This is a genomic window from Bradyrhizobium sp. SZCCHNRI1009 (genome assembly GCF_032487575.1).
GTDB lineage: Bacteria > Pseudomonadota > Alphaproteobacteria > Rhizobiales > Xanthobacteraceae > Bradyrhizobium.
This window is the reverse complement of sequence record NZ_JAUEUL010000004.1, coordinates 57,672-171,040: the sequence shown is the minus strand read 5'-3', so window position 1 is coordinate 171,040 and position 113,369 is coordinate 57,672. Positions and strand designations below refer to the sequence as shown.

General features: G+C 66.1%; 105 protein-coding genes (2 of these 105 cut by a window edge). 62 read left to right on the top strand and 43 right to left on the bottom strand.

The features are described 5' to 3' along the window. Both QX010_RS09850 and QX010_RS09845 read left to right on the top strand, forming a co-directional pair. Positions 1-1,375, top strand: the 3' portion of a protein-coding gene (locus QX010_RS09850) for an ATP-binding protein (RefSeq protein ID WP_316179129.1). Its footprint begins 215 nt before the window's first position; the window shows 1,375 of its 1,590 coding nt (coding positions 216-1,590); its start codon lies beyond the left edge, outside the window; the stop codon is at positions 1,373-1,375. Positions 1,376-1,470: 95 nt separating this feature from the next. Continuing rightward, positions 1,471-2,031, top strand: a complete 561-nt coding sequence (locus tag QX010_RS09845) for a hypothetical protein (RefSeq protein ID WP_316179128.1) — start codon at positions 1,471-1,473, stop codon at positions 2,029-2,031. Positions 2,032-2,091: 60 nt separating this feature from the next. Here the strand turns inward: QX010_RS09845 and QX010_RS09840 are convergent, their stop codons facing one another. After that, positions 2,092-2,361: a hypothetical protein gene (locus QX010_RS09840; RefSeq protein WP_316179126.1), complete on the bottom strand. Its 270-nt coding sequence runs from the start codon at positions 2,359-2,361 to the stop codon at positions 2,092-2,094. 342 nt (positions 2,362-2,703) lie between these two features. On the opposite strand from QX010_RS09840, the gene QX010_RS09835 reads away from it, so the two are divergent. Continuing rightward, positions 2,704-3,525: a porin family protein gene (locus tag QX010_RS09835; protein WP_316179125.1), complete on the top strand. Its 822-nt coding sequence runs from the start codon at positions 2,704-2,706 to the stop codon at positions 3,523-3,525. 81 nt (positions 3,526-3,606) lie between these two features. On the opposite strand, the gene QX010_RS09830 is transcribed toward QX010_RS09835, so the two are convergent. From QX010_RS09830 to QX010_RS09810, 5 genes are all read right to left on the bottom strand, one after another. Beyond that, a complete protein-coding gene (locus QX010_RS09830) occupies positions 3,607-4,731 on the bottom strand; it encodes an ABC transporter permease (protein WP_316179123.1) in 1,125 nt (374 codons plus the stop codon). A 3-nt stretch (positions 4,732-4,734) separates the two neighbouring features. Further along, entirely contained in the window at positions 4,735-7,482 is a 2,748-nt protein-coding gene (rbbA, locus tag QX010_RS09825; RefSeq protein ID WP_316179418.1) for a ribosome-associated ATPase/putative transporter RbbA, read from the bottom strand. Positions 7,483-7,490: 8 nt separating this feature from the next. After that, positions 7,491-8,591: an HlyD family secretion protein gene (locus QX010_RS09820; RefSeq protein ID WP_410051937.1), complete on the bottom strand. Its 1,101-nt coding sequence runs from the start codon at positions 8,589-8,591 to the stop codon at positions 7,491-7,493. Between the two features lie 116 nt (positions 8,592-8,707). Then, entirely contained in the window at positions 8,708-8,920 is a 213-nt protein-coding gene (locus QX010_RS09815; RefSeq protein ID WP_316179121.1) for a hypothetical protein, read from the bottom strand. Continuing rightward, entirely contained in the window at positions 8,917-9,936 is a 1,020-nt protein-coding gene (locus tag QX010_RS09810; RefSeq protein WP_316179119.1) for an AraC family transcriptional regulator, read from the bottom strand. The genes QX010_RS09815 and QX010_RS09810 overlap by 4 nt, the downstream gene beginning before the upstream one ends. Positions 9,937-10,179: 243 nt before the next feature. On the opposite strand from QX010_RS09810, the gene QX010_RS09805 reads away from it, so the two are divergent. Both QX010_RS09805 and QX010_RS09800 read left to right on the top strand, forming a co-directional pair. Beyond that, entirely contained in the window at positions 10,180-10,602 is a 423-nt protein-coding gene (locus QX010_RS09805) for a GFA family protein (protein ID WP_316179117.1), read from the top strand. 348 nt (positions 10,603-10,950) lie between these two features. Next, positions 10,951-12,165 (top strand): helix-turn-helix transcriptional regulator, encoded by a 1,215-nt coding sequence (locus tag QX010_RS09800; RefSeq protein ID WP_316179116.1) that lies wholly within the window; start codon positions 10,951-10,953, stop codon positions 12,163-12,165. On the opposite strand, the gene QX010_RS09795 is transcribed toward QX010_RS09800, so the two are convergent. The 6 genes from QX010_RS09795 to QX010_RS09770 form a co-directional block, all read right to left on the bottom strand. Further along, the gene (locus tag QX010_RS09795; RefSeq protein WP_316179115.1) at positions 12,162-14,108 is read right to left on the bottom strand and encodes a tetratricopeptide repeat protein; all 1,947 of its coding nucleotides are present in this window, start codon (positions 14,106-14,108) and stop codon (positions 12,162-12,164) included. The genes QX010_RS09800 and QX010_RS09795 overlap by 4 nt on opposite strands. Before the next feature lie 69 nt (positions 14,109-14,177). Further along, positions 14,178-14,921 carry a di-trans,poly-cis-decaprenylcistransferase gene (locus QX010_RS09790; protein WP_316179114.1) on the bottom strand — a complete coding sequence of 248 codons (744 nt, stop codon included), beginning with the start codon at positions 14,919-14,921 and terminating at the stop codon, positions 14,178-14,180. Positions 14,922-14,959: 38 nt separating this feature from the next. Continuing rightward, positions 14,960-15,340 (bottom strand): transcriptional regulator, encoded by a 381-nt coding sequence (locus tag QX010_RS09785; protein WP_315803873.1) that lies wholly within the window; start codon positions 15,338-15,340, stop codon positions 14,960-14,962. Then, positions 15,327-15,944: a hypothetical protein gene (locus tag QX010_RS09780; RefSeq protein ID WP_315715042.1), complete on the bottom strand. Its 618-nt coding sequence runs from the start codon at positions 15,942-15,944 to the stop codon at positions 15,327-15,329. Before QX010_RS09780 ends, QX010_RS09785 begins: the two co-directional genes overlap by 14 nt. Before the next feature lie 146 nt (positions 15,945-16,090). Further along, positions 16,091-16,384, bottom strand: a complete 294-nt coding sequence (locus QX010_RS09775) for a DUF3551 domain-containing protein (RefSeq protein WP_315803874.1) — start codon at positions 16,382-16,384, stop codon at positions 16,091-16,093. Positions 16,385-16,592: 208 nt separating this feature from the next. Beyond that, positions 16,593-17,567, bottom strand: a complete 975-nt coding sequence (locus QX010_RS09770; protein WP_316179112.1) for a tripartite tricarboxylate transporter substrate binding protein — start codon at positions 17,565-17,567, stop codon at positions 16,593-16,595. 123 nt (positions 17,568-17,690) lie between these two features. On the opposite strand from QX010_RS09770, the gene QX010_RS09765 reads away from it, so the two are divergent. Continuing rightward, the gene (locus QX010_RS09765; RefSeq protein WP_315803876.1) at positions 17,691-18,101 is read left to right on the top strand and encodes a VOC family protein; all 411 of its coding nucleotides are present in this window, start codon (positions 17,691-17,693) and stop codon (positions 18,099-18,101) included. 18 nt (positions 18,102-18,119) lie between these two features. Here QX010_RS09765 and QX010_RS09760 read toward each other — a convergent pair whose 3' ends face one another. Next, on the bottom strand, positions 18,120-19,445 hold the full coding sequence (locus QX010_RS09760; RefSeq protein WP_316179110.1) for a DUF2330 domain-containing protein: 1,326 nt from the start codon (positions 19,443-19,445) through the stop codon (positions 18,120-18,122). Continuing rightward, positions 19,442-20,266: an RnfABCDGE type electron transport complex subunit D gene (locus QX010_RS09755; RefSeq protein WP_316179108.1), complete on the bottom strand. Its 825-nt coding sequence runs from the start codon at positions 20,264-20,266 to the stop codon at positions 19,442-19,444. Before QX010_RS09755 ends, QX010_RS09760 begins: the two co-directional genes overlap by 4 nt. 155 nt (positions 20,267-20,421) lie before the next feature. On the opposite strand from QX010_RS09755, the gene QX010_RS09750 reads away from it, so the two are divergent. Next, positions 20,422-21,996 (top strand): AMP-binding protein, encoded by a 1,575-nt coding sequence (locus QX010_RS09750; protein ID WP_316179107.1) that lies wholly within the window; start codon positions 20,422-20,424, stop codon positions 21,994-21,996. 21 nt (positions 21,997-22,017) lie between these two features. Here the strand turns inward: QX010_RS09750 and QX010_RS09745 are convergent, their stop codons facing one another. From QX010_RS09745 to QX010_RS09730, 4 genes are all read right to left on the bottom strand, one after another. Next, complete coding sequence (locus tag QX010_RS09745; protein WP_316179106.1) at positions 22,018-23,319, bottom strand: cytochrome P450; 1,302 nt, start codon at positions 23,317-23,319, stop codon at positions 22,018-22,020. Between the two features lie 112 nt (positions 23,320-23,431). Further along, a complete protein-coding gene (locus tag QX010_RS09740) occupies positions 23,432-24,541 on the bottom strand; it encodes an HD-GYP domain-containing protein (protein WP_315803881.1) in 1,110 nt (369 codons plus the stop codon). 218 nt (positions 24,542-24,759) lie between these two features. After that, positions 24,760-27,042 (bottom strand): xanthine dehydrogenase family protein molybdopterin-binding subunit, encoded by a 2,283-nt coding sequence (locus tag QX010_RS09735; RefSeq protein WP_316179104.1) that lies wholly within the window; start codon positions 27,040-27,042, stop codon positions 24,760-24,762. After that, a complete protein-coding gene (locus QX010_RS09730; RefSeq protein WP_315735504.1) occupies positions 27,039-27,527 on the bottom strand; it encodes a (2Fe-2S)-binding protein in 489 nt (162 codons plus the stop codon). Before QX010_RS09730 ends, QX010_RS09735 begins: the two co-directional genes overlap by 4 nt. A gap of 298 nt (positions 27,528-27,825) precedes the next feature. Here QX010_RS09730 and QX010_RS09725 point away from each other — a divergent pair, with 298 nt between their 5' ends. Continuing rightward, a complete protein-coding gene (locus QX010_RS09725) occupies positions 27,826-28,140 on the top strand; it encodes a hypothetical protein (RefSeq protein WP_410051940.1) in 315 nt (104 codons plus the stop codon). Positions 28,141-28,172: 32 nt separating this feature from the next. Then, positions 28,173-28,844 (top strand): dienelactone hydrolase family protein, encoded by a 672-nt coding sequence (locus QX010_RS09720; RefSeq protein ID WP_316179102.1) that lies wholly within the window; start codon positions 28,173-28,175, stop codon positions 28,842-28,844. A 193-nt stretch (positions 28,845-29,037) separates the two neighbouring features. On the opposite strand, the gene QX010_RS09715 is transcribed toward QX010_RS09720, so the two are convergent. From QX010_RS09715 to QX010_RS09705, 3 genes are all read right to left on the bottom strand, one after another. Beyond that, positions 29,038-29,754 (bottom strand): polysaccharide biosynthesis/export family protein, encoded by a 717-nt coding sequence (locus QX010_RS09715; RefSeq protein ID WP_315803884.1) that lies wholly within the window; start codon positions 29,752-29,754, stop codon positions 29,038-29,040. A gap of 182 nt (positions 29,755-29,936) precedes the next feature. Then, on the bottom strand, positions 29,937-30,593 hold the full coding sequence (gene msrA, locus QX010_RS09710) for a peptide-methionine (S)-S-oxide reductase MsrA (RefSeq protein ID WP_315803885.1): 657 nt from the start codon (positions 30,591-30,593) through the stop codon (positions 29,937-29,939). 177 nt (positions 30,594-30,770) lie between these two features. After that, positions 30,771-31,088 (bottom strand): hypothetical protein, encoded by a 318-nt coding sequence (locus QX010_RS09705; RefSeq protein WP_315715027.1) that lies wholly within the window; start codon positions 31,086-31,088, stop codon positions 30,771-30,773. A gap of 357 nt (positions 31,089-31,445) precedes the next feature. Between QX010_RS09705 and rpsT the strand changes: the two genes are divergently transcribed. Then, complete coding sequence (gene rpsT / locus QX010_RS09700) at positions 31,446-31,712, top strand: 30S ribosomal protein S20 (protein ID WP_012047584.1); 267 nt, start codon at positions 31,446-31,448, stop codon at positions 31,710-31,712. A 501-nt stretch (positions 31,713-32,213) separates the two neighbouring features. Here rpsT and QX010_RS09695 read toward each other — a convergent pair. After that, on the bottom strand, positions 32,214-32,534 hold the full coding sequence (locus QX010_RS09695; protein ID WP_315803886.1) for a hypothetical protein: 321 nt from the start codon (positions 32,532-32,534) through the stop codon (positions 32,214-32,216). A 496-nt stretch (positions 32,535-33,030) separates the two neighbouring features. On the opposite strand from QX010_RS09695, the gene dnaA reads away from it, so the two are divergent. The 5 genes from dnaA (at position 33,031) to gyrB (ending at position 40,309) form a co-directional block, all read left to right on the top strand. Then, positions 33,031-34,461, top strand: a complete 1,431-nt coding sequence (dnaA, locus tag QX010_RS09690; RefSeq protein WP_316179099.1) for a chromosomal replication initiator protein DnaA — start codon at positions 33,031-33,033, stop codon at positions 34,459-34,461. A 311-nt stretch (positions 34,462-34,772) separates the two neighbouring features. After that, complete coding sequence (gene dnaN, locus QX010_RS09685) at positions 34,773-35,891, top strand: DNA polymerase III subunit beta (RefSeq protein WP_315803888.1); 1,119 nt, start codon at positions 34,773-34,775, stop codon at positions 35,889-35,891. A 97-nt stretch (positions 35,892-35,988) separates the two neighbouring features. Then, positions 35,989-36,357, top strand: coding sequence for an endonuclease domain-containing protein (locus tag QX010_RS09680; RefSeq protein ID WP_316179097.1), 369 nt, complete (start codon positions 35,989-35,991; stop codon positions 36,355-36,357). Positions 36,358-36,438: 81 nt separating this feature from the next. Beyond that, a complete protein-coding gene (recF, locus tag QX010_RS09675) occupies positions 36,439-37,575 on the top strand; it encodes a DNA replication/repair protein RecF (RefSeq protein ID WP_316179095.1) in 1,137 nt (378 codons plus the stop codon). A gap of 298 nt (positions 37,576-37,873) precedes the next feature. Next, positions 37,874-40,309 (top strand): DNA topoisomerase (ATP-hydrolyzing) subunit B, encoded by a 2,436-nt coding sequence (gyrB, locus tag QX010_RS09670; protein ID WP_315803891.1) that lies wholly within the window; start codon positions 37,874-37,876, stop codon positions 40,307-40,309. Between the two features lie 63 nt (positions 40,310-40,372). Here the strand turns inward: gyrB and QX010_RS09665 are convergent, their stop codons facing one another. Then, positions 40,373-42,367, bottom strand: coding sequence for an acetoacetate--CoA ligase (locus tag QX010_RS09665; protein ID WP_316179093.1), 1,995 nt, complete (start codon positions 42,365-42,367; stop codon positions 40,373-40,375). Between the two features lie 321 nt (positions 42,368-42,688). Between QX010_RS09665 and murA the strand changes: the two genes are divergently transcribed. The 5 genes from murA (at position 42,689) to QX010_RS09640 (ending at position 47,584) form a co-directional block, all read left to right on the top strand. Then, positions 42,689-43,984, top strand: a complete 1,296-nt coding sequence (gene murA / locus QX010_RS09660) for a UDP-N-acetylglucosamine 1-carboxyvinyltransferase (protein WP_315803893.1) — start codon at positions 42,689-42,691, stop codon at positions 43,982-43,984. 105 nt (positions 43,985-44,089) lie between these two features. Then, entirely contained in the window at positions 44,090-44,554 is a 465-nt protein-coding gene (locus QX010_RS09655) for a hypothetical protein (RefSeq protein WP_316179091.1), read from the top strand. Positions 44,555-44,564: 10 nt separating this feature from the next. Beyond that, positions 44,565-44,813: a hypothetical protein gene (locus QX010_RS09650; protein ID WP_316179089.1), complete on the top strand. Its 249-nt coding sequence runs from the start codon at positions 44,565-44,567 to the stop codon at positions 44,811-44,813. A gap of 142 nt (positions 44,814-44,955) precedes the next feature. After that, a complete protein-coding gene (locus QX010_RS09645; protein WP_316179087.1) occupies positions 44,956-45,435 on the top strand; it encodes a DUF2867 domain-containing protein in 480 nt (159 codons plus the stop codon). 763 nt (positions 45,436-46,198) lie between these two features. Then, on the top strand, positions 46,199-47,584 hold the full coding sequence (locus QX010_RS09640; RefSeq protein WP_316179085.1) for an MATE family efflux transporter: 1,386 nt from the start codon (positions 46,199-46,201) through the stop codon (positions 47,582-47,584). Between the two features lie 5 nt (positions 47,585-47,589). Here the strand turns inward: QX010_RS09640 and QX010_RS09635 are convergent, their stop codons facing one another. Next, positions 47,590-48,732 carry an FUSC family protein gene (locus QX010_RS09635; RefSeq protein ID WP_316179083.1) on the bottom strand — a complete coding sequence of 381 codons (1,143 nt, stop codon included), beginning with the start codon at positions 48,730-48,732 and terminating at the stop codon, positions 47,590-47,592. A gap of 117 nt (positions 48,733-48,849) precedes the next feature. Here QX010_RS09635 and QX010_RS09630 point away from each other — a divergent pair, with 117 nt between their 5' ends. Next, complete coding sequence (locus QX010_RS09630; protein WP_316179081.1) at positions 48,850-50,220, top strand: MmgE/PrpD family protein; 1,371 nt, start codon at positions 48,850-48,852, stop codon at positions 50,218-50,220. An 8-nt stretch (positions 50,221-50,228) separates the two neighbouring features. Here the strand turns inward: QX010_RS09630 and QX010_RS09625 are convergent, their stop codons facing one another. Both QX010_RS09625 and QX010_RS09620 read right to left on the bottom strand, forming a co-directional pair. Continuing rightward, a complete protein-coding gene (locus QX010_RS09625) occupies positions 50,229-51,635 on the bottom strand; it encodes a serine hydrolase (protein ID WP_316179079.1) in 1,407 nt (468 codons plus the stop codon). A 141-nt stretch (positions 51,636-51,776) separates the two neighbouring features. Then, entirely contained in the window at positions 51,777-52,829 is a 1,053-nt protein-coding gene (locus QX010_RS09620; RefSeq protein WP_316179077.1) for a helix-turn-helix domain-containing protein, read from the bottom strand. A gap of 140 nt (positions 52,830-52,969) precedes the next feature. Here QX010_RS09620 and QX010_RS09615 point away from each other — a divergent pair, with 140 nt between their 5' ends. Further along, positions 52,970-53,887 carry a pirin family protein gene (locus tag QX010_RS09615; RefSeq protein WP_316179076.1) on the top strand — a complete coding sequence of 306 codons (918 nt, stop codon included), beginning with the start codon at positions 52,970-52,972 and terminating at the stop codon, positions 53,885-53,887. A 39-nt stretch (positions 53,888-53,926) separates the two neighbouring features. Beyond that, on the top strand, positions 53,927-54,841 hold the full coding sequence (locus QX010_RS09610) for a phosphoribosylaminoimidazolesuccinocarboxamide synthase (RefSeq protein WP_316179075.1): 915 nt from the start codon (positions 53,927-53,929) through the stop codon (positions 54,839-54,841). A gap of 562 nt (positions 54,842-55,403) precedes the next feature. On the opposite strand, the gene QX010_RS09605 is transcribed toward QX010_RS09610, so the two are convergent. Next, positions 55,404-56,306: a LysR family transcriptional regulator gene (locus QX010_RS09605; protein ID WP_316179074.1), complete on the bottom strand. Its 903-nt coding sequence runs from the start codon at positions 56,304-56,306 to the stop codon at positions 55,404-55,406. Between the two features lie 101 nt (positions 56,307-56,407). Here QX010_RS09605 and QX010_RS09600 point away from each other — a divergent pair, with 101 nt between their 5' ends. The 3 genes from QX010_RS09600 (at position 56,408) to QX010_RS09590 (ending at position 58,093) form a co-directional block, all read left to right on the top strand. After that, the gene (locus QX010_RS09600; protein ID WP_316179073.1) at positions 56,408-57,163 is read left to right on the top strand and encodes a glucose 1-dehydrogenase; all 756 of its coding nucleotides are present in this window, start codon (positions 56,408-56,410) and stop codon (positions 57,161-57,163) included. 41 nt (positions 57,164-57,204) lie between these two features. Next, entirely contained in the window at positions 57,205-57,645 is a 441-nt protein-coding gene (locus tag QX010_RS09595) for a nuclear transport factor 2 family protein (RefSeq protein WP_316179072.1), read from the top strand. A 73-nt stretch (positions 57,646-57,718) separates the two neighbouring features. After that, complete coding sequence (locus QX010_RS09590) at positions 57,719-58,093, top strand: nuclear transport factor 2 family protein (protein ID WP_316179071.1); 375 nt, start codon at positions 57,719-57,721, stop codon at positions 58,091-58,093. A gap of 98 nt (positions 58,094-58,191) precedes the next feature. Here QX010_RS09590 and QX010_RS09585 read toward each other — a convergent pair whose 3' ends face one another. Then, positions 58,192-58,869 carry a nitroreductase gene (locus QX010_RS09585; protein WP_316179070.1) on the bottom strand — a complete coding sequence of 226 codons (678 nt, stop codon included), beginning with the start codon at positions 58,867-58,869 and terminating at the stop codon, positions 58,192-58,194. A 120-nt stretch (positions 58,870-58,989) separates the two neighbouring features. After that, positions 58,990-59,655: an HAD hydrolase-like protein gene (locus QX010_RS09580; RefSeq protein WP_316179068.1), complete on the bottom strand. Its 666-nt coding sequence runs from the start codon at positions 59,653-59,655 to the stop codon at positions 58,990-58,992. Positions 59,656-59,826: 171 nt separating this feature from the next. Here QX010_RS09580 and QX010_RS09575 point away from each other — a divergent pair, with 171 nt between their 5' ends. Both QX010_RS09575 and QX010_RS09570 read left to right on the top strand, forming a co-directional pair. Continuing rightward, complete coding sequence (locus QX010_RS09575) at positions 59,827-60,915, top strand: mandelate racemase/muconate lactonizing enzyme family protein (RefSeq protein WP_316179066.1); 1,089 nt, start codon at positions 59,827-59,829, stop codon at positions 60,913-60,915. Between the two features lie 95 nt (positions 60,916-61,010). Continuing rightward, entirely contained in the window at positions 61,011-61,409 is a 399-nt protein-coding gene (locus tag QX010_RS09570; RefSeq protein ID WP_316179064.1) for a VOC family protein, read from the top strand. A gap of 25 nt (positions 61,410-61,434) precedes the next feature. Here the strand turns inward: QX010_RS09570 and QX010_RS09565 are convergent, their stop codons facing one another. Both QX010_RS09565 and QX010_RS09560 read right to left on the bottom strand, forming a co-directional pair. Beyond that, entirely contained in the window at positions 61,435-62,064 is a 630-nt protein-coding gene (locus tag QX010_RS09565; RefSeq protein WP_316179413.1) for a glutathione S-transferase, read from the bottom strand. 135 nt (positions 62,065-62,199) lie between these two features. After that, positions 62,200-62,889, bottom strand: coding sequence for a phytanoyl-CoA dioxygenase family protein (locus tag QX010_RS09560; protein WP_315803909.1), 690 nt, complete (start codon positions 62,887-62,889; stop codon positions 62,200-62,202). Between the two features lie 295 nt (positions 62,890-63,184). On the opposite strand from QX010_RS09560, the gene QX010_RS09555 reads away from it, so the two are divergent. Beyond that, entirely contained in the window at positions 63,185-63,787 is a 603-nt protein-coding gene (locus tag QX010_RS09555; RefSeq protein WP_316179062.1) for a hypothetical protein, read from the top strand. Between the two features lie 39 nt (positions 63,788-63,826). Here the strand turns inward: QX010_RS09555 and QX010_RS09550 are convergent, their stop codons facing one another. Both QX010_RS09550 and QX010_RS09545 read right to left on the bottom strand, forming a co-directional pair. Next, positions 63,827-65,320, bottom strand: a complete 1,494-nt coding sequence (locus tag QX010_RS09550) for an NAD-dependent succinate-semialdehyde dehydrogenase (RefSeq protein WP_316179061.1) — start codon at positions 65,318-65,320, stop codon at positions 63,827-63,829. A 153-nt stretch (positions 65,321-65,473) separates the two neighbouring features. After that, positions 65,474-65,794 carry a hypothetical protein gene (locus QX010_RS09545; protein WP_315803912.1) on the bottom strand — a complete coding sequence of 107 codons (321 nt, stop codon included), beginning with the start codon at positions 65,792-65,794 and terminating at the stop codon, positions 65,474-65,476. Positions 65,795-66,134: 340 nt separating this feature from the next. Here QX010_RS09545 and QX010_RS09540 point away from each other — a divergent pair, with 340 nt between their 5' ends. Next, positions 66,135-67,325 (top strand): serine hydrolase domain-containing protein, encoded by a 1,191-nt coding sequence (locus tag QX010_RS09540; protein WP_316179059.1) that lies wholly within the window; start codon positions 66,135-66,137, stop codon positions 67,323-67,325. Positions 67,326-67,516: 191 nt separating this feature from the next. Here the strand turns inward: QX010_RS09540 and QX010_RS09535 are convergent, their stop codons facing one another. Further along, complete coding sequence (locus QX010_RS09535; RefSeq protein WP_315803914.1) at positions 67,517-68,518, bottom strand: adenosine kinase; 1,002 nt, start codon at positions 68,516-68,518, stop codon at positions 67,517-67,519. Positions 68,519-68,588: 70 nt separating this feature from the next. Here QX010_RS09535 and murJ point away from each other — a divergent pair, with 70 nt between their 5' ends. The 4 genes from murJ (at position 68,589) to QX010_RS09515 (ending at position 72,576) form a co-directional block, all read left to right on the top strand. Then, entirely contained in the window at positions 68,589-70,148 is a 1,560-nt protein-coding gene (murJ, locus tag QX010_RS09530) for a murein biosynthesis integral membrane protein MurJ (RefSeq protein ID WP_316179058.1), read from the top strand. A gap of 48 nt (positions 70,149-70,196) precedes the next feature. Beyond that, positions 70,197-71,249 (top strand): tryptophan--tRNA ligase, encoded by a 1,053-nt coding sequence (gene trpS, locus QX010_RS09525; protein WP_315803916.1) that lies wholly within the window; start codon positions 70,197-70,199, stop codon positions 71,247-71,249. A 154-nt stretch (positions 71,250-71,403) separates the two neighbouring features. Beyond that, positions 71,404-71,898 carry a universal stress protein gene (locus QX010_RS09520; protein WP_315716941.1) on the top strand — a complete coding sequence of 165 codons (495 nt, stop codon included), beginning with the start codon at positions 71,404-71,406 and terminating at the stop codon, positions 71,896-71,898. A gap of 108 nt (positions 71,899-72,006) precedes the next feature. Then, positions 72,007-72,576, top strand: coding sequence for a NifU family protein (locus tag QX010_RS09515; RefSeq protein WP_316179056.1), 570 nt, complete (start codon positions 72,007-72,009; stop codon positions 72,574-72,576). Positions 72,577-72,658: 82 nt separating this feature from the next. On the opposite strand, the gene QX010_RS09510 is transcribed toward QX010_RS09515, so the two are convergent. Further along, on the bottom strand, positions 72,659-74,341 hold the full coding sequence (locus QX010_RS09510; RefSeq protein ID WP_316179055.1) for a PAS domain-containing methyl-accepting chemotaxis protein: 1,683 nt from the start codon (positions 74,339-74,341) through the stop codon (positions 72,659-72,661). A gap of 254 nt (positions 74,342-74,595) precedes the next feature. On the opposite strand from QX010_RS09510, the gene tsaB reads away from it, so the two are divergent. The 12 genes from tsaB to QX010_RS09450 all read left to right on the top strand — a co-directional run bounded on the left by tsaB (position 74,596) and on the right by QX010_RS09450 (position 85,672). Next, positions 74,596-75,297 (top strand): tRNA (adenosine(37)-N6)-threonylcarbamoyltransferase complex dimerization subunit type 1 TsaB, encoded by a 702-nt coding sequence (gene tsaB, locus QX010_RS09505; protein ID WP_316179052.1) that lies wholly within the window; start codon positions 74,596-74,598, stop codon positions 75,295-75,297. Beyond that, positions 75,294-75,776 carry a ribosomal protein S18-alanine N-acetyltransferase gene (gene rimI, locus QX010_RS09500; RefSeq protein WP_315803920.1) on the top strand — a complete coding sequence of 161 codons (483 nt, stop codon included), beginning with the start codon at positions 75,294-75,296 and terminating at the stop codon, positions 75,774-75,776. Before tsaB ends, rimI begins: the two co-directional genes overlap by 4 nt. A gap of 43 nt (positions 75,777-75,819) precedes the next feature. Continuing rightward, the gene (locus QX010_RS09495) at positions 75,820-76,275 is read left to right on the top strand and encodes a Fur family transcriptional regulator (RefSeq protein ID WP_315803921.1); all 456 of its coding nucleotides are present in this window, start codon (positions 75,820-75,822) and stop codon (positions 76,273-76,275) included. Continuing rightward, positions 76,268-76,987 (top strand): HAD family hydrolase, encoded by a 720-nt coding sequence (locus QX010_RS09490; protein ID WP_316179049.1) that lies wholly within the window; start codon positions 76,268-76,270, stop codon positions 76,985-76,987. The genes QX010_RS09495 and QX010_RS09490 overlap by 8 nt, the downstream gene beginning before the upstream one ends. 55 nt (positions 76,988-77,042) lie before the next feature. Beyond that, entirely contained in the window at positions 77,043-78,440 is a 1,398-nt protein-coding gene (miaB, locus tag QX010_RS09485) for a tRNA (N6-isopentenyl adenosine(37)-C2)-methylthiotransferase MiaB (protein ID WP_315803923.1), read from the top strand. 4 nt (positions 78,441-78,444) lie between these two features. Next, positions 78,445-79,482, top strand: coding sequence for a PhoH family protein (locus tag QX010_RS09480; protein ID WP_410051936.1), 1,038 nt, complete (start codon positions 78,445-78,447; stop codon positions 79,480-79,482). Positions 79,483-79,544: 62 nt separating this feature from the next. Then, positions 79,545-80,054 (top strand): rRNA maturation RNase YbeY, encoded by a 510-nt coding sequence (gene ybeY / locus QX010_RS09475; protein WP_315803925.1) that lies wholly within the window; start codon positions 79,545-79,547, stop codon positions 80,052-80,054. Positions 80,055-80,056: 2 nt separating this feature from the next. After that, positions 80,057-81,226, top strand: a complete 1,170-nt coding sequence (locus tag QX010_RS09470; RefSeq protein WP_315803926.1) for a hemolysin family protein — start codon at positions 80,057-80,059, stop codon at positions 81,224-81,226. 11 nt (positions 81,227-81,237) lie between these two features. Next, entirely contained in the window at positions 81,238-82,833 is a 1,596-nt protein-coding gene (lnt, locus tag QX010_RS09465) for an apolipoprotein N-acyltransferase (protein ID WP_315803978.1), read from the top strand. A gap of 232 nt (positions 82,834-83,065) precedes the next feature. After that, positions 83,066-83,482 carry a helix-turn-helix domain-containing protein gene (locus QX010_RS09460; protein WP_006615449.1) on the top strand — a complete coding sequence of 139 codons (417 nt, stop codon included), beginning with the start codon at positions 83,066-83,068 and terminating at the stop codon, positions 83,480-83,482. Positions 83,483-83,804: 322 nt separating this feature from the next. Next, complete coding sequence (locus tag QX010_RS09455) at positions 83,805-84,938, top strand: M20 family metallopeptidase (RefSeq protein WP_316179044.1); 1,134 nt, start codon at positions 83,805-83,807, stop codon at positions 84,936-84,938. Then, positions 84,935-85,672 carry a tRNA (guanine(46)-N(7))-methyltransferase TrmB gene (locus QX010_RS09450; protein WP_316179043.1) on the top strand — a complete coding sequence of 246 codons (738 nt, stop codon included), beginning with the start codon at positions 84,935-84,937 and terminating at the stop codon, positions 85,670-85,672. Before QX010_RS09455 ends, QX010_RS09450 begins: the two co-directional genes overlap by 4 nt. 21 nt (positions 85,673-85,693) lie before the next feature. Here the strand turns inward: QX010_RS09450 and QX010_RS09445 are convergent, their stop codons facing one another. Continuing rightward, positions 85,694-86,770: a DUF2336 domain-containing protein gene (locus QX010_RS09445; RefSeq protein ID WP_316179041.1), complete on the bottom strand. Its 1,077-nt coding sequence runs from the start codon at positions 86,768-86,770 to the stop codon at positions 85,694-85,696. Positions 86,771-87,194: 424 nt separating this feature from the next. On the opposite strand from QX010_RS09445, the gene rimP reads away from it, so the two are divergent. The 11 genes from rimP (at position 87,195) to QX010_RS09390 (ending at position 100,153) form a co-directional block, all read left to right on the top strand. Further along, entirely contained in the window at positions 87,195-87,956 is a 762-nt protein-coding gene (rimP, locus tag QX010_RS09440; RefSeq protein ID WP_316179039.1) for a ribosome maturation factor RimP, read from the top strand. A gap of 14 nt (positions 87,957-87,970) precedes the next feature. Then, a complete protein-coding gene (gene nusA / locus QX010_RS09435) occupies positions 87,971-89,593 on the top strand; it encodes a transcription termination factor NusA (RefSeq protein WP_316179038.1) in 1,623 nt (540 codons plus the stop codon). Positions 89,594-89,673: 80 nt separating this feature from the next. Further along, positions 89,674-90,387, top strand: coding sequence for an RNA-binding protein (locus tag QX010_RS09430; RefSeq protein ID WP_316179036.1), 714 nt, complete (start codon positions 89,674-89,676; stop codon positions 90,385-90,387). 77 nt (positions 90,388-90,464) lie between these two features. Continuing rightward, positions 90,465-93,227, top strand: coding sequence for a translation initiation factor IF-2 (gene infB / locus QX010_RS09425; RefSeq protein WP_316179035.1), 2,763 nt, complete (start codon positions 90,465-90,467; stop codon positions 93,225-93,227). A 161-nt stretch (positions 93,228-93,388) separates the two neighbouring features. After that, positions 93,389-93,805: a 30S ribosome-binding factor RbfA gene (gene rbfA / locus QX010_RS09420; protein ID WP_315735600.1), complete on the top strand. Its 417-nt coding sequence runs from the start codon at positions 93,389-93,391 to the stop codon at positions 93,803-93,805. Then, positions 93,805-94,911, top strand: coding sequence for a tRNA pseudouridine(55) synthase TruB (gene truB, locus QX010_RS09415; protein ID WP_315803934.1), 1,107 nt, complete (start codon positions 93,805-93,807; stop codon positions 94,909-94,911). The genes rbfA and truB overlap by 1 nt, the downstream gene beginning before the upstream one ends. Before the next feature lie 2 nt (positions 94,912-94,913). Then, positions 94,914-95,183 (top strand): 30S ribosomal protein S15, encoded by a 270-nt coding sequence (gene rpsO / locus QX010_RS09410; RefSeq protein ID WP_015663225.1) that lies wholly within the window; start codon positions 94,914-94,916, stop codon positions 95,181-95,183. A gap of 359 nt (positions 95,184-95,542) precedes the next feature. Further along, the gene (pnp, locus tag QX010_RS09405) at positions 95,543-97,699 is read left to right on the top strand and encodes a polyribonucleotide nucleotidyltransferase (RefSeq protein WP_315803936.1); all 2,157 of its coding nucleotides are present in this window, start codon (positions 95,543-95,545) and stop codon (positions 97,697-97,699) included. A 142-nt stretch (positions 97,700-97,841) separates the two neighbouring features. Next, a complete protein-coding gene (locus QX010_RS09400) occupies positions 97,842-98,312 on the top strand; it encodes a GNAT family N-acetyltransferase (protein ID WP_316179032.1) in 471 nt (156 codons plus the stop codon). 114 nt (positions 98,313-98,426) lie between these two features. Next, positions 98,427-99,263, top strand: a complete 837-nt coding sequence (locus QX010_RS09395) for a hypothetical protein (RefSeq protein WP_316179029.1) — start codon at positions 98,427-98,429, stop codon at positions 99,261-99,263. A gap of 74 nt (positions 99,264-99,337) precedes the next feature. Beyond that, a complete protein-coding gene (locus QX010_RS09390) occupies positions 99,338-100,153 on the top strand; it encodes a hypothetical protein (protein WP_316179027.1) in 816 nt (271 codons plus the stop codon). A gap of 18 nt (positions 100,154-100,171) precedes the next feature. On the opposite strand, the gene QX010_RS09385 is transcribed toward QX010_RS09390, so the two are convergent. From QX010_RS09385 to fabA, 4 genes are all read right to left on the bottom strand, one after another. Further along, entirely contained in the window at positions 100,172-102,157 is a 1,986-nt protein-coding gene (locus tag QX010_RS09385) for an autotransporter outer membrane beta-barrel domain-containing protein (protein ID WP_316179026.1), read from the bottom strand. Positions 102,158-102,383: 226 nt separating this feature from the next. Next, positions 102,384-103,184, bottom strand: coding sequence for an enoyl-ACP reductase FabI (fabI, locus tag QX010_RS09380; protein WP_316179024.1), 801 nt, complete (start codon positions 103,182-103,184; stop codon positions 102,384-102,386). A gap of 146 nt (positions 103,185-103,330) precedes the next feature. Then, positions 103,331-104,554 (bottom strand): beta-ketoacyl-ACP synthase I, encoded by a 1,224-nt coding sequence (gene fabB, locus QX010_RS09375; protein ID WP_315803942.1) that lies wholly within the window; start codon positions 104,552-104,554, stop codon positions 103,331-103,333. 76 nt (positions 104,555-104,630) lie between these two features. Further along, positions 104,631-105,152 (bottom strand): 3-hydroxyacyl-[acyl-carrier-protein] dehydratase FabA, encoded by a 522-nt coding sequence (fabA, locus tag QX010_RS09370; protein WP_315803943.1) that lies wholly within the window; start codon positions 105,150-105,152, stop codon positions 104,631-104,633. A 455-nt stretch (positions 105,153-105,607) separates the two neighbouring features. Between fabA and irrA the strand changes: the two genes are divergently transcribed. Beyond that, entirely contained in the window at positions 105,608-106,078 is a 471-nt protein-coding gene (gene irrA, locus QX010_RS09365) for an iron response transcriptional regulator IrrA (RefSeq protein WP_316179412.1), read from the top strand. 107 nt (positions 106,079-106,185) lie between these two features. Here irrA and QX010_RS09360 read toward each other — a convergent pair whose 3' ends face one another. Continuing rightward, entirely contained in the window at positions 106,186-106,671 is a 486-nt protein-coding gene (locus QX010_RS09360) for an SH3 domain-containing protein (protein ID WP_315803980.1), read from the bottom strand. A 413-nt stretch (positions 106,672-107,084) separates the two neighbouring features. Between QX010_RS09360 and QX010_RS09355 the strand changes: the two genes are divergently transcribed. Next, on the top strand, positions 107,085-108,086 hold the full coding sequence (locus QX010_RS09355) for a D-glycerate dehydrogenase (RefSeq protein WP_315803944.1): 1,002 nt from the start codon (positions 107,085-107,087) through the stop codon (positions 108,084-108,086). A 127-nt stretch (positions 108,087-108,213) separates the two neighbouring features. On the opposite strand, the gene QX010_RS09350 is transcribed toward QX010_RS09355, so the two are convergent. Then, on the bottom strand, positions 108,214-109,143 hold the full coding sequence (locus tag QX010_RS09350) for a LysR family transcriptional regulator (RefSeq protein ID WP_316179022.1): 930 nt from the start codon (positions 109,141-109,143) through the stop codon (positions 108,214-108,216). A 122-nt stretch (positions 109,144-109,265) separates the two neighbouring features. Between QX010_RS09350 and QX010_RS09345 the strand changes: the two genes are divergently transcribed. Continuing rightward, on the top strand, positions 109,266-110,270 hold the full coding sequence (locus tag QX010_RS09345) for an aldo/keto reductase (protein WP_316179020.1): 1,005 nt from the start codon (positions 109,266-109,268) through the stop codon (positions 110,268-110,270). A 252-nt stretch (positions 110,271-110,522) separates the two neighbouring features. Here the strand turns inward: QX010_RS09345 and QX010_RS09340 are convergent, their stop codons facing one another. Then, positions 110,523-111,326, bottom strand: coding sequence for a molybdopterin-synthase adenylyltransferase MoeB (locus tag QX010_RS09340; protein WP_316179018.1), 804 nt, complete (start codon positions 111,324-111,326; stop codon positions 110,523-110,525). Positions 111,327-111,477: 151 nt separating this feature from the next. On the opposite strand from QX010_RS09340, the gene QX010_RS09335 reads away from it, so the two are divergent. Beyond that, positions 111,478-112,830 (top strand): peptidoglycan-binding protein, encoded by a 1,353-nt coding sequence (locus QX010_RS09335; RefSeq protein ID WP_316179015.1) that lies wholly within the window; start codon positions 111,478-111,480, stop codon positions 112,828-112,830. A 450-nt stretch (positions 112,831-113,280) separates the two neighbouring features. Further along, positions 113,281-113,369, top strand: the start of a protein-coding gene (locus QX010_RS09330; RefSeq protein ID WP_316179014.1) for a ParA family protein. It continues 715 nt past the right edge of the window; only the first 89 of its 804 coding nucleotides appear in the window; its start codon is at positions 113,281-113,283; its stop codon lies beyond the right edge, outside the window.

Sequence of the window (113,369 nt, the reverse complement as noted above, 5' to 3'; positions counted from 1 at the left end):
GGTGCTCACGATCTGGGTTCCAGCCTACAGCCTGGAGGCGGCCACCAAGGGCTTCCTGGCCTTCATGTCGGTCGGCATCGCCGCGGCGCTGCTGTTGATGCTGCCGCGGGTCCTGACCATGCCGTCCCGCGCCGAACTCCGGAACGCTTATGCACAGCTCGAGGAGGAGACGCGGCAGCGCCGCACCGCGGAAGCCATGGTCAAGCGCTTCCAGGAGATCGAGGCCACCGAGGCGCAGGTGCGGCAGGCGCAGAAGATGGAGGCGATCGGCCAGCTCACCGGTGGCGTCGCGCACGACTTCAACAACATCCTCACCGTGATCACGGGCACCATCGAGATCCTGGCCGAGGCGGTGAAGGACAGTCCGCAGCTGGTGCAGATCACCAGCCTGATCAACTCGGCCGCAGCGCGCGGTGCCGACCTGACCAAACACCTGCTGGCCTTCGCCCGCCGCCAGCCGCTGCAGCCGCGCAGCGTCGACATCAACGGCATGGTCGTCGACACCGCGCGCCTGCTGCGCCGGACGCTCGGCGAGCAGATCGAGATCGAATCCATGCTGGCGCACGATTCGGCGCCGGCCATGATCGACCCGAGCCAGCTGTCGACCGCGATCCTGAACCTCGCGCTCAACGCGCGCGATGCCATGCCGAACGGCGGCAAGCTGACCCTGGAAACCAAGAACGTCCTGCTCGACGCCGCCTATGCGCGCATGAACCCTGAGGTGATCCCCGGCAACTACGTGATGATCGCGGTCAGCGACACCGGCGAAGGCATTCCCGCCAATCTGCTCGACAAGGTGTTCGAGCCGTTCTTCACCACCAAGGACGTCGGCAAGGGCGTCGGCCTCGGCCTCAGCATGGTCTACGGCTTCGTCAAGCAATCCAACGGGCACATCAAGATCTACAGCGAGCCGGGGCACGGCACCTCGGTCAAGCTGTACCTGCCGCAGGCCAATGCCGACGCCGACGCGGCACTGTCGACCATGAGCGCCGAGGGCATGGAGCGCGGCGACGAGACGATCCTGATCGTAGAGGACGATTCGCTGGTGCGCGAATATGTCATCGCCCAGATCAAGCGGCTCGGCTACACGACGCTCGCGGCCAGCAAGGCCGACGAGGCGCTGGCGCTGATCGACACTCACGCCCGCATCGACCTGCTGTTCACCGACATCATCATGCCCGGCGGCATGAATGGTCGCCAGCTCGCGATCGAGGCGCTGAAGCGGCGCCCGAACCTCAAGGTGCTCTACACGTCGGGCTATACGGAGAACGCCATCGTCCATCATGGGCGCCTCGATGCCGGCGTGCTGCTGCTCACCAAGCCCTATCAGAGCGCCGACCTCGCCCGCATGATCCGCACCGCGTTGAACGCGTGATCAGCCCCGATTCCCGAGGCGAATGATCCGCCTCGAACGCGGGCGCGTTTCCAGGCCGAGGCGCGCGCGACCGCCTGCTGAATTGAGGGACTTGAATGGGCAAGACGTTCGGACGCTGGCTGGCCGCCGTACAGGCCTATGCATCGGCCGATGATGCGCGCTCCGACATTGCCGCCAAGGTGGCGCTCGTCATCGTCTCCAACCAGCCGTTCTACCCGCTGTATCTCCACGCCATCGCAGGCCGCGCAGCCTGGCCGGCCTGGCTGACGCTGCTCACGACGCCGTTGTTCGCGGCCGTGCCCGTGCTCGCGAAGCGCCAGCCGTTCGCCGGCCGCGCCCTGATGGTGCTCGCCGGAACTGCCAACACCGTGTTCTGCGTCAAGCTGTTCGGCGCCCAGAGCGGCGTCGAGCTGTTTCTGATTCCCTGCGTGTTGCTGGCCGCGCTGCTGTTCAAGCCCGTGGAGCGCCTGCGGTCCTTGCCGCTGCTCGCGTTGCCGTTCGTTTGCTATCTGCTGATCGATTCCCGGCTCGGCGATCCGGTGATGAGCGTCGTGGATCTCAACTACGCCTCGCTGATCGCAATCAACGCGATGAGCGTGGGCGCGCTGTCCGCCTTGATCGGCCTGCTCGCTGCGGCGCGCATGGCACCGGAGTGAGATGCAGCATACGGCGCCGTCCGGATGAGCGCAGCGAAAATGCTTTGCCGTGATCCGGCGCTACGCTGCAGCCATCTGCCGGTGCGACGACTTGTAGGAGGCCCCACGATGGCTGACATTGAAGTTCAAGTTCGCCGGCGGCTGTGACGGTGCCTGGCGGGCGAGGAAGTAATCCTCGAGCTCGGCGACCGCGCGGCCTTCCCATTCGGCAGCCTGCGCCAGCAGCGAGTCGCGCTGATGCGGACGGAACGCCGCGGTCTGGCGGTACAAGGAGGCGATGGTACGATAGCGCCGCACGTTCTCGAGAACCGCTTCCCCATTCATCATCATGATGATCTCCCCTCTCCGTCCCCCAGGACGGGCTGAAGGTGCACGCATGCAATTTGCGAAATCGTTAGCGGGCGCGATGGAGCGTGCGGATGGTTGGCGAATCGTTGACTAACGCGATGCGTCGAATTGTCCCGATCGTCGATCGACGACGGTATCGATCGACCGCCTCCCCGCCGCACGCTCGAATTTACAACGACTTAAGGTTAAGGACGCACTCGCATAAAGTGACGTCGTCACAGATACTTACACTCACGAGTGTTGTAGTTGAACTACAGCCTAATAGGCCGAATTGTGAGAAATCCTTGTCTCAATGTTGCTGATATTCATTGAGGATTGTGACCGATGAAAACCCTTGCCTCCGCCGTCTCTTTGCTCCTCGCCAGCTCGCTCGGCGCATTCGCCGCGGATCTGCCGGCCCGCTACACCAAGGCGCCTCCCCCGGCCGTGATCTACAATTGGACCGGCTTCTACTTCGGCGGCAGCGTCGGCTATGGCTGGGGCCGGTCGAACTTGAACACGACGCTGGACCAGACCAGCAGCTGGGCGGTCGAGGGCGCCGCCTTCCAGAATCAGTTCGTCAACATCAGCAACAACCGGCTCAATCCGGCTGGCGTGCTCGGCGGTCTGCAGGCCGGCTACAACTGGCAGAGCGGCGCCGGCGTCTTCGGCATCGAGGCCGACATCAACGGATCGGACCTCAACAAGCGGACGGTCTACACGGCGGCCAACCCGCCCACGACCCGCACCTTCAACGAGAGCATCCGGAACGACTGGTTCATGACCCTGCGCGGCCGCGCCGGCTACGCGGTCGATACGACGCTGTTCTACGTCACTGGCGGTCTCGCCGTCGGCAACGTCAAGGGCAGCTGGGATCTGACCTCGGCCAACGGCTACACCAAGACCGCCTCGGCCAACGAGACGCGGGTCGGCTGGACGGTCGGCGCCGGTGTCGAGCATGCATTTGCGCCGAATTGGACGGTCAAGGCGGAATATCTCTACACCGATCTCGGCAGCATCAACTACACCTCGGCCTACGTCCCGGGCAGCACATTCGCTCCGCCCGGCTCGAACTACGTCGAGCGCCTGTCGCAGGATTTTTCATTCCACACGGTGCGGGTCGGCGTGAACTACAAGTTTGGCGGCCCGGCGGTCGCGCGCTACTGATCGCCGTCATCCATACCGATGCCGTTCAAGGAAAAGCCTCGGCCCGGTGCCGAGGCTTTTTTGTTGGGGTCGAGGGCGGGCTCAGGCCGCCGCGATCGCCGCCCGGAAGCGGCGCAAGGTCAACGCCAGGACCACCGCGCCGATCGCCGCCACCGCGACGAATTGCGGCCATACGACATCGATGCCGGCGCCGCGATAGAGGATCGACTGGGCGAACGACACGAAATGCGTCGAGGGCGACGCCTTCATGATGGTGGCGAGCCACTCCGGCTGGCTTTCCACCGGCGTCATTCCGCCCGACAACAGGTTCATCGGCACGGCCACGAGGATGTAGAGCAGGCCGAGCTGCGGCATTGACCGCGCGATGGTGCCGAGAAACAATCCGACGGCGGTCGCGAAGAACAGATAGAGCACGGTGCCCACCATGAACAGCGGGATCGAGCCCATGATCGGCACGCGCAGATACCACCGCACGACGGCGTAGAGCGCGATGGCGACGGCGACGGCGATCACCAGCGCATTGGCCCATATCTTGGACATCGCGATCTCCAACGGAGACAGCGGCATGACCAGCAGATGGTCCATGGTGCCATGCTCGCGCTCGCGCACCAGCGCCGCGCCGGCCAGGATGATCGCGAGCATGGTGACGCTGTTGATGATGCCCATCACGCCTTCGAACCAGGCGGTTGTGACGTTGGGATTGAACGCGATCCGCGTCACCAGGTTGACCGGGGAGGACGAGGACGTCTCCGAGCGGGCCACGAACCAGGCGACCTCGGTGTTGATGATCTGCAGCGCATAGCCGGATCCGATCCCCGCCTGGATCATCGCGGTCGCATCGACGTTCACCTGCACAGATGGCTTGCGCCCCGCCAGGACGTCACGCTGGAAATTCGGCGGGATGTCGAGCACGAACGTGAAGCGGCCGTTGTTCATCAGCCGCTCCACCTCGCTCTGGCTGATGTAGACCGGCGGCTGGAAGTAAGGCAGCTGGAATACGCTGGCGATCCGACGCGACAGCTCGGAGCTGTCCTCGTCGACGACGGCGATCGAGGCGCGATGCAGCTCCTGCGAGCTGCTCTGCGCCTGGCTGATCACCGCCACCGTAAACGAATAGATCACGAGCCCGATCAGCACGGCGTCGCCGAACAGGCTGCGCAGCTCCTTGGTTCCGAGCCAGAACACGTTGGAGAGCGAGCGCATCATCGCTCAGGCCTCTTGCTTCGGCAGCATCGCCAGGCTGAACCCTGTCAGGACGGGAATGAAGATCAAGAGGATCAGGATATCGGCGCCGACATCGGCGAAGCCAAGTCCCTTGGTGAAGGTGCCGACCGCAATCGGGCGGTAGTAGGTCATCGGGAACACCATGCCGATCAGCTTGGCCACGCCGGACAGCGACGACACCGGGACCAGCATGCCCGAGAACTGCGTCGCCGGCAGCACGGTGAGGATCGCGGTGCCGAACAGCGCCGCGATCTGGGTCCGGCAAAAGGTCGAGATCAGCATGCCGAAGCCGGTCGTGGTGATGACATAGACCAAGGTGCCGACCATCAGCGGCAGAAACGCGCCCTTGAGCGGGACCCGGAACAGGACCATCGCCATCACATACATCAGCGCGAAGTTCGCCAGCGCGACCGCGATGTAGGGCAGTTGCTTGCCGAGCAGGAATTCGAGCCGCGTCACCGGCGTGACATAGAGATTGGTGATCGACCCCAGCTCCTTCTCGCGGACCACCGCGAGCGCCATCAGGATGGCTGGAAACAGCGCCAGCAACAGCGCGATCGTGCTCGGAGCCATGGCGTAGATGCTGTCGAACGCCTGGTTGTACTTGAACCTGATCTCGACATTGACCGGCGAGGCCGGCAATGGCTGCGTCGTCTTGACGGCGGGATCGGACAGATAGAGCTGATGCGTGCCTTCGAGATAGCCCCGGATGGTCTCGGCGCGGAACGGCATCGCGCCGTCGATCCAGGCCGACACGAACGCGGGCCGGCCGCGCTTGATGTCGACGCCGAAGTTCGGCGGGATCTCGATCGAGGCCTTGATGTCGCCGCTCTTCATCCGCCGCTCGAGCTCGGCGTAGTCGGCGAGCGGCGGCCGCTCGACGAAGTAGCGCGAGCCTCTGAGCTCCGCGAGATAGGCGCGGCTCTCGGGCGACTGGTCGCGGTCGAGCGCGGCGAAGGTCAGGTTGTTGACGTCCGTGGAGATGCCGAAGCCGATCACGATCATCAGGAACGCCGTTCCGAACAGCGCGAACATCAGACGGATCGGGTCACGGATCAGCTCGAGACCTTCGCGGATCGTATAGGCCAACAGCCGCCGCAGGCTGACGGCGCCCCGCCGTCGCTCCTCGCGCGGCCGGTCGGCGGGCTTTGGATCGGGCCTCGCCTGGGTCAGCGTGACCGGCGGATCGGCGACACCAGCGTCCTGCTCGAGGAAGGCGATGAAGGCCTGCTCCAGCGTCTGCGCGCCCTTGGCGCGGATCAGGCCGTCCGGCGTGTCGGTCGCCAGCACCCGCCCCTCATGCATCAGCGACAGCCGGTCGCAGCGCGCCGCCTCGTTCATGAAATGCGTCGAGACGAAGATCGTCATCTCGTCCCGGCGGGACAGCTCGATCAGCAGGCGCCAGAACTGATTGCGCGCCACCGGATCGACGCCCGACGTCGGCTCGTCGAGGATCAGAAGATCCGGCCTGTGGACGATCGCCACCGCGAGCGACAAGCGCTGGCGGATGCCGAGCGGAAGATCGGCCGCGAGGCCGTCGATGTGATCGGTCAGGTCGCAGCGCTCGACCAGCTCGGCAATGCGCTTCTCGGCGGCGTCGCGCGGCAGATGGAACAACCGCGCATGCAGCACCAGGTTCTGCCGCACCGTGAGCTCGCCATACAGCGAGAACGCCTGCGACATGTAGCCGACCCGGCTGCGTGATTCGTGATTGCCGGCCTCCATGGAGCGGCCGAAGATCAGTGCCTCGCCTTCGGTCGGCGGCAGCAGCCCCGTCAGCATCTTCATCGTCGTGGTCTTGCCGCAGCCGTTGGAGCCGACGAAGCCGAAGATCTCGCCCTTGCGGATCTGGAAGTTGACGCCGTCGACCGCGGTGAAATCGCCGAAGCGGCAGGTCAGGTCGCGCGCGACGATCACGGTCTCGTGGCTGCCGTCGAGCTCGGTCTTGGCCGGCATCTCGGCGCGGTCGCGCGCCGAGCGGTCGGGCAGCAGCGCGACGAACGCATCCTCGATCGAGGCGGCCTGCGTCTGCGCCTTGAGCTCGGCCGGCGTACCGGTCGCGAGGATGCGCCCGTCGTTCATCGCGATCAGCCAGTCGAAACGCTCGGCCTCCTCCATATAGGCGGTGGCGACGATCACGCTCATGCCCGCCGCGCTGCGCGCGCGCAGGCGGTCGATCAGGTCCCAGAACTGCCGCCGCGACAGCGGATCGACGCCGGTGGTCGGCTCGTCGAGGATGAGAAGATCGGGATCATGGATCAGCGAGCAGCAAAGGCCGAGCTTCTGCTTCATGCCGCCGGACAGCTTTTTCGCCGGCCGGTCGGCGAAATCGGACAGCGCCGTCGCCTCCATCAGTTCGGCGATGCGCCAGTCGCGCTCGGACCGCGACTGGCCGAACAGCCGGGCGAAGAACGCGATATTCTCGCGCACGCTGAGATCGGGGTAGAGATTCTTGCCGAGGCCCTGCGGCATGTAGGCGATCCGCGGACACACCTGCGTGCGGGCGCGCCGGTCGGCCATGTCGGCCCCAAGCACGCGCGCCTGCCCGGCCTGGATCGCACGCGCGCCGGCCAGGATCGACAGCAGCGACGACTTGCCGACGCCATCCGGGCCGATGAGGCCGACCACGCGGCCGGCGGGAATGTCGATCGAGACGTTGTCGAGCGCGATCACGTCGCGATAGCGCTGCGAGACGTCCCTGACCATCGCGACCGGAGACGCATCGCCGATCATGTCGGCCATCATGGCGCTGCTTGCAGACGCGCCGGCCATGCGACGTCGGGATTCCACCGGACATACGCCACGCCGGGCAATCCGCTCCTCACGGCATCGGCATGTGCGGCCAGCCTGTCCTGATCGACGCGCACACGGATGCGAAACATCAGCTTGTCGCGCTCGCTGCGGGTCTCGACGGTCTTCGGCGTGAACTGCGCCTGGCTCGCCACGAACGACACTTTCGCCGGGATCGGACGATCCGGATAGGCATCGAGCACGATCCGCGCGTCGGTGCCGATCTTGACCTTGCCGACCTCCTCGGTCGGCAGGAACACGTCCATGTAGACATAACCGATGTCGAGCATGGTGAAGATCTTGCCGCCCGCGGCGAGGACTTCGCCGACATTGGCGAGACGATATTGAATGCGGCCGGGCTTTGGCGCGATCAGTGAGTTGTCGGCGATCTGAACGGTGTAGAGCGCGACGTCGTGACGGACCGCTTCGAGCCCGCGTTCGGCTTCGAAAATCCGCGCCTGCGCGCCGGCAAGGCCGGCGGTCGCAGTGTCGAGCGCCTGCTGGCGCTGATCGGCCAGCTCCCGTGTGGTCCAGCCGCTCTGCAGCAGGCTGCGGGTGCGCTCCATCTCCTGCTCGGCGAGCGTCTTCTGCGCCTGCAGTTGCGCGAGATTGGCACGGGCCTGATCGACCACGTGCTGCGCCTGCTCGGCCTGGGCCTGCGCCTTCGACAGCGACTGCTGCAGCTCCTTCGTGTCCATCCGCGCCACGATCTGCCCGGCCTCGACGCGATCGCCGATATCGGCGCGCAGCTCGGCGACACGGCCGGCATATTTGGTCGCGATGTCGATCTCGTCAGCCTCGATGCGGCCATTGCTGACGCTGATGCCGAGGGGCAGCGGCGGATGCAGCCGCTGCCACCAGACGTAGCCGCCACCACCGGCCGCCCCGACGGCAAGGAGGAGCACGAGAAGCGGCCACACTGCCCACCTGCGCCGCGGCTGATGGGACACAGGAACCGGCATCGCCGGCGTGGGAACGACGGCTGCGGTTTCAGCACGGACGCGCTGAACGGGCCGTTCGTCGCCGGCGAGTTGCGTGTCCTGTGGATCCATTCCGAAAAACCTTCTCCGCTGAAGCATGGCGCTCGTTTGCCATAGGCGCGGGAGAATCCGTTGACACAGCTCAACCAGCCCCGCGCATGCCGCCGAAGCCTGTGATCACGTTTGGGTTACGGCGCGGAATCCGACGTCGCGATGGCATGGATCAGCAGCAGACTGCTGAAGATGACGAACAAGGCGAACGCCTGGAATTCGCGTGGCGACATATCGAGCAGGACGAGCATCCACTCGATCGGCAGACCGGCGAGCATGAGCAGGAGAAGGCCGGTTGCCGCGACGAAGATGCCATCGAGGATCCTCAACACGATCGTCTTGGACGTCATGGCGTGCTCCCCGTTAAGGACACGCGCGCGGTCGGCTGCCCGCGGCTGCCTCCGCAATCGCCCCGGACCTCCCGCGGGGTCAGCCCGTACTGGCGTCGGAACGAGCGATTGAAGTGCGAGAGATCGCCGAAGCCGACATCATAGGCGATGCTGGCAATCGCAAGCTGGCCATGGGCCGGGTCGCAGAGCATGCGATGCGCGTTCGCAAGCCGCACGCCGGACAGGAACGCGGAGAAGGTGGTGCCGTCGATCTCGAACAGGCGCTGCACGTAGCGTGGCGTGACGTTCAATTTCGCCGCGATCGTCGCCACCGACATGTCGCGGCGCCGGCTGTTGGCGATGAGGAACGATTTTGCGAGCTTCAGCCGCGCCGCGCGCAATCCTCTCGCGCGCATCGTCTCGGCCAGGTCGGCGGCCGGCCCGATCGACAGCGCGAGCAGGTCCTGGACGTGGCGTACCGACAGATTGAGCAGTTGCGCATCGATCGCGCCGCTGCTGGCCATGAGCCAGCCCGCATAGTGGTCGAGCAGCTGCAATGCGCCGCGATCGACCGGCATCGGCCGCATCAAGGCATCCGCGATGCTGACATCCGCGGCTTCGACCATCACGCGCGGCATCAGCAGCGTGAACGATCGACCATTGCTGGTGCGATGGAACGCGCTCGCATCGGCGCCGCTGAGGATCGCCGCCTCGCCTTCGCGCAGCTCGCGGATCTGCCCGGCGGACTCGACGAACGCTGTTCCCTGGCGATTGATCGCGAGGATCACATTGTCCGCACCGTCGGCAAGATAGCGGCCGGACCGCGAGATGCGCGCCGGCGTGGCCCAGGCATCGAGCAGTTGCAGCCCCGGCAGGGTCAGGGCCCGATTGCGCGCCTTGAACGCGAGATCCGGCGCGGGCTCGAAATCGACACGCAGCATGACCTGGCCGTAGTGCTCGCGCCAGAACGCCGCGCGCTCCGGTTCCGGAATGTTGTCGGTCGAGAATTCGACGATGCGCGAATTGAAACCTGACATGCGATCACCCGAGACAATCCGAAACTGAAACCTGGAGCCGCGCGCTCCATCCAAGGCGGAATCGATAGCGTCATCGCCGCAAACGCGGCGTCCTCCGATCAGAGGATGTCGCCTGTCGGAGGATGGCCGAATGTGAACTGGGTCACGCGCGGTCGTGCCAGCCCTGCCGATCGTCGCCGCGCGCCAAGACACAGGGCTTCGGGAGTGATGCCGTCTGCGGCCTTACAACCAACGAGGACGAGGATGACACTCACTGGACGATGTTTTTGCGGAGCGGTCGAAGTCGAGGTGTCCGGGGCGCCAGAGGCGATGGGCTATTGTCACTGCCGGTCGTGCCGCTCGTGGTCGGGCGGCCCTGTCAACGCCTTCAGCCTGTGGAAGCCGGACGCGGTCAGGATCGCAGCCGGCACCGAGCACGTGGCGATGTTCCAGAAGACGCCGTTGAGCCAGCGGCAGTACTGCGCCAAATGCGGTGGACATTTGATGACCACTCATCCGCCGCTCGGGCTGGTCGACGTGTTCGCGGCAACGCTTCCGGATCTCGATTTCAAGCCGGCCGTGCACGTGAACTATGCCGAGACCGTGCTGCCGATGCGCGACGGCCTGCCGAAGCTGAAGGACTTTCCGCGCGAGTTCGGGGGCTCGGGCGAAGCCGTCGCTGAGTAGCCTGGCGATGCCGAGCCCCGGAGCATGACAGGCTCCGGGGCTCGGCCGGCGTCCTTCTCATATCTCATCAGTCGAGCAGATGCCGATGATCGTGGATCAATCGGCGCGCGGTGCGCAACCGCGACTCCTGAAGCGCGGCGAGCACGGCCCGCGCCATCCGGCGCATCCGACGTCGAATTCTGTGCGACTGTCGCCGCACGCGCGGCACAGGGATCCTCATCACTCATCTCCGGCCAAGTGAAGCTCCGATCGTGCGCCACTCCTCAGCCGACGGCCTGGGCAGGCCTGCCAATCTCGCGGCTTCGCGCGACCGTCGCGCGATGAACCTCACGCGCCGCATGCCGACCCATGAAGGGGAATATCGTCCACGCGCCCGGGTTGATTATTCAGACCGGCGCACCCTTTCCCGGTCATGGCAGCGAGGTCACCGTGCAGAGCGAGTTCTATTCGCGGGCGTTGGACGCCATCTATCAGGGCTTTGCGGAACCGGATGGCATCACGGACGCACTGGATTGCGTCCGGGAACTGACGAGGTCCGAGGGTGCCACCTTCGAGGTCATCGACCCGATCGTCCGGCAGCCCCTGACCTTTCACAGCAGCGGTGTTGCTGCGGCCGAGGGCGACGACTACCTCACCTACTTCGCGCCCCGCAATCCGCGCCTGCGCATGGCGCTGAACCAACAGCGCGGCGAACTGGCCTGGGACTATCAGGTCATGGACGAGAGCGCCATGAACCGCGATCCGTTCTATGCAGAGTTCCTGCCGCGCGCCGGGCTTCGCTATTTCCTCTCAGCGGTGCTGGAGCGGTCGCCGCAGCGGATGGTCGCCCTGACCCTGCAGCGAACGCCGCGGCAGGGCCATGTCGGCAAGGCCGACATCGCCCTGATGCACCGCCTCACGCCCCATCTGCAGCGCGCACTTAGAATGCGAAACAGCCTCGTCACAGCCTATGGCAACGATATCGGCACGACCGCACTCGATGTGCTGAAGGACGGCGTCGCACTGCTCGATCCGAGAGGCGAGATCGTCTACCTCAATCCGAGCCTGCAAGCCATCTCGGCAGACGGCGCCATGTTCCGGATCGAGAGGCGCGGCATCGTCTTCGCCTCGGCCGATCTGCGCAATCGCTATGCGCGCGCGCTCAGCGCGGCGACGCGTACCGACGGCCTGATCGGCACGGATGCCGCGCTCGATTTCCTGGCGCCGCGTCCAGGCGGCTTGCCGCCTTGCACGATATCGCTGCGCTCCCTGCACAAACGACACCCTCGTTCGGATTGGCCCGCTGCGATGGTGGTGATGCTGGTGCGTGATCCGATGCGGGACAGCCCGGCGGCGCATCTGCTTCAGGACCTTCATGGTCTGACCAGGGCGGAGGCGCAACTGGCCTGTGCGCTGAGTACCGGCATGACTGCGGTCGAATATGCCGCGCATCGCGGCATCAAGGTCACGACGGTCTACACGCATCTCAAGCGCACCCGGGAGAAGACGGGATGGCGCAGCGTCGCCGAGCTGACGCGGCGCATCCACGAGATATCGATCGGTCTGCTGAATGCCGATCCTTAAGTCGCGGAAAACGCCGCGACCTGCTGCGCCAGCGCATCGCGCACGCGCACGACGACGTCGGCATAGTCACGTCGCGCGTCCTGGCGGAACAGCCGCACGCTCGGATACCAGGGACTGTCGTCACGGCCGAGCAGCCAGCGATAGTCCGGCGTGAAGGGCAGCATGATCCAGGTCGGCTTGCCAAGCGCGCCGGCCAGATGCGCCACGCTGGTATCGACGGTGAGGACGAGGTCGAGACTGTCGATCAGCGCAGCCGTGTCGACGAAGTCACGGATGTCGGCGGTGAGATCGAGAATGTCGTCGCGCGCGGCGAGCGCGGCCTTGTCGGACGGCCGCGGCTCCTTCTGCAGACTGACGAACCGCGCCCCAATCTTGAGCAGCGGCGCGAGCGCCAGCAGCGGAATCGAACGGTTGTGATCGTTGAGATGCGAGGGGTTGCCGGACCAGACGAGCCCGACCCGCAAGCGGTCATGCGGACCTAATCGCTGCTCCCAGATCGCCCGGCGCGCCTCGGGAGGGCGCGGCAGATAGCACGGCGCGGCAGGGATGGTGTCGAGCCGGGTGGCGAAGGCGAGCGGCAGGCTCGACAGCGGGCAGTGATAGTCGATGGAAGGCAGCGCATCGATGCCGCGGGCAAGGCACTGCGCCACGCCATCCAGGCCGGACAACAGCGGCTGCAGCGGCGCGTCGACCTCGAGCACCACGCGCGCGCCCTGCGCCGCCACCAGGGTGGCGTAGCGCGAAAACTGGATGGTGTCGCCGAGCCCCTCGTCGCTGTGCAGCAGGATCGTTTTGCCGACCAGCGGCGCATCGGCAAGCCACAGCGGCGCCTCGAAGCTGCGCTCGACGAAGCCGACGGCACGACATTTGCGTCCCCATTCGCGCGCCGCCCAGCCACGGGCGAAGTCGCCGGTCAGCAGCCGGAACAGCGCCGCGTTCCAATGCGCATCGGCGAGGTCCGGCTTCAGCGCGACGGCGCGATCGAAGCTGTCGAACGCCTCGGCGAAACGATGCAGCTCGGCCAGCGACGTGCCGCGATGATTATGGAAATCCGCGGTCTGCGGCCGGAGCGCGATCGCCTTGTCGAACATGGCGACGGCGTCATCGTGACGGCCGAGGTTCTGCAGGATGCAGCCATAGCCATTGGCGACGTCGGGATCGTCAGGCGCCAGCGCCTGCGCACGGCGGCCGAACGTCTCGGCTTCCTGGTAGCGGCGCAGCCGCCGCAGCGCGATTCCCGTCAGATACAGCACGCCCGCCTGATCGGGCATCAGCCCCAGCGACTGCCCAAAGCGCGTGATGGCCTGCTCATAGTGACCGGCATCGAAATGCAGTGCGCCGGCCTTGTTGGCCGCCTCGAGGTGGTCAGGCCTGAGCTGCGCCACCTGATCGAAGGCCAGGGCCGCCTCGTCGCGCCGCCCCTGCGCTTCCAGCACCTCGCCGAGACGAAACCACGTCGCGGCGCGATCGGGCGCGAGCTGCAGCAGCCGATCGCAGGCCAGCGCCGCCTCGGCGTGCCGTTGCTTCGCCTGCAGCAGTTCGCCGAGCGCATCCCAGCTCTCGACCGCATCCGGCTGCAGTTGCAGCGCGCGATCGTAAGCCTTGATCGCTTCATCGGTGCGGCCGGCGAGCCGCAGCGCCTGCGCCAAGCCGACGAAGGACTCCGCGGCCGACATGTCCTGCCGAACGGCGCGGGCGAACCACTCAATCGCATCATCGGCGCGCTTGAGCGCCAAGCAGACCTGTCCCATCGCACGCAGCGCGTCGAGCGAGGCTGCGTCCAGCGTCAGCGCGCGGCGGCACGCATCCTCGGCCTGCGCGAACTGTCCGGCGCGCAGCAGCCGCAAGGCCGCGGCACACAGCGCATCAGGCGTATCGCTGTGGCCCATCGATCCGGATTTGGCCGGGGGCTTGCCGGCGGACCGGCGCGGCTTGTGCTTCATCAGGGGATCTCTGCGCTCGTGCTGCAAGCGGTAGATGATTCCCCGATGCGCGGAAAGATTGCGCCGTCGTCAGGCGACCGGCGCCGGTGCCAGCGGCGCCGCCTCGAGGCCGCCGAAGCGGCGCTCGCGGCCGCGGAAGGAGGCGAGCGCCTGGGCCAGATCGGCGGCATCGAAATCGGGCCACATGCGCTGGGTGAAGTGCAGCTCGGCATAGGCACCTTCCCAGAGCAGGAAGTCCGACAGGCGCTGCTCGCCGGAGGTGCGGATGATCAGGTCGACGTCGCGCAAGCCGGCTTGGCCGGTCACGAGGTCGGAGAACGCCGCACGCGTCAGGCCGTCGATGTCGCGGGCCTTCGCCGCCGCCGCGAGGATGGCGTCGCGCGCCGAATAGTCGACGGCGATGCGCAGATGCAGGGTGCTGCCGTCGCGGGTCGCCGCTTCGGCCCGGCCGATCGCGTCGGCGATGCCGCCGGGCAGCCGGTCGCGGCGGCCAATCACGGTGAGGCGGACGCCGTTGCGCACCAGCGCCTCCACCTCGCTGGCGAGATAGATCCGCAGCAGCGCCATCAGCGCTGCGACCTCGGCCCGCGGGCGTCGCCAATTGTCGCTGGAGAACGCATACAGCGTCAGCGTGCCGATGCCCTGGTCGGGCGCGGCTTCGACGACGCGCCGAATCGCCTCGACGCCCGCCTCGTGCCCGCGCAGCCGCGACAGGCCCTTGCGCGTCGCCCAGCGGCCATTGCCATCCATGATGATGCCAACATGCAGGCCATCCACCACAGCAGGCGATTGAGGTTGCAGACTACTTTGCATTGCAAAGCTCCAGGTCAAAAATAAACGCGATGCGAGAGTCAGACGCGGCCCGGGATCAGGCCGGCCGACGATGGCGTGTGCTCCTTGCCGGCAGCGGCCGCGGCGTCGCGGACGAGGCGCTCGAGCACGGCGAGATAGTCGAGGAAGCGGCGGCGTCCCGCCTTCGTCAGCCGGCAGGTGGTATGCGGGCGATTACCCTCATAGCCCTTGGTGACCTCGACGAGACCGGCCTCCTGCAGCACCTGCAGATGCCGCGACAGATTGCCGTCGGTCAGCCCACAGAGCTGCTTGAGGTCGGCAAAGGCGAGACCCTTCGGGTGCGCCATCAGCGAGGTGAGCAGGCCGAGCCTTGCCTTCTCGTGGATGACGCGATCGAGGCCGTCATAGGAGAACGGCGCGCTGCCATCAGTCTTCGACATCGGACTCTCCGGTCGCAAAATACAGAATGCCCGCCATCAGCCCCTGTCCGATCGCGAACGGAAGCCCCATCGTCCACGGCGACAGCGCATGCGTGGCGCTGCCGACCAGCAACACGGCGAAGCCGGCCATGAAATAGAACGCCCCGGCAAGCGCTACCGTGCGCGGCAGCGAGCGCACCGACGCGAACACGCCGAGCGACATCAGGATCTGCCACAGGCCCGGCAGCATCCACAGCGCCTCCGGCGCGAACTTCCACAACAGCACCGCGAGCAGCACGCCGGCGATGCCCGCTGGCAGGAACTGCTCGACCGCCTGATGGATCATCGCGTCTGCAAGGCCGGAATGATGCCGGCGCGATCGCGCCCGCATCTCGAACCAGATCATGGTCAGCGACACGCAGGCTGCCGCCGCCCATCCGAGCAGGAACGTCCACGCGTCGGCCGTCGGGTCGCGCAGAAACAGCTGCTGAAGCAGCGCAGTGACCAGCGCGACGGCCGAGGTCGCGGCCATCGTCGCCGGCCCGTAGCCGCGAAATGCCGTGCCCGCCGCAAGCTGGCTGCGGATCGCGATGATGTCCGCCAGCGCCTTATCGAGATCGCGCATGTCTCACCTGAAGCCGGTGACCGGCTCTTTTAACTTTGCGGTACAAAGTATATACGAACGCAAAGTCGATGCAAGCCCGCGCGATCCCGGAAGCGCGCCTGCGTCAGCCGATCGGTCGCGCACGCCGACCCGCTCGGTCGAGGGTGTCAGTAATACTGATAGCGGTGCACGCGGCGCGGCGGCGGCATGTCGACATAGACCGAGGGGCGGCGGCGGGCAGGATCGAACGCGACGCGCGGATTGATGCCGCAGCCTGCATTGCGCCCGGAGGCACTCGCCCGGCATTGCTCGAAGGTCTGGTAGGAGCAGTCACCGGGGTAACCGACGCCTCGGCCCTGCACACACCAGGGATAGTCGTAACCGCCTGCGGAGGCCGGCGCGATACCGCCACCAAGTGCAACGCCGACGAGGCCGGCTGCCATCATCATAACCTTGCGCATGATCTGTTCCTCTTCTGGCCGGAGGGTTGCACCACACCGGCATGGTCAAAAAACGACAAATCGGCGGAACGGATCACCAACCAAGGCAGTGACGTGTCGCCTGCGCGGCACGTCACCTTCAGCCCTCGACACCCGTCTGGCGGGCTGGCGCCTCATCGAAGACCTGCCGCGGCGCGCGGCCCGGCGATCGCGGCGTCGCCTACTCGTCTCATTCGACCTTCAGGCCGGCGAACTCGACGACCTTCTTCCACTTCTCGGTCTCGGCGACGATCTGGGCGCCGAACTGCTCCGGCGACTGGATCAGCGGCTCGCCGCCGAGATCGACGAGACGGGTCTTGATCTCGGGCTCGGCCAGGATGGTGTTGACCTGCTTGTTGAGCTTCTCGATGATCTCCTTCGGCGTGTTCTTCGGCGCGCCGATACCGAACAGCGCGCTCGCCTCGTAACCGGGTACGGTCTCGGCGACGGCCTGGACGTCCGGCAATTGCGTTGAGCGCTGCTGGGTGGTGACGCCGAGCGCCCGCAACGAGCCGGAGCGGATGTGCTGGATGATGGAGGGCATGTTGTCGAAGATGACCTGCACCTGGCCGCCGAGCATGTCGGTGATCGCCGGCGCCGCGCCGCGATAGGGCACGTGCTGCATCTTGGTTCCGGTCATCGCCATGAACATCTCGCCCGACAGATGCACCGAGGTGCCGTTGCCGGACGAGGCCATGTTCACCTTGCCGGGGTTCGCCTTGAGATAGGCGATGAACTCGGCGACGGTCTTGGCCTCGATGTCCTTGTTGACGGTCATCACGTTGGGGACGCGGTTGAACGAGGCCACCGGCGCGATATCGCGGACGAAGTTGAATTTGAGATTGGTGTAGAGGCTGGCATTGATGTAGTTGGCCGGATTGACCAGCAACACGGTGTAGCCGTCCGCCGCCGCGTTCACCACGGCATCGGTGCCGATATTGTTGCCGGCTCCCGGCTTGTTCTCGACGATGAACTGCTGACCGAGCGTCTCGGACAGCCGCTGGCCGATCAGCCGCGCCAGGATGTCGGTCGCGCCGCCCGGAGGATACCCCACCACGAAGCGGACGGGACGGGTGGGATAGTCGGCCGCGGAGGCGTTGCGAACAGCAGCGATGGACGGGACGGCGGAGGCGATCAGACCAAGCGCGGTACGACGTGAAATCATGCGTTTCCTCAGGCATTATCGTTGGGCGGCGGTCAACGAGCCGCCAGGATCTATTGTAACATCGATTGTAACAGAGTGCCGCGATGGCGGCGAGATCGATGTCCCATCAGGAGGGAAGAGCCCATGCCGGTCAAGGTCGATGCGCTCGATCATCTGGTCATCAATGTCGCCGACGTCGAGCGCACGACGGCGTGGTATCAAGCAGTGCTGGGCATGACGGTCCAGGTGTTTGATCCCGGACAAGGCAAGGCGAGGCGCACGTCGCTGCTGTTCGGGAACCAGAAGATCAACGTGCGACCGAAGGACGCGGACAAGGTCGACTGGTTCACGGCCGACCACGTCGTGGCCGGCAGCGACGACCTCTGCTTCCTCACCACCAGCACCCCCGACGAGGTTGTGGCGCATCTCAGGGCGCTCGGCGTCGCCATCGAGGAAGGCCCGGTCGCCAAGCAGGGCGCGCGCGGCACCCTGCGCTCGGTGTATTGCCGCGACCCCGACGGCAGCCTGATCGAGATCTCGTCGTATCAGGATTGAGCCGGGGCCACGCCGAGGTCATTGCCTCGCGGTCTCGCCGCTCTTCTCCATTTTGGCGGCGATCTCGCTGCGCGACCATCCGGTCAGTTGCGCGAGATCCGTCGCCTCCCTGGCGAAGCGTGCGGCGAGATTGTCCTGGTAGGTCTTCGCCGCTGGACAGGACGCCTCGCCCCGCCAGGGGTGGTGCTGGACATAGCGGCCCTGGAAATTGCTGCGGTCCTTGGTCTCGATGAACACGATGTCCTCGGGGAACGTCTTGGCATCGTAGCGCACGTGCAGCCGGGTCGCGTAGGCATCGGAGCCGCCACGGCGCGTGGTGCGGAACGAGGCGTCGTCGTCGCTGCCGATCCAGCGCGCGCCGAGCTCGACCAGCTCCCTGTTGCTCATCGGATCGGCGGCGCAGGGGTCGCACCATCCCATGTCCCAGGCATATTCGACGAACACCGCCTGCATGTTCTCACGCGCGACGGCGCGCTCGAACAGCGCCTTGTAGAACGGCCCGAACTCGTCCTTCACATAGAGCGGGACATCGATGTCGGATGGGATCTTCACCGTGCGATAATTGGCCGCCTCGATGCGGCCGCTCCTCGTCAGGGTATAGATGATGAGGTCCTGCGGTCCCCTGGCATTGACCGTGCCGAGCCGCAGCGGCACCATGAACTTGGCGCTCCGGTAGCGTACCTGCAGGGGCCGGAGCTGACCGTTCCCCAGTCCCTTCATCCGCTCGACATTGACCTTGGCGACGAAGAACCGCATGCCCTGCCTGATGTAGCTGCCGAGCACGGACTCCGCGCCCGCCGGGATGCGATAGTCGTTGTCGGTCAGCCAGCGGGTCAGGCCGTCGCTCTCCTGCGCCGACAGGATCAGCACGTCGTATTCAGCGACGTCGTAGCTGGCCTCGACGGTGACGCCATAGTTCCGCCGGGCCATCTCGTAGACGGCGCCTGCCATCATTGGAGCCGCGGACATGGCCCGCGCCGCAACGACGACCGGCGCGCAAGGGTCGGCATCATGATATTCAACCAGCCGCGGCGCGGTGTATTTGTCGAGATGATCGATCGTCTTCGGCTCGACCACACCGATCTGCTTGCGCTCGATGAAGGTCGGCACGGGAACGACGACCGCGAACTCCTTCACGTCGCCCTCGAAGTCGCTGGCCATCGTGATCGCGGTCTGCTCGCCGTCGCGGGCCAGCACGACCTTCGACGACTGGTTGAACAGTTTTGCATCCGCCTGGGCGACATAGAAGCCGCAGAAGGCATTCGCCGGCGCCATCGCCGCGTTGGCCAGGATCGCGGTAGCCGCGACGCCGGTGCGGAAGAGCTTGTTGTCACGCGGGGTCATGTCGACACTCCTTCGGGAACGGATGAACGCCAGGAAAAGCGGGTCTCAGGGACGAGCCGATCGAGCAGCAGCGTCAGCGGCGACAGCGCGATCAGCGCCACATAGAGCGCCGGCCGCATCTGCAGGGCGAAGGTGAGGTAGTGCGCCGCGACCGCAACGCTCAGCGCGAACAGCAGCCGGCCGACGCGCGAGTCCGGCGAGGTGCGCGGGTCGGAGATCATGAAGAAGGTGAAGATCAGCAGCGAGCCGCTCTGCAGCTGATGCAGCGGAATCGCCAGGGGATCGCCGAGCCAGGCGGCGCGCAGCAGCAGGAGCGCGGCGTGACTTGCGAAGAAATACAGCGCGATATCCACCCGGCGGGACGCGCTGAGCACGAGGATCGCGAAGAAGCCGGCGAGGCTCGCGAACCAGATCTCCGTACCCCATTGGCCCGGCGAGATCCACACGCTCTTGGAGCCGAGCAGCAGCCCCACGATCGCGAGCCCGGCCGGGTTGAACATGTGCCTGCCGTCGATGCGCAGCACGAATTTGGAGCCGATCGCGATCATGGCCGCCGCCGCATGCAGCCACAGCGCATCGGCGCGCAACAGCAGGCTGAGCGAGAGGCCGGTGATCAGCGGCGATTTGAGATCGAGCGGCATGCCGGCGATGCGGCAGCAGGCCACCTGCGTGAGCAGCGCCATGGTGACCGCGATCACGCTCGCTGCGGGACGCGCGCCGAAATCGATCGCGGCGAAATTGATCGCCAGCAGCGTCGCCAATGCCGCGATCTGGAAATAGCGCGCATCGGGCAGCCGCCATGGTCGTGGCTCGGCCTGCATGCAAACCTCCGGGCGTGTCTTGCCGCGCCATTGGTCGCCCGCAGACGGAGACGGGTTCAATCCCGATTTGATCGCGGCGGCGCGAGGTGGCAAAAGACGACGACAAGAACGAAGCGGCCGGAGACAGGCCGTACTCAAGAATGGCGGGAGCGAAGATGAACGGAACGACGATGGCAGCGGGCACGGTGACGCCGTTCGACGGCATGGACGTGCCCTGGCTGTTGAAGCTGCGCAGCGAGACCCGGCGCGACCATCCGTTCCTGATCTCCGCCCCGTTCGATGCGCCGGCGCGCCGCTGGACCTATGGCGCCTTTCACGACCGTGTCGGCGCCTTGGCCGCAGGGCTGGTCAAGCGCGGCGTCCGGCCTGGCGATGCCGTGCTGATCCATCTCGACAATTGCGTCGAGGCGATGCTCGCCTGGTTCGCCTGTGTCGAACTCGGCGCACTCGCCGTCACGACCAACACGCGCTCGGCAGCCGCCGAAATGAGCTACTTCGCCGAGCACTGTCGCGCGGTGGCGGCGATCACCCAGCCGGCCTATGCCGAGATGATCGCGGCGCATTGCCGCGGTCTCAGGTGGATGGCCGTGATCTCGCACGATCCCGGTCAGGCGGAGGCGCCGGCCGTCGGACGCGGCGAGCGCTTCGAAGCGCTGTTTGCCGACAGTGCCGACCGGCCGCGGCGGCCGGCCGACCCGCTGGCGCCTTGCAGCGTGCAATACACCTCGGGCACGACGTCGCGGCCGAAGGCGGTGCTGTGGACGCATGCCAACGCGCTATGGGGCGCCAAGGTCAATGCCGTGCACGAGGACCTTCATCAAGGCGACGTGCACCAGACCTATCTGCCGCTGTTCCACACCAACGCGCTGGCCTATTCGATGCTGGCCACGCTCTGGGTCGGCGCGACCTGCGTGATCCAGCCGCGCTTCTCCGCGAGCCGCTTCTGGAGCGTCGCGCTCGAGCATGGCTGCACCTGGACCTCGACCATCCCGTTCTGCATGAAGGCGCTGCTCGACCAGGAGGTGCCGAAGCATCACAAGTTCCGGCTGTGGGGCACGGCGGTATCCGAGCCGCCTGCGTTTGCCAGGTTCGGCATCAAGATCATCGGCTGGTGGGGCATGACCGAGACCATCACCCACGGCATCGTCGGCGAGATCGACCAGCCCAACGCGCCGATGTCGATCGGCCGGGCCGCACCGGAATACACCATCCGCATCACCGACGATGACGGCCGGCCCACCGAGGTCGGCGCCACCGGCAACCTCGCCATCAAGGGCGTGCCCGGCCTGTCGTTGTTCGCCGAGTATCTCTACAACGCCGAAGCGACCCGCACGAGCTACGATGCCGACGGCTTCTTCCTCACCGGCGACCGCGTCACGCGCCTGGCCGACGGCTTCATCAAGTTCGGCGATCGCACCAAGGACATGCTCAAGGTCGGCGGCGAGAACGTCGCGGCGTCCGAGATCGAGCAGGTGATCATCACCGTGCCCGGCGTGCGCGAGACCGCCGTCGTCGCCAGGAAGCATCCGATGCTGGACGAGGTGCCGGTCGCGTTCGTGATCCCGCAGCCCGGGATCGCGCGCGACGAACTTCCCGGGAAGGTGCTGGCCGCCTGCCGCGCCGGTCTCGCCGACTTCAAGGTGCCGCGCGAGGTGAAGCTCGTCGATGAGATGCCGCGCTCGACCCTGGAGAAGGTCGCAAAGGCCGAGCTGCGCAAGCTGCTGGATTGAGCAGGATCGAGCGGCTCGACCTCAAGACATCTCCACGCGGATCGGCAGCTTCTTCGGCCCGTTGACGAAGGTCGCCTGCGTCATCTTCACCGGTCCCACCGGCGACAGCGACGCGAGGCGCGGCAGCAACTCCTCGAACAGGATGCGCATCTCGAGCCTGGCGAGATGCTGGCCGAGGCAAAGATGCGCGCCATAGCCGAAGGCGACGTGCCGGTTCGGCTTGCGGTTGCAACGAAACGTGTCGGGCTCGTCGAACACGGCTTCGTCGCGATTGCCTGACGCGTAGCACAGCATGAGCCAGTCGCCCTTCGCGATATGGCGGCCGCCGAGCTCGGTGTCGGCGGTGGCGCTGCGCATGAAGTGCTTGACCGGCGTCATCCAGCGGATCGCCTCGTCGACGAGTCCGGGGATCAGCGCGGGATCGGCCTTGACGCGCGCGAATTGTTCGGGGTCTTCCGCCAGCGCCCAGATCGCGCCGGCGGTCGACGACGACGTCGTGTCGTGGCCTGCGGTCGCAACGATCATGTAGTAGCTGGTGCGGTCATGCAGCGGCATGTCCTCGCCGTTGATCCTGGCATTGGCGATGACGGTGGCGAGATCGTCGCGCGGATTGGCCCTGCGGTCGTCGGTGATGCGCTGGAAGTAGGCGGCGAAATCCGCGACCACGGCCTGCAGCATGGCCGCGAACACCTCCGCCGACAGCGCCTCGCGCACCCGCGCGGTGTCCGGATCCTGCGGACCGAACAGCTCCTGCGTCAGCTTGAGCATGCGCGGCTCGTCCTGTTCCGGCACGCCGAGGATCTCCATGATCACATGCAGCGGATAGCCGAGCGCGACGTCCGCGACGAAATCGCAGACGCCGCCATTGGCCGCGGCCTTCGCCGCCATGCGGTCGACGGTCGCACGCGCGATCTGGCGAATGCGCGGCTCGAATTTGGCGATGTTGGCCGGCATGAACCAGCCCTGCGTCAGCGCGCGATATTTCGGATGGTCCGGCGCATCCATCTGCACCAGCGAACGCACGAGATTGGGCTGGCCGGTAATCTTGTGAACGCGCTCCAGCACCGCCTTGTTGGTCAGCGTGGTCGCACGGTCGGCATTGTGGAACAGATCGTTCTGACGGCTGATGGCGAGAATGTCAGCGTGCCGCGTCACCACCCAGAACGGATCGAACGCATCGAGCTCGGCCCGCCCGAGCGGGTTGTTGGCGCGCAGCCAGCGATAGGCATCATGGATGCGGTGGTCGGCGTAGCAGGCCGGATCGACCAGCGCGGCGGCGATGGGCCCGGGAATGACCTCGCCGGCCTGTTCGGCTGCGCCCATGCTGCTCCTCCCGCCTTTCATCGATTGGCGGGTAGGATAGTGCGCCTCCGCCGAGATGCACTTGCGTCGAGCAGCTACCGCCGGGCGATGGATGCGCTCTCAGGCGATCGCGTCAATGCGCGCCCATCGCGACCGGGCGAAACGCCTGCAGCAGTTGCTGGTCGAGCTTCGGGCCCATGTTCTCCATGATCTGGAACGCACGGGCATGGGTGAAGGCCGGCCGATAGGCGCGGTGCTCGATCAGCGCGGCGTAGATGTCGACGATCGTGGTGAGACGCACGATGTCGCTGATCTGCTCGTTGTGCAGCCCGTCAGGGTAGCCGGAGCCGTCGAGGAACTCGTGGTGATGCAGGATGACGTCGAGCATCTCCGGCGGGAAGCCGCCCTGCCGCCACAGCGCCTCGTAGCCGCGGCGCGGATGCTGGCGCAGCAGCGCGATCTCCTCCGCCGTCAGCTTGCCCTGCTTGTCGAGGATCGCGACCGGAATGAACGCCTTGCCGACGTCGTGCAGCAGCGCCGCGCGGACCAGCCGGCGCTGGTCGTCGTCGCGCATGCCCAGATGAATCGAGAAGCCGACCGCAAGCCCGGTCACGAACAGGCAATGCCGGTAGGTGTCGTTGTGGTGACAGCCGACCACGGTCATCCATTCGCGCAAGGACGAGTGCTTGATCGCCTTCAGGATCTTGTTCTCGGCCGCGACGATGTCCTCCATCGTCAGATGCGCGCCGGTGGGCAGCTTCTCGAAGATCTTGACCATGATGGCCTGCGCGGCCTCGACGCCGCGATTGAGCAGCTTGCCGCGATCAGTCTCGTCATAGCCGTCGTCGGCGGGGAGCGCCGAGCGGATGCGCTGCAGCACATCGGCGGGGCTGAACGGCCGCGCGATGGTGTCGGTGGCGCCCAGCGCCCACGCCTGCATGGTGGCGTGGTGCAGCGCCTCGGCCAGCACGAACAGCCGTGGCACCTCGCTATAGGCGCGCGACGACAGCTTCTTGCGCACCCGCTGCACGCTCTCCGGCGAGCGCAGGTTGATGTCGACGATCACGCCGGAGAAGCGGTTGCCGGGGTTCTCGGGGATTTCGGTGGTCGGCATCATGTCGACGTCGCCGACCGAGCGCAGGATGCGCGCCAGCTCGCTGCTCTGGTCACCGCGATCCGACGCGAGCAGGAGATGGCGCCTGTTCGCGGTCTGGGTCACGGTCTGCTTGGCTGTCGCGCTCATACGGGCTCGCCCCCTGCGGTTTGCTGCTCATGCAAGTTACCGGGATACGGGTTCGTCGCGGCTTAAGCCGATCATTCAAGCTGTATCGTTTCAGGTGAGCGCGAAGTTAAGGGAATTGCTCAAATCGCCCGGCGCTGAGACCTGACCGCAGCGCAAAAAAGAACCGCCGGAGACGGGCTCCGGCGGTTCCCAGATACGGTGCTGGTCGCGCGACGACGCTAGACCTTCATCGCCGCCTTGACCGCCGCCGACGTGATCGGCAGCGAGCGCAGCCGTGCGCCGCAGGCATTGTAGATGGCGTTGCCGAGCGCCGGCGCGACCACGGTCACCGCGGGCTCGCCGACGCCGGTCGCCTTCTCGCCGTTGGCGATCACGGCGATTGCGACCTCCGGCACCTGGCTCATCCGCAGCGGCGTGTAGCTGTCGAAGTTGGTCTGCTCGATGCCGCCATCCTTCAGCGTCGCCTTCTCATACATCGCCAGCGACAATCCCCACAGCGCCGCACCCTCGACCTGGGCGCGGATGTTGTCGGGATGCACCTGGGTGCCGACGTCGGTCGCCACGGTGAGCTTCTTCACCGTGACCGCGCCGTCGTCAGCCACCGCGACATGGGCGACGCACGCCGTCCAGCTCGCGGTCGCCCGCTCCTGCGACGACACGCAGGACACGCCCATGCCCTCGCCCTTCGGCAGCTTCTTCGCGCCGTAGCCGGACAGGCCCATCGCCGCCAGCAGCGTGTTACGCAGCCGCTGCGCGCCGCCGTCGTTCTTGCCCTTGCCGTCGAGCAGCGCGATGCGGAACTGCGCCGGGTCCTGTCCCGAGGCCACCGCGATCTCGTCGATCATGCTCTCGACCGCCCAGAACGTCCAACCCGGCGCCACCGAGCGCAATTGCCCGGACGGCGTCGCATTGTGCGCAAGCTCGTTCTTGATCGCGCGCACATGGTGGTTGGGCACGGTGTAGAAGAAGTCGGCGCCGTTGACCGTGAACGAGTCGAGCGGGCCCTTCTTGTCGACCGAGGGCGACAGGAAGTCCGGGATGCCCCAGCGCGCCGTCGGCCACGCCGAGACGACGTCGTGGCTGAGTGCGATCAGCTTGCCGTTGCTGTCGAGCCCGGCCTTGACCTTCTGGTAGGTGAGCGGCCGCGAGTAGTCCATCGTCATGTCGTTCTCGCGGGAGTAGATCACCTTGACCGGCTTGCCCACGGCCTTGGCCGCCTGCACCGCCGGCACCATCATGTCGGCGTCGAGCCTGCGGCCGAAGCCGCCGCCGAGCCAGGCCTGGTGCATCACGACATATTTCGGATCGATCCCGGCAGCACCCGCCGCGATCGCGCCGGAACGGGTCGCGAACTGATTGCCGGAGTAGATGTGCAGGATGTCGCCCTTGAACTCGGCGGTCGCGTTCATCGGCTCCAGCGGCGCATGGATGTTGATGCTGGTGGTGTACTCCGCCTCCAGCACCTTGGCCGCGCCCGATAGCGCTGCAATGGGATCGCCATCCTTGACGAAGAACTGCCCGGCATCGTCCTGCGCCTGCAGCCGCATCGCCTCGGTGATGATGGTGTCGGTGCTGACATTGGCGTAGGGGCCTTTGTCGTAGCTGATCTTGAGCGCGTCCGCCGCCTTCCTGGCGTTGGCATAGGTGTTGGCGACCGCCACCACCCAGCCCGAGGTCGAACCGGTCTTGTCGTCGAGCGTCACCGCCTTGATGAAGCCCGGCACCTTCTTGGCCTCGGAATCGTCGACCGCCGTGACCGTGGCGCCGAAACGCACCGGCGGCGTGACGACCTTGCCGTAGACCATGCCCGGCAGCATCGTATCGATGCCATATTTGGCCGTGCCGTTGGTCTTGGAGGGAATGTCGAGCTGCGGCACCGAGACGCCGATCATGGTGTACTGATCGGGCGTCTTGAGCGTCAGCGCCTTCAATTCGTCAGGCGTGAAGCTCTTGGTGATCTTGCCGCTCTTGACGATCTCGGCATAGGTCATCTGCTTCTTCGACTTCGGATGCATGACGACGGAGTCGCGCACCACGAGCTCCTTCGCCGGCACGCCCATCGCGGTCGCAGCCGCCTCGGTGAGCGCGATGCGGCCGGCTGCGCCGGCGCGGCTCATGGCATCGAAGTTCATCATCGTGCTCCAGCTGCCGCCAGTGATCTGGGCGCCGAGCACGGGATCGTTGAACTTCGGATCGTTGGAGGCGAGCTGGACCCGCATGTCCTTCCAGGCGGCGCCGAGCTCCTCGCAAACGATCTGCGCCATGGTGGACGCAATGTGCTGGCCCATGTCGGCCTTGCCGCAGGTCACGGTCACGATGCCGTCCGGCGCAATCGCGTACCACACGCTGGGCTCGAAGTTTGCAGGCGCCGCGGCGGCGAGTGCGCTGTCGGCGAGGCCGGCGTAACCGAGCACGAGGCCGGTCGCGGCGGTGCCGACCAGGAACGAGCGGCGGCTGAGATCGGGGGCCATCGAAGGCGCTGCTTTCACGTGCTGGTTCATGTCGCCCTCCGGTCGCTGGTGTTCGACGCGGTGCGCATCTCGGACGCGGCGCGCTGGATCGCCTTCTGGATCCGCGAATAGGTCATGCAGCGGCAGAGATTGCCGTCCATATGTGCGACGATCTCCTCCTTGGTCGGGCTCGTGGTCTTGGCGAGCAGCGAGGCCGCCTGCATGATCTGGCCGGACTGGCAGTAGCCGCATTGCGGCACCTGCTCGGCGATCCACGCCTTCTGCAGGGGATGATCGCCCTTCTGCGACAGCCCCTCGATGGTGGTGATCTTCTTGTTCGCGACGTCGCCGACCATGGTCTGGCACGAGCGCACGGCCTCGCCGTTGACATGCACGGTGCAGGCGCCGCACAGCCCGGCGCCGCAGCCGAACTTGGTGCCGGTCATCTGCAACTGCTCGCGGATGACCCATAGCAGCGGCGTATCGTGCGCCGCGTCGACGGACATGGTCCGCCCGTTGATGGTGAGATTGGGCATGTGGTTTCTTCCCCGCCCGGCGTGCGACTTCGCTTACGGCGAAGTTCGGTTTTATCGATTCGCTGGAACCCACCGGATAGATGCCAGCCATCATAAGAATGATCGCGTTGCCACGGCGACGCAACGGGATTTGAGCGCCGGCTTGCGAAATGAAACGGCATTTGCGTTGTGCAGCGCGAACGATGCTGGGCTCGTGACGCCGCGCACGTTAAGAAGAGATGCAGCCAACGCCGACAGCGAGAAGAGATTTCAGCCCATGAGACCATCCATACGCATGACGCGGTGCCTGGCTGCGGCCATGCTGCCGAGCCTGTCGGCCGTAACCCCTTCTGCGGCAGGGCAGACGCCCGGCGTCGCTGACGCGCCTTTCACAGCGACGTTATTCAATGTCACGCCGCTTGCCTTCGGCATGGATGTCGGTGAGACATCGCGCGTGCTGGAGCAGCCGTTGATCTATCTGAACGGCACGCCCGGCAACGAGACCTTTCTGGCACTGCGCAATCTCGGCGGCAGCGGACTGGTCCCGCACCATCACCGCCTCTACCTGAAATTCCGCAGGGGACGGCTGACAGGCTGGAAAGAGGACTACGGCACCAACTGGATGTGGCGCTGACAGGCGCCTGACGACCGCAAAGAGGACATAACGTGGGACAGGACATCAAGCTGACGGCATCGGACGGGTTCCAGCTCGGCGCCTATCGCGTCGATCCGACGGGAACTGCAAAGGGCGCGCTGGTCGTCATCCAGGAGATCTTCGGTGTCAACCATCACATCCGTAACGTCTGCGACCGCCTCGCCGCCGAAGGTTACGTTGCCATCGCGCCGGCGATCTTCGACCGCGTCGAGCCCGGCTTCACCTCGGGCTATTCGCCTGACGAGATCGCGGTCGCGCGCAAGTTCGTCGCCAATCCGGATTGGGCGGCCTTTTTGCGCGACACCCAGGCCGCAATCGACGGCGTGAGGAATGTCGGGCCGGTCGGCATCATCGGTTTCTGCCTCGGCGGCAGCATCGCCTATGCGGCTGCGACCAAGCTCACCGGGCTGAAGGCCGCGGTCGGCTACTACGGCGGCGCCATCGTCCGCTTCGCCAACGACAAGCCGACGGTGCCGACCCAGCTCCATTTCGGCGAGAAGGACGCGGGCATCCCCCTGAGCGACGTCGAGACCATCAAGGCCAAGCGGCCGGACGTCGAGATCTTCGTCTATCCCGGCGCACAGCACGGCTTCGGCTGCGACGAGCGTGCGAGCTACGACAAGCCGAGCGCGGATCTGGCGTGGACCCGTAGCCTCGCGTTCCTCGGAACGCATTTGCGCTGAACCTCACCACCGTCATTGCGAGGAGCGAAGCGACGAAGCAATCCAGAGTCGCGCGTGACGCTCTGGATTGCTTCGCGGAGCCTGTCATCGGGCCGCGCATGTGCGCGGACCCGTTGGCTCGCAATGACGGCGGATGGAGCAGCGCGCCACTCGGCGGCAATGTATCCCTGTAGCCGGGCGAGACGTGCTGATATCAGAACCAGCGCTCGCCGACCTGGATCGTATCTCCCGGCTTGAGCGAGGTCCCGAGCGGAACCTCGTAGCGCGCGACTCCGGACGCATCGGTATGCGTCAGGGTGACGATGTCGCGCCGCGCCCGAGGCGAGAAGCCGCCGGCGATCGCGATTGCGCTCTCCACCGTCATGTTGGGCACGTAAGGGTATTGGCCGGGCGCCTGCACCTCGCCGAGGATGAAGAACGGGCGATAGGCCTCGATCTCGACCGCCACCGATGGCTCGCGGATGTAGCCGTTGCGGAGCTTGGCGGTGATCTCGGCGGCGAGGCCGGCAGTGGTGCGGCCACGCGCCGGCACGCTGCCGATCAGCGGCATCGTGATCGATCCGGACGCGTCGATCGCATAGGTGTTGGTCAGGCCCTCCTGGCCGTAGACGACGACGCGCAGCTTGTCGCCGGCGTCGAGATGATAGGCGGAGTCGCGCCGCGCCGGCACGTAGCCGGCGGGAACGACATAGGCGCCCGCGCGAGTGGCGGCAGCGAACGAGTTGCGCAGCGCCGGGATCGCCCCGCCCTGCCCGGTGGCGGCAACCGGGCCGGAGGAAGGCGTTCCATAGGCCATCGCGTCGAGATCGCTCTGCGGCTGGACGGCAGCGACGGGGGAGATCGTCTGCATGCAGCCCGACAACAGGATCGCGGACAGGACGGCAATGACCGGAACAAACAACGCGCGCACTCGAACAATCCTTGAATGAGGATGTGCGTTAGTCATGCGCGGTTAAGGTTAACAAACCGTTGGCGCGTGCAGTCCGTGCATCCGCAAGCGCGCCGCGGTGAAGGCGGTTCGAAAAAAATCCCCCTCCCACCGCGTGGGAGAGGGACCCGAGAATATTCGGCGCGATCCGGCGCGCGGCTGGCCTAGGCGCTCACGCCGACACCGATCGGGCACGCGACCCCGGTGCCGCCGAGGCCGCAATAGCCGGCCGGATTCTTCGCGAGGTACTGCTGATGATAATCCTCGGCGAAATAGAATGGCCCCGCCGGAGCAATCTCGGTCGTGATCGCGCCGAGCCCCTTGGCACGCAGCGCCGACTCATAGGCCGTCTTCGACGCCTCGGCGGCCTCGCGCTGCGCATCGCTGAACGTGTAGATCGCCGAGCGATATTGCGTGCCGACGTCGTTGCCCTGGCGCATGCCCTGGGTCGGGTCATGGCTCTCCCAGAACGTCTTCAGGAGCCGCTCGTAGGACATGACCTTGGGATCGAACACCACCAGCACGACCTCCGTGTGCGCCGTCTGCCCCGAGCACACCTCCTCGTAGGTCGGGTTCGGCGTATGGCCGCCGGCATAGCCGACGGCGGTGACGTGGATGCCGTCGCCGAGCTGCCAGAACTTGCGCTCCGCGCCCCAGAAGCAGCCGAGCCCGAACACGGCCTGCGCGAGGCCGTCCGGATAGGGCGGCAACAGGCGCCGACCGTTGACGAAATGCGTGGCGGCGGTCGGGATCGGCTGAGTGCGGCCGGGCAGCGCCTCGGCGGCAGACGGCATGACAGGGGCTTTGCGCATGAAGAACATGGGATGTCTCCGCTCATGGCCAGCGCCCGCGGGACGGCCCACGGCGCGATGACCTCTCCTCAGGGGGAATATATAGGGCTCTACGGGTCCAGCAGTAGCGCTGTTACGCCGCGCCAGCGGTTCCCGCGGCATGCTGCCAGCATACAGCTGCCGGCGCAGCGAGACGAACCGCCGCGCTCAGTCGCGTCCATAGCCGATAAGCGGCTTGCGCGGCCGGAACAGCAGCATCAGCAGGATTCCAAGCAGTCCAAGCACCGCAAACACCGGCTGGTCCAAAAACACCTTGACGATCCACTCCCACAAGAACGGGGCCTTGGCCTCGATCCAGGCCTTGAAGGCGGCCTGGCTCGCCTGGTGGACGTCGTTCCAGAGCTGGCCGAAACGGGTGAACTGCAGGGTCTGGTCGGCCACCCAGCGCGCGCCGTCATAGACCAGGAAGATGAAGCTTCCGGCCAGCAGCAACAGCCCTACCAGACGGAAAAAACCGCGGATCATGCCTCACCTGCCCTCTCTCGCACGCCCTTGCGGGCAGCAAGGCCATAGCGGGGCCCCCGCAGAAATTCAACCTCGTCAGGGGCTTAGAACCGGGTTTTGGTCGATTCCGGCCGCCGCGGGCGCTCCGAGACCGTTGACGCTCGGCAGGCCTGCCCCTATAAGGTCGCCATTGGCGGTGGGCGCAATCCCGCCGCCGCTGTTCTTTGAGCAGCGCCGATCCGCCGAGCATCCGCTCCGGTCATGGCATTCTCAGAGAGGCGTCCGAACAACCCACCGCGTCGATGGGGCCGCGTCAAGCGGGCCGCGCGCGTACCCGCAAGAGCGGCGACTGCTCGCCGCCGAAGGATATTTGAGAGCATGGCCAACACGACCTCCGCGAAGAAAGCGACGCGCAAGATTGCCCGCCGCACCATCATCAACAAGTCGCGCCGCACCCAGATGCGCGGCGCCGTTCGCTCCGTCGAGGACGCGATCAAGAAGGGCGACCGCGAGGCTGCGCTGAAGGCGATGGCCAACGCCGAGCCGCAGCTGATGCGCGCCGCGCAGCGCAACATCATTCACAAGAACAACGCGAGCCGCAAAGTGTCGCGCCTCACGCATCAGATCGCCAAGCTCGCGAAGTAACGCGACCGCGCCACTGGCGAACTATCAAGATGCAAACAGCCCGGCTCGCGCCGGGCTTTTCTTTTTGCGCATTGCGCCGGAGCACATTCGTTCCTCGCCGCGCCTTCTATTTGATGGCGATATCGCGTCGCGAATGCGATCTGCGCGTGTTGGAGGATGCGCGACGTCATACGCGCCTGACATTGTTCCGTAGTCCTACGTGACGTTCCGTAGTTTTACGCGGTGACAATATTGTCTCACCTGAAACAGCGAAGACTCTGCGCGTCGCGCTTGCGCAGCGATGTCAAGTGAGCGCGGCGCGTCGTTCACCTCACGCACCGCGCATCGCGGGAGTTACCCGCGTCCGGCAATCGCGAAAAACATCGTCTCGAAAATGACTTAAGCGCATAGCGCGACCAAGTGATTGGAAAAGCGGGTGAGGCCGGTCGAAACATAAAAAAATTATGAAGAAATTTTGGGCAGACGATGTTGTTTGTCACATCCGAGATTCCTCGCGATGATTCAAAACGTTGCTTTCTTAACGCGCAACACCGCGTCGCAACCGCTGCGAAGACTCGTCACGCGTGCTCCGATCTTATGGATTGCGAGTCCCGACGCATCGTGTATTTCTTTAATCACTCGCGGCGCCCACGATCTTGAGACCAGCGCGGTTTTAGAAACGGGGCGGACGTGCAAATCGGCGGCGGTGTGCGCGTTGGCGACGCTTTCCAAAGCGATGGCCGGATCTGTACCCATAGCAATATGGGGAACGACCGAACTTTGTCGAAATTTCTCGGGCGCAGCATCATCGTTGCGCCGCTTTGAACAAGAGAAATACGACATCGGTCGACCCGGCCGGAGCTCGTGGCGGCTTCGCTCACCGAGTGGACAAGTTGGACGGGATGTACGGCGGTGCGGCTGAATCTTGGGGTTCGGACGCGGCGGCATTGGGATGACAACTTGCCGTGAGCAATCACGGCAGGGCGGGGAGGTTGCATGCTTTACGGACAAATTGCGGGCACACACCATAAGCTGGTTCCGGATCACGCACCCTTGGCGGTCGGCACTTTGGCGGTCGGCACTGAAGTGACCGGTACGACCAGCACGGCCATCGCCAGCACGGCCATCGGCCCTCCCGCTCGTCCGAGTATGCGCTGACCTCGCGGAGTAGTTTTCTTCACCAGCATTGATCAGCCCAACGGCGCTCGCGCCGAACGGTAAGCCATGTCTGGAGTTGAGCCTCCGCTCGAGGTCTCGCTGCGGGAGACGCGTCCTTCCACGGGACGCCTGCCCGGCGATCACACGACACCACCACTCAATTCGAAAAGTTGCGACTGCCATGACAAATTCGGAACAGGAACGCTGGTCTCGCGTGAAGGGTCGGCTGCGCTCGACCGTCGGCGAGGATGTCTATACGAGCTGGTTTGCGCGGATGGACCTCGAAGCCGTCCAGGACGAAAGCGTTCATCTGTCGGTGCCGACGCGTTTCCTGAAGAGCTGGATCCAGGCGCACTACGCCGAGCGCGTGCTGTCGTGCTGGCAGGCCGAGATGCCGGAGGTGCACCGTATCGATCTGTCCGTTCGCACCGCGATGCGCTGCGCGACGCCGGTCAAGGAAGCCCCCGTCGCCGTCGAAGCCCGCCGCGCCGAGCGCAGCGACGCCAAGCCGGCGGCCGACACGCGCGCCCCGGTGATGACGCCGGTGGCGGCCAGCCATGACGCGCTCGGCGGCTCGCCGCTCGATCCGCGGCTGACCTTCGCCAGCTTCGTCGTCGGCCGCGCCAACACGCTGGCCCATGCGGCGGCGCGCCAGGTCGCCGACGGTCGCCGCGGCGATCCCGTGATGTTCAACCCGCTCTACATCCATGCCGGCGTCGGGCTGGGCAAGACGCATCTGCTCCAGGCCGTCACCTGGGCCGGCAACGCCGGCGGCGAGCGCAAGGTGCTGTACCTCACCGCCGAGAAGTTCATGTACGGCTTCGTCGCGGCGCTGAAATCGCAGACCGCGCTGGCGTTCAAGGAAGCACTGCGCGGCATCGACGTGCTGGTGATCGACGACCTGCAGTTCCTGCAGGGCAAATCCACCCAGGCGGAGTTCTGCCATACGCTGAATGCGCTGATCGACGCGGGGCGCCAGGTGGTGATCGCAGCCGACCGGCCGCCGTCCGACCTCGAAAGCCTCGACGATCGCGTCCGCTCGCGGCTTGCCGGCGGCCTCGTCGTCGAGATGGCAACTTTGGGCGAGGATCTCCGCCTCGGCATTCTCAAGTCGCGCGTCGCGGCGGCCCGCGCCCATCATGCGAGCTTCGACGTGCCGGAGCCGGTGCTCGACTATCTCGCCCGCTCCATCACCCATAACGGCCGTGATCTCGAAGGCGCGATCAACCGCCTGCTGGCGCATTCCAAGCTCAACAATCAGCCGGTCACGCTCGACATGGCCGAGCGCGAGGTGCGCGACCTGGTCCGCCCGCAGGAGCCGAAGCGGATCAAGATCGAGGACATCCAGCGCGTCGTGGCGCGGCAGTACAACGTCAGCCGCTCCGACCTGTTGTCGTCGCGCCGCACCGCCAACGTGGTGCGCCCGCGCCAGGTCGCGATGTATCTCGCCAAGACGCTGACCCTGCGCTCGCTGCCCGAGATCGGCCGCCGCTTCGGCGGGCGCGACCACACCACCGTGCTGCACGCCGTGCGCAAGATCGAGGCGCTGGTCGGCAAGGACGTCACGCTGAACGACGAAGTCGAGTCGCTGAAGCGCCAGCTGCAGGATTAGAGGGCACGCACGGCCAGGGGAGCGGACAGAAGGTTCGCCCCCAGCCGGGCCATTGTCCCGGCGGCTCGACGCTGCCCTCGGGCGTCATGCTCGGCCCCTGCCTCCGGGTCCCGGAAGAGCCTGCCGAAACATGGGAAATCGGCTCCGCATCCCTTGCGCTTGAGCCTCATCCGCGCCACTTTACGCCTCCCCCTCACGCTCCTGGACGCTGGCCAAGCGCCGTTCGGGCGCGAGGTGCCATCGGCCGCGGCGCTGCTCTAGCCCGCCGGCATTCCAGGACGAGATCAGTTGGGAACGGGCGGGTAAGTGCAATGAAGGTGACCGTCGAACGCGCGCAGCTCCTGAAGTCGCTGGGCCACGTCCATCGTGTGGTCGAGCGGCGCAACACCATCCCGATCCTGGGTAACGTGCTGGTCCGCGCCGAGAACGCCCGGCTGTCGCTGCGCGCAACCGATCTCGATCTCGAAGTGACGGAAACCCTGGCCGCCGAGACCGCCACCGCGGGCTCGACCACAGTTCCGGCGCACATGTTCTACGACATCGTCCGCAAGCTGCCGGACGGCTCGCAGATCGTGCTGGAGAGCGACGGCGAGCGCGCGGTGCTCGCGATCCGCGCCGGCCGCTCCAAGTTCACCCTGCAGACGCTGCCGGAGAGCGATTTCCCGGATCTCGCCGCGGGCGAAATGACGCACGCCTTCGGGGTTCCGGCCAAGGACATCAAGAGCCTGATCGACCGCACGCAATTCGCGATCTCGACCGAGGAGACGCGCTACTACCTCAACGGCATCTATCTGCATGCCGGCGGCACCGCCAAGCAGCCGACGCTGCGCGCCGTCGCCACCGACGGCCACCGCCTCGCCCAGGTCGACCTGCCGCAGCCGGCCGGCGCCGCCGAGATGCCGGGCGTGATCGTGCCGCGCAAGACCGTCGGCGAGGTGCAGCGGCTGATCGAGGACAATGACAGCGAGATCAGGATCGAGCTGTCGCAGGGCAAGATCCGCTTCACGCTCGGCCAAGTGGTGCTGACCTCGAAGCTGATCGACGGCACCTTCCCGGATTACGGTCGCGTCATTCCGCAGAACAACGACAAGGAGCTGGTCGTCGACAAGGCCGATTTCGCCGCCGCGGTCGACCGCGTCTCCACCATTTCCTCCGAGCGCGGCCGCGCCGTGAAGCTGGCGCTGGCGCCCGGCAAGCTGGTGCTGTCGGTGACCAATCCGGATTCCGGCAGCGCGACCGAAGAGCTCGAGGTCGAGTACGCCGCGGATGCCCTCGATATCGGCTTCAACTCGCGCTATCTGCTCGACATCGCCGCCCAGATCGAGGGCGAGGTCGCCGTGCTCCGGCTTGCCGATCCAGGCTCGCCGACGCTGATCCAGGACCGCGACAACAGGAATGCGCTGTACGTGCTGATGCCGATGCGGGTGTGAGGCGCGCTGCACGCAACGCTTGGGACGAGCCACACGACGAAAATCCCCTCTCCCCTTGCGGGAGAGGGTGCCGAGCGAAGCGAGGCGGGTGAGGGGTATGCCTCCACGATCACCGAGCCATCGGACGACATCCACACGCATCCGCGGCTTCGCCAAGACGATGCGACGTCAGCCGACCGAATCCGAAGCGGCCATGTGGCGACTGCTACGTGATCGCAGGTTTGAGAAATACAAATTCCGTCGTCAGGCGCCCGTAGAGCAATTCATCCTCGATTTCGTTTGCTTCGAAAAGCGCCTGATCATCGAGATCGATGGCAGCCAGCATGCTGACAACGAGAAAGACACCGAGCGAGACGCGATCTTGAAAGCTGCAGGATTTCGCATCGTTCGCTATTGGAACAACGACGTGCTGTACAATTCGACCGCCGTTCAAGAGGACATCCTCACGAAGCTGAGCGAGCCGTGAGATACCCCTCACCCGCCGCCTTCGGCGGCACCCTCTCCCGCAAGGGGAGAGGGGATTTCGAATGTGTGGCCTAGATTTCCCATGACCCCCTCCCGCATCCACCGCCTCGCGCTGACGCATTTTCGCAGCTATCGCGCTGCCAGCGTCAGCGTGCAGGCGGACATGGTGGCGCTGGTGGGCGCCAATGGCGCCGGCAAGACCAATTGCCTGGAGGCGATCTCGTTCTTCGCGCCGGGACGCGGCCTGCGCCGCGCGACACTCGAGGATGTCGCCGACAACCAGGGCGACGGCTCCTGGGCGGTCTCGGCGGAGGTCGAGGGCGCGCTGGGGCTGACGACCTTCGGCACCGGCATCGAGCCGCCGCGCAGCGACGCCAGCACCACCAGGCGCTGCCGTATCGACCGCGAGCCGGTGGGCTCGGCAGCCGCCTTCGGCGACCACATCCGCATGGTGTGGCTGACGCCTGCGATGGACGGCCTGTTCATGGGCGCGGCCTCGGAGCGGCGGCGCTTCTTCGACCGCCTGGTGCTCGCGATCGACAGCGAGCATTCGAGCCGCGTGTCGGCGCTGGAGCGCAGCTTGCGCTCGCGCAACCGGCTGCTCGAGGTGCGCAATTTCGACGACCACTGGTGTGGCGCGATCGAGCGCGAGACTGCGGAGCTCGCGGTCGCCGTCGCCGCGAGCCGCGGCCAGACCGCGGTGAAGCTCGCTGCGATGCTGCGCCAGCGCGGACAAGCCTCGGCGTTCCCATCCGCCGAGATCGCGCTCGACGGCTGGATGGAGAATGCGCTGCTGAGCGAGCCGGCGCTTGCCGTCGAGGACCGCTACCGCGCGATGCTGCGCGACAATCGCGCGCGCGATGCCGCGGCTGGCCGCACGCTCGACGGGCCGCATCTCACTGATCTCCATGTCGTCTACGCGCCGAAGAACATGCCGGCGCGCGACGCGTCGACCGGCGAGCAGAAGGCGCTGCTGATCGGCCTCATCCTCGCGCATGCGACGCTGGTCGCCGAGACCACCGGCATCGTGCCGATGCTGCTGCTCGACGAGATCGTCGCCCATCTCGATCCCGGCCGCCGCACCGCTTTGTTCGCCGAGCTCGGCACGCTCGGTGCCCAGGTATGGCTGACCGGCGCCGATCCCGCGGCGTTTGCCGAACTACGCGAGCTCGGCGAGATCTTCGACGTCGAGGCCGGACGGATCAGCGCGCGGCGGTAACGCCTTCGGCCGTTGGTCGGGATCCCCCCGGGGTCATACCGGACTCGTGCCCTGAATCGCACGCGAAAGCGCCCCGCCGCACGCCTCAAAACCAGCCGCGGGAATGGCCTGAATCCGGCTTTCGGAGGGGACGAAAACGACCCTCGCCAGGCCTTGAAAAACCGTTAAAAAACGCTATCTCTTCAATGTCTTACGAAGGGCCACTTTGCGCTAGGCGCGTGGCTTCTTTCGTGAGAGAAAGAGCGCTCTCGGCATGCGGTTTGCGATGCCGATTCGACCACCCTTCCGAAGGCCCCACATGACCGAACCCGCCCGGCAAACCATCGCCGACACCGAGCCTGCAACCGCGAACGAGTACGGCGCAGAATCGATCCGGGTGTTGAAGGGCCTGGACGCGGTGCGCAAGCGCCCGGGCATGTATATCGGCGACACCGATGACGGTTCCGGCCTGCACCACATGGTCTACGAGGTCGTCGACAACGCGATCGACGAGGCGCTGGCCGGCCACGCCACCGCGGTCGAGGTGATCCTCAATCCGGACAATTCGGTCACCGTGCGCGACGACGGCCGCGGCATTCCGGTCGACATCCACAAGGGCGAAGGCGTGTCGGCGGCCGAGGTCATCATGACCCAGCTGCACGCAGGCGGAAAATTCGACCAGAACTCCTACAAGGTGTCGGGCGGCCTGCACGGCGTCGGCGTCTCCGTCGTCAACGCGCTGTCGAGCAAGCTGCTGCTGCGGGTCTGGCGCGACGACAAGGAGCATCTCATCGAGTTCGCCCATGGCGATGCGATTGCGCCGCTGAAGGTGGTCGGCGAGGCCAAGGGCAAGCGCGGCACCGAGGTGACGTTCCTGGCCTCGACGGAGACCTTCAAGAACGTCGAATACGACTACGCGACGCTCGAGCATCGCCTGCGCGAGCTCGCCTTTCTCAATTCCGGCGTCAACATCGTGCTCTCCGACATGCGCCACGCGGTCGAGAAGCGCGAGGAGATGCATTACGACGGCGGCGTCGAGGAGTTCGTCAAATATCTCGACCGCAACAAGAAGGCGATCGTTCCGGCGCCGATCATGGTGCGCTCGGAGGTCAACGGCATCACCGTGGAAGCTGCGCTGTGGTGGAACGACAGCTATCATGAGAACGTGCTTTGCTTCACCAACAACATCCCGCAGCGTGACGGCGGCACCCATCTCGCCGGCTTCCGCGGCGCGCTGACGCGCCAGGTCAACGGCTATGCCGAGGCCAATGCGAAGAAGGAGAAGATCGCGCTGACCGGCGACGATTGTCGCGAGGGTCTCACCGCCGTTCTTTCCGTGAAGGTGCCCGATCCGAAGTTCTCGTCGCAGACCAAGGACAAGCTGGTGTCCTCGGAAGTGCGTCCCGTGGTCGAGAACGTTCTGAACGAGGCGCTCGCCGCCTGGTTCGAGGAGCATCCGGGCGAGGCCAAGACCATCGTCGGCAAGGTGATCCAGGCCGCGGCGGCACGCGAGGCCGCGCGCAAGGCGCGCGAGCTGACCCGCAAGAGCCCGCTCAGCGTCTCCTCGCTGCCCGGCAAGCTCGCCGACTGCCAGGAGAAGGATCCGGCCAAGTCCGAGCTGTTCATCGTCGAGGGTGACTCGGCCGGCGGCAGCGCCAAGCAGGGCCGCAACCGCGAATTCCAGGCGGTGCTGCCGCTGCGCGGCAAGATCCTCAATGTCGAGCGCGTGCGCCCCGACAAGATGCTGTCGAGCGAGCAGATCGGCACGCTGATCACCGCGCTCGGAACCGGCATCAGTGACGAGTTCTCGATCGACAAGCTGCGCTATCACAAGATCATCGTGATGACGGACGCCGACGTCGACGGCGCCCACATCCGCACGCTGCTGCTGACCTTCTTCTACCGGCAGATGCGCGAGATCATCGACCGCGGCCATCTCTACATCGCGCAGCCGCCGCTCTACAAAGTGATGCGCGGCAAGTCCGAGCAGTATCTGAAGGACGAGCGCGCGCTGGAGGATTATCTGATCGGCACCGGGCTCGACGACTGCGTGTTCAAGACCGCCGAGGGCGAGGAGCGCAAGGGCCGCGACCTGCTGGGGCTGGTCGAGGAAGCGCGGATCGTCCGCAACATCCTGCGCAATCTGCACAGCCGCTACGATCGCAAGGTCGTCGAGCAGGCCGCGATCGCCGGCGTGCTGCGGCCGGATATCACCCGCGACCTGGCGACCGCGGACGCCGCGGCCGAGTACATCGCGAAACGGCTCGACGTGCTGGCCGACGAGGTCGAGCGCGGCTGGATCGGTCACTTCCTCGAGGGCCAGGGCTTCACCTTCGAACGCACCGTGCGCGGCGTCAAGGACGTCGCCGTCATCGACGACGCGCTGCTCGCCTCGGCGGATGCCCGCAAGCTCGACGACTATGCGGCCCGCCTGCAGGAGGCCTATGCCAAGCCCGGCACCTTGCGCCGCGGCGACGTCCAGACGGTGATCCACGGCCCGGTCGATCTGTTCGAATCCGTCATCGATGCCGGCCGCAAGGGCGTCACCCAGCAGCGCTACAAAGGTCTGGGCGAGATGAACCCGGAACAGCTCTGGGAAACCACGCTCGACACCGAGGCCCGCACGCTGCTGCAGGTCAGGGTCAAGGAGGTCGACGAGGCCGACGACATCTTCACCAAGCTGATGGGCGACGTCGTCGAGCCGCGCCGCGAATTCATCCAGGACAACTCGCTGTCGGCGAACGTCGACGTGTAGGCCCAGATGCCGGGACGCTCCAGCCGTCCGGCCTGTCCCTCATCGGGCTGACGCTCGCCCCTGTCATCCGCCTCGCCGTGCCGCCGCGAACTGCGTGAACCAGTCCAGCGCCGCCGGGTTGCGGGTGGCATCCTTGCTCGCGACCTTGTCCGGAGCGTCGCCGAGCAGCAGTCGACGGACCGGCACCTCCATCTTCTTGCCGGTCAGGGTCATCGGGATTTCCGGCACGCCGATGATGACGTCGGGGACATGCCGCGGGCTGCGCTCGTGGCGCAGCCGCCGGCGGATCTCGTCCTGCAACCCGTCCGTCAGCTCGATGCCCTGGGCGAGTTGCACGAACAGCGGCATGTAGAAGCCGCCGTCCGGCTGCTCGATGCAGATGACGAGACTATCGACGATACCGGGAATCCCCTCCATCGTCCGGTAGATTTCCGCCGAGCCGATCCGCACGCCATGACGGTTCAGCGTGGCGTCGGAACGGCCCAAGACGTGGCAGCCGCCACGCGCGTTGAAGCGGACACGATCACCGTGGCGCCAGACCCCCGGATAGACGCCGAAATAGCTGTCCGTATACCGGACGAAATCGGCATCGCCCCAGAAGCAGAGCGGCATCGAAGGCATCGGCGCGCGCACGACGAGTTCGCCGGCCTCGTCGATGATCTCGCGCCCCGCATCGTCGAACGCGACCGCGGCCACGCCGAGCGCCGGAGCCTGGATCTCGCCAGCATGCGTCGGCAGCAGCGGCGAGCCGGCCAGCAGACCGGAACAGAACTCCGTTCCGCCGGATTGCGAGGAGGCCCAGACCTCGGGCTTGACCGCCTCGTGCACCCAGCGAAACACCTCCGGTGTCGATGGCGATCCGACCAGCATCACCGACTGCAGCCGCTCCAGATTGAACTCGCGGCCCGGAACGACGCCCTGCTGCCGCACCAGCTGGATGTAGCTCGGGCTGATGCCGAGCACGGTCACGCCGGCGGCTTCCACGAGCCGCCACACCAGCCGCGCGTCCGGATGGCTCGGATGGCCGTCATAGAGCACGGAGGTGCCGTTCATCAGCGGCCCCCACATCAGCGTGTTCCAGACCATCCAGCCTGTCGTCGAGTAGAAGAACAGCGTGCCGTCCGCCTCGATCTCGAAATGAAACGCCGCCGACTTGTAGTGCTCAAGCACGATGCCGTGGTGATTGTGCACGATCGGCTTCGGCAGGCCGGTCGTTCCCGAGGTGAACAGCACCCAGAGCGGATGATCCGATGCGACGCGTGCGAACTGGAATGCGCCGCGCGCGATCGCCGGACCCTCGAGCAGGTCGGGCCACGCCCGGATGCGGCCATGAAACTCGGGCGCCTTGCGCGCCGCGGGATGATAGTCGAGCATGACCAGCATCTCGGCGCTCGGCAGCGCCGCGAGGATCGTCTCGAGATCGCCGATGCGGTCGAAATCCTTCGCTCCGTAACGATAGCCGTTGACCGCGAAGACGAGCTTCGGCGCGATCTGCGAAAATCGGTCGATCACCGTCTGCGCGCCGAATTCCGGTGCCGCCGAGGACCACACCGCGCCGATCGCCGTGGTCGCGAGCATCGCGATGACGGCTTCGGGAATGTTCGGCATGTAGGCGACGACCCGGTCGCCCTTGCCGATTCCCATCTCGCGCAGCGACGTGGCGAGCCGCCGCACGCGGCCTGCGATTTCGCCCCAGCTCGCGGCCGCCAGCGGACGCAGCTCTGAGCCGTGATACAGCATCGCTCGATCGGGACTGCCGCTCAACTCGTGGCGCAGCACGTGCTCGGCGAAGTTCAGCCGCGTCCCCGTGAACCAGCGCGTCCGCGGCATCGGATCGCGCGAGACGACCTCGCCGATCTCGCCGTCGGCCATGACCTCGAAATAATCCCAGATCGAACGCCAGAACCCGGCGACGTCGTCGACCGACCACTGCCAGAGATCGTGATAGCCGGAGAAGCTGTGGCCGCGCGAAGCGAGCCAGTCGAGATATCGGCGGATGTTGGCGCGCGCCTGTCGCTGCGCCGAGCAGGTCCAGACGTCAGCTTGATCATCGGCCATTCCAGCGTTTCTCCATCCCTGCCGCAGCCGCGGCAGCCAACGACCATCGGCCGCGCCACACCGGCCGTCAAGAACACGGCGCGCTCCCCGGCCGCTGCCCCGCCGCCGTGGCAAAGTGGCCCGCCGCGATTTTCCGGCATTGATTCCGTTTTGGAATTGGCGTTAGGAGTCGATCTCATGAGGACCCCGGCGGCCCGTGAACCAGGTTCGCGGTCGCCGGATTGCGGAACAGGTTGATCCCGCTGGACACCCTGTGCCCGAACGCCGTCGCGAAGCCGGCAAGGGCAACGGCCACACGCTTCGACAACGGATCATCACCGCATGGCGCCCATTCAATACATCGTCGAGGGCGGTCACCGGCTCAAAGGCGCGATCGAGCCGTCCGGCAACAAGAACGCCGCGCTGCCGATCATCGCCGCCGCGCTGCTGACCGAGCATCCGGTCACGCTCGACAACGTGCCGCGCATCCGCGACACCGAGACCCTGGTCGAGCTGATCCGCTCCGTCGGTGCCTCCGCCGAATGGCGAGGCCGCAACCGGCTCGCGATCCATGCCAAGGACATCCGCGCCGCCGATCTCGATCCGGATCTGTGCATTCGCATCCGCGCCTCGATCCTGCTGGCAGGACCCCTGCTCGCCCGCTGCGGCGAAGTGGCGCTGCCGCCGCCTGGCGGCGACGTCATCGGCCGGCGCCGGCTCGACACCCATTTCCTGGCCTTCGAGCAGCTCGGCGCCACGGTCACCGCGACCGACAAGATCGAGCTGCGCGCCTCCGGCCTGAAAGGCGCCGACGTGTTCCTCGACGAGCCCAGCGTCACCGCCACCGAGAACGCGCTGGTCGCCGCCGTCGCTGCGCACGGCACGACCTATCTGCGCAACGCGGCCTCGGAGCCGCATGTCCAGGACCTCGCGCATTTCCTGGTGGCGCTCGGCGCCAACATCGAGGGCATCGGCACCAACACGATGGTGATCCATGGCGCCAGCACGCTCGGTCAGGCGTCCTACGCGATCCAGCCCGATCACATCGAGGTCGGCTCGCTGATCGGGCTCGCCGCGGTGACGCGCTCTCCCTTGCGCATCGTGCGCGCCGGTACCGAGCATCTGCGCTCCATCCGCATGGGCTTCGAGCGGCTCGGCATCGTCTGCGAGGTCGCCGGCGACGATCTCATCGTGCCCTCGGAGCAGACGCTCAGGATCAAGGACGATTTCGGCGGCCACGTGCCGAAGCTGGAGGACCAGCCCTGGCCGGCCTTCCCGGCCGACCTGATGTCGATCGCGCTCGTCACCGCCACGCAATGCGAGGGCGTGATCCTGATGTTCGAGAAGATGTTCGAGTCGCGGATGTTCTTCGTCGACAAGCTGATCTCGATGGGCGCGCGCATCGTGCTGTGCGACCCGCACCGCGCCATCGTCGCCGGCCCCAGCCGCCTGCGCGGCGCCCGCGTCGTCTCCCCCGACATCCGCGCCGGCATGGCCATGCTGCTGGCAGCACTCTGCGCCGAAGGCACCTCGTACATCGACAACGCCGACCAGATCGAACGCGGCTATGAACGCATCGACGAGCGCCTGAACGCACTGGGCGCGAAGATCACCCGCGTGCCGGAGCGGGGACGGTAATTAGGCGAGACTCCTTGCGCTCGCTTCGGTGCACATTGGTATAAATTGCAACTCCTGAATAAATTGACTAGATTCGGTGATCCTCCGATCCCGAACGAGATCGTCGTGGCGACAGAGAAACAATATTTATTCTTCAAAACGCTCTACGATGAGGAACGGGTGCGAGAAGCATCCCTGGCTGATCGCGCCAGGACTTACCTTTCGCTGATTACCTTCTATTCAGCATTCGTCTTGTTCGCCACGGAACATCTTAAGCCGGAAATCGTGTCGCTCAGAATCATACTAGGCTGTACAATAATAGCATTAATCGCCGGCTTTCTTTTGTCACTGTGGTCAATCAGAATCTCGAATTACGAAGCCACAAGCGATCCGCGCAAGATCCTCCATTGCTTCAAGCCTCCCCCGGAGGACGATGAATTCTTCGACCACCGCATAGTCGACTTCACAGTCGCCTACGAACGAAACAAACTTGTTAATGATGAGAAGGCAAGACAACTAAACTGGGCCGGCTATATGCTCCTAATCGGAATTTTCATTCATACGGGCTACTTCTTTCTGAAGATGAGCTAGGGAGCCTGCAATGACGAACGACGACGAGAAGAACCGAACGCTCGATCAGACCCTTCCCCCAAAAAAGAAGCGGAAAACTATCGACGAGTTATTGGCGCTACGCGATAACGAGTACAATCCTTCACCTCGGGCACGATACAGATTATTGCGGCCGTTCTCTGAATTCAAAAAGCTGTTCGGGTGGCGCGAAGGTGGGACTAGCTCGGATTCGGAGGCTGAAAAGATTCAATCGCAGGACCGTGGCCGGGCAACCTATTGAATAGCTCTACAGCCGCACGCATCCGACAATAAAGCTGGAGCGCCTCACGCGCCGCCTAGCGCCACAAGGGATAAGTCGATCTGCCTGGCGTGACTTTACCTATCATGCGCAGCTCGGACTCTGATTGAGAAACGCGCAACACATGACCATCAACGAGACCAAGCCGGCGGTCGATCGCGCGCGTTGGCTCGAGGGAGCCGAGTTCGCCGACGCCTTTTGCATTGTGGTGGACGATGATCCCATCGACGCCCGTACTGCGGCGACGCGGATGTTCAGCCGGTCGCCGCGCTGGGTCGAGGCGCTGCTCGGCTTGCGCAACCTGCTGGTAACGCCGCTCGGACTGAAAACCTCCGGCGCCGGTGATTGCGGCGCCCTCGGCTTGATCGGCATGTTCCCGGTGATCAGCGAGAAACCGGCGCAATTGGTCGCTGGCCTCGACGACAGCCATCTCGATTTCCGCGTCGTGATCGACGTCACTGCCGCAAGAGAGGGCCGCCAGGTCACGGCCACGACGCTGGTGAGGACGCACAATCTGCTCGGCCGCTGCTATCTCACCCTCATCAAGCCGTTTCACCGCCTCGTCGTGAAGGCGATGCTCCGGCAGGTCGCAACGGCCGCCTGACTATGTGCAAGTCTTCGGTCCACTGTCGCGCCGGCTCTCCGTCCCTAGACTGAATACTCCGCACGCAACGACGGAGAACGCATCGAACCGCTCGGCAGTCCAGCCGGGGCCACCATATTGCTTCCCGGTTTTCAGAATTTTCGCTTGCGTTTATTCCGCAAATCAGAAACAATGCGCCCATCCCGTCCTCGCTGAGAGGGGCGCTTCGCGATCGTCACGAACGTTGAGGGTGGGATGCGGTGGATGCGGCGGCTCTCAGCGCGCACTTGGGTAGCAACCCGAGGCTGGCGTGTGGACGAAGGGGCGGTCGCATACGGCGAAAGCGTATGGTCCTGGCCTCCCGACGCTGAGGTCAAGCCGGCGGGCGATTCCGCTGACGACGGGGGCAAGAAAGCCCGGTCCCCGGGGAGAATACGTATAAGTCGTTCCAACCATCGCGCGGGGAATGCCGGGATGTCTCGGCTGAACCTGTGGTTCCTGCCGCCTGCATTTTTTTACGCAGGCGGGCCATGGGTGCGGCCAGCACCCGGCATTCCCCGCGCCCTCTCGCTTCCGAGGGCCATCGATCAAGCAGAGCTCGGACGTATCAGCGCCGCGAGATCAGTCAGTCATGCCCGCGATCACGTCAATGCGATTGACGATGCGCCTCACGCAGCCGTCCGCATTTGGCCAGGTGGAGCTGCGCCTCCGTGCCGCACGCGGCTGCGACCGAACATCCCGCCGTGATGTGCACGACGCCGCAGGGCCTGCTATAGCCCCGACCATGACCTCCACAGCCGGAACCAACCACGCACCGCCAACGGCGGCGCCGACGCCTCCCCTCGCGCTCGAGCTCTGGGACACGATCCGGCTCGCCGCACCGATGGCGCTGACGCAGTTGTCGCAGATCGCGATGATGTCGACCGACCTCGCCTTCATCGGCCGTCTCGGCGGCGATGCCGTCGCGGCGGCCGCATTGGCGGGCACGGTGTATTTCGTCGGCTCGACCTTCGGCATGGGCCTGATGTCGGCGGTGGCGCCGCTCGCCGCGCAGGCGTTCGGAGCCGCGGATGCAGCACTGGTGCGGCGCGCGCTCCGCGTTGGACTATGGGCCGGCCTGTTCATCGCGCTGCCGATCATGATGATCGCGCTGAACGGCGAGGCCATCCTGCTCACGCTCGGACAGGCCCCCGACGTCGCGCGTCCTGCGCAGGATTATCTGCGCGGCCTCGCCTGGGGTATTGCGCCGATGCTGTGGTTCATGGCGCTGCGCAGCTTCATGGGCGCGGTCAACCGCCCCGAGCCGGTGCTCTGGATCACACTGGCCGCGATCCCGCTCAACGCGCTGCTGGTCTATCCGCTGCTCTACGGCCACTGGGGTTTTCCGCGGCTGGGCCTGACCGGCGTCGGCCTCGCCACCTCGACCGTCAACCTGGGAACGTTCCTCGCCGGGCTGTGGTTCGCAGCGTTCCGCCCGCCGTTCCGCGACTACCACGTCCTCGCGCGACTGGGCCGTATCGACCGGCGACTGATGCGACAGCTCCTCATCATCGGCGCGCCGATCTCGCTGTCGTTCCTGCTCGAATACGGCCTGTTCTCCGCGGCCGCGATCCTGATGGGGCTGATCAGCACGGCCGCGCTCGCCGCGCACCAGATCGCGCTGCAGATCACCGCGATCCTGTTCATGGTGCCGTTCGGGATCAGCATGGCCGCGACCGTGCGCGTCGGCCACGCCGCCGGGCGCGATGATGCGACCGGCGTTCGCCGCGCCGGCCTGATGGCGATGTTGCTCGGCCTTTCACTCGCAGTGCTGTTCACGCTCGGCATCGTCATTGCGCGCCATGACATCGTGCAGCTGTTCCTCGGCTCCGGGATCTCCGATGCCGAAACGACAGCGGCGCTGGCCGCCACGCTGCTGCTCGTCGGCACGACGTTCTTCATCACGGACGCATTGCAGAGCATCGCGGTCGGCGCGCTGCGCGGCATCAAGGATACGCGGGTGCCGCTGCTGCTCGCCGTGCTCGGCTATTGGCTGATCGGCTTCCCCGCCTCTTATCTGCTTGGCCTCCACACCGCGCTCGGCGCGGTCGGAATCTGGATCGGCCTGTCGATCGGCACCACGATCTACGCCGCGCTGCTGGTGGTGCGCTTCCTGCGGCTGACCCGATGAAGAGTTCAGGCGCCGGCCGTATCGGACGACTCCCCGGGCTCCGGCCGATGCACCTTGCCGGCCGACGCTCCGGACCATTCGGCGACGACGCGCTCGAGGTCGATCAGGTTCTGCCGCATCTGGTCGAGCGAAAAGCCCAGAGCGAAGAAGCGCTCGGCGGCATCGCCGGGCAGCCCGCGCGTCAGCCCGTCGCTGCGGACGGCGGCGACCTGCTCGGCATAGGCTTTGACCGCAACATGGATCGGCCAGATCGGCGGTGGGCCGGAGCCGTTGCGGATGGCCGCGGCACAGCCGCGCAGATAGCTCGCGATCGCATCGCTGACGCGCGCCACCGGCGCCGACAAACGTGCCTGCAGCTCCGAGGGCAGCGGCACCACGCTGGCGCGGCCGATCATCACGACGTCATGGCGGAGGCGCAGGATCGTCCGCAGCAGCGGACCGGTGTCGGCGCCGGAGGACAGCCGCGCCGAGCGTTCGCGCTCGGCCTCCGCCCCGGTCGCGTTCAACTCGGTGAGCGCGGTGCCGATGCCGTCCTGGATCCGATGCAGCGCGTCGTTGTCGCGGCCGCGCGACAGGCCGGCCAGAAGCTCGGTCATTGCTGCGGCGATCAGTTCGAGCAGGCGGCCCGCCGCGCTGCGCATCTGGACATGCGCCCGCGACGGCAGCACGACGAACGATACGGCGAGGCCGGTGAACGCGCCGACCGCAACCTCGAACACACGGTCGATCGCCGATCCCAGCGGATCGAGATGGCCCATCGTGGGCACCAGGAGCACGATGACCGCGGTCACGGTGGCGGCGTTGAGGCTGGGATTGATCGCGGCGATGAAGGCGAGCGGGGTCACCGCCAGGATCAGCATGCCGAGCAGTTGCAATTCGCCGGAATGCGGAATGAACACGGTGATGGCGCCGCCATAGATCGCACCGCCGATGGTGCCGAACATGTAGTCGCGCGTCGCCTTCAGCGAACGCCCGACACTGCCTTGCGTCACGATCAGCGAGGTCAGCACCGCCCACAGCGGCAGCTTCAGGTGGAAGGCCGTGGCAACGGCAAAAGCGAGCGTCGCCGCCACCGTGCCGCGGACGGCCAGCGACATCTGCGCCTTGCGGCCGCGCAACCTGCCGAACAGCTCCTTGAACGACGCCATCAATCATCCACCTCGAACGGACCAGCGCGTCGGCATGGCAGCCTCCCACCGGGCCGGACCGGCTTGAAAGGCGGAATCAGCTTGCCTACCCTGGCTGCAACGATGTGAGGAAACACGATGGCCCAGGAAACCGCAACGCTCGCCGCCTACGTCGCCGCGCTGAAATACGACGATATCCCGCCCGAGGTGCTCGACCGCGCCAAGGTGCTGACGCTGGATTTTCTCGGCAGCGCCATCCGCGCCCGGCGCGAGGCGGAGTCGACGCCGTCGGTGGTGAACATGCTGGCGGCGCTGAAGCTGGATGCGGCGGGCGAGGCGACCGTGTTCGGCGACGACAGAACCTGGACGCCGGCGGTCGCGGCGCTGCTCAACGGCACGATGGGCCATTCGCTCGATTTCGACGATACCCACGCCGATTCCTCGCTGCATCCGAGCGCACCCGTGGTGCCGGCCGCGTTCGCCGTCGGCGAGATGGTCGGCGCCTCCGGCCGCGAGGTGCTGACCGCTATTGTCGCCGGCTACGAGGTGTGCTGCCGGCTCGGCAATGCGCTCGATCCGACCTCGCATTATGCCCGCGGTTTCCACCCGACCGCGACCGCCGGCACCTATGGTGCGGCGGCCGCCGCCGGCAAGCTGTTCGGGCTGTCCGAGCAGCAGTTGATCTACGCCTTCGGCGTCTCCGGCAGCCAGGCCGCGGGCTCGCTGCAGTTTCTCGTCAATGGCGCCTGGAACAAGCGCTATCAGGTCGGCGCGTCGGCGATGAACGGCGTGATCGCGGCCACGCTCGCCAAGAACGACTTCGTCGGCGCGATCGAATCCGTCGAGGGCAAGCACGGCCTGCTGGTCGGCTACACCGACACGCCGCACCATGAAAAGGCCGTCGCCGGGCTCGGCTCCACCTATGAGACGATGAAGATCGGCGTGAAGCCGTATCCGAGCTGCCGCTACACCCATGCCGCGATCGACGCCATCATCGCGCTGCGCCGCGAGCACAATCTGACGCCGGACCAGGTCAAGCGCGTCGAGATCGGCCTGCATCGCAACGGCATCACCTTGACGGGCGACGCCGCGACCAAGCGGCATCCGAGCTCGATCGTCGGCGGCCAGTTCTCGATGTTCTTCACCGGCGCGCTGGCGCTCGACCAGGGCCGCTTCGGCTGGGACGACTACACGCGCCTTGGTGACGCCGCGATCAACGCGCTCGCCGACAAGTTCGACGTCGTTCAGGATGACAAATTGGAGATCGGCCGCAGCCATCCGTTCGGCGCCCGCGTGACCATCACCACCGAGGACGGCGTGCACGAGCGGCTGCACGATGATCCCTCGGGCGAGCCGACCTCGTTTCCATCGGCGCAGGCGATGAGCGACAAGTTCATCACTTTGGCACGGCCGGTGCTGAGCAGCCGCGCGCAAAGCTTTGCCGATGCGATCCTGTCGCTGGAGCGTTTCGACCGTGTGGCGCGGGCGACGGCGTTGGGGAGAGTGTAGCGCATGCGTCATTCCCCTCTTGTCGCTGCGATCACGTCGCTCACGAGCTGCGCCACGCCGTCGGCCTCGGGCGGCCAGTTCACGGTGCGACCGAAGCGCGCGATGACGAGGCGCTCGGAGGGAATGACGATGACGTACTGGCCGAGCGTGCCCTTCGCGAAGACCGCATCGCGCGGCCAGCCATGCGCGATGCGGTAGTTGGCGCCAAAACTGTCGCCGCGGTTGGTCCAGAAGCCGGCGCCGAGGCCGACATAGGCGTTCGGTGTGGGCGTGCCGACATAGTCGACCCAGCCCGCGGGCAGGATGTGGCGGCCGGCGACCACGCCGTCGTCGAGATAGAGCTGGCCGAGCCGTGCCCAGTCGCGCGCCGAGGCCAGCATCTGGCTCGATCCCTCCGGCGTGCCGGCGGCGTCGAACTCGATCGTGACGCTGGCCATGCCGAGCGGATCGAACAGCTCGCGATGCGCGAAGCGCAGCACATCCGCGGCGCTGCCGCCGGCGGCATCGCGGATGAGATGGGAAAGGATGACGGTGTTGCCGTCGTGATAGTTGCTGACCGCGCCCGGAGCAGTCTCCATCGGCATGGATTCGGCAAAGGCCGCGCGGTCGGGCTCGACGAACTTCATCCGGTTGACCGGCTCGAGCGCCGACAACAGCGAGGCCTGCAGCGAGCTGCCGAGCGCGAGACCGGCGGTGTGGCGCAGCAGATGATCGACGGTGATGGCATGACGCGGATCGCTTTCGCTCTGCCACGCCGCCACCGGCGCGGGCGCATGCAGCGCGAGCTTGCCCTGGCGGATGAGAATGCCGATCAGGGTCGCGGTCATCGACTTGGTCGCGGAGAAGCCGAGCAGCGGCGTGTCGAGCGTGAAGCCGGGCGCGTAGCGCTCGGCGATGACCTTGCCGTCCTTCATCACCACGACGGCGTGGGTGCGCCGGAACGGTGGCACCTCCGGCTCGGCAAAGGCGCGGTCGAGCGCCGCGGCGAGCGCCGGTGTGGCCGGCACCACGACGTGCGGCGGAGCGATGTCGGGCAGCAAGGCCGGCTGCGGCGGCGACAACCGGACGGTCGGCCAGTCGCGGCTCTCGCCATGGTCCATGTGGCAGCCGAGCCCGTCGCGATACACGGCGTGGCTCCGGCCGAGCCCGAGCAGCGTCACGCTGACGTCCTTGGCGGCGCGATCGACGCGGACGTCCATTGCCCAGCTCAGCAGGCCGGCGCCAGGCATCGCGGCCCGGGTCTCGGAGAGCGTGCGGTCCGGGTCGAGACCGGAGACGAAGGTCTCCGAGCACAGCACGCTGGCGATGAAGCCGGTTGCCACCTTCGGCACATCGCGGGCGCGGGCGCCGCCGACCGCCAGGGCGGTCAGCGCGGTGGTGGCAACGAGAGCAGGCAGCAGGCGGCGTCTGGTCATGAGGAGCTCCGGAAGTTCGATCCGCCGGACCAGACCGCGGCTGCGGCCCGGATGCTCGCCGATTTCGCAAATCGCACCAGCCGGGAATGGCCGGGACCTCGCCGATTCTGGAATTCCTCCGTGATTTCAAGGCCGAGCAGATCACGCTGCGGCCAGCCTCATGCGCCGGTATTCGGTCGGCGTCACCCCAGTCACCGCCTTGAACGCCCGGTTGAACGGACCGAGCGACTGGAACCCGGCATCCATGGCGATGGTGATGACCGGCACCTCGGCCTGGGCGGGATCGGCGAGCGCGGCCTTGGCCTCCTCGATGCGGTGGGCGTTGAGGAAGGTGTTGAAGTTGCGGTAGCCGAGCTCGCCATTGATCAGCCGCCGCAACCGGTATTCAGGAATGGAGAGCCTGGTCGCCAGCATCCCGATGGTGACGTTGTCCCGCCGATAGATCCGCTCATCCGCCATCAGCCGCATCAGCGCGTCGACCAGCCTGCGGTCCGCGGCCCTGGGAGCCGTGGCTTCGGGCTCTGCGACCGGCGGTGTCTCCGGCGCGAACACATCGCCGGCACCGACCCTGAGCAGCATCAGCGCGACGGCGCCGACCACGACCAGGAACATCGCCGCATTGACCACATTGGCAAGCTCGGATGGGCCGCTGCCGGCGGACGCCATCTGCAGCAGCGCATTGACGCCACCGTAGGACAGCGCCGCGATCACGACGAAGGCCCGGATGCGCCGCCGTCCCTCGACGAGATCCGCCGACCAGGAGCGGAGGGTCTGCGCCAAGGTCAGGCCAAGAAAGCCGAGCGCCAGCACATTATTGGCGACGATCACGAGCCGGCCATGTCCGGCAGGCCCCAGCACGAGACAGCTGATCAGGCTGAAGCCGAACACAGCCAGCCAGATCAGGCCGTGCAGCCGACGCAACGCAAAGCCGTCGTCGAACAGCGCGCGGCAGAACAGCCAGAGCACGACGATGTCGGCCGTCGCGAGCGCAATCAGCGGCGCGGAAGCGAGCGATGGCGCCGCCGTCCCGCCGATGTTGAAGGTCGTCGCATGCGCGGCCGAGCCGAGCGCCAGGGCGATCGCCAGCCGGCCGCGCCATTGACCACCGAGATCACGTCCCAACGCGACGGCGAGCACGGCGAGCAGCGCAATGGCGGCGGCGCGAAGCACGAGATCGAGGCTGTCGAGCGTCATCGTCACGGATCCGTTGTCAGCGCCGGAACTCTAGGCCGGAGTGCCGCTCCGTTCAAATCACGCCGACGCCGCGACCTCATGCCCTGCCCTCGCCGTCGCGAAGCTGCTAGGCTCGCGTGACCACATCTCAGGAGCGTCCCATGAGCTGGCAGCCTTCGAACGATCCCGAATTCGGCGATCCCACCTCGTGCGATGCGCTGGAGCACGTCATCGTGCCGCGCACCCGTGATCTCGGCGACGGCTTTGCGGTACGCCGCGCGCTGCCGCATGGCCGCCGGCAGATGGTCGGGCCGTTCATCTTCTTCGACCATTTCGGTCCGGTGCAATTCGTCTCCGGCAAGGGCATGGACGTGCGGCCGCATCCGCATATCGGCTTGGCCACCGTCACCTATCTGTTCGACGGCGCCATCATGCATCGCGACAGCGAGGGCAACGTCCAGGAGATCCAGCCCGGCGCGATGAACCTGATGACCGCCGGCCGCGGCATCGCGCATTCCGAGCGCACGCCGGATCTGCAGCGGCAGAACGGCCAGAACATGCTGGGCCTGCAGAGCTGGATCGCGCTGCCGGTGGAATCGGAAGAGATCGCGCCGAGCTTCCAGCATTACGCGGCGGGCGCGCTGCCGACGGTCAGCGACACCGGCTTCTCCGCGCGCATCATTGCCGGCCGGGCGTTTGGAAAAGCCTCTCCGGTGACGATGGTTTCGCCCTGGTTCTATGTCGAGGTGACGGCGCAGGCCGGCACAGTGGTGCCGCTCGATCCGGACCACGAGGAGCGTGCGATCTACATCGTCGACGGCGAGGTCGAGATCGCCCGCGAGCGCCACGAGGGGCCGCGGCTGCTGATCTTCCGCCCGGGCGATGCCATCAGCGTGCGTACGGTGAAGCCGACCCGGATGATGTTCCTCGGCGGCGACGCGCTGGAGGGGCCGCGCCACGTCTGGTGGAATTTCGTCTCCTCCAGCAAGGAGCGCATCGAGCAGGCCAAGCAGGACTGGAAAACCGGCCGCTTCGCCGCTGTTCCCCAGGAGCACGAGTTCATTCCGCTGCCGGAATAGGCTATGGGAGGCGATGCTCCCTTTCGAAGGCCCCGAACGATGACCACGCTTCTCGCCAGCAATCTGCCGCTCCCGAAGATCGGCCGCGGCAAGGTCCGCGACATCTATGCCGTCGGCGACGACCGCGTGCTGCTGCTGACCACCGACCGCATCTCGGCCTTCGACGTCGTGATGAACGAGACCATCCCGATGAAGGGCGCAGTGCTGACGCAGATCTCGGCCTACTGGTTCAACGCGCTGGAAGGCGTCGTGCATCACCACATGATCTCGGCCGACACCGACGAGATCATCGCCGAGGTGCCGGCGCTGCAGCCGCATCGCGAGGAGATCCTCGGGCGGGCGATGCTGTGCAAGCGCACCACCGTGTTTCCGATCGAATGCGTGATCCGCGGCTATCTCTCCGGCTCGGCCTGGAAGGAATATGCCGCGAGCGGCACGCTCGCCGGCGAGCAGCTTCCCGCGGGCCTGGTCGAGAGTGAGAGGCTCGAGCCCGCGATCTTCAGCCCGGCGACCAAGGCCGAGACCGGCCACGACGAGAACATCACCATCGCCAGGATGCGCGAGGTGGTCGGCGACGACACGGCCTACACGCTGGAGAGCATGACGCGCGCGGTCTATACGCTCGGCGAGAAGCTCGCACGCGAGCAGGGCATCATCATCGCCGACACCAAGTTCGAGTTCGGCCGCGACAAGGATGGAAACATCATCCTGATCGACGAGGTGATGACACCGGATAGTTCGCGCTTCTGGGCGGTCGACGCCTATCAACCGGGCCGGCCGCAGCCGAGCTTCGACAAGCAGCCGCTGCGCGACTATCTCGATGCGGAGCGCAAGGCCGGCCGCTGGAATGGCGACGCCCCGCCGCCGCCCTTGCCCCAGAGCGTGGTGGATGCGACGAGCCGGCGCTATCTCGAGGCCTTCCGGCGTGTCACCGGGCGTGACCTGAACATTTGACGGCTGCCTGCGCAGTGCGGAGCTGAGCGGCATCAGAGCGCCGACGCGTTTGAACGTTCTCGCGGCTTCACAACCCGAGCTTTGCAGATCGTTCTCGCCCTCGAAATCGCGAGGGCGCAGGGAAGGCCGGGAGCTGGCTGCTCCCATGGCCCGCGTGCGGAAAAAAATGCACGCGGCGGTCACCACAGGTTCAGCCGAGACATCCCGGCCCTCCCTGCGCGATGGGCTTACGGCTGCTCCGAGCTCTCCCCGGGGACCGGCTTGTTTGCCCCCGTCGCCTCAGCGACACGTCCTGTCACGGATCGCATCCCCACAGGCTTGACGCCAGCACCGGGGCGTCAGGACCACACGGCTTGACCGTCCGCGCGCTGCCATTCGTCAGCGCAAAAGCACCTGACAGACACGCGGCCACCGCTCCCCGCCTCTACGTATCGTGACGACGCGCACGCCCCTCTGCATGAGGACGGGATGCGCGGAGTAAATCACGATTTCTGAAAAATAGCAATACTGATTTTCGGTCGAGCGAGCTGGACTAGCAGCATCGTGTTCGCTGCGAACGCCGCTATCCCCTGCGCGACAGGTGCTTGACCAGGAATTCGCTCAGCGCATCGATCCGCGCCGGCCGGACGCGAGACGTCGGGGTGATGAAGTACAATCCGCCGCCCGGCAGCTTCCAGTCGGGGAGCAGGATCTCCAGCCGGCCCTCGGCGAGGTGCGGCTCGGCCACGAAGCACGGCAGTTCGGCGATGCCGATGCCGTCCAGCAGCGCCGGCATCAGCGCATCGATGTTCGTCACCGACAGCGGACCGGTCGGAGTCACCGTGGCTTCGCTGCCGTCCGTATGCGTGAGCTGCCAGGTCGCCGTCCGTGCGCGATAGGCGTAGCCGAGACAATGATGGACGTTCAGCTCAGCCGGCGTTTGCGGCCGGCCGTATCGGGCGATGTAGGCCGGCGACGCGACGAGGAAGCGGCTCATCGCGCGCAGGCGCCGTGCGATCAACGATGAATCCGGCAGCGCGGCGATCCGCAGCGCCGCATCGAAGCCATCGCCGATCAGGTCGATGGTGGCGTCGCTCAGATGCAGGTTGAGCGTGATCTCGGGATACTGCCGCACGAACGCGGGAAGGAGCGGACTGACTTCGCGCAGGCCGAACGACATCGGCACCGCGAGATTGACCGTGCCGCGTGGCTGGCTCGACAGTTCGCGCGCCGCGCTTTCCGCCTCCTCGGCCTCCTGCAACATGCGCGCGCCGCGCTCCGCGAGCCGGCGGCCGAAGTCGGTCAGGGCCAATTTGCGTGACGTCCGGTTGAACACCTGGGCGCCGAGCCGGTCCTCGAGGCGGCCGATGGCCCGGGACACCGTCGCCACCGACAGGTTCAGCGCCCGGGCGGCCCCGGCGAAGGAGCGCTCCTCGGCCACCCGCGCCAGCAGCGCAAGGCCCTCGAAGTCCGGCAGTCGAGACATTTATATCGACATTCCTGCAAGGATGACTTTCAACCATTTCTATATCGAAAAGATCGAGCGGCCGCCATCTTCTGTTCGTCACCACAACAGGAGAAAACACCATGTCCCAGAAGCTCAGCGGAAAGATCGCGGTCGTGACCGGCGGCACCAGCGGCATTGGCCTCGCGACTGCCAGGCGCTTCGCGGCCGAGGGCGCCGAGGTCATCATCACCGGACGCCGCAAGCCGGAACTCGAGGCCGCCGTGGTCGCGATCGGCAAGAGCGCAACCGGCGTGCAGGCGGATGCGTCCAAGCTCGCTGACCTCGACGCTCTCTTTCAGAAGGTAAAGCAGGATTTCGGCCGCATCGACGTCCTGTTCGTCAACGCCGGCGGCGGATCGATGCTGCCGCTCGGCCAGATCACCGAGCAGCAATATGACGACACGTTCGACCGCAACGTGAAGGGCGTGCTGTTCACCGTGCAGAAGGCGCTGCCGCTGCTGCGCGACGGCGCCTCGGTGATCCTCACCGGCTCCACGGCGGGCACCGAGGGCACGCCCGCGTTCAGCGTCTACGGTGCCTCGAAGGCTGCGGTGCGCGCCTTCGCGCGCAACTGGATCCTCGATCTCAAGGATCGGCGCATCCGCGTCAACACGCTGAGCCCCGGCGCCACCAAGACGCCGGGCCTCGTCGAACTCGCCGGTCCCGATGCCGCGCAGCAGCAGGGCCTGCTCGATTATCTCGCCTCGCGCATTCCGCTCGGACGAGTCGGCGATCCCGACGAGATCGCCAAGGCGGCGGTGTTCCTCGCCTCCGATGACGCCAGCTTCGTCAACGGCACCGAGCTGTTCGTCGATGGTGGACAGGCGCAGGTCTGAAGCCGCGTCCTCCGGATTCCTCCCACGTGAAAGACAAGCCAATGACTGAGAATGAACGCATCATCCGCAAGCTCTACGAGGTTGCGGAGATCCAGGATGCGCGCGGCTTCACGGCCATGTTCACCGAGGACGGCTACTTCTGGGACGTGTCGGCCGGCAAGCGCTACGAGGGCGCGGACATCGGCAAGACCGTCGACATCTACGCTCAAGCGTTTCCCGACATGCATCGGGCGCTCGATCTGGTCTACGTCGAAGGCGACGTCGTCGTCGTCGAGCTGTCGCTCAACGGCACGCACAAGGGGCCGCTGGCGCTGCCGCTCGGCACGATCCCGGCGACCGGGCGCGAGATCCACGCGCCATGCTGTGACGTCTTTCACCTCGAAAACGGCAAGGTGAAGTCGTTTCACTGCTACACGGCCGCTACCATCATGATGGGCCAGCTCGGCCTGCTCGACAATCTCGCAAACTCGGCGAGCCGCTGAAGCGCCCCGATCACAACCGCGCCGCGTGCGGCCTTGCCGCACGCGGAACGACAACCAATCACAGGAACGAGTCATGTCGAATCCATCAGACGAGTACGACCATCTTCTCCGGTCGAACCTCAATCGCGTCTTCAACGAGCGCGATCCTGCCAAGCGCGCGGAAGCGATCGCCGAGCTGTTTGTCGAAACTCCGATCATGTTCGAGCCGACCAACGTCGTGAACGGTCGAGCCGGGATTTCACGCGTCGCCGGAGATCTGCTTCAACAATTCGGGCCTGATTTCGTCTTTGTGCCGGTGGGCACCGCGGTGGGCCACCATGGCCTGGCGCATCTGCCTTGGCAGGCAGGGCCGAAAGATGGCCCCGTGGCTGTGACCGGCGCTGACGTGGCGGAGATCGTCGACGGCCGGATCGCACGGCTTTGGGTGCTATTGAACACCCCGGCTTAGAGGCCCTTTGTGGGCCTCGCCGTTCGAGACGACCGCCTGCGGCCGGGCTCCTCCCGGTGAGGAGCGCCGAAGGCGCGTCTCGAACCATGAGAATCCAACTAATCTTCGAAACCCACGAATACCGTCGCGTCCTTCACCGGCTTCCGCTCCGACACCACGGCATTGGCGGGGAAATCGTGATCCGGCCAGCCGAGCGCGATGCTCTTCATGATGACCTGGTCGTCGGCGATGCCGGCGTGCTCGCGAACGACGGGCGACTGCATGATGCCCTGGCTGTTGATGACGGCGCCGAGGCCGCGCGACCAGGCGGCGTTGACCAGCGCATTGGTGACGGCGCCGCAATCGAACGGCGTGTCGTCGCTGCCGTCCAGCGCGCGATCATAGGTCACGATGATGCAGACCGGCGCGTCGAACTGACGGAAGCCGCGCAGCACCCAGTCCTGGCGCTTGTCCTTGTCGTCGCGTGCGATGCCCATCGCGGAGAACAACTGCTTGGCGACCTGCACCTGGCGCTCGCGATGCGCGCCTGCAAAGGGCTGGCCGATGCGGAATTCGCGCGACTGCGGAACGCCGGCAACCATCCGCTCGGTATTGCCGGCACGGATGCGGTTCAGCGGCTCGCCGGTGATGACGTAGAAATTCCAGGGCTGGCTGTTCATCGACGACGGCGCGCGCATGGCGAGCCCGATGATCTCCTCGATCAGCGCCCGCGGCACCGGATCGGGCTTGTAGCCGCGGATGCTGCGGCGGCCGAGGATGACGTCGTCGAACTGCATGTGTATGAGAGCCCCGTGATGACAGCTGATCTGCCGGGAATATTCGCGGCTTTCCGGTTCCGGTGCAAGGTTGACGAGCGAACTGAGAGGAACGTCGCGAGGGCAGGGGTCGCGATCGAGCTAGACCTTCAGCATCGACAGCACGGCGCGCGCGAGATCGGCCGGGCTTTCCACGAGGCGGTCGGCGCCGGCCGTCTCGAGCTCATCGCGGCTGCCATAGCCCCAGAGCACTCCCAGGCTGCGCATCCTGACCGCGTGGGCGCCGGCGATGTCGTGGCGGCGGTCGCCGACCATGATCGCATCGGACGGCGCGATATTCCGCTTGGTGAGAATATGCGCGAGCAGCTCCGGCTTGTGGTCCAGCTCGCCTGACGGCACCGATCCATTGATGGCTGTGAACAGCGATGCGAGATCGAGATGCTCGAGGATGCGGCGGGCAAACACTTCTCGTTTGGATGTCGCGAGATAGAGCCGCAAACCCGCACCATGCATCGTATGCAGCGCGTCGCGGATGCCGGGATAGAGCGTGCTGTCGAACAATCCGCTCTCGCCGTAATGCTGGCGATAGGCGGTCACCGCTTCGTCGACGCGATCGTCGTCATAGGCCTGCAGCAGCGCCCGCAACATGTCCTGCAGCGGCGGCCCGATGACACCGCGGATATCGAGCGTCTCGTCCGGCGCATGCCCGAGCGCGCGCAACGCTGCCACGGCGCTGGCGGCGATGCCGGGCTGGGAGTCGATGAGGGTGCCGTCGAGGTCGAGCAGCACTGAGTAAACCTGAGACATGTCCGAGCATAGCGGCGAGTGTGAGGGGCGTAAACGCCCGCTCCGTCCTGCGCAGACGCAGGCATCAGTTCCGCCGCGACAACGGATGCATCAGGCCGGTGGCATCAGCAATTGCCCGCGGTCAGCCACAGGCCTACGCTGACAAGAAACTCCAGGGAAGGAACCACGCCGATGGCGCAGATCGCGACGATCGAGACTGGGCTCTACCGCATTCCGCTCAGCGTCACGCTGTCCGACAGCACGCATGGCGCGATGACGGCCTTCGAGCTGATCACCTGCCGTGTCCGCGATGCCGACGGCGCGGAGGGCGTGGGCTACACCTACACGGTGGGCCGCAATGGCGGCGCCGTCGCCGACATCGTCGGGCGGGAGATTCCCGAACTGATCGCGGGCCGTGAGGTCGACGACACCGCGGCGATCTGGCAGCGGGTGTGGTGGGGTCTGCATTATGGCGGACGCGGCGGGCCTGTCGTGCTGGCGCTATCGGCGCTCGACATCGCGCTGTGGGACCTCAAGGCCAGGCGCGCGAAGCTGCCGCTGTTCCGGCTGCTCGGCGGCTTCGATGCCCGGGTGCCCTGCTATGCCGGCGGCATCGACCTCGATCTGTCGGTCGACGCGCTGCTGAAGCAGACCGACGACAATCTCGCCAAGGGCTTTCGCGCCATCAAGATGAAGGTCGGCCGGCCGGCTCTCTCCGCCGACGTCGCGCGCGTGCAGGCGATGCGGCAACATCTCGGCGACGGCTTTCCTCTGATGGCCGATGCCAACATGAAGTGGACGGTCGAGGAGGCGATCCGCGCCGCCCGCGCGTTGCAGCCGTTCGATCTCACTTGGCTGGAGGAGCCGACCATTCCCGACGACATCGCCGGCCACGCGCGCATCCTGAGCGCCGGCGGCGTGCCGATCGCGGCCGGTGAAAATCTGCGCTCGCTGTGGGACTTCAAGAACTACATCGCCGCCGGTGCGGTGTCCTATCCCGAACCCGACGTGACCAATTGCGGCGGCGTCACCGCGTTCATGAAGATCGCGCGGCTCGCCGAGGCGTTCAATCTGCCGGTGACCAGCCATGGCGCGCACGATATCACCGTGCACCTGCTGGCGGCCTGCCCGAACCGCTCGTTCCTCGAAGCGCACGGTTTTGGCCTCGACCGCTACATCGAGCATCCGCTCGTGCTCAGGGATGGCCTGGCCCAGGCGCCGGCGCGGCCGGGCCATGGCATCGCGTTCGACTGGGAGGGGCTGGCGAAGCTCGCGGCGTAATGCGGCCGATGCTGGGACACCACTGCTGACACAAGGCTGTCAGCAGCCCTGCGATAGCGGGTCGGGGACCGATCCTCGAACGCAAGGTAAAAGTCATGAAGTTCGCATCGACCCGTCTGGTGGCGGCCGACATCAAGGCCGTGGTCAGCTTCTACGAAAAGGTCACCGAGCAGACGGCGGATTGGCTGGCGCCGGTGTTCGCCGAGATCGTCACGTCGCGCGCAACGCTCGCGATCGGCAGCGCCGAGACCGTGGCGCTGTTCAAGGAGGGCAGCGCCGAGCCCGGCGCCAATCGCAGCGCCATTCTGGAGTTCGAGGTCGATGACGTGGATGGTGATTTCGCGCGGTTGAAGGACGAGGTCGAGGTGGTGCACGCGCCGAAGACGATGCCGTGGGGCAACCGCGCCGCTCAGTTCCGCGACCCGGAGGGCACGATCGTGAGTTTGTATACGCCGGTGAGCGACGCAGCCAGACAGCGCTTCGGATCACGCTGAAGAGACTCGCGGGCGCGCATCCGCCCTAAGCCTTTGCGCTCGGACGGCTCGAAACCTCGCCGTACCATCGCCTGAGATGATGGAGATGATTCGGCGGATCGAGCTTGGCGCGGGCTGCAAAGTCGACCGACACCATGGCGGTGATGTCGGCGATGCTGAAATCGGGCCCGCAGACGAAGGCGTGCTCGGCCAGCCGCGCGTCGAGCCATGCGAAGTAGTGCGCGACGCGCAGGCGTCCGCGCTCCGCGAGCGCCGGGATCTGCTCAAGCGGCAGCGGACCCGGCAATGCCCGGCGCTCCAGCCCAGGGGTGCCGTTGCGAAAGGCCTCCTGGAGAGCGTGGAGACCGTCCCATTCGATCCGCCGGATCCAGCATTCGATGAGCGCCCGTTCTTCGGCGTCGCGGCCCATCAGAGGCGGTGCGGGATGCAGCTCCTCGAGATAGCGGCAGATCGCGATGACGTCGGTGATGGCAGCCCCGCTGTCGAGCTCCAGCACCGGAACGGTGCATTGCGGATTCAGCGCGCGAAACTCCGGCTCGAACTGCTCGCCGGCACGCAGATCAAGCCGAACCATGGGAATGGCGAGACCTTTCTCGGCGAGAAAGATCCGCACGCGGCGCGGGCTTGGGGCGACTGCGGCATCGTACAGCTTCATGAGCGTTCTCTCTGTCTGACCAAACCACGGGCGCGTGACGTCGGAACGAGTCGGCGCGGGTCGTTCTGCGCTGTCACGATCGACGTCGTGGCATGTTCCCAGGCCCGCGGCCTCGGTGGTCATGACGCAGCCGGATCAGTCAGCCCCGAAAATCTCGTCCTGATCCATCCGCACCGCGCGCAACTTGCGCGTCCTGCGCCAGTCCTCTTGCTGCGAGAAGACGGCGTAAGTGATCAGCAGCGAGCGGCGGCGGGCGCCGCTGCGGTTGCGCGTCGCGCCGTGCAGCAGGTTGACGTCGAACAGCAGGATGTCGCCGGCCTCGCCCGCCGTGACGAACGCAGACGACGCGGCCCGCGCATCGTCCGCGTCGAGGCGATGCGAGCCCGGCACCACTTGCGTGGCGCCATTGTCGGGGCCGAAGGAATCGAGAAAGGCCAGCGCCGACACGGCGTCGGTGCGCCGGCGATCGACGCCGTCGCGATGCAGCGGCTGCTGGCCGCCATCGGCACACGGCTCGCGCCCTTCGACCTGGCCGAGGAAGAACGGCGCCTTCAGGACATGATGCACGGCGGCGAGCATCACCGGCAGGCGGCAGACCTGCTGCACCGTCGCATCGAGATCGACCATGGCGTGGCGCCAGTCGCGGCCGCGCGGCACCGGCCATTGCTCGGACGGCCGCGTGCCCAGCTCGAAGGCGTCGCGTAATGCGACAAGCCAGTCCGCCGGAATCGCACCGCGCAGCAGCAGATAGCCATCCCCATCGAGGCGGCGCGCCTCCGCGTCCTGAAGCTGGCCGACGCTGCTGCGCGTGAGGGCTGCGGTCATAGTGGGCTCGCACAAGAGAGGGCGTGGTTCGCTGCATCATGGTCGGCGATCCGGCGCTCCGCGGCAAGCGTCCGCTCGCTCCCAGGTCGCCAGGTGCCCCTCGCTGCTGCATTCATCCGGCCATGACCGCCATCGCTCCGGAGGACGCTGAGACGATGGGCCGCACCGCGACCCGGGCGGCTCGCCGGGGCCAGTTTACGTTTCATTAACCCCCTCGACCTACGTCTCGTTAGCAACACTCTGCAACGATCCGACATACGGGGTAAACGAGCAATCGAGCTCCTTGGAAGCACGCATGGTCGCCATCCAAAGCACCAACCAGATCTCGCCCGCCAATGAGCGGGTCTATCGCCAGAGCAACCTGCTGGGCGAGTGGAAGGGCAGTTGGACGGCCAACGGCCAGGCCGTGAGCTTCAAGGTCATCAACATCAGAGGCGCCGCGGCGACGGTGGAATACACCCACAACGGCCGCACCGAGCGCGGCATCGGCCAGGTGAACGGCTCGACCATCGACTTCGGCGCGGTCACGCTCGGCACCAAGAACGGCAAGAACGCGGTGCTGCTGTTCTCGGCCGGCGGCGGCAAGGCCACCGCGATGCTTGAAAAGCAGGCGCCTCCAGCCGACGAGAGCAATCTGGTCGGCAGCTGGGCCGGCTACTCCGGCGAGAACGGCCAGAGCGCGAGCTTTCGCGTGCTGTCCGTCAGCGGCAAGGAGGCGCAGGTCAGCGTGACGACCAACGGCGTCACGCGCGAGGGCACGGGGATCGTCTACAACAACGTCATCATGTTCGGCCAGTCGCAGATCTCGACGACCGACGGCAAGAGCGGCAAGGTCATCTTCCAGGTCGGCAACAAGTCCTACCTGGTACCGGTCGACAAGCTGCCCAAGACGGCCTGATTCCCAATATCGCCTCGCCTGAACTCAGGCGTCCGAGGTTCAGACGCCCGCCATCATCACGTATTTGATCTCGAGATATTCCTCGATGCCGTGATGCGAGCCCTCGCGTCCGAGGCCGCTTTCCTTGACGCCGCCGAACGGCGCGACCTCGGTGGTGATCAGGCCGGTGTTGACGCCGACCATGCCCGACTCCAGCGCCTCCGCGACGCGCCAGACCCGGCCGAGATCGCGGGCGAAGAAGTAGGACGCGAGACCGAACGGCGAGGCGTTGCACATCGCGATCACATCGGCCTCGCTATGGAAACGAATGACCGGCGCGAGCGGGCCGAACGTCTCTTCATGCGCGACCAGCGCATCGGCCTTCACGTCCGACAGCACGGTCGGCTCGAAGAAGGTGCGGCCGAGCGCATGGCGCTTGCCGCCGGTGACGATCCTGGCGCCGCCCTTGACCGCATCGGCGATGTGGCGCTCGACCTTCTCGACCGCGTCCTCGTTGATCAGCGGTCCCTGCACCACACCGGCCTCGGTGCCGTCGCCGATCTTCATCGCCGCGACCCTGGCGGCGAGCTTGTGCACGAACTGGTCGTAGATGCCGTCCTGCGCGTAGAGGCGGTTGGCGCAGACGCAGGTCTGGCCCATGTTGCGATATTTCGAGACCATCGCGCCCTCGACGGCGGCATCGACGTCGGCATCGTCGAACACCACGAACGGCGCGTTGCCGCCGAGCTCGAGGCCGAGCTTCTTCACAGTGCCGGCCGACTGGCGATAGAGAATCTTGCCGACCTCGGTCGAGCCGGTGAAGCCGACGAAGCGCACCGACGGATGCTCGCACAGCACCTTGCCGATCGGAGGCGCATCGCCGGTGATGATGTTGAGCGCGCCCGCAGGAATCCCGGCGCGCTCGGCCAGCACGGCGAGCGCCAGCGCCGACAGCGGCGTCTCGTTGGCCGGCTTCAGCACCACGGTGCAGCCGGCCGCCAGCGCGGGCGACACCTTGCGGGTGATCATCGAGTTCGGGAAATTCCACGGCGTGATGGCGCCGCAGACGCCGATCGGCTGCTTCAGCGCCAGGAGACGTGCATCCGGCTTCTGCGTCGGGATGGTCTCGCCATAGACGCGGCGCGCCTCCTCGGCGAAGAACTCGATATAGGCGGCGCCGATATCGACCTCGCCGAGCGCCTCCGTCAGCGGCTTGCCCTGCTCGGAGGTCAGGATCAGCGCGAGGTCCTCGCGGTTGGCCGTGATGAGCTCGAACCATTTGCGCAAGATGTTGGAGCGCTGCTTGGCGGTCAGCCTGGCCCAGGTCGGGAACGCGCGCGCGGCGGCCTCGACGGCTCGCGTGGTCTCCGCCGCGCCGAGTTGCGCGACCTTGGCGAGCTCGGCGCCGGTGGCGGGATTGTTGACCGGGAGCACCGGCGTACCGACCCACGCACCATCGATGTAGCACTGCTCACGCAGCAGCGACGGATCCTTCAGGCGGTCACGCAGGCTCGGAGCGGCAGTGGAGGCACGGGCGGCGGCGGGCGGTGTCATCGGGCTACTCCTCGGAGCGAGCGATCTTTCCCCCGACTATAGCCAAGCCCCGGCGGCAGCGCACGACTCGTGCGCCTCCTCAACGGTACATTCGATCCGGCGATCCGTGCCTGTACGGCACCGGATGCTGAATGCCGACGCGCCGGCGCGGGATCAGGCCGCGCCGCTCATATAGGTCTCGCGGCGGCCGATCATGCGCTCCGCCGCCGCCTTGGCGTCGGCCTTGGTCGAGGTGGCGCAGGTGCGGTATTCCAGGTCCGGCAAGGTGGCGGGATCACGACGGCCGAACCATGATTTCTGCCCCACGGGCAGCAGCGCCAGCGCCTGCGCCACATTGTCGACCGCGCCGAACGCGTACAGCGCTCCGGTCGCCGCAATGCGCACTTCGTAGATGCCGGGCGTGATGGGCGCCTCGATATTGTCACCGCGCCCCGGGCGGGGATACCGCTTCCACTCGCTCCATGTCGAAATCATATCGCCCCCAACGGCGGACATTGCCGCCAAAACACGTCATCGGCTCGAAAAAGCCGGTTCTCGAACTCTTTAATGCAAAAATGGTTGCAACTCACAACAGGCGCAAGCCCGTGGTGGGAACATGGCCCCCATGTGTCGGTCTCGCGGCTACGTGGAACTAATCATGATTCTGGCGGAAAATTGAAGCGCTGTGGCCTCCGCAGCGCTGTTGTCCCCGGCTGCTTCGTTCGCGCCGCATCATCACGAGATCGCGACCGGCCGTGGGACCGGCGGTCCTTGCTGGCCGGGCCGGCGCGAGGAACAATCGCCTACCGTCATCAAGAACGGAACGGAGGAGACCATGCAGAACAAGACCGACATCGACGGCGTGCTGCGGCAGAAGGCGGAGGCGGGAGCGATCCCCGGCGTCGTCGCCGTCGCCGCCGACAGCAACGGCATCATCTACGAAGGCGCCTTCGGCAGGCGAGACCTCGGCCGCGACGATCCGATGACCGCCGACAGCGTGTTCTGGATCGCCTCGATGACCAAGGCCATCACCTGCGCGGCCGGGATGCAGCTGGTCGAGCAGGGCCGGCTGTCGCTGGATGCGCCGATCGGCACGGTGCTGCCCGACCTCGCGGCGCCCAAGGTGCTCGACGGCTTCGACGCCAATGGCGACCCGATCCTGCGGCCGGCGAAGACCGCGATCACGCTGCGCCATCTGATGACTCACACCGCCGGCTTCTGCTACGACATGTGGAACGGCGACATGGCCACTTATGTGCAGAAGGCCGGCACGCCCGGCATCATTACCTGCAAGAACGATGCGCTGGCGCTGCCACTCGCCTCCGATCCCGGCACGCGCTGGGAATACGGCATCAACATCGACTTCGTCGGCAAGGCGGTCGAGGCCGCCAGCGGCCAGAAGCTCGACGCCTATTTGCGCGACCATCTGTTCGCGCCGCTCGGCATGGACGACACCGGCTTCAAGCTCGGTCCGTCGCAGCGCGCCCGCCTGGTCGGCATGCATGCGCGCGGCGAGGACGGCAGTCTCGCGCCGATTCCGTTCGAACTCGAGCAGGAGCCGGAATTCCACATGGGTGGCGGCGGGCTCTACGGCACGGCCGGCGACTACATCCGCTTCACCCGGATGATCCTCAACAATGGCCGCGGCAACGGCAACCAGGTGCTCAAGCCCGAGACGGTCGCGGCGATGCGCGACAACCACATCGGCGAGCTCGAGATGACGAAGATGGCCGCGGCCGTGCCCGGCGTGACCAACGACGTCGATCTCTATCCCGACATCGTCAAGAAATGGGGCCTCAGCTTCATGATCACGACCGCGCAGACTCCGGAAGGCCGCAGCGCCGGCAGCCTCGCCTGGGCCGGCCTTGCCAACACCTACTACTGGATCGATCCGGCGCGTGACGTCACCGGCGTGATCCTGATGCAGCTGCTGCCGTTCGCCGACCGGCTGTGCCTGGAGACCTTTGCCGGCTTCGAGCGCGGCGTGTATGCCGGGCTGGATGCGGCGGGCAAGAAGGCGGCGTGAGAGAACCCAACGCTCGATCCACGCAGGCAAGATCGTGGTTAGTTGCGCGTCATGCCCGGGCTTGTCCCGGGCATCCACGTCTTTGATCCTGCAAACCGAAGATCGTGGATGGCCGGGTCAAGCCCGGCCATGACGATGGAGAGAGATGTGTCACACGCGACAGAGAATGGCCGAGCCGCCTCAGCCCAGGCCTAAACCTTCAGCCCGCTCTGCACCGCCAGTTCCTTCAGCGACACCTGCGGCCTTGCGCCGATGTGCTGGATCACTTCGGCCGCAGCCAGGCCGCCGAGGCGGCCGGCCATCTCGTAGCCGGTCTTGCGCACCAGCCCGAACAGGAAGCCGGCGGCGAACAGATCGCCGGCGCCGGTGGTATCGACCAGGCTCTCGATCGGATGCGCCGGCACCGAGATCACGCCGTCATTCGACACCACGACGCAGCCCTTTTCGCTGCGGGTGACGATGCCGAGCGTGGCGTCCTCGCGCAGCTGCTTCAGCGCGCCGTCGAAATCCGAGGTCTGGTACAGCGAATGCAGCTCGGCCTCGTTGGCGAACACGAGATCGACGGTGCCGCCGCGCATCAGGTCGAGAAACTCCTCGCGATAGCGGTCGACGCAGAACGAATCCGACAGGGTCAGCGCGACCTCGCGTCCGGCGTCATGCGCGATCGCCGCCGCCTTCACGAACGCATCCTTGGCGTCCTTCGGGTCCCACAGATAACCTTCGAGATAGATGATGCGCGCCGCCGCAATCTGCGCGGGATCGATGTCCGCGGCGGTGAGATTTTGCGCGGCGCCGAGATAGGTGTTCATGGTGCGCTCGCCGTCCGGCGTCACCAGGATGTAGCAGCAGCCGGTCGCCGGGCCGTCGGCAGCGGGCGCGGTATCGAAGGTCACGCCGGCGGCACGGATATCGTGCCGGTACATCCGGCCGATCTGGTCGTCCTTGACCTTGCCCACGTAGGCGGCACGCGCGCCCAGGCTGGCGAGGCCGGCGATGGTGTTGGCCCCCGAACCGCCGGACATCTCGGTGGCCGGGCCCATATCGGCATAGATCGCGGCCGCGCGGGCCTCGTCGATCAGCGCCATGCTGCCCTTGGTCATGCCGTGCCGGGCGAGAAAGGCTTCATCGGCATGCACCAGCACGTCGAAGATCGCGTTGCCGATCCCGAGAACATCGTATTTCGCGTCAGTCATCCACTGGCCCCGTTTACGGCGTTTTGCAAACGCTGCGGCCTATCACAAGCGGCGCTGCTATAGAAGCCTGATGATCCGCTCATTCGTGACTGTGTCGTCAGGAACACTGGCTTCGCGCCTGCTCGGCTTCATCCGGGATGCGCTGATGGCCGCGCTGCTCGGCGCCGGTCCGGTTGCGGACGCATTTCTCGCAGCGTTTCAACTCGTCAACGTCATCAGGCGATTGCTGACGGAGGGCGCCCTCAATGCGGCCCTGGTGCCGGCCTGGCTGCGAATATACCAGCAGGCTGGTACGACACATGCGGCAGCTTTTGCCGGCCGTGTGCTCGGCACCGTCAGCGCCGGCCTGCTCGCCGCCACCCTGGTGCTGGCGCTGCTGATGCCGTTCGTGATGACCCTGCTCGCGCCGGGCTTCGCCGGTGAAGAGACGCTCACCTTGGCCGTCAATGATGCCAGGCTGATGCTGCCCTATCTCGCCTTCGCCGGCCCCTCGACGGTGCTGCTCGCACTGTCCAGCGCGCAACGACGCTTCGCGCTCGCGGCCTTCGCCCCGCTGCTGTTCAACGTGGCATTGATCAGCGTGACCATCGTGTTGCTGATGCAACATCCGGATCCCTCGCGGGCCGCGCTGATGCTCGCCGCGACCATCGGCATCGCCGGGCTGCTGCAGCTCGCGTTGCTCGCGCGGCGCGGACGCAGCAGCCGCATTGCCGCGCCGGTGCGTATCGCCCTCGACGCCGAGATGCGCGGCTTCTTCGCCAAGGCGCTGCCCGGCATGGTCGCCAGCGCCGGCCCGCAACTGCTCGCGGTCGGCGGCGCGATCATCGCCTCCACCTCGCCGTCCGCGGTGTCGTGGCTGTATTTCGCCAACCGCCTGATCGAGCTGCCGCTCGGGCTCGTCGGCGTTGCCATGGGCACGGTGCTGGTGCCGGAGCTGACGCGCGCGCTGCACGAGGGCAACAAGGCGGCTCTCGCGGAGGTGCAATCGCGCGGCCTCGAGCTTACGATCGGGCTCGCGCTGCCTGCGACGCTCGGACTCATGATCCTGAACGAGCCGATCATTCGTTTGCTGTTCGAACATGGCGCATTCAGTTCGGACGATGCCGCCGCGACGGCGCAGGTGCTGACATGGCTCGCGGCAGCGTTGCCGGCGCAGGTGCTGACCAAGGCGCTGCAGCCCGCCTTCTTCGCGCGCGAGGACACGCAGACGCCGCTGCGCGCGACGTTGATCGGATGCTCTGTCGCGATCGCGCTGGCGTTCCTGCTCGCACACGTCTTCGCGGCAAGCGGCATCGCGGCGGGGCTCGCGCTCGGTGCCTGGGCCAATGCCGCGGTCTTGATCCGGCGCGGCGCCACGCGCTTCGGTTTCGCGCTTTCCCCGGCCTCGCGACGCCGGCTGCCGCGCATCACGCTGGCCGCCATGGTCATGGGCGCGGTCCTCTGGATCGCCGCCGGACGCTTTGCCGGCACCTGGAGCAGCAGCCATCTCGGCGCGGCCGCGCTGCTCGGCGCCCTGATCGGCGGCGCCGTCATCCTCTACGGAGGGCTTCTCGTGTCCCTCGGCGCCGTGAGCTGGCGCGAAACAGTCCGGGCGATCCGGCAAAAGCCCGCCGCCGACTTGCACCTTTGAGGCGCACGTGCCAAACGACGCCCAAATCCATCATCCGGAACAGTGATCATGGCCTTCGTGGAACGGGTTTTCTCGGGCGTCCAGCCGACCGGCAACCTGCATCTCGGCAACTATCTCGGCGCGATCGTCAACTTCGTGAAGATGCAGCAGACCCACAACTGCATCTATTGCGTCGTCGACATGCACGCGATCACCATGCCGATCGACGTCTGGGGCGGCCCCGCCGAGCTCGCGCGCAACACCCGCGAGGTCACGGCCGCCTTCATCGCCGCCGGCATCGATCCGAAGAAGCACATCGTGTTCAACCAAAGCCAGGTCTCGGGACACGCCGAGCTGGCCTGGATCTTCAACTGCGTGGCGCGCATCGGCTGGCTGAACCGCATGACGCAGTTCAAGGAGAAGGCCGGCAAGGATCGCGAGAACGCATCGGTCGGCCTGTACGACTATCCGGTGCTGATGGCCGCCGACATCCTGCTGTACCGCGCCACCCATGTTCCGGTCGGCGAGGACCAGAAGCAGCATCTCGAGCTCTCGCGCGACATCGCGCAAAAGTTCAACAATGATTTTGGCGACTCGATCCGCAGCCACGGCTTCGGCGACGGCCTGTTCTTCCCGCTGCCGGAACCCTTCATCACCGGTCCCGCGACGCGCGTGATGTCGCTGCGCGACGGCACCAAGAAGATGTCGAAGTCCGATGCCTCGGACTATTCGCGCATCAACCTCACCGACGATGCCGATACGATCGCGCAGAAGGTCCGCAAGGCCAAGACCGATCCGGAGCCGCTGCCGACCGAGGAAAAGGGGCTGGACGCACGTCCCGAGGCCGATAACCTCGTCGGCATCTACGCCGCGCTGTCGGACCGCAGCAAGGCCGATGTGCTCAGGGATTTCGGCGGCGGCCAGTTCTCCAGCTTCAAGAATGCGCTGGTCGAGCTGTGCGTCACCAAGCTCGGGCCGATCGCCGCCGAGATGAAGCGCCTGACCGCCGATCCCGGCTACGTCGAGTCCGTGCTGGTCGACGGCGCCGACCGCGCCCAGGCCATCGCCGCGGAGACCATGAAGACGGCCAAGGACATCGTCGGCTTCATCCGCAAGCCCTGACCAGAGCGGCACGGCGCGAGCTCCCGAAGTCGGCCTTGCTGCCGCACCACCGGTGTCATTGCAGGCGCCATGGAACCCGCAGCCCTCTCCCCAACGGAGATGGGCTGTGGCAGCATCGCGGCCGGATCGACTCGCAGCAGCAGGCGGGAACGCGATGGCGGCGCAGCGGCAGAGCTACCAGACCGGCCATGCGCCGAAATGCCTGGTCGTGGTCGACGACAGCGAGGAATGGGACCGCGCGGTCCGCTATGCCGGCCGCTGGGCGGTCCGTTCCGGTGGCCGCATCGTCATGCTCCACGTCATCGAAACGGAGGATCAGAACCAGCAATGGCTGGGGGTCGCCGACCTGATGCGGGCGGAGGCGCAGGAGCAAGCGCATGCCGAGCTCGACCAGGCCGCGGCGCTGCTGTCCGCGATCGGCGTGACCGCGCCGGAACGGGTCATCCGCGAGGGTGAGCCGACAGCGCAGATCCTGGAGACGATCGAGCATGACAGCGACATCGCGCTGCTGGTGCTCGCCGCCCATTCGGGCCCCGAGGGGCCGGGACCCCTGGTCACCCATGTCACCAAGACGAGCGGCGCCTTCCCGATCCCGCTGGTGATCGTGCCGGGCGATCTCGGTGACGCCGATCTCGACGCTCTTTCATAGGCTTAGAGCGGAAACGCCGGCCGAGCCCCCTTGATCGTGCGCGCGCTCGCGCCATCTGCTATGAGGACACCACAGGCCGGCCTTGAACCGGCGCTGCCGGAGAAAACCATGTTCATCCAGACCGAAGCCACCCCCAATCCCGCCACCTTGAAGTTCATCCCGGGCCGCGTCGTGCTGCCCGCTGGCACGATGGAATTCAACAGCCGCGACGCCGCCGCGCGCTCGCCGCTGGCCGAGCGCCTGTTCGCCGTCGACGGCGTCACCGGCGTGTTCTACGGCGCCGATTTCATCACCGTCACCAAGAGCGACGGTGAATGGCAGCACCTCAAGCCGGCGATCCTCGGCGCGATCATGGAGCACTACATGTCGGGCGCGACGCTGCTCGCCGACGGCAGCGCCGCCAATGACGAATCCGCCGACGAGGACGACGAGTTCTACGACGAGGCCGACACCGAGACGGTCGGCATGATCAAGGACCTGATCGAGAGCCGCGTCCGCCCGGCCGTGGCCAATGACGGCGGCGACATCACCTTCCGCGGCTTCAAGGACGGCATCGTCTATCTCAACATGAAGGGCGCCTGCTCCGGCTGCCCGTCATCGACCGCGACCCTGCAGCACGGCATCCAGAACCTGCTGAAGCATTTCGTGCCCGAGGTGGTCGAAGTCCGGCCGATGTGACAAGGGGGGCGAGCGAGTAGGGAATAGTGAGTAGCGAGTAGATGCATTCCCTATTCGCTGTTCCCTATTCGCCATTCGCTCTCTACGCCGCCTTGCCGATGGACGCTGCCTCCGCAGCTGCCTGGCGCATGTTCTCCGACATCTCGCTGGTGACGGCGCTCTGCTCGCCGACGGCGCGCGCCGTCGATGAAACGTAGTCATTCACGCTCTCGATCGCGTTCTTGATGGCGCCGAGCGCGCCGACGACGTCGGACGAGATGCCGTTGAGATTGCCGATCTCGCTGCCGATGCGATCGGTGGCCTGCTTGGCCTGCGTGGCCAGGTTCTTCACCTCGCCGGCGACGACGGCAAAGCCGCGCCCCGCCTCGCCGGCACGGGCCGATTCGATCGTCGCATTGAGCGCCAGGAGATTGATCTGGCCGGTGATGCTGCCGATCAGCTCGACGATGCTGCTCATGGCGCCGGCTGCCGAGGACAGGCGCTTGGCCTGCTGGTCCGCGTCTTCGACGCGCGATACCGCCGCCGTCGCCGTCTCCTTCGACTTCGCCATGGCATCGGCGATCTGCTGCACCGAGGAATTGAGCTGCTCGGCGCCGGCGGCGACGTGCTCCATCATGCCGCGCACCTTGTCGCCCTTCATGCGGCTGATCACCTGCGCAGTGACGTCGCTCGCGAATTTCACGATCTTGAACGGCTTGCCGTTGAGATCCTTGATCGGATTGTAGCTCGCCTGAATCCAGACCTGTCGTCCGCCCTTCCCGGCGCGCTCGAACTCGCCCATCTGGAATTCGCCACGGCCGAGCGCGGCCCAGAACTCGCGATACGCGGCGCTGTCGCCCATGCCCGCCGGCATGAACATGCGATGGTGCTGACCCTTGATCTCCGCCAGCGTGTAGCCGAGCGTGGCGAGGAAGTTCTCGTTGGCGTCGAGCACGATGCCGTTCAGGTCGAATTCGATCACCGCCTGGGACTTGCGGATCGCGGCGATCTGGCCGGCGAAATCGGCCGCAGCCAGCTTCTGCTGCGTCACGTCGGAGGCGTATTTGACGACCTTGAACGGCCGCCCCTCGTCATCGAGAATCGGGTTATAGGACGCGAGAATCCAGATCTCCCGGCCGCCCTTGCCGCAACGCTTGAACTCGCCCGAGCGAAATTCGCCGCGACTGAGGCTGGTCCAGAATTCCTTGTAGGCGGCGCTGTCGCGTTCGTCGGGCAGCACGAACATGCTGTGATGCCGGCCCTTGATCTCGGCCAGCGTGTAGCCCATCGCGCTCAGGAACTGATCGTTGGCATCGATGATGGTGCCGTCGAGATTGAACTCGATCACCGCCTGGGCGCGCCCGATCGCCGCGATGTTGCCGGCGTCCTCGATGCTGCGCATCTTCTGCTCGGTGATGTCGGTTGCGAACTTGATGATCTTGACCGGCTTGCCGCCGTCGATCACCGGATTGTAGCTCGCCTGGATCCAGACGGCGCGGTGGCCCTTGCCGAACCGCTTGTACTCCCCCGAACGAAACTTCCCGGCCCGCAGATCGGCCCAGAAGGCGCGGTACTCGGCACTGTCGCGCATCTCGGGCGCAACGAACATCGCGTGGTGGCGGCCCTGGATCTCGCTCAGCGAGTAGCCCATCGCGTCGAGGAAATTCTGGTTGGCGGTGATGATCGTGCCGTCGGTGTTGAACTCGATCACCGCTTGCGAGCGGTTGATCGCCGCGACCTGCGCCATCGCATCGCGCGATGCCGAACTGCCTGACCAGAATGACATGGAAATTCCTCTTCTCGGGACGGGGGCGGCCATCCGCCAACGGGCGGCGCGTCATCTCTCCCCCGAACGTGCCGAGCGGATAATTCCCACAGGCGCGGAAAGATTTGCTTAAATGGCATATAGTTCAGTAACTTAGCGTATCAGTAGTTGCGCCTTGATGCGTTTTTCCCGATGAGGATGTAAGAAGGCGTCAACTAACTTTATCACGGTACCACAATAGGTATTTGCGCTCTCTTCAATGCGAACCCGACCGGATGTTGATCCTCGCCATCGATACTGCCCTCGACCATTGCGCCGCTGCCGTGCTGGATACTGATTCGGCCTTGATGCGCGCGCAGGAGACACTCCCGATGAAGCGCGGCCACGCGGAGGCCCTGATGCCGCTGCTCGCGCGCGTGATGCAGCAATCCGGCGTCGGTTTCGCCGATCTCGACCGCATCGCGGTGACGACCGGCCCCGGGAGCTTCACGGGGTTGAGGGTCGGGCTCTCCGCCGCCCGCGGCATCGGATTGGCCGCCCACAAGCCGGTCGTCGGCGTGACCACGTTGTCCGCCTACGCGGCGCCGATCGTCAGCGAGGACCGCGCCAACCCGGTGATCTCGGCGATCGATGCCCGGCACGACCATGTCTACTACCAAGTCGTGAGCGGCAACGGCGAGGAGCTGGTCGCGCCCCAGGTGGCTGCGCTGGACGACGTTCTGGCGGTCGCGCGGCTCGGCGCCCCACACCTCGTCGGCAACGCCGCGGCGCTGCTGGCCGAGCGGTGGCCGAAGGAATCAGCCGCGCCAGTTGCGGTCGAGTCGCAAGACGGACCCGACATCGGCTGGGTCGCCTGGCTCGGCGCGGCCGCCGACCCAGTGCACGCGCCGGCGCGGCCATTCTATCTGCGCGCACCCGACGTCAAGCCGCCCGCCGGCGCAACGCGTCAACCGGTGCAGACGGCCATCTCGTCATGAACATGTTCTTCCGCTGGCTCGGCAGCCCCAAACCGTTGATCGAAGCGGCCTCGCTGCGCGACGCCGCCAGACTCGCCCAGATCCACGCCGCCTCGTTTCACCGCGGCTGGGGCGAAGGCGAGTTCGAGGCGATGCTGGCCGAGCGCAACACCATGATCCATCGGCTGCGGCTCGGGCGGAAGCTCATAGGCTTCATCGTCTCGCGGATCGGCGCGGACGAAGCGGAAATATTGTCAGTTGCACTTGACCCAAATCAGCGCGGCCGCGGATTTTCTCGTGATCTGTTGCTGCAGCATCTCGGGCACCTCGCGGGGCGCGGGGTCCGGACGGTCTTTCTCGAAGTGGAGGAAAACAACCAGCCGGCCCGCCGACTCTATGAACGCGCCGGATTTGCGACCGTGGGCCGTCGGGAACGCTATTACCTTCAGCCCGGCGGGGAACAGTTGAATGCGCTTCTGATGCGCCGGGACTTGTCGTAACCTGCGCTTGGTGGCAGAAAGCGCATCCTTGAGGCGAGACACGATGACCTCCTCCTTGAAAACTACGCCAGCGCTCAATTCCACCGGAATCGAGGCCCGCTGTGCCGCCACCGGCATGCGCATGACCGAGCAGCGCCGGGTCATTGCCCGCGTGCTCGCGGAAGCCTGCGACCATCCCGACGTCGAGGAGTTGTACCGGCGCTGCGTCGCCGTCGACGACAAGATCTCGATCTCCACGGTCTATCGCACCGTGAAGCTGTTCGAGGATGCCGGCATCATCGAGCGCCACGATTTCCGCGAGGGCCGCGCCCGCTACGAGCAGATGCGCGACAGCCATCATGATCATCTGATCAATCTGCGCGACGGCAAGGTGATCGAGTTCACCTCCGAGGAGATCGAGAAGCTGCAGGCCGAGATCGCCCGCAAGCTCGGCTACAAGCTGGTCGACCACCGGCTGGAGCTGTATTGCGTGCCGCTCGACGAAGAGACGAATGGCTGACGTAGCGCCGGCTTCGAACTTCGATCTCGTCATTTTCGATTGCGATGGCGTGCTGGTCGACAGTGAGGTGATCTCCTGTCAGACGCACGCCGACGTGCTCAGCCTGTGCGGCTATCCGATCACGACCGAGCAGGTGTTCGCGCGGTTCCTGGGCCGGTCGCTGAAACAGGCGAAGCTCGAGGTCGAGGCCGAACTCGGCCGCAGCCTGCCCGACGATTTCAACCCGAAACTGCAGGATCGCCTGTTCCGCGCCTTCGAGCAGGACCTCGCGGCCATCGACGGGATCATGGAGGCGCTCGACACCATCGACGTGCCGGTGTGCGTCGCCTCCTCCGGATCGCACCAGCGCATGCGCGTCAGCCTCGGCGCCACCCGGCTCTACGATCGCCTCGCCCCGCACATCTTCTCATCCTCCCAGGTCGAGAACGGCAAGCCCGCGCCCGATCTGTTCCTGTTCGCGGCAGCGCAGATGAAGGCGCGTCCCGCGGCCTGCGTGGTGGTCGAGGACAGCACGGCCGGTATCCGGGGCGGTGTCGCCGCCGGCATGACGGTGCTTGGGTTTCACGGCGGCAGCCACTGCTGGCCCGGGCACGCCGACGACCTGCGCGCCGCCGGCGCCACCCTGGTTTTCGACGACATGCGGCAGTTGCCGGCGATTCTGAGCCGGCTGGCCGAGAAAAAGCCCGCGATCGCTGGATTTCCGGCCCCCTAGCCTATATCTGAGCGCGGCGCCAATTGGGCGCGCCTCCGACTGCATGCAAGGGTTCATGACGCCGCCGCGCAAGCTGCACATCAAGTCCTATGGCTGCCAGATGAATGTCTACGATGCCCAGCGCATGGTGGACACGCTGGGGCCTGAGGGCTTCGTCGAGACCGCCGAGGCCAGCGACGCCGATCTCGTGATCCTCAACACCTGTCACATCCGCGAGAAGGCCTCCGAGAAGGTCTATTCGGAGCTCGGGCGGCTGCGGGTCGCCAAGGAGGACGCCGCGCGGGCCGGCCGGACGATGCAGATCGCCGTGGCCGGCTGCGTGGCGCAGGCGGAAGGCCAGGAGATCATCACCCGCGCCCCCACCGTCGACGTCGTGGTCGGGCCGCAGAGCTACCACCATCTGCCGCAGCTCCTGGCCCAGGCCCGCCGCGGCGAGCGGGCGATCGAGACCGAATTCCCGGCCGACGACAAGTTCGGCTTCCTGGCGAAGCCCAGCCGCGAGGCCATCCGCGCCCGCGGCGTCTCGGCCTTCGTCACCGTGCAGGAAGGCTGCGACAAGTTCTGCACCTTCTGCGTGGTGCCATATACACGCGGCAGCGAGATGTCGCGCGCGGTGGCGCGCATCGTCGACGACGTGGCGCAGCTCGCCGACAACGGCGTTCGCGAGATCACTTTGATCGGCCAGAACGTCAACGCCTATCACGGCGAAGGCCCCGACGGCCGGCCCTGGACGCTGGGTCGGCTGCTCTACAGGATTGCCGAGATTCCGGGCGTGGCGCGGATCCGCTACTCGACCAGCCATCCTAACGACGTCGACGACAGCCTTATCGCGGCGCATCGCGATCTCGCAGCGGTGATGCCGTTCGTGCATCTGCCGGTTCAGTCGGGATCCGACCGCATCCTGAGCGCCATGAACCGCAAACACACGGCGACCGATTATCGCAAAGTCGTCGACCGTTTCCGCGCCGTCCGTGACGACATTGCATTCTCTTCGGATTTCATCGTCGGGTTCCCGGGCGAGACCGAGGAAGATTTTCGCGCCACCCTCGCCCTGATCGACCAAATCGGCTACGCTGCGGCCTATTCGTTCAAGTATTCGCCGCGTCCGGGAACTCCGGCAGCGGACATGCCGGAGATGGTGTCAGCGACCGAGATGGACGAGCGATTGGAGCGCCTCCAGAGCTTGATCGACAGCCAGCAAGCAGCCTTCAACAAGGCCGCGATCGGCCAGGTCGTCGACGTGCTGTTCGAGCGGCCAGCGCGCAGGCCCGGGCAGCTCGTCGGACGGACCGCGTATCTGCAGCCGGCTCACGTCATGGCGTCCGACGACATCATCGGCCAGGTTCTGCCGGTGCGGATCGACAGTCTCGAACGCTACAGCCTGCTCGGCGAGCTCGTCACGGCCGCGCCGGCAGTGATCTCCCCCACGCCCCTCGTGTCCATCGGAGGCTGAGCACTTGCCCAAGAGCGCATCGGATTCGTCTTCCCTCGCTCCCAGCCGCAAGTACGACCGCGACATGTCCATGGCCCCCGAGACCCAGGTCGTCATCGATTTCGACGACAACCGCGCCGCATCCGCCCTGGTCGGCCCCTACGGCCAGAACCTGGCGCTGGTCGAACGACGCCTCGGCGTCGTCGTCGATTCCCGCGGCAACCACATCACCATCGGCGGCACCCGCGACGGCTGCGATGCCGCGCGGCGCGTGCTGGAATCGCTCTATGCGCAGGCCGTCAAGGGCCAGGATCTGGCGCAGGGCGACGTCGAGGGCGCGATCCGCGCCGTGGTCGCGCAGGGCTCGCTGTTCGAGTTCGACGCCAAGAACGCCAAGAACGCGTTCGAGAGCATCAACCTGCGCAAGCGTCCGGTGCGCGCCCGCACCGCCGCGCAGGATTCCTATATCCGCGCGCTGAAGCGCCACGAGCTGGTGTTCGGCATCGGTCCGGCCGGCACCGGCAAGACCTGGCTCGCGGTCGCGCATGCAGCGCAGCTGTTCGAGCGGAAGGAAGTCGACCGCATCATCCTCTCACGCCCGGCTGTCGAAGCCGGCGAGCGGCTCGGCTTCCTGCCTGGTGACCTCCGCGAGAAGGTCGATCCCTATCTGCGCCCGATCTACGACGCGCTGTACGATCTGATGGATGCGCGCATCGTCGAGCGTGCGCTGCAGGCCGGCGAGATCGAGATCGCGCCGCTCGCCTTCATGCGCGGGCGCACCTTGACCAATGCCGCGATCATTCTCGACGAGGCGCAGAACACGACATCGATGCAGATGAAGATGTTTCTCACGCGCCTGGGCGAGAACAGCCGCATGATCATCACCGGCGATCCCTCGCAGGTCGATCTGCCGAACGGCCAGACGTCGGGCCTCGCCGAGGCCGCGCGGCTGCTCGACGGCGTCGACGGGATCGCGCAGGTCAGGTTCACCGGCGAGGACGTCATTCGCCACGAATTGGTGGCGCGTATCGTCGCCGCCTATGAGAGCCCAAAGGCGCGCTGACCCCGAGAGCAAGCTCGCCGATCGGCGCGTGATCCAAGCGCCATCCGCACAGAACGACCAGGATGCCACAAAGTCCCATTCCAACCACCGAGGTGATCGTCGCCGCCGACTGCTGGCAGGACCAGCCCGACGCCGAGGACGTCATACATCGCGCCATCGTCGCCGCCGCCGAGACGGTCGACGCGGACGTCGGCGACGCCGAGATCGCGGTGATGCTGACGGACGACGACGGCATCCGCACCCTGAACAGCAATTGGCGCGGCATCGACAAGCCGACCAACGTGCTGTCGTTTCCGGCGCTGCAGCCGACCGGCCCGCGTGGCGACGACGACGCGCCGCGCATGCTGGGCGACATTGCCATCGCCTACGAGACGCTGCGGCGCGAAGCCGACGAGGAGCAGAAGCCGTTCGACCAGCACCTCAGCCATCTCGCGGTGCACGGCTTCCTGCACCTGATCGGCTACGATCACGAGACCGACGACGAGGCCGAGGAGATGGAGGCGCTCGAGCGCGAGATCCTGGCCCATCTCGGCATCCCCGATCCCTATGCCGACCGGGAGCGGACGAATTGATCATGGCCGACTCCGAACCCATTCACGACAATCCGCGCAACACGCGCAATCTTCCGGCCGTGGTGCCGGCATCCGAGCTCGGCCGCTCGCCGAGCGAGAACTGGCTTTTTCGCGCGCTGCGCAATCTGTTCGGATGGAAGGGCGGCGGATCGGTGCGCGACGACCTGCAGGTCGTGCTCGACGCCTCGACACCCGACGACATCGGCTTCTCCGCGGTCGAGCGCACGCTCCTGCGCAACATCCTCGATCTGCACGAGCGGCGGATCGCCGACGTGATGGTACATCGCGCCGACATCGTCGCGGTCAGGCGCGACATCACGCTCGGCGAGCTGATGAGCCTGTTCGAGAGTGCCTCGCATTCACGGCTCGTGGTCTACAACGACACGCTCGACGATCCCGAGGGCATGGTCCACATCCGCGACCTGCTCGCCTTCACCACCGCACAGGCGCGCGTCTCGGACGAGGTCAAGGCGCGGCGCAAGAAGCCGCTGCCGGCCGGGCTCGACCTGAAGGCAGTCGACCTCTCGATGCCGCTGTTCGAGGCCAACATCATCCGCAAGCTGCTCTATGTGCCGCCATCGATGCGCGCGATCGATCTGCTGGCGCAGATGCAGGCCTCGCGCATCCATCTGGCGCTGGTGGTCGACGAATATGGCGGCACCGACGGACTGGTCTCGATCGAGGACATCGTCGAGCAGATCGTCGGCGAGATCGACGACGAGCACGACAGCGACGAGCCGCCGGCGATCGTGCGGCAGGCCGACAACGCCTTCATCGCGGACGCCCGCGCCAGCCTCGACGACGTCCGCCGGGTGATCGGCGAGGAGTTCGTGACGGGCGAGGCCGGCGAGGGCGTGGAGACGCTCGGCGGCTATCTCGTCAACCATGTCGGCCGGCTGCCGGTGCGCGGCGAACTGATCTCCGGCCCCGGCAATTTCGAGGTCGAGGTGCTCGATGCCGATCCGCGCCGGGTCAAGCGGCTGCGCATCGCGCCGCGCAAGGAACGCCCCACGCCCCGCCCGCCGCGCGAAAGCCGGCGTCGAGACGTTGCGCCGGAAGTGACCCCGCCGGACACGGACGTCCCGGCCGAGCCGCCGCCGGCAGAGGCCGGCCCTGCGCCGGTCCATGATGATAGCAGCCCGCCACGGGGCGACGGAGCCAGCTCACAGTGATCCGCCCATCGATGATTCGCGGCCTCGCCATCGGCGTTGTCCTGGCCTGGGGCTGGAAGCGTGCGGCGATCGCGCTCGCCGCCGGCGCGCTCTCCTCGCTGGCAATGGCCCCGTTCAACGCCTGGCCGGTGCTCGCGATCACCTTCCCTGTTCTGGTCTGGCTGATCGACGGCGCCGCGGCGGGACGGCGGCGCGGCATCCCGGCTGCCGCGTTCACCGGCTTCTGCTTCGGCATGGGCTATTTCGTGCCCGGCCTGTACTGGATCGGCAACGCGTTCCTGGTCGATGCCGACACCTTCGCCTGGCTGATGCCGTTCGCCGTGCTGGGCCTGCCGGCCTATCTCGCGCTGTTTCCGGCTCTGGGCTTCGCGTTGGCCCGGCTGATCTGGACGCGTGATGCAACCCGCATCCTGGCGCTCGCCGTCTGCCTGACCGCGAGCGAATGGCTGCGCGGCCACGCGCTGACCGGCTTCCCCTGGGACACGTTCGGCTATGCCCTGTCGCGGCCGCTGGCGCTGGCGCAGGCCACCTCGCTGATCGGGATCTGGGGCATGACGCTCCTGACGATCGCGATCTTCGCCAGCCCCGCAGTGCTGATCGACGGCAAGACCTGGCGTGAGCGCTGGCGGGCGCCGGCCGCGGCCGCCGCCCTGCTCGTGATGATGGGCGTGTTCGGCGTCATCCGGCTCGGGCTGCATCCGACCGCCTTCGTCGCCGACCTCAAGCTGCGGATCATGCAGCCGAACCTGCAACAGGACGTGAAGTTCAACTACGGCGCCAAGGCCGACGTCATGCGCCGCTATCTGGCGCTGTCGGACCGCGCCTCCGGCCCGAACGCCACCGGTGTCCGGGACGCCAACGTCCTGATCTGGCCGGAATCGGCGTTCCCGTTCTTCCTGACCCGCGAGGCGGACGCGATGGGCCAGATCGCCGACCTGCTGTCACCGGGCACTGTGCTGATCACCGGTTCGGTCCGCGCCCCTGACGCGCCTCGCAACACCCCCATCACCCGGGCCTACAATTCGATCTACGTGATCGATCACGACGGCACCGTGCTGTCGGTCTACGACAAGCTCCATCTGGTCCCATTCGGCGAGTTCCTGCCGTTCCAGACTCTGCTGGAGCGGATCGGGCTCGAGCAGCTCACGCGGGTGCAGGGCGGCTTCATCCCCGGCACGGTGCGACGCAACCTGGACGTGCCACACGCCCCACGTGTGCTTCCTTTGATCTGCTACGAGGCGATCTTTCCGAGCGACAGCGTGCCGAGCGAAGAACGACCGGGCTGGATCGTCAACCTGACGAACGATGGCTGGTTCGGCATATCGACCGGTCCTCATCAGCATCTGCAGCAGGCGCAGTGGCGCGCGATCGAGCAAGGACTTCCATTAGTTCGATCTGCGAACACCGGCATCTCCGCAGTGATCGATCCCGTCGGCCGTATCGTTAAGCAATTGCCTCTCGGCGCAGAGGGCGTGCTGGATTCCGCGCTGCCTGTTGCGTTGCAGCCGACCGTCTATGCAAGGCTCGGCGACATTCCGGTTGCGATCCTGTTAGTGATCGCCCTGAGCACCGTCGTTCGCAGACGTGTTGCTCAAAAGCTTCCCTGACGACAGCAAGATCTCGATTCTTTCCGGGTCCGTAAGATTTTTTTTGACAAGCAAAACCCCAAGTGTTGACAGATAGCTGCTGCAATTCGCATTCTCGCGCGGCAGCATGAGCCGTCCAGTTCGTTGCTCGGCCGTCTTCGTTAGTACGACATGCGAACAGAAATTGACGGTGTGAGCGCCTGAGGCATACTGCGACCGCCTCGTTCCGAGGCCCATTCTAAGGAGTTGAGAGATGTCGACGAAAGCGCCCAACCCTGTTGACAAGCATGTCGGCAGCCGGGTGCGGATGCGCCGTATCATGTTGGGCATGAGCCAGGAAAAACTTGGTGAGGCTCTCGGACTCACGTTCCAGCAGATACAGAAGTACGAAAAAGGCACCAATCGAGTCGGCGCCAGCCGGATTCAGCAGATATCGGAGGTTCTGCAGGTCCCGGTCTCCTTCCTGTTCGAAGGGGTCCCGAGTGGCGGGACCAACGGTGAAGCTTTCGGCGAAGGCGCTTCGCCCGCCTATGTGTCTGATTTCCTGGCGACCTCCGAAGGACTGGCGTTGACCCGCGCATTCACGCGGATCCACGATTCGAAGCTTCGTCGCAGCATCGTCGACCTGGTCGAGCAGATCGCTGATCGCGAAGCTCCGGAAGAAGGCTAGCTGATGCGCCGGCGCTGACATTCCTATCGTGATCACTCTCATAGGAATGTCAGCGCCCTCGGGGGGCCATCAGCGGGGCACGTTTGCGGACGACGCGCTGGGCACGCTTCATTCCGCAGACGAATGAACCGATAGACAGGTTGGATCACGACCAATAGAGCGCGATGGCTCCCCTTCGGGAAAGGCTATCGCGCTCTAAATCTTTTTATGCACATGTGGCCTGGAACTCCGGCGTCCCGGCCGCCAACCCGCCCCGCGACGCGCCAGCGCGCCCAACCGCCTGCTACCACTTCGTAACCATCGAGAACGATTTACAAAGCTCATGACAACCAGCAGCAGCAGCCCGTTCGATAGTCGCACAATTCTCGAAGGCATCCGCCAATGGGTCGAGATCGAGACCCCGACCGAGGCGCCTGATCAGGTCAACAAGCTGGCTTCCCTTGTCGCGGATGGTTATCGGGGGCTCGATGCCACGATCGAACGGATCGCCGGACGCGACGGCTGCGGCGACCACCTCGTCGCACGGTCGTCGTGGGGACAGGACGAGCCTGGCATCCTGGTCCTGAGCCATCTCGACACGGTGCATCCGATCGGGTTCATCGCGCGGCTGCCGTTCTCGGTCGACGGCGACGTCGCGTACGGTCCGGGGATCTACGACATGAAGGGCGGCGCGTATCTCGCCTTCCACGCCTTTCGTCAACTCTGCGCAGGCGGTCAAAAATCGCCGCTCGGCATTACTCATTTGTTCGTCTCGGATGAAGAGATCGGCAGCCCGACCTCGCGCGCGCTGATCGAGGAGGAAGGCCGCAAGGCCAAATACGTCCTCGTCACCGAGCCCGCGCGTGACGGCGGCAAGATCGTGACCGGACGCAAGGGCGTGGCGCGGTTCGACGTGACGATCCGCGGCGTGCCCGCGCATGCCGGCGCGCGTCCACAGGATGGACGCAGTGCGATCCGCGAACTCGCCAACGTCATTCACGCCCTCGAGGCGCTCAACGACCCCGCCCGCGGCATCACCGTGAATGTCGGCGTCGTGCGCGGCGGAACACGTCCGAACGTGATCGCCGAGGAAGCTTATGCCGAGGTCGACGCACGGCTGCCGACGCCTGCCGATGCCGAGGAAATCCTGCCCAAGATCCTGGGGCTGACCTCGCGCAGCGATGGCGTCACGGTCGAAGTGAGCGGCGAGGTGAACCGGCCGCCTTACGTCAAGGGCAACGCCGGCGCCGCCCTGTTCGAGCATGCGAAATCGCTCGCCGACGAAATCGGCTTCGAGCTGATCGACACCTATACCGGCGGCGGTTCCGACGGCAATTTCACCGCACCGTTCACGGCGACGCTCGATGGGCTCGGCGTCGATGGCAAGGGCGCGCATACGCATTACGAGCAGATGTACATCTCCTCGATCGAGCCGCGGACAAGGCTGCTCTACCGCCTCTATGAAACGCTGCGATGAGCACCGCAATCAACATGCCCGTCGACGACGACAATCACACCGACACCGCGGCCCTGCATGGTCAGGGCTCGTTCTTCGGCCGGCGCAAGGGCCACAAGCTGCGGGCGCATCAGGCCGACCTGGTCGGCAACCTGCTGCCGCATCTCGCGCTCGATCTCGCCGCTCCCGCGGATGCCGTGCTGCCCACGCTGTACGATCCGCCGGTCGACGCGCTGCGGCTGGAGATCGGGTTTGGCGGCGGCGAGCATCTTGCCGCCGAAGCAAAGGCGTTTCCGACCACCGGCTTCATCGGCTGTGAGCCCTATGTCAACGGCATGGCCAAGATCCTGTCGGCGATCGAGGCCGACAACATCGGCAATATCAGGCTGCTGGCCGGCGACGCCGCCGAACTGCTGGCCTGGCTGCCGCCGCAGTCGCTGCAGCGGATCGACCTGATCCATCCCGATCCCTGGCCGAAGCGGCGGCACTGGAAGCGGCGTTTCGTGCAGGATGCGACGATCGCCGCGATGGCGCGCGTCCTGAGGCCCGGCGGCGAGTTCCGCTTCGTCAGCGACATCGCCGACTATTGCGCCTGGACGCTGTGGCATCTGCTCCGGTCGCCCGAGTTCGCCTGGACGGCCGAGCGCGCCGACGACTGGCGTCTGCCCTGGCCGGGCTACACCATGACGCGCTACGGACGGAAGGCGACGCGCGAAGGCCGCGTCGCCAACTACCTGATCTTCCGCCGGCGCTGACCACTGCGCCGTGGGCGTCATTCAATGCCGTGTCTTCCAGAACGCGACGACCCGCTCGGCGGTCGATGGCAGCAGGCGCGCGTAGTTGACCCTGATCGCATCGATGTCGCGCTGCGCCGGCACGCGTTTCGGTCCGAGGCGCAGCAGGATCAGTGCGTGCACGGTGCGCCAATCGAGCCCGATCATACGCCCCAGGATCAGAAGCGGATCGTGACGATCGCCCGACATGAGCCGGTCGAGCGTCGCGATCTTCAATCCCGTCATTGCGGCGAGCGCCGCGATGACCTCCTCGTATTTGTGCTCGGATGCGAAGCCGAACAGCGCCGACTGGTCCAAGGCACCGGCTTCATACAGCGACAGGATGGTCCGCTGCGCCGGCACGAAATCGCGCGTGCTGTCTGTTGCCTGTGCCGCATCGGCGAGCTCGGCGAGGGCCTGCTTGATCCTCGCCTGCTTGTCCGGCGGCACCACATCGAACAGCCGCCGCCTGACGACATCGAGCGCACCGGCCAGCAATTGTCGCAGATGATCGTCGGAAACATCGTCGCGCCGGCCGACCGTGAGCGTCAACACGCCGTCTGAACTCGCGCGGTGGATCAGCGCGGCATAGCCGCGCGGGGAAAACGCGGCGCCATCATTGGCAGCGGTCCGCCGCACCACGTCGCGATCACCACGGCGCACCAGCACATCGGTCATATCGGCCGACAGGCGCGTCCGCTCTGCCATCGCGAGCAGATGTCCCTGGCTCTTGTCGCGCGCAATGGCGATGAGCACGGGATCGTCGAGCACGAGCGAACGCCGCAACAGCGGACCCGCCACCTCAACCTCGTCGTCGTGCGCCAGCCGGCTGACGACGGCACGGGGCGCCCTGAGGAGCCGCGACAACCGCTCCGCCAGATCGATCCGCGTGGGCAAATCCGCGAAAGGGACCAGATCGATCAGGAGACCGTCGAACAGATTGATGTGCTCGGGACGCAGCTTCGTCGCATCCTCGAAGAACAGGTCGGCGATGCGGCGCGTGGCCTCGAGGCCGCGTTCAGCATTGCCCTGCCTGACGATCCGGCCGAGGCCGGGGATCAGCGCGGTTGCCGGGGTCATGACGTCTACTCGATACGCAACACGACACGTTTCCGTGCGCTCCGCTCCGTGCGGCACGACTACGGAGGCAAAAAGCGCGAACTCAGCTCATTTTTAAGCGATCTTGGTGAATGAAGGGTTAGACCCCGCGGCATTCGGCCGTTCCCGGTCGGGGAAAACGATCCGATCCGCACTCCTGGCGCGGAGCAGATTCCCAGTTCCAGGCGCCGTTTGAGCCGACACGACCCTTGCCGTCAGGCGGCAAAGCGGCTATATGAGCGCCATCAAACATCATCTCATATACGATCGCGTAGTGAGGGTGGGCCCTTCCGGACCCGCTCTTTTTTGTTACCTGGATCGCTCCGCCACGGGCGGGATCGGTCCGGTGAGCGCGATCGAACAGGCCCGACGGCCCAACCAAGCAAGACACGCGATCGACGCCTCTATGACGGAACCTACGTTCGCAACCGCTGACACCGACCTCCTGACCGAGCCCCGTCTCGTCGTCGAGCCGGGCGTCGCGGCGCGCGTCGCGGCGGTGGCTGACCCCGTGCTGCAGGGAATGGGGTACCGTCTGGTGCGGATCCGCATCTCCGGCGAGGCCGGCTGCACCGTCCAGGTGATGGCCGAGCGCCCCGACGGCACGATGCAGATCGAGGATTGCGAGGCCGTGTCGCGGGCGCTGTCGCCGGTGCTGGATATCGCCGACCCGATCGACCGTGCCTACCGGCTGGAGATCTCCTCGCCGGGCATCGACCGGCCGCTGGTCCGCCGCTCCGATTTCGAGCGCCATGTCGGGCATCTCGTGAAGATCGAGATGGCGGTGGCGCATCAGAACCGCAAACGCTTCCGCGGCATCATCAAGGGGGTCGAAGGTGACGGCGTCCGCATCACCCGCGACGACGTCGCCAAGGACCAGGATGCCGATGTCGTGCTGCCGATGACCGACATCGGCGACGCCAAGATGGTGCTGACCGACGAGCTGATCGCCGAATCCATGCGCCGCGGCAAGGCCGCCGAGCGTGAGAAGAAGCGCGAGCTTGGCATCGCACCGCCGCTGGCGCCGCATGCCAAGCCGGCCGCGCAGGCCAAGCCGAAGCCGAAGTTGAAAGACAAGCAGCCGGCCAAGAAGCCGCTGCCGACCAACACCAAGAAACATCGCCTCGCTGCCGACCGCGCGCGCAGGGGCGAGATCGATCCTGATTAGAGGAGACTTGAGCCATGGCCGTCAGCGCCAACCGGTTGGAACTGCTGCAGATCGCCGACGCCGTCGCGCGCGAGAAGTCGATCGACCGCGGCATCGTGATCGCCGCGATGGAAGACGCGATCGCCAAGGCCGCCCGCGCCCGCTACGGCAGCGAGACCGACGTTCATGCCGAGATCGATCCGAAGAAGGGTGAGCTGCGGCTGTCGCGCCACATGCTGGTGGTCGAGAAAGTCGAGAACCCCTCCAACCAGATCTCGCTGGATGATGCGCGCCGTGCCAACCCGGGCGCGCAGATCGGCGACACCATCGCCGACACGCTGCCGCCGCTGGAATATGGCCGCATCGCCGCGCAGTCGGCCAAGCAGGTCATCGTGCAGAAGGTGCGCGAGGCCGAGCGTGACCGGCAGTACCAGGAGTTCAAGGACCGCATCGGCGACATCGTCAACGGCGTCGTCAAGCGCGTCGAATATGGCAGCGTGATCCTCGACCTCGGCCGTGGCGAGGCGATCATCCGCCGCGACGAGATGCTGCCGCGCGAAGTGTTCCGCAACGGCGACCGCGTCCGCGCCTATGTGTTCGACGTGCGCCGCGAGACCCGCGGCCCGCAGATATTCCTGTCGCGCACCCATCCGCAGTTCATGGCCAAGCTGTTCGCGCAGGAGGTGCCGGAAATCTATGACGGCATCGTCGAGATCAAGGCGGTCGCCCGCGATCCCGGCTCGCGCGCCAAGATCGGCGTCGTGTCGCGCGATTCCTCGGTCGACCCGGTCGGCGCCTGCGTCGGCATGCGCGGCTCGCGCGTGCAGGCCGTGGTGAACGAGCTGCAGGGCGAGAAGATCGACATCATTCCATGGTCGCCCGATATCGCGACCTTCGTGGTCAACGCGCTGGCGCCGGCCGAAGTCGCCAAGGTCGTCATCGACGAGGACCGCGAGCGCATCGAGGTCGTGGTGCCCGACACCAACAACCAGCTGTCGCTGGCGATCGGCCGCCGCGGCCAGAACGTCCGCCTGGCTTCGCAGCTGACCGGCTGGGACATCGACATCCTGACCGAGCAGGAGGAATCGGAGCGCCGCCAGGCCGACTTCGAGAATTCCACCCGCGTGTTCATGGAATCGCTGAATGTCGACGAGGTCGTCGGACAGTTGCTGGCGTCCGAGGGCTTCACCTCGGTCGAGGAGCTCGCTTTGGTTGACCTCAAGGATCTCGCCGGCATCGAGGGCTTCGACGAGGAGACCGCGACCGAACTGCAGACCCGCGCCCGCGAATTCCTCGAGCAGCAGGAAGCCGAGCTCGAGGCCAGGCGCAAGGAGCTCGGCGTCGAGGACGCGGTGAAGGACGTGCCCGGCGTCACCACCAAGATGCTGGTCAAGTTCGGCGAGAACGACATCAAGACAGTCGAGGACCTCGCGGGCTGCGCCACCGACGATCTGGTCGGCTGGACCGAGCGCAAGGAGGGGGGCGAAGCCACCAAATTCCCCGGCTTCCTCGATGGTCTCGATGTCTCCCGCGATGACGCCGAAGCCATGGTCATGCAGGCCCGCGTCAAGGCCGGCTGGATCAGTGAGGCTGACCTCGCCAAGGCCGAAGCCGAACCCGAGAATGAGGACGAAACGACCGAAGGACAGCCCGCCTGACCCGTTTGGCTCGCCCCATGGACACCGCAATGACGCCCACCCTGACCCAGCTCGCTTGAGATGAGGAGCCGCATCACCGCATGCTCGCTTTGGCCGACCCCGAGCTCGACAATGGACCGCGGACCGAGAAGTCCGCGACCATGCGCATGTGCGCGGTCAGCCGCGAAGTGCGGCCGATCGGCGAGCTGATCCGCTTCGTCGTCGGACCGTCGGGTGAGGTCGTGCCCGACATCAAGCGCAAGCTGCCGGGGCGGGGCTTGTGGATCACCGCCTCGCGCCAGGCGGTTGCGGAGGCGGTGCGGCGTCACCATTTCAGCCGAGGCTTCAAGACCAACGTCCGCGTCCCGCCTACCCTTCCCGAAGACCTGGAAGCCTTGCTGGCCCGCAGCGCGATCGAAGCGCTGGGGATTGCCGCCAAGGCCGGCGAGGTCGTCTCCGGTTTCTCCAAGGTGGAAGCGGCGCTGTCGCAGCGGCCATCACGGTCGACCTTGGCAGCCCTCGTCCATGCTGCGGACGGTGCAGCCGACGGGATCCGCAAGCTCGACGCGCTGGTGCGGCCGAACGCCGAGGGTCAGGGCCAAGCCCCGACAATTCCGATCATCTGCTGTCTCACTTCGGCAGAATTGGATTTGGCACTTGGGCGCTCAAATGTGATACATGCTGCCGTGCTCGCAGGCCCGGCGAGCAGGACATTCCTGTCGCGCAGCCAGACACTGGTCCGATACCGGTCGGCCGACGCTGACAAGATTGCCGGAACCGCGGCCACGAAATCTGCTTCGACTTCGAAGACATAGCGACGAATACGCGACGATTGCACGAATGGGACGGTGCGGCAGACCCGCACGCAGGTAAACGAGATTAGGACGACTGAATGGCCGACAACAACACTCCGGGCGACAAGAAACTGAGTGTCCCGACCAAGACCTTGACGCTGAAGCCGCGCGTCGAGACTGGCACGGTACGCCAGAGCTTCCCACATGGCCGGAGCAAGCAGGTGGTGGTCGAGAAGCGCGGCACCAAGCGCCGTGTCGGCGATGGGGCGCCCGATGCGCCGCACGCGCCGGAGCCGACCGTCGCCAAGGCGCCGACGCCGCCGCCGACGAGCAACCGCCCGTCCGGGCCGCGGTCATCCGGTCCACAGCGCAGCGGCTCAGGCGTCGTGCTCCGCACCCTGACCGAGGACGAGCGCTCGGCGCGCGCCAGCGCGCTGGCCGACGCCCGCGTGCGCGACATCGAGGAACGCCGCCAGGCCGAAGAGGAAGCCCGCCGCCGCGCCGAGCGCGAAGCCGCCGAACGCGCCGAGCGCGAGGCTGCCGAGGCGCGCCGCAAGGCCGAGGAAGAGCGGCACCGTCACGAAGAGGAAGCCAAGCGCAAGGCCGAGCTCGAGGCCAAGAAGCGGTTCGGTGAAGGCGAGGCGCCCCGTCCGGCGACATCCGCGCCGCAGCCCGCCGCGACCGCACCGGCCCGCTCGACGCCCGCCCCCGGCAGGCCCGTCGGCGCACCGGGCAGCCGGCCGCAGCAGATTGGTGGTCCGAGCTCGCGGCCCGGCGGCGCTCAGCCAGCGGGCGGCCGCCCGGCCGGCGCCCGTCCTGCCGCAGGCGGCCCGCTCGGCCGCGCGCCGGCGGCGGTTGCCGCCGGTCCCGACGAGGATGAGGGTCCGCGCCAGATCCGCAGGGGGCCCGGCGGAGCCGCGCGTCCCGCGCCGCCGCCGAAGACCACGCACAAGCCGGGTCCGCAGAAGCAGCGCGGCCGCCTGACGGTGGTCACGGCGCTCACGGCCGACGATGTGCGCGAGCGCTCGATCGCGTCGTTCCGCCGCCGCACGCAGCGCCTGAAGGGCCATGCCGCCAACGAGCAGAAGGAGAAGCTCGTCCGCGAGGTGACGATTCCGGAAGCCATCACCATCCAGGAGCTGGCGAACCGCATGTCGGAGCGCGCGGTCGACGTGATCCGTCTGCTGATGCGCCAGGGCGCGATGCACAAGATCACCGACGTGATCGATGCCGACACCGCGCAGCTGATCGCGGAAGAACTCGGCCACACGGTCAAGCGCGTCGCCGCCTCGGACGTGGAAGAGGGCCTGTTCGACGTCGTCGACGATTCGACCGACACCGAGCCGCGCTCGCCGGTCGTCACCGTCATGGGCCATGTCGACCACGGCAAGACCTCGCTGCTCGACGCGCTGCGCCACGCCAACGTGGTGTCTGGCGAAGCCGGCGGCATCACCCAGCACATCGGCGCCTATCAGGTGACCGCGCCGGATAGCGGCAAGAAGATCACCTTCATCGACACGCCCGGCCACGCCGCGTTCACCGCGATGCGCGCCCGCGGCGCCAAGGTCACCGACATCGTCGTGCTGGTGGTCGCGGCCGATGACGGCGTCATGCCGCAGACGATCGAGGCCATCAACCACGCCAAGGCGGCGAAGGTGCCGATGATCGTGGCGATCAACAAGATCGACAAGCCCGACGCCCGTCCCGAGCGCGTCCGCACCGAGCTGCTCCAGCACGAGGTGCAGGTCGAATCGCTGGGCGGCGAGGTCGTCGACGTCGAGGTGTCCGCCAAGAACAAGACCAATCTCGATCGTCTGCTCGAGATGATCGCGCTGCAGGCCGACATCCTCGACCTCAAGACCAATTCGGATCGCCCGGCCGAGGGCACCGTGATCGAAGCCAAGCTCGATCGCGGCCGCGGCCCGGTCGCCACCGTGCTGGTTCAGCGCGGCACCTTGCGGGTCGGCGACATCATCGTCGCCGGCGCCGAGATGGGCCGCGTCCGCGCGCTGATCTCGGACCAGGGCGAGACGTTGCAGGAGGCAGGCCCGTCGGTGCCGGTCGAGGTGCTCGGCTTCAACGGTCCGCCGGAAGCTGGCGATCGTCTCGCCGTCGTCGAGAACGAAGCCCGTGCCCGCCAGGTCACCAGCTACCGCGCGCACCAGAAGCGCGAGAACGCGGCAGCCTCGATCTCCGGCATGCGCGGTTCGCTCGAACAGATGATGTCGCAATTGAAGACCGTGGGCCGCAAGGAATTCCCGCTGATCATCAAGGCCGACGTGCAGGGCTCGCTGGAAGCCATTCTCGGCTCGCTGGAGAAGCTCGGCACCGAGGAGGTCGCCGCCCGCATCCTGCATGCCGGCGTCGGCGGCATCAGCGAGTCCGACGTCACGCTGGCCGAAGGCTTCAACGCCGCGATCATCGGCTTCTCGGTGCGAGCCAACAAGGAAGCGGCCGCGCTCGCCAAGCGCAACGGCATCGAGATCCGCTACTACAACATCATCTACGACCTCGTGGATGACGTGAAGAAGGCGATGAGCGGTCTCCTGGCCCCCACGCTTCGGGAAACCATGCTCGGCAATGCGCAGATCCTCGAGGTGTTCAACATCTCCAAGGTCGGCAAGGTCGCCGGCTGCCGCGTCACCGACGGCACTGTCGAACGCGGCGCCAATGTCCGCCTGATCCGCGACAACGTCGTGGTTCACGAGGGCAAGCTGTCGACGCTGAAGCGTTTCAAGGACGAAGTGAAGGAAGTGCAGGCCGGCCAGGAATGCGGCATGGCCTTCGAGAGCTACGGCGACATGCGTGTCGGCGACGTCATCGAATGTTATCGCGTGGAGACCATCCAGCGCTCGCTGTAAGTCCGAATCCTACAGAGCGCTGCAATTCGAGTGAGCAGCGATTCCGTGCAGATGCGGAATCGCTGCGCCTCTTGAACTTAACGAAGCGTCGTTGAACTCAATCAGAATGATCCTCTCGCCCGTGCTCACGCCGGGCGACGATCCATTGGATTTTTTGAAAAATGCCTCGCCATCACCAGAGGGGAAGCGCCGCTTCCGGCGGCTCGCAGCGTCAGTTGCGCGTGGCCGAGACCGTGCGTCACGCTGTCGCCGACATTCTCAGCCACGGTGACGTGCACGACCCGGACCTGGAGGGACACATCATCACGGTGCCCGAAGTCCGCATGTCGCCCGACCTGAAGCTCGCCACGATCTACATCATGCCGCTCGGCGGACAGGATACGGACGTCGTGCTCGCGGCGCTGGAGCGCAACAAGAAGTTCCTGCGCGGCGACATCGCGCGGCGCGTTAACCTGAAATTTGCACCTGACATCCGCTTCCGCGTCGACGAGCGATTCGACGAAGCGGAACGGATCGAGAAATTACTGCGAACACCCGCGGTGCAGAGAGACCTCAATTCGGATTCGGAAGAGAGCTGATGACCATTCCCCCCGAAACCGGCACTGTCGACGCGCCGAGCGCCGAACCGACCACGGCCAAGACGATCCATTCTGCCGACGGACGCCCGTTGCGCGACAACAATGATCCGCGCAACAAGCAGCGCCAAGGAAACGGTCAGGGCAACCAGCCGCGCCGCGATCGTCGCGACGTCCATGGCTGGGTCGTGCTCGACAAGCCGATCGGCATGACCTCGACCCAGGCCGTGGCGGTGGTGAAGCGCCTGTTCCAGGCCAAGCGCGCCGGCCATGCCGGCACGCTCGATCCGCTCGCCTCCGGCGGCCTGCCGATCGCGCTGGGCGAAGCCACCAAGACGGTCCCCTTCGTGATGGACGGCCGCAAGCGCTACCGCTTCACCGTGACCTGGGGCGAGGAGCGCGATACCGACGACACCGAAGGACGGGTTGTCGAGACCAGCGACAGCCGGCCGGATGCCGCGGCGATCCGGGCGCTGCTGCCGCAATTTACCGGCCGGATCGAGCAGACGCCGCCGCGCTATTCCGCGATCAAGGTCCAGGGCGAGCGCGCCTATGATCTCGCCCGCGACGGCGAGGTCGTCGAGCTGCAGCCGCGCCCGGTCGAGATCCATGAACTGACCCTCGTCGACCAGCCCGACACCGACCATTCGGTATTCGAGGCGGAATGCGGCAAGGGAACCTATGTCCGGGCGCTGGCCCGCGACATGGGCCGCCTCCTCGGCTGTTACGGCCATATCAGCGCGCTCCGGCGGACCCTGGTGGGTCCGTTTACCGAGAACGACATGATTCCGCTGGAACAGTTGGAGGCTTTGTGCAATAGAGCCGCGTCCGGTGAGGGAAGCCTCGCCGACGCACTCCTGCCCGTTGAGACCGCGCTGGACGACATCCCGGCACTGGCCGTCACTCGGGCTGATGCGGCAAGGCTCCACAGGGGCCAGGCCGTTTTGTTGCGCGGACGGGATGCGCCCAATAGTAGCGGCACAGTCTATGTCACGGTCGCAGGCCGCCTTCTGGCGCTTGCCGAAATTGGCAATGGCGAACTCATCCCCAAGCGCGTGTTCAACCTGACCGGACTGACTGCCAGCTCCGGTCGCAACGAAAGAGACTGACGATGTCGGTGACCGCAGAGCGCAAGGCGGAAATCATCAAGGCGAACGCCACCAAGGCCGGTGATACCGGTTCTCCCGAGGTGCAGGTTGCGATCCTGTCGGAACGCATCAACAACCTGACCGGCCATTTCAAGACCCACGGCAAGGACAATCACTCCCGCCGCGGCCTCCTGAAGCTGGTGTCGACCCGCCGTTCGCTGCTGGACTATCTGAAGAAGAACGACGAGGCGCGCTACAAGGCGCTGCTCGAGAAGCACAACATTCGTCGTTGAGCTTCGCTATGGAATGAGCGCGCGCATCATTGCGCGCGTTGACGACATGATCCTGAGGACGCCGCACGCGCGGCGTTCGCTCATCCGGGATCATGCGGTCTGGCCGGATCTGGAAAGAAGCGGATACGCTCTTCGACTGATCCGACCAGGACCATGCAGTACGCTTCAGCAGCAATCCGGCCGCTGGGCGTGACGGGCAAGGTGCCCGTTATTTACGAGAAGGATGGACGCCATCCGAAATAAGAAAACCATGGCAGGATCGCAGGCCGCTGATCGCATTCCAGCGCCCCGCAATCTTGCGCATGGTTTTTTTGTTTCTGGGGAGTCTGCCTTCGATCATCTCATGAAAGAAGATACCCATGTTTACCAAGCATTCCGTCGAGATCGACTGGGGTGGGCGTCCGCTCAAGCTGGAAACCGGCAAGATCGCCCGCCAGGCTGACGGCGCCGTCGTCGCCACCTATGGCGAGACCGTCGTGCTCGCGACCGTCGTCGCCGCCAAGGCGCCGCGGGAGGGCGTCGACTTCCTGCCCCTGACCGTCGACTATCAGGAAAAGACCTACGCCGCGGGCCGCATTCCCGGCGGCTATTTCAAGCGCGAGGGCCGTCCAACCGAGAAGGAGACGCTGGTCTCCCGCCTGATCGACCGCCCGATTCGCCCGCTGTTCGTCGATGCCTGGCGCAACGAGACCCAGGTCATCGTGACCGTGCTGTCGCACGACATGGAGAACGATCCGGACATCGTCGCGCTGGTCGGCGCGTCGGCCGCGCTGACGCTGTCGGGCGTGCCGTTCAAGGGTCCGATCGGCGCGGCCCGCGTCGGCTTCGCCAATGACGAATATATCCTCAATCCGACCCTCGACGAGATGGCCGATACCCAGCTCGACCTGGTGGTCGCCGGCACCTCGGACGCCGTGCTGATGGTGGAATCGGAGGCCAAGGAGCTCAACGAGGACATCATGCTCGGTGCGGTGATGTTCGGTCACCGTCACTTCCAGCCGGTGATCAACGCGATCATCGAGCTCGCCGAAAAGGCCGCCAAGGAGCCGCGCGACGTCGCGATCATCGACAACGCCGCGATCGAGAAGGAGATGCTCGGGATCGCCGAGCAGGACCTGCGCACCGCCTACGCGATTCCGATCAAGCAGCAGCGCTATGCTGCCGTCGGCGCCGTCAAGGAAAAGGTGATGGCCTACTTCTTCCCCGAGGGGCAGGAGCCGAAATACGACAAGCTCCGTATCGCCGCCGTGTTCAAGGAGCTCGAGGCAAAGATTGTCCGCTGGAACATCCTGGACACCGGCAAGCGGATCGACGGCCGTGACGCCAAGACGGTGCGCAACATCGTCTGCGAGGTCGGCGTGCTGCCCCGCGCCCACGGTTCGGCGCTGTTCACCCGCGGCGAAACCCAGGCGCTGGTCGTGACCACGCTCGGCACCGGCGAGGACGAGCAGTACATCGACGCGCTGTCGGGGACGTACAAGGAGACGTTCCTGCTGCACTACAACTTCCCTCCCTACTCGGTCGGTGAGACCGGCCGTCTCGGCGGCACCAAGCGCCGCGAGATCGGCCACGGCAAGCTCGCCTGGCGCGCCATCCACCCGGTGCTGCCGCCGCACCACGAGTTCCCCTACACGACTCGCGTCGTGTCGGAGGTGACCGAGTCCAACGGTTCGTCGTCGATGGCGACCGTGTGCGGCTCCTCGCTGGCGCTGATGGATGCCGGCGTGCCGCTGAAGCGGCCGACCGCGGGCATCGCGATGGGTCTGATCCTGGAAGGCAGCCGCTTCGCCGTGCTGTCCGACATCCTCGGCGACGAGGACCATCTCGGCGACATGGACTTCAAGGTCGCGGGCACCGAGAGCGGCATCACCTCGCTGCAGATGGACATCAAGATCGAGGGCATCACCGAGGAGATCATGCGGGTTGCGCTGGGCCAGGCCCGCGAAGGCCGCATCCACATCCTGGGCGAGATGTCCAAGGCGCTGACCGCCGCGCGCGCCGAGCTCGGCGAATACGCGCCGCGCATCGAGACCTTCAAGATCCCGACCGACAAGATCCGCGAAGTGATCGGCACCGGCGGCAAGGTGATCCGCGAGATCGTCGAGAAGACCGGCGCGAAGGTCAACATCGAGGACGACGGCACCGTGAAGGTCGCCTCCAACGACGGCGAGGCAATGAAGGCCGCCATCAAGTGGATCAAGTCGATCGCCTCCGATCCGGAGGTCGGCCAGATCTATGACGGCACCGTCGTCAAGGTGATGGAGTTCGGCGCCTTCGTGAACTTCTTCGGCACCCGCGATGGCCTCGTGCACATCTCGCAGCTCGCCGACAAGCGCGTGCAGAAGACCACCGACGTCGTCAAGGAAGGCGACAAGGTCAAGGTCAAGCTGCTCGGCTTCGACGACCGCGGCAAGACCCGGCTGTCCATGAAGGCGGTCGACCAGACCACCGGCGAGGATCTCGAGGCCAAGCAGAAGGACGCGCCCGCCGAGGCGCGCGAAGCCGCCGGCGAGTAAGGCCGGGGCACCCTTCGAGTGAAACACAAAGGGCGGCTTTCGAGCCGCCCTTTTTTGTTGTCCTATTGGTCGCGCACCCTCGCGCGTCCCATGTCACGGCTGCGGATGCAGAGGCCGTCACCCCCGCTCAAGGTCACCCCACATGCACCATCCTATCATCCGCCCTGCCCGCCCGGACGAATACGACGCCGTCGCCAGGCTCTGGATGGAGAGCTGGTGTTCGACGGGCCTGGAAACGCAGAGCGAGAGGCTGCTCGCTGTCCTCAGGGAGCGCGTACCGCGTGAAGTCGCTGGCGGTTGGAGCCTGTATGTCGCCGACGACCGCGGCGGCCTCGCGGCGATGCTCGCGATCAACGTCCCCACGCTCTATCTCGACCAGCTGATGATCGCCCCGTCCCATCAGGGCCGCTCGCTCGGCCGCCGGCTGCTCGCCTTCACCCGCGAGCTGCTCCCCGACGAAGTGTGGCTGCGCTGCGCAAAGGGCAACGACAAGGCGTGGCGCTGGTATGAGCGCGAGGGCTTCGTGCTGGAAAAGGAGGAAGCTGACCCGCTGCACGGCCGGATCATGAAATATTATCGCTGGAAGCGTGACGGTCAGGCGGCGGGCTCCTGATCGCAGAGCGTGCAAGCGCAAATCTTGCGCGTGACGACCGGAAACCGTTGCGTGCGCCTTCGCAGGCGAACTAAGTTCGAGTTCCCGACGACCTTGCATTCTCGAACCGTCCCCATGTCCGTGCCGCTCCTGCCGATCCGTCGCCTTGCGCTCGTCGTCATCGCCGCTGCCTTCGCAACCGGGGCTTGGGCCCAGGCTCCGTCAGCAACAGCGCCCAAGGCCGCCCCCGCGACCAAGAAACCCTCCGGAAAGACAAAGGCGATGGCGAAACCAGGCGCCATCGAAAGCGGTCCGTGCCGTCTTGGCGTCATTTCCGCACTCGGCGACCAGCTCGCCGTCAGCAAGTTCGGCCTCACCGTGTTTGAAATCGAAGAGGACGAAGTCACGTTGCCGGGATGGGGACTGGACGACCTCGCCATGGCGCGCGTGCGCGCGGCCACCGGCGGCGACCCGACCGTGCACAGGATCGGCTATCCGAAAGGCGCGTTCGAGCCCTACTACCATCCGACGTCGCGCTTCCTGCCCGATCCGAAGGAGAGCCTGGCCTCGATCGTGCGCAACGTCACCACGAATGCAAATTGCGAACGCTACCTCGTGGTCACCAGGTTTGAGGCGACCATTCCCAACACCACCCTGAGGCTCAGGGGCATTGGCGCTTACAATCAGGGCCTCGGATCACTCATCCGGCACTCGCACCTGTTCGCGAACGTCAACATCACGCTGATCGACGGCCATTCCTACGAGAAGATCGGCTCATTCTCGGCGGATACCGGCGCACGGCTGGCCGAGACCATGAGGCTCACCGAGGATCCCCTCAACAAGCTCGACAATGCCGACTTCCCCGAGCCTCTTGCCGCCGCAGCCACCAGCACCGTGCTACGCGAACGCCTGCGCAGCCTGGTCGCGGCGAAGCTAGATCGCGACCTGCCGAGCTACCTGAAGATCGAATGAGCCGTCGCCCGCTGTCATACGCCTCGAACGGGCTTCACCGTCCGCATTCGTTTCTCCCAGCACGAGTTTTCCCAGTGACGATTTCACGCCTGCTCGCGCCGCTGCTCATTGCCGTGCTCTGGTCGGGCACCAACGCCCTGGCGGAATCGTCACCTGCGCCGCTGAGCGCCAAGCCTGCGGCAAAGCCGGCGGCCGGCGTTGCCAAGGCCGCCAAGCCGGCAAGGGCCGTCCGCGAGGGCGGACCGTGCGAGCTCGGGGTGATCTCAGCGCTTGGCGATGTCTTCACGGTGCAGAAGAACGGCATGACCCGCCTGGGCAATGAGTACGCCGAGGTGCCGGTCTCCTGGGGATTCGACGATATCGTCTATGCGCGCGTGAAAGCCGCCGCGGGTGATGCCGGGATCCGCCGCATCGGCGTCCCCAAGGGGTCATTCGATCCGTTCTATCAGTCACCCCCGATCAAGGCTGAGAACGGGAAGCTCACACCCATCGTCAGGAGGGTGGCCGGTTCGGCGGGGTGCGCTCGTTACCTCGTGATCACCCGCCGGACCGACAGCGAACCCTCGACGAACGACGAGGTCACCGGCGTCGGCGTGGTCAATCGGGGCGAGGGTTTTGGCCGGATCAGCCACGTCTTCATCATGATCGATATCCAGCTCTATGACGGCGCGACATTCGAGACGCGCGAGCCCGCCACGAGTTCCAAGGCGCTGCTCTCACGGCTGACGTCCGGCGTCGGACCGCCGTCTCATGCCGGCGACGTCGACAACTCCGCATTTCCCGCCTCGCCGCCGGATGCCGCGAACAACAACGTGCTGCGTGACATGGCGCGTTCGATGCTCAAGTTCCGGCTCGACCAGCGCCTGCCGGCCTATTTCGGGCGCGAATAGAACCATCAGCTCGGCGCGTCATAGCCGGATCTTAAGCACCGCATGGCCTGACTGCTGGACGAGGCCGGACGGCGTCGCGTTGATGCCGTAGCGAACGCTGAGGTCGAGGCGGTTGTTGCCCGCAGCGACAAGACCAAGCCCGGCCGAGTAGACCCAGGGCGACAGGCTGAGGCCACGGGTGACGAAGCCGTCGCCGCCGCCGGAGAAGGCGGCGCCGATCTGCAATGCCTGGTTCAGCGCGTTGTAGCCGACGCCGACATCGCTGATCAGACGAACCTGCGTTGTCGGCGCATAGACCGCTTTCAGCTGCGCCGTCGTCACGAGTTCCTGATAGACCTGAGGATCGACGTTGAGGCTGAAACCGCCGGCACCGCTTTCCCGATAGGAGCCGCTGCGAACCGTGCCGTAGTCCAGGCGCAGTGCAGGAACGAGCGCGAGGTCGTCTCGCAGCGGAATGCGGGTCTTGATGCCCGCACCGGCGTGGCCGCTGTAGGAACGATAGCTGCCGCCGGCGGACGCACCCATGAAGTTCAGTGACCGGCTTTCGCCGTTGTCGCTCGATCCGCCGTCGAGCTGATAGTCGAAGGTGACATCAGAACTGACGGCGTAGGCCCCATAGAGCCCGAGCTGATAGGAGGCGAGACCGAGACGGTTTGGCACCGCATCGTCGCTTCCGCTGATCGTGTGATGAGAATAGCCAAGAACGCCGCCGATGATGGCGCGGGACGAGACGGCCACATCGGCGCCGAGCGCCAGACCCGCGCCGACGGCACTATACCCCGGAACGCCATCACGTCCTGTCTGCTGCGCGGTGCCGCCGAGAGGCTGCATCCAGACATTGCGGCCAGCAGCCCAGCCGGTGCTGCTGACCTCATCGAGCCTGTTGGTCATCGTCTGCCGGAAGGCCTGCTGGCTGACATAGGTTGCCTGCGACGCCGCCCCGGTCAGCACCGGCAGCGTCTGCTTGACGGCGGCACTGAGCGAGGGACCGCTGAGATTGTCGAGCGCGGCAAATCCCGAGACCATCGATCCGCTCCAGCCGGCCGACGTCATCGACAGCCGGTACAGCACGTCGGCGGCTTCCAGGCCGACGCGGCCGCCGGCCGACCGAAGCGCAGTGCCATAGGGCTGGATCAGCGACATCGTCGCCAGATCGCCGGTCATGCTTCCCGTGAGATCATACGTCGAGGTGACCATCTGCGCATTCGACGCATTGCCGCTCATCGCGCCATAGAGGCTGGTCAGGCTGCCACGCGACAGCGTATTGAACAGCACGCTTCCCTCCGGGGTGACCGAGCCGAGCAGGGTGAAGCCACCGGCCGTGCTGCCCGTCGGCGCGACGCCCGCGCCCCAGAAATAGCCGTTCTGATAGTTGGTGATGACGAAGCGGCCCGGCGCCTGCGTGCCGAACAATGTCGGACTGACGATCCGCCACGGCGTGCCGGCGGTCCATGCCCATTGCGGGACGGAGTTGGCCGGCACCGGTGCTGACGGCGGCGGCGTGAAGGTCGCGGGATCATAGGGCAGCATGTAGGCCCAATGCGTCGCCAGCAGGCTGTCGCCGGTGATCATCTGCATTTCCATGCTGGTCACGCCGTTGACGTTGCGCATATAGCCGAGCCCGACGGTCGCAGTGCCGCCGCCGGTCGGCGTGAACAGCATGGTGATCTGGCCGCTGGTGGTGACGAAGCCCTGGATGGTCGAGGTGTCCGTCAGCAGCGCCGGGCCGATCCTGAGCTGCGCGACGCTGGTGCCGGTGAAGGCGCCGTTGGTCGCGGTGCCCAGGGTCCACAACGTCTGGTCACCGATCGGGACCGGATTGGAGAAGCCCGTCTTCGGCGACAGGTAGGCGAGCAGTTGCGCCGTCGGCACATACCAGTTGGTGTTGGAGATCGTGGAGTCCCAGACGCTCGATTGCGCCTTCGCCGGCCCTGCGCCCCCTGCCGCAAGCACGATGCCGGTCATCGCGCAGAGAGCGATGACACGGACTTTCGAACGCAGCATCAATCGCCCCCACGACTTGTCTTGCTGCCGGCGCGAGCGTCTGGCTGACGGCCGCGGCCGATGCACCGGTCATGATGCATCGCAGCGTCATCGCAACAGCCAACCGCAAGAGTTGCGCCAATGCCTCCTGATTAGCCGTTCAGGAACATTGTCTTCAACTGGGAAAATTTGGGTCGATCGGAGGACGGAGTCTCGCGCCCCCCGATACCGCCGATGCGCGCGGAGGTCAGTCCGCCTTGAGATCCTCGGGGCGCGGCATCGAGATCACGTTATATCCAGAGTCGACGTAGTGGATCTCGCCGGTGACGCCACCGGACAGCTCCGACAACAGATACAGCGCGGAGCCGCCAAGCTCCTCCAGGGTCACGCCGCGGCCGAGCGGCGAGTGCTTCTGCTGGAACGCGAACATGAAGCGGGCGTCGCCGATTCCCGAGCCCGCCAGCGTGCGCACCGGGCCGGCCGAGATCGCGTTGACGCGGATGCTGCGGCGGCCGTAATCGGCGGCAAGATAGCGCACCGAGGCTTCCAACGCGGCCTTGGCGACACCCATCACGTTGTAGTTCGGCATCACGCGGTTGGAGCCGTCGAAGGTCAAGGTGATCATGCTGCCGCCGTTCTCCGGCATCAGCTCGGCGGCGCGCTTGGCGATCTCGGTGAAGGAGAAGCAGGAGATCAGCATCGTGCGCGCAAAATTCTCGCGCGAGGTGTCGGCATAGCGGCCCTTGAGCTCGTTCTTGTCCGAGAAAGCGACGGCGTGGACGATGAAGTCGAGCCCGCCCCAGGCTTCGCGCAGCGAAGTGAACACGCCATCGACGCTGGCGATGTCCTCGACGTCGCAAGGCAGCACGTGCTTGACGCCGAGCTCGTCGGCCAACGGGCGGACGCGCTTGCCGAGCGCGTCGCCCTGATAGGTGAAGGCCATCTCGGCGCCATGCGCAGCCAGCGTCTTGGCGATGCCCCAGGCGATCGAATGGTCGTTGGCGATGCCCATGACAAGCCCGCGCTTGCCCTTCATCAGACCCTGCATGATGTCTCTCCTTCGTCATGCCGGGATCGGCCCAGCCAGGATGATCGTTCCGCCTTCGAGACGCCAATGGCCGGACATCGGTGCGAAGAATGAGCTTCGCGCTGCTGCCCGGCCATGATGCCGACGAAACCAGTGCTATTGAAATCTTAAGCGTCGAGCTGCTTGAACACCAGCGTCGCGTTGGTGCCGCCGAAGCCGAACGAGTTCGACAGCACGGTGCCGAGCTTGGCGTTGTCGATGCGCTTGCGCACGATCGGCATGTCGGCGAAGGCGGGATCGAGCTCGGTGATGTTGGCGCTCTCGCAGATGAAGCCGTTCTTCATCATCAGCAGCGAATAGATCGCCTCCTGGACGCCGGTGGCGCCGAGCGAGTGGCCGGTCAGCGCCTTGGTGGCGGCGATCGGCGGGCACTTCTCGCCCGATCCGAACACCTTGCGGATGGCCTCGATCTCCGGCGGATCGCCGGCCGGCGTCGAGGTCGCGTGCGGATTGATGTAGTCGATCTTCGTCTTCACGGTCGACAGCGCCATCTTCATGCAGCGCTCGGCGCCTTCGCCCGACGGCGCCACCATGTCGTAGCCGTCCGAGGTCGCGCCGTAGCCCGCGATCTCGCCGTAGATCTTGGCGCCGCGCGCCTTGGCATGCTCAAGCTCTTCCAGCACGAGGACGCCGGCGCCGCCGGCGATCACGAAGCCGTCGCGCGTGACGTCATAGGGCCGCGACGCGGTCGCGGGCGTGTCATTGTGCTTCGACGACATCGCGCCCATCGCGTCGAACAGCACCGACAGCGTCCAGTCGAGCTCCTCGCAGCCGCCGGCGAACATCACGTCCTGCTTGCCGTACTGGATCATCTCGTAGGAATTGCCGATGCAATGATTGGACGTCGCGCAGGCCGAGGAGATCGAGTAGTTGACGCCCTTGATCTTGAACCAGGTCGCCAGCGTCGCCGAGGCCGTCGACGACATCGCCTTCGGCACGGCGAACGGACCGACGCGCTTCGGGCCCTTGGTGCGGGTGATGTCGGCCGCTTCCACCAGCGTGCGCGTCGAGGGCCCGCCGGAGCCCATGATGATGCCGGTTCTGACGTTGGAGACGTCGGTCGGCTCCAGCCCGGAATCGAGGATGGCCTGCTCCATGGCGACGTGATTCCACGCGGCGCCCTCGCCGAGGAAGCGCATGGCGCGGCGGTCGACCACGTCCGCGGGATTCAGCGTCGGCGCGCCTTGCACCTGCGAACGAAACCCAAGCTCGGCATATTTCTCAGCACGGGAGATGCCGGACTTCGCCTCGTACAGGCTGGCAAGCACCTCCTGGGTGTTGTTGCCGATCGATGAGACGATGCCCATGCCCGTGATGACAACCCGCCTCATGATGTCCGCCTCACCTTGCTCGTGTGTTGTGTTGCAGTCGTGCCTGCTGCACTGTCTGTGGTCGCAGCCTGCCGGTTCAAGTCGGCGCGGCGTCCTGCTTGAACAGGCCGACCTTCAGGTCCTTGGCGCGATAGATAATCTCGCCATCCATCGAAAGCCACCCGTCGGCAATACCGAGCACCAGCTTTGAGCGCATCACGCGCTTGATGTCGACGTTGTACACAACCTGGCGCGCGGTCGGCAGAACCTGGCCGGAAAACTTGAGATCGCCGAGGCCCAGCGCGCGGCCGCGCCCTGCGCCGCCCGTCCAGCCGAGGTAGAAGCCGACCATCTGCCACATCGCATCGAGGCCGAGACAGCCTGGCATCACCGGATCATTCTTGAAATGGCAGCCGAAGAACCAGAGATCCGGCTTCACGTCGAGCTCGGCGCGGACGACACCCTTGCCGTACTCGCCGCCGGTCTCGGAGATCTCGACGATCCGATCGAACATCAGCATCGGCGGCAGCGGCAGTTGCGCATTGCCGGGGCCGAACAGCTCCCCGCGGCCGCAGGCCAGCAGGTCCTCGTATTCATATGCGCTGCGCCGATCCAGCATGCTTGGTGGCCTTTCTCAACGATCCCCGGTGGAATTTGTGCCGCGCGACATGGACCCTTCCCGCGCGCCGCCCCCTTCCGCGCCGCGCTGGCCGGTCATCGCGTCGGCACGAAGGCTGGGCCATCGCACCTGGCGAACATGACCGCTGTCGGCGGCGGGCTTAACGACGCCTGGATTCGCGCACATGGCCATCACGGCCGCCGGCGCTCACCATGGCAGGGCAAATCGGGTCCGGGCGCTCTCTAACATAGAGGATTGCGGCGTCAATGCGCGTATCCAGGTAAATCGACGCAGCACCGGGCCCCGCGCCCAAACCGGGCGGCAAATGCAGTTTAGGGGCGTTCTAGATACGTTAGTTGCGATAAGCTTGCATCTGAATGGGTTTCTTCCTATATCAGTTGTGGATGAGAGCGAATTGTGCGGTGCTTGAAGTGGATGTCAGCAACAACGCCTCGATGAATGGTCATGATCGCGGCAACCCGGATCTCGGGAGCGGCCGGCAGCCGGCACTCAATGGCTGCCCATGGCACGACGTCAACGAGATGCTGCAGGCGGCCGGGCTGCGCCCGACCCGCCAGCGCATGGCCTTGGGCTGGCTGTTGTTCGGCAAGGGTGCGCGGCATCTGACCGCCGAAATGCTCTATGAGGAAGCGACGCTGGCCAAAGTTCCGGTCTCGCTCGCCACGGTCTATAATACGCTGAACCAGCTGACCGACGCCGGTCTGCTGCGCCAGGTCAGCGTTGACGGCACCAAGACCTATTTCGATACCAACGTCACCGCCCACCATCACTTCTATCTCGAGAACAACCACGAGCTGGTCGACATCCCTGACCAGCATCTGGCGTTGTCGAGGCTGCCGGAGGCGCCCGAAGGTTACGAGATCGCCCGGATCGACATGGTCGTCCGGCTGCGCAAGAAGCGTTGAGCCTCCGGAACATCGTCATAGAAGCATCATGCCCGCAGCCGCTGCGGGCATTTTTGTGTCGGGCGCGCGTCAGGACAGAGGTCAGCGCATGGTGCTGACCTGGGCCTTCAATTGACCTGCTCGTCGGCGTAGACGCCCCACAGCCGCTGCTGCTGGATCCAGCCTTCGAAACCATTGCCGAGCACGTGGCACCAGCCGTTGCCGCATTTCTTCACTTGCGCGACGACGCCGGCCTGCAGCCGCGCGGTGACCCCGCTCGTGGCGTCGGCGCTCTCATAGATCGGGGCGAGATCGTCCTTGTTCTTCATCGTGACCACCGCCGTGCGGCGCCCCGACAGCAAGGAGTGATAGACCCACCCCTCCGAGCCTTCGGAATCGCGCACGCGGCGCCAGTTCTCATATTCCGCGGTGATCTCGACCGGCAGGCCGGAGCGCGTATAGACCCAGGCCACGTCGTTGTCCTTGGTCGGACCGGCGCGAACGTTCACATGATCCGACTTCAGGCTGACATAGCGCGGCACCGGCAGGCCGCTGGTGGTGAGAACGGAGTCCTTCGCCGCAACGCGGCCCCTGCCGACGGCAACGTCGAACAGACAGACCAGCAGCACCACGACAGCACCCAAACGCCACAACGTCGATTTACTCAACTTACTCTCCCTCGAAAGGATCGACCCGCGCTCCGATCAAAGCGGATTGCGTTGCGATCCTTCGCCCGATCCCCATCGAACCGCCCGGCTGCCCCCCTTCGTGCTCGGAGAGGGCTTGCCGAAAGCGCCAGTCCCGACCCGCCGTTGGCTTCTTGTCTTGGCCCGGCCTTCTGCTAGACAGGACCGAACACAAGCGGCCAGGAAGCGCCTGAGAATCGCTCGCGAAGCCCTGTCAGGGACGGATCGGCCCACCTGCGAGATCCGACACGACCAGTCCAGGGAAGCGCCGCTCTCAGGCGACGACGGTAGTTTCGGCGAACCCGGTTAATGAGGTCTGAAGGATCTCATGAGAGCAGCACATGTCAGGTAGGAAAAAGCCCCTCGTCGTGGTGACACGCAAGCTGCCGGACTCGGTCGAGACCCGCATGCGCGAGCTGTTCGACGCCAGGCTCAATCTCGACGACGAGCCGATGAGCCAGGAGCAGCTCGCCGACGCCGTGCGCACCGCCGAGGTGCTGGTTCCGACGGTCACCGACCACATCAGCGCCGACATTCTCAATCAGCCCGAGTGCAAGCTGCGCATGATCGCCAACTTCGGCAACGGCGTCGACAACATCGACGTCGCCGCGGCGGTGGCGCGCGGCATCACCGTCACCAACACGCCGAAGGTCCTCACCGAGGACACCGCCGACATGACCATGGCGCTGATCCTCGCCGTGCCGCGGCGGCTGATCGAGGGCGCCTCGGTGCTCACCGAGGGCAAGAACTGGGCGGGCTGGTCGCCGACCTGGATGCTCGGCCACCGCATCGGCGGCAAGCGGCTCGGCATCATCGGCATGGGCCGCATCGGCCAGGCGGTGGCGCGGCGCGCCCGCGCCTTCGGCCTGCAGATCCACTATCACAACCGCCGACCGGTCGCGCCGGTGATCGCCGACGAGCTCGGCGCCACCTATTGGGAGAGCCTCGACCAGATGCTGGCGCGGATGGACATCATCTCGGTCAACTGCCCGCATACGCCGGCGACGTTCCATCTCCTGTCGGCGCGCCGGCTGAAGCTGATCCGCAAGGACGCCTACATCGTCAACACCGCGCGCGGCGAGGTGATCGACGAGGAGACGCTGACGCGGCTGATCGAAGCCGGCGACATCGCCGGCGCCGGCCTCGACGTGTTCGAGCACGAGCCGGCGGTGAACCCGCGCCTGGTGCGGCTCGCCAAAGCCGGCAAGGTGACCCTGTTGCCGCACATGGGCTCGGCCACGATCGAGGGCCGCGTCGAGATGGGCGAGAAGGTCATCATCAACATCAAGACCTTCCTCGACAACCACCGCCCGCCGGACCGCGTGCTGCCGAGCATGCTGTAGGCCGACCAGCCATCTCAGCAATCGGTGTCGACCCTGCGAACGCAGGACCCATACCGCGCGATGTCTGAAAACGGGCACGCGGCTGATCGCGCATAACGTATTCAGTTCGGTGGCTATGGATCCCGGCTCAAGGCCGGGACGACAGCTCTGTCCGGCCGCTCGCCCGCTTCCGCCACTCGCCGACGAAAGACACGAACGCTGCCAGCGCCGGCGGTGGTTGGCGTCGGCTCGGATAATAGAGATACGGCCCGGGGAACGGCGGACACCAATCGTCGAGCACGCTGACGAGGCGGCCATCCGCCAGCGCATCACGCACATGTCCTTCGAAGGTCGCCCAATAGCCAACGCCGTCGCAGGCGGCACGGAAGGCCAGACCGAGCTGGACCGCGATCAGCCGAGCCGGCGGCGCGATCCTGATCACCTGCCCGTCCTTCTCGAACTCCCATTCCAGCATCGCACCGGACGAGAAGCGCGTCCGAATGCAGCCATGCTGCAGCAGGTCGCGCGGATGCGCGGGACGGCCATGCTGCGCAACATATTGCGGTGAGGCGACGATGGCGTAGCGCTGCGTTTCGCCGAGCGGTACGGCGATCATGTCCTGCGCCAGGTGCTCGCCATAGCGCACGCCGGCATCGAACCCGGCCTGCACGATGTCGACAAAGCCGCTGTCGGCGACGATCTCGAGCTCGATCAGCGGATAGGCCTGAAGGAACGGCGCGACCATCGGCGCCAGCACCAGATCGACCGCAGGCGGCGGCGCATTGATGCGCAGGCGTCCCGCCGCGACCTGCTGCTGGCCGCGCACCTGATGGATCGCCGCTTCGATCTCGGACAGCGCAGGCTCGAGCCGTGCCAGCAGCGCCTCGCCGGCCTGCGTCAGGCCGACGCTTCGCGTGGTCCGGTTGAGCAGCCGGACGCCGAGCCGCTGCTCCAGCTCCTTGAGCCGCTGGCTGAGGCTGGATGCCGCGAGCCCCTGCTCGCGCGCGGCGCGGCGGAAATTGCCGCTGCGAGCCACGGCAGCAAAGGCTTGAAGATCACGGAGGTCCGGCTCGCTCATTGTTCGACATGCTGAACAGTCCATTCGGAATTGTCCAGCTTTTCGAACCGCGGAAATCCGCCGATATCCGCGTTGTCCGGGCGGACCAACAGGCCGCCTGCGCCAGCAAGAGGAGATTGATCATGCAAACCCGCCAACTCGGCTCGACCGGCCCCGAGGTTTCGGTCATCGGACTAGGCTGCATGGGCATGTCGGACTTCTACGGCCCCACCGACCGGTCCGAGAGCATCGCCACCATCCACGCCGCGCTCGACGCCGGCATCACGCTGCTCGACACCGGCGACTTCTACGGGATGGGCCACAACGAAATGCTGATCCGCGAGGCGCTGGCCTCGGCCGGTCCGCGCAACGTGCAGATCTCCGTGAAGTTCGGCGCGCTGCGCGGCCCCGACAGGAGCTGGCTCGGCTATGACAGCCGGCCCGAGGCCATCAGGACCTTCCTGTCCTATTCGCTGCAGCGGCTCGGCGTCGACGCCATCGACATCTATCGCCCGGCGCGGCTCGATCCCAAGGTGCCGATCGAGGAGACCATCGGCACGATGGCCGAGCTGAAACAGGCCGGCTACATCCGGCATATCGGGTTGTCGGAGGTCGGTTCCGAGACGATCCGCCGGGCGCACAAGGTGCACCCGATCGCGGATCTGCAAATCGAATATTCGCTGATCTCGCGCGGCATCGAGAGCGACATCCTGCAAACCTGCCGCGAGCTCGGCATCGGCATCACCGCCTACGGCGTGCTGTCGCGCGGACTGATCAGCGGCCACTGGTCGAAGGACCGCGCCAATGCCGCTGATTTCCGTGGCCATTCGCCGCGTTTCCAGGGCGACAATCTCGACCGGAATCTTACCCTCGTGGACACGCTGCGCAGCATCGCCGACGAGGTCGGCGCCACGCCGGCGCAGGTCGCGATCGCCTGGGTGGCCGCGCAGGGCAACGACATCGTCCCGCTGGTCGGCGCCCGCCGCCGCGACCGCCTCGACGAGGCGCTCGGCGCGCTCTGCGTCAAGCTCACCGAAGTGCAACTCGCTGCGCTCGACAAGGCCTTCCCGATTGGCGTCGCGGCAGGCGAACGCTATCCGGAGTCGCAGCTGGTCCACATGGACAGTGAGCGCGGGAAGCGAATGTGAGCCGAGACCGGGCAAGCCCCTCGGCGTCGTCCCGGCGAACGCCGGGACCCATACCGCGTGACGTCTGAAACGGGCAGGCCGTCAATTCCGCGCGCCTCATCACGTTCACGGAGTGTGGATCCCGGATCGGCGCCGCGCCGACGCTATCGCGTCGCCCCGGCTTGTCCGGGACGACAGCGGAGAGTGAGGCGAGAGTCTCTCAACTCATGACCGACAACTAGATGCGCGGCGGCCTCTCGGCTCACGCACACCTCACTTTCGGTGCGCACTCAAATCCGCAATCACAGGCCCGTCGCCATTCAACGGGTTCGCCGGATCGCGCCCGTAGCGCAGCGTCTCGAACCGCATCGTGCGCACGTCCAGCATCAAGAGCCGTCCCACCAGACCCTCGCCGAAACCGACGATCTCCCGGATCGCCTCCAGCGCCATCATCGATCCCAGCATGCCGGCGAGCGCACCCATGACGCCGGCTTCCGCGCAGGCCGGCACCGTGCCCGGCGGCGGCGGCTCGGGGAACAGGCAGCGATAGGTCGGATTGAACTGGCCCTTCTCGTTCCGCTCATGCGCGCGGATCGTCGTCAGCGACGCATCGAAAGTCCCGAGCGCGCCGGTGATCAGCGGCTTCTCGGCCAGGAAGCAGGCGTCGGAGACGAGATAGCGCGTGTCGAAATTGTCGGAGCCGTCGAGCACGAGATCATAGCCGCCGATCAGATCGAGCGCGTTGTCGGCATTGAGCCAGCTTCGATGCGCCACGACGCTCACATGCGGATTGAGCGCATTGATGCGCTCGGCGGCGCTCTCGACCTTGGGCCTGCCGATGTCGGGGGTCGCATGGATGACCTGGCGCTGCAGGTTCGACAGCGATACGACGTCGTCGTCGACCACGCCGATCGTGCCGACGCCGGCGGCGGCGAGATACATCAGTGCCGGCGCGCCGAGGCCGCCTGCGCCGACCACCAGCACCGCGGCGCGCTTCAGCGCCGCCTGACCGGGACCACCGACATCGCGCAGCACGATGTGACGGGCATAGCGCTCCACTTCTTCGTCGCTCAGCATCGTTACACCGTCCTTCCGCCGCCGCATCGCTGTCAGCCCATTGCCGGCCCATGGCGAAGACGGCGGATCTCCGCACTGAACCCTCGCCGGATTGTGACCGACCAAGCAGATGTGCTTATTTAGCGGCGCGGCAAGAGCATCGGGATTTGTCATGAGACGGCTGGCCACGGCAACCTTCATCTGCGGGATCGCCGCGTGCGCGTCGGTGCAGGCACAGACGCCCACGATGCCCGGCGCCAAGCCCAAGCCGGTCGCGACCCAGCCAGCGCGCCCGGGCGTTCAGGCGCCCGCCGACACCGCCAACGCGATGAGCCAGGCCGAGCGGCTTGCGCTGCAATCCGATCTCGCCTGGGTCGGCCAATACAATGGCGCCATCACCGGCGACGTCAGCGAGCGCATGGTCAACGCCATCAAGGAATACCAGAAGCTCGTCGGCGGCAAGCCGACCGGCGTGTTGAACCCGCAGGAGCGCGCCGTGCTCGCCGACACCGCGCGCCGCAAGCAGGAGGGCGTCGGCTGGAAGCTCGTGACCGAGCCGGTCAGCGGCGCACGGCTCGGCATTCCCGCAAAGCTGGTGCCGCAACAGACCAGCGACGGCACCGGCACGAAATGGACCTCGCCCACCGGCACCGTGCAGGTCGTGCTGTCACGCCGCAAGGAGGCGAACCCGACCACCGCGGCGCTCGCCGACCGCGAGAAGAAGGAGCCCGGCCGCACCGTCGACTACAGCGTGGTGAAGCCCGACTTCTTCGTGCTCTCGGGCCTGCAGAACCTGAAGAAGTTCTACATCCGCGGCACCTTTCGGGGCGACGAGGTGCGCATCCTGACCATCCTCTACGACCAGGCGACCGAGAACACGGTCGAGCCGGTCGTGATCGCGATGTCGAGCGCCTTCACCGCGTTCCCGTCGACATTGGCCGCGCAGCCCGCGCCACGGCGCCGCGTCGATTACGGCACCGGCATCGTCGCCACCCAGGACGGCGCCATCATCGCCGATCGCGAGGTGACCGACGGCTGCGTGGCAATCACCATTCCCGGGTTCGGCCATGCCGAGCGCGTGGCCGAGGACAAGGAGCGCGGCCTGGCGCTGCTGCGCATCTACGGCGGGCGCGGCCTGAAGCCGCTGGCGCTGTCGGGCGGCAGTGCGAAATCGTCGGTCGACATCGTCGGCATCGCCGATCCGCAGAGCCAGGGCGGCGGTGCCGCGATCAGCACCGTCAAGGCGCAGCTCGCCGCCAACGGCACCGGCGACGCCTCGCTGGCGCCGGCGCCCGGGCTCGGCTTTTCCGGAGCGGCAGCGCTCGACGGCGACGGCAAGTTCGCCGGCGTCACCTTGCTCAAGCCCGGCGTCCTCGCGGGCACGGCACTGATCCCATCGACACAGGTCGTGATGGTCAGCGCCGATGCGACGCGTGCGTTTCTCGCCTCGCATGGTGTCAAGCCCGACGGAACCTCGCTCGACGCCAAGGCGGCCACGGTGCGCGTGATCTGCGTGCGGAAGTAGAGCCTGCGCCAAACCGGTTCGGCATCGCGATCGTGCCGCTGTGCACTGCGGCGCGGCAGCGTTTACGCAATGTTAAGCATGTCGTTTTAGAAAAAATTAAGGGCCCAACGGCGGCCGGCGGGGATCGGACGTGCAGCATCGCGACTGCATGGGATGATGCTCGGCGATGCCGATCGCTCGCCCGCGGCTCGCTGCCGCTCAACTTCCTAGCACCTTGCTATCAACTCGGAACGGCTCCCGCCGTAGTCAACCGGTCTGTGCAGGCACAGGCCGAGCGTGAGATAGTTCGAACAGTTTTGTCGGCGTGCTGATTCGGACCACCGCGATCCTCTGTTAGTTGGATCGGGCCGGGACTGTCCTGAGCGAGAATAGCTCCGCACCGCGCAACCGCGATGCACTCAGCTTTGGCGTTCTCATAAGTTCCGTCAACATCCGAAGGACTGTCTCCCGATGTACACGATCGTTTTGGCCACGCAGAAGGGCGGCAGCGGCAAGAGCACGCTGGCGATTGGTCTGGCCGTGGCCGCGCAGCAGGCCGG

Coding starts and splice junctions, on each gene's coding strand:
- QX010_RS09845 (WP_316179128.1), top strand. CDS start 1,471: ATGGGCAAGACGTTCGGACGCTGGCTGGCCGCCGTACAGGCCTATGCA.
- QX010_RS09840 (WP_316179126.1), bottom strand. CDS start 2,361: ATGATGATGAATGGGGAAGCGGTTCTCGAGAACGTGCGGCGCTATCGT.
- QX010_RS09835 (WP_316179125.1), top strand. CDS start 2,704: ATGAAAACCCTTGCCTCCGCCGTCTCTTTGCTCCTCGCCAGCTCGCTC.
- QX010_RS09830 (WP_316179123.1), bottom strand. CDS start 4,731: ATGATGCGCTCGCTCTCCAACGTGTTCTGGCTCGGAACCAAGGAGCTG.
- rbbA (WP_316179418.1), bottom strand. CDS start 7,482: ATGATCGGCGATGCGTCTCCGGTCGCGATGGTCAGGGACGTCTCGCAG.
- QX010_RS09820 (WP_410051937.1), bottom strand. CDS start 8,591: ATGGATCCACAGGACACGCAACTCGCCGGCGACGAACGGCCCGTTCAG.
- QX010_RS09815 (WP_316179121.1), bottom strand. CDS start 8,920: ATGACGTCCAAGACGATCGTGTTGAGGATCCTCGATGGCATCTTCGTC.
- QX010_RS09810 (WP_316179119.1), bottom strand. CDS start 9,936: ATGTCAGGTTTCAATTCGCGCATCGTCGAATTCTCGACCGACAACATT.
- QX010_RS09805 (WP_316179117.1), top strand. CDS start 10,180: ATGACACTCACTGGACGATGTTTTTGCGGAGCGGTCGAAGTCGAGGTG.
- QX010_RS09800 (WP_316179116.1), top strand. CDS start 10,951: ATGAAGGGGAATATCGTCCACGCGCCCGGGTTGATTATTCAGACCGGC.
- QX010_RS09795 (WP_316179115.1), bottom strand. CDS start 14,108: ATGAAGCACAAGCCGCGCCGGTCCGCCGGCAAGCCCCCGGCCAAATCC.
- QX010_RS09790 (WP_316179114.1), bottom strand. CDS start 14,921: ATGCAAAGTAGTCTGCAACCTCAATCGCCTGCTGTGGTGGATGGCCTG.
- QX010_RS09785 (WP_315803873.1), bottom strand. CDS start 15,340: ATGTCGAAGACTGATGGCAGCGCGCCGTTCTCCTATGACGGCCTCGAT.
- QX010_RS09780 (WP_315715042.1), bottom strand. CDS start 15,944: ATGCGCGATCTCGATAAGGCGCTGGCGGACATCATCGCGATCCGCAGC.
- QX010_RS09775 (WP_315803874.1), bottom strand. CDS start 16,384: ATGCGCAAGGTTATGATGATGGCAGCCGGCCTCGTCGGCGTTGCACTT.
- QX010_RS09770 (WP_316179112.1), bottom strand. CDS start 17,567: ATGATTTCACGTCGTACCGCGCTTGGTCTGATCGCCTCCGCCGTCCCG.
- QX010_RS09765 (WP_315803876.1), top strand. CDS start 17,691: ATGCCGGTCAAGGTCGATGCGCTCGATCATCTGGTCATCAATGTCGCC.
- QX010_RS09760 (WP_316179110.1), bottom strand. CDS start 19,445: ATGACCCCGCGTGACAACAAGCTCTTCCGCACCGGCGTCGCGGCTACC.
- QX010_RS09755 (WP_316179108.1), bottom strand. CDS start 20,266: ATGCAGGCCGAGCCACGACCATGGCGGCTGCCCGATGCGCGCTATTTC.
- QX010_RS09750 (WP_316179107.1), top strand. CDS start 20,422: ATGAACGGAACGACGATGGCAGCGGGCACGGTGACGCCGTTCGACGGC.
- QX010_RS09745 (WP_316179106.1), bottom strand. CDS start 23,319: ATGGGCGCAGCCGAACAGGCCGGCGAGGTCATTCCCGGGCCCATCGCC.
- QX010_RS09740 (WP_315803881.1), bottom strand. CDS start 24,541: ATGAGCGCGACAGCCAAGCAGACCGTGACCCAGACCGCGAACAGGCGC.
- QX010_RS09735 (WP_316179104.1), bottom strand. CDS start 27,042: ATGAACCAGCACGTGAAAGCAGCGCCTTCGATGGCCCCCGATCTCAGC.
- QX010_RS09730 (WP_315735504.1), bottom strand. CDS start 27,527: ATGCCCAATCTCACCATCAACGGGCGGACCATGTCCGTCGACGCGGCG.
- QX010_RS09725 (WP_410051940.1), top strand. CDS start 27,826: ATGCTGCCGAGCCTGTCGGCCGTAACCCCTTCTGCGGCAGGGCAGACG.
- msrA (WP_315803885.1), bottom strand. CDS start 30,593: ATGTTCTTCATGCGCAAAGCCCCTGTCATGCCGTCTGCCGCCGAGGCG.
- QX010_RS09705 (WP_315715027.1), bottom strand. CDS start 31,088: ATGATCCGCGGTTTTTTCCGTCTGGTAGGGCTGTTGCTGCTGGCCGGA.
- rpsT (WP_012047584.1), top strand. CDS start 31,446: ATGGCCAACACGACCTCCGCGAAGAAAGCGACGCGCAAGATTGCCCGC.
- QX010_RS09695 (WP_315803886.1), bottom strand. CDS start 32,534: ATGTCGTATTTCTCTTGTTCAAAGCGGCGCAACGATGATGCTGCGCCC.
- dnaA (WP_316179099.1), top strand. CDS start 33,031: ATGACAAATTCGGAACAGGAACGCTGGTCTCGCGTGAAGGGTCGGCTG.
- dnaN (WP_315803888.1), top strand. CDS start 34,773: ATGAAGGTGACCGTCGAACGCGCGCAGCTCCTGAAGTCGCTGGGCCAC.
- QX010_RS09680 (WP_316179097.1), top strand. CDS start 35,989: ATGCCTCCACGATCACCGAGCCATCGGACGACATCCACACGCATCCGC.
- recF (WP_316179095.1), top strand. CDS start 36,439: ATGACCCCCTCCCGCATCCACCGCCTCGCGCTGACGCATTTTCGCAGC.
- gyrB (WP_315803891.1), top strand. CDS start 37,874: ATGACCGAACCCGCCCGGCAAACCATCGCCGACACCGAGCCTGCAACC.
- QX010_RS09665 (WP_316179093.1), bottom strand. CDS start 42,367: ATGGCCGATGATCAAGCTGACGTCTGGACCTGCTCGGCGCAGCGACAG.
- murA (WP_315803893.1), top strand. CDS start 42,689: ATGGCGCCCATTCAATACATCGTCGAGGGCGGTCACCGGCTCAAAGGC.
- QX010_RS09650 (WP_316179089.1), top strand. CDS start 44,565: ATGACGAACGACGACGAGAAGAACCGAACGCTCGATCAGACCCTTCCC.
- QX010_RS09645 (WP_316179087.1), top strand. CDS start 44,956: ATGACCATCAACGAGACCAAGCCGGCGGTCGATCGCGCGCGTTGGCTC.
- QX010_RS09640 (WP_316179085.1), top strand. CDS start 46,199: ATGACCTCCACAGCCGGAACCAACCACGCACCGCCAACGGCGGCGCCG.
- QX010_RS09635 (WP_316179083.1), bottom strand. CDS start 48,732: ATGGCGTCGTTCAAGGAGCTGTTCGGCAGGTTGCGCGGCCGCAAGGCG.
- QX010_RS09630 (WP_316179081.1), top strand. CDS start 48,850: ATGGCCCAGGAAACCGCAACGCTCGCCGCCTACGTCGCCGCGCTGAAA.
- QX010_RS09625 (WP_316179079.1), bottom strand. CDS start 51,635: ATGACCAGACGCCGCCTGCTGCCTGCTCTCGTTGCCACCACCGCGCTG.
- QX010_RS09620 (WP_316179077.1), bottom strand. CDS start 52,829: ATGACGCTCGACAGCCTCGATCTCGTGCTTCGCGCCGCCGCCATTGCG.
- QX010_RS09615 (WP_316179076.1), top strand. CDS start 52,970: ATGAGCTGGCAGCCTTCGAACGATCCCGAATTCGGCGATCCCACCTCG.
- QX010_RS09610 (WP_316179075.1), top strand. CDS start 53,927: ATGACCACGCTTCTCGCCAGCAATCTGCCGCTCCCGAAGATCGGCCGC.
- QX010_RS09605 (WP_316179074.1), bottom strand. CDS start 56,306: ATGTCTCGACTGCCGGACTTCGAGGGCCTTGCGCTGCTGGCGCGGGTG.
- QX010_RS09600 (WP_316179073.1), top strand. CDS start 56,408: ATGTCCCAGAAGCTCAGCGGAAAGATCGCGGTCGTGACCGGCGGCACC.
- QX010_RS09595 (WP_316179072.1), top strand. CDS start 57,205: ATGACTGAGAATGAACGCATCATCCGCAAGCTCTACGAGGTTGCGGAG.
- QX010_RS09590 (WP_316179071.1), top strand. CDS start 57,719: ATGTCGAATCCATCAGACGAGTACGACCATCTTCTCCGGTCGAACCTC.
- QX010_RS09585 (WP_316179070.1), bottom strand. CDS start 58,869: ATGCAGTTCGACGACGTCATCCTCGGCCGCCGCAGCATCCGCGGCTAC.
- QX010_RS09580 (WP_316179068.1), bottom strand. CDS start 59,655: ATGTCTCAGGTTTACTCAGTGCTGCTCGACCTCGACGGCACCCTCATC.
- QX010_RS09575 (WP_316179066.1), top strand. CDS start 59,827: ATGGCGCAGATCGCGACGATCGAGACTGGGCTCTACCGCATTCCGCTC.
- QX010_RS09570 (WP_316179064.1), top strand. CDS start 61,011: ATGAAGTTCGCATCGACCCGTCTGGTGGCGGCCGACATCAAGGCCGTG.
- QX010_RS09565 (WP_316179413.1), bottom strand. CDS start 62,064: ATGAAGCTGTACGATGCCGCAGTCGCCCCAAGCCCGCGCCGCGTGCGG.
- QX010_RS09560 (WP_315803909.1), bottom strand. CDS start 62,889: ATGACCGCAGCCCTCACGCGCAGCAGCGTCGGCCAGCTTCAGGACGCG.
- QX010_RS09555 (WP_316179062.1), top strand. CDS start 63,185: ATGGTCGCCATCCAAAGCACCAACCAGATCTCGCCCGCCAATGAGCGG.
- QX010_RS09550 (WP_316179061.1), bottom strand. CDS start 65,320: ATGACACCGCCCGCCGCCGCCCGTGCCTCCACTGCCGCTCCGAGCCTG.
- QX010_RS09545 (WP_315803912.1), bottom strand. CDS start 65,794: ATGATTTCGACATGGAGCGAGTGGAAGCGGTATCCCCGCCCGGGGCGC.
- QX010_RS09540 (WP_316179059.1), top strand. CDS start 66,135: ATGCAGAACAAGACCGACATCGACGGCGTGCTGCGGCAGAAGGCGGAG.
- QX010_RS09535 (WP_315803914.1), bottom strand. CDS start 68,518: ATGACTGACGCGAAATACGATGTTCTCGGGATCGGCAACGCGATCTTC.
- murJ (WP_316179058.1), top strand. CDS start 68,589: ATGATCCGCTCATTCGTGACTGTGTCGTCAGGAACACTGGCTTCGCGC.
- trpS (WP_315803916.1), top strand. CDS start 70,197: ATGGCCTTCGTGGAACGGGTTTTCTCGGGCGTCCAGCCGACCGGCAAC.
- QX010_RS09520 (WP_315716941.1), top strand. CDS start 71,404: ATGGCGGCGCAGCGGCAGAGCTACCAGACCGGCCATGCGCCGAAATGC.
- QX010_RS09515 (WP_316179056.1), top strand. CDS start 72,007: ATGTTCATCCAGACCGAAGCCACCCCCAATCCCGCCACCTTGAAGTTC.
- QX010_RS09510 (WP_316179055.1), bottom strand. CDS start 74,341: ATGTCATTCTGGTCAGGCAGTTCGGCATCGCGCGATGCGATGGCGCAG.
- tsaB (WP_316179052.1), top strand. CDS start 74,596: ATGTTGATCCTCGCCATCGATACTGCCCTCGACCATTGCGCCGCTGCC.
- rimI (WP_315803920.1), top strand. CDS start 75,294: ATGAACATGTTCTTCCGCTGGCTCGGCAGCCCCAAACCGTTGATCGAA.
- QX010_RS09495 (WP_315803921.1), top strand. CDS start 75,820: ATGACCTCCTCCTTGAAAACTACGCCAGCGCTCAATTCCACCGGAATC.
- QX010_RS09490 (WP_316179049.1), top strand. CDS start 76,268: ATGGCTGACGTAGCGCCGGCTTCGAACTTCGATCTCGTCATTTTCGAT.
- miaB (WP_315803923.1), top strand. CDS start 77,043: ATGACGCCGCCGCGCAAGCTGCACATCAAGTCCTATGGCTGCCAGATG.
- ybeY (WP_315803925.1), top strand. CDS start 79,545: ATGCCACAAAGTCCCATTCCAACCACCGAGGTGATCGTCGCCGCCGAC.
- QX010_RS09470 (WP_315803926.1), top strand. CDS start 80,057: ATGGCCGACTCCGAACCCATTCACGACAATCCGCGCAACACGCGCAAT.
- lnt (WP_315803978.1), top strand. CDS start 81,238: ATGATTCGCGGCCTCGCCATCGGCGTTGTCCTGGCCTGGGGCTGGAAG.
- QX010_RS09460 (WP_006615449.1), top strand. CDS start 83,066: ATGTCGACGAAAGCGCCCAACCCTGTTGACAAGCATGTCGGCAGCCGG.
- QX010_RS09455 (WP_316179044.1), top strand. CDS start 83,805: ATGACAACCAGCAGCAGCAGCCCGTTCGATAGTCGCACAATTCTCGAA.
- QX010_RS09450 (WP_316179043.1), top strand. CDS start 84,935: ATGAGCACCGCAATCAACATGCCCGTCGACGACGACAATCACACCGAC.
- QX010_RS09445 (WP_316179041.1), bottom strand. CDS start 86,770: ATGACCCCGGCAACCGCGCTGATCCCCGGCCTCGGCCGGATCGTCAGG.
- rimP (WP_316179039.1), top strand. CDS start 87,195: ATGACGGAACCTACGTTCGCAACCGCTGACACCGACCTCCTGACCGAG.
- nusA (WP_316179038.1), top strand. CDS start 87,971: ATGGCCGTCAGCGCCAACCGGTTGGAACTGCTGCAGATCGCCGACGCC.
- QX010_RS09430 (WP_316179036.1), top strand. CDS start 89,674: ATGCTCGCTTTGGCCGACCCCGAGCTCGACAATGGACCGCGGACCGAG.
- infB (WP_316179035.1), top strand. CDS start 90,465: ATGGCCGACAACAACACTCCGGGCGACAAGAAACTGAGTGTCCCGACC.
- rbfA (WP_315735600.1), top strand. CDS start 93,389: ATGCCTCGCCATCACCAGAGGGGAAGCGCCGCTTCCGGCGGCTCGCAG.
- truB (WP_315803934.1), top strand. CDS start 93,805: ATGACCATTCCCCCCGAAACCGGCACTGTCGACGCGCCGAGCGCCGAA.
- rpsO (WP_015663225.1), top strand. CDS start 94,914: ATGTCGGTGACCGCAGAGCGCAAGGCGGAAATCATCAAGGCGAACGCC.
- pnp (WP_315803936.1), top strand. CDS start 95,543: ATGTTTACCAAGCATTCCGTCGAGATCGACTGGGGTGGGCGTCCGCTC.
- QX010_RS09400 (WP_316179032.1), top strand. CDS start 97,842: ATGCACCATCCTATCATCCGCCCTGCCCGCCCGGACGAATACGACGCC.
- QX010_RS09395 (WP_316179029.1), top strand. CDS start 98,427: ATGTCCGTGCCGCTCCTGCCGATCCGTCGCCTTGCGCTCGTCGTCATC.
- QX010_RS09385 (WP_316179026.1), bottom strand. CDS start 102,157: ATGCTGCGTTCGAAAGTCCGTGTCATCGCTCTCTGCGCGATGACCGGC.
- fabI (WP_316179024.1), bottom strand. CDS start 103,184: ATGCAGGGTCTGATGAAGGGCAAGCGCGGGCTTGTCATGGGCATCGCC.
- fabB (WP_315803942.1), bottom strand. CDS start 104,554: ATGAGGCGGGTTGTCATCACGGGCATGGGCATCGTCTCATCGATCGGC.
- fabA (WP_315803943.1), bottom strand. CDS start 105,152: ATGCTGGATCGGCGCAGCGCATATGAATACGAGGACCTGCTGGCCTGC.
- irrA (WP_316179412.1), top strand. CDS start 105,608: ATGAATGGTCATGATCGCGGCAACCCGGATCTCGGGAGCGGCCGGCAG.
- QX010_RS09355 (WP_315803944.1), top strand. CDS start 107,085: ATGTCAGGTAGGAAAAAGCCCCTCGTCGTGGTGACACGCAAGCTGCCG.
- QX010_RS09350 (WP_316179022.1), bottom strand. CDS start 109,143: ATGAGCGAGCCGGACCTCCGTGATCTTCAAGCCTTTGCTGCCGTGGCT.
- QX010_RS09345 (WP_316179020.1), top strand. CDS start 109,266: ATGCAAACCCGCCAACTCGGCTCGACCGGCCCCGAGGTTTCGGTCATC.
- QX010_RS09340 (WP_316179018.1), bottom strand. CDS start 111,326: ATGCTGAGCGACGAAGAAGTGGAGCGCTATGCCCGTCACATCGTGCTG.
- QX010_RS09335 (WP_316179015.1), top strand. CDS start 111,478: ATGAGACGGCTGGCCACGGCAACCTTCATCTGCGGGATCGCCGCGTGC.